Origin of the sequence: Achromobacter sp. GD03932, assembly GCF_029839485.1 — a bacterium.
Lineage (GTDB): Bacteria > Pseudomonadota > Gammaproteobacteria > Burkholderiales > Burkholderiaceae_B > Achromobacter > Achromobacter bronchisepticus_A.
In genome coordinates this window covers 1-110,401 of record NZ_JAOCAT010000021.1, presented here as the reverse complement: position 1 = coordinate 110,401, position 110,401 = coordinate 1, and the positions used below count along the sequence as shown (strand labels likewise).

Below are 110,401 nucleotides of genomic sequence, written 5' to 3'. Positions count from 1 at the left end.
AAAGGTGCTGCGACATGGCTGGCTGGCTGATCTCCATGCCCACGCGCAGGGCGCTGGCGTTCATGCCGCCGGCGGCGAGCTTTTCGAAGATGGCGCGGCGGGTCGGATCGGCCAGCGCCTTGAAGATGTCGTTTTCGAGCATGACAATACATTAGTCAATACTTATGTATTGGTCAAGCGGAGGGCATCCTGTGCGCGTCCGCGAGCCGTTTGCGATCGCGGCTGGCACAATGGCGCCGGACCTGCAGCCGGGAGCGATGCCGTGGCTTTTCTTTTATTCCCCGTCTTGTTCGCGGCCAGCCTGCTGATCAGCCTGGCGGCCAGCGCCGTGCACGGCCGCCGTCATGGTTGGACGGCCCCGGCCACGCGGCGGTGGCTGTTCGTGGCGGGATGTCTTGTGCTTTCGTATCTGGGCGGCCTGGCGCTGGTCATTCATGACCCGTATTTCGACGACAACGGGGTGCCTGAATTCATTCCGTGGCGTTTCCGCTGGACCTGGGCCTGGCTCTACGCCGGCTTGCTCCAGTTCGCCGTGGTTCCCGGCGGTCTGGCCCTGCGGTTCCTGGCCAGGCGCAAGGCGGCAAGCGCCGCGCAATAAAAAACCCGCCGCAATGCGGCGGGTTTCTCTTCAAGCGGAAACGGATCAGGCGGCTTCGCCTTCCTCGCCTTCCTTCTTGACCGGCTTGACCAGGTCTTCGCGCTTGACGCCCAGCCACATGGCCAGGGCCGCGGCCACGAACACCGACGAGTAGATGCCGAACCAGATGCCGATGGTCAGGGCCATGGCGAAGTAGTGCAGGGTGGGGCCGCCGAAGAACAGCATGGCCAGCACCATCATCTGCGTGGAACCGTGGGTGATGATGGTCCGCGAGATGGTCTGCGTGATGGCGCTGTTGATGACTTCGTGCACGTCCGCCTTGCGGTACTTGCGGAAGTTTTCGCGGATCCGGTCCATGATGACCACGGATTCGTTCACGGAGTAGCCCAGCACCGCCAGCACGCCCGCCAGCACCGACAGCGAGAATTCCCACTGGAAGAAGGCGAAGAAGCCCAGGATGATCACCACGTCGTGGAGGTTGGCGATCACGCCGGCGACGGCGAACTTCCATTCGAAGCGGAAGCCCAGGTAGACCATGATGCCGATGACCACGACCAGCAGGGCCATCAGGCCGTTGTGCAGCAGCTCCTGGCCCACTTGCGGGCCCACGAACTCGACACGGCGCAGCTCGACGCCGGAATCGGCGGTCTTCAGCGCGGCCATGACGGTTTCGCTCTGGGTGGCCGAGGTCTGGCCTTCCTGCAGCGGCAGGCGGATCATGACGTCGTGCGAGGTGCCGAAGTTCTGCACCTGGAAGTCGGTGTAGCCCAGCTTGGAGACCACGCCGCGCACGTTTTCAAGCTGCGCCGTCTGAGCGTAGTTGACTTCCATGACCGTGCCGCCGGTGAATTCGATCGACAGGTGGAAGCCGCGCGTGACGATGAAGAAAACAGCCGCCAGGAACGTGACGAGACTGATGATGTTCAGCACCAGCGCGTGGCGCATGAACGGGATGGTGCGGTGAATACGGAAAAATTCCATTTTTCGCCTTAGGCTTTATCTGTGGCGGGCGGCCGGGCCGCCCGCGCTCATGTTCAGTTGGTCTTCGGTTTCCAGACTTCACCGATGGAGATCGACGTGAGCTTCTTCTTGCGGCCGTACCAGAGGTTGGCCAGCGCGCGCACGCCCACCACCGACGAGAACATCGAGGTCAGGATGCCCAGCACGTGCACCACCGCGAAGCCCCGGATCGGGCCCGAACCGAAGGCCAGCAGCGCCAGGCCCACGATCAGCGTGGTGAGGTTCGAGTCGAGAATGGTGCCCCAGGCGCGCTCGAAGCCATGATGGATGGCCTGTTGCGGACTGGCGCCGGCGCGCAACTCTTCCCGTATCCGTTCGTTGATCAGCACGTTCGAGTCGATGGCCATGCCCAGCGTCAGCGCGATTGCCGCGATGCCCGGCAGGGTCAGTGTGGCCTGCAGCATGGACAGCAGCGCCAGCAGCAGCAGCACGTTCATGGTCAGGCCGATCGTGGAGAACACGCCGAACAGGTGGTAGTACAGGATGATGAAGGCGGCGATGGCCAGGAAGCCATACAGCGTCGAGTAGAAGCCCTTGGCGATGTTGTCCGCGCCCAGGCTCGGGCCGATGGTGCGTTCCTCGATGATGGACATGGGCGCAGCCAGGGCGCCGGCGCGCAGCAGCAGCGCGGTGTCGGCGGCCTCTTCGGAGCTCATGCTGCCCGAGATCTGCACCTGGCCGCCGGCGATTTCGCCGCGGATGACCGGAGCGGTGACCACTTCGCCCTTGCCGTTTTCGAACAGCAGGATGGCCATGCGCTTGCCGATATTGTCGCGGGTGACGTCGCGGAAGATGCGGGCGCCCTTGGAGTCCAGCGTCAGGTGGACCGCGGCCTGCTGGGTCTGCGAGTCGCGGCCGGGCTGGGCGTCCTGCAGGTTTTCGCCGGTCAGGATGACCTGGCGGCGGACCAGGATGGGACGGCCGTCGCGGTCGTTGTAGCGTTCAAGGCCGAAAGGCACGCTGCCGCCCAGCAGCGCGGCCTGCGCGGCGGGGGAGTCGTCGACCATGCGGATTTCCAGCGTGGCGGTGCGGCCCAGCAGTTCCTTGGCCTTGGCCACGTCCTGCACGCCGGGCAGCTGCACCACGATGCGGTCGGCGCCTTGCTGCTGGATGACCGGTTCGGCCACGCCCAGTTCGTTGATCCGGTTGTGCAGCGTGTTGATGTTCTGCTTGAGCGCGGAGTCCTGCACGCGGGTGACGGCGGCCGGGTTCAGCGCGGCCATCAGCAACGGCTTGCCGTTTTCCGTGCGCTCGGTGAACTCCAGGTCGGGCAGGCGGCTGCGCAGGGTGGAGATGGCGCGGTCGCGGTCGTCGGTGTCGGCGAAGGTGGCGGCAATGGCCAGGCCCGAGCGTTCGACGCCGGCCACGTTGACCTTCTGGTCGCGCAGCACGGAGCGCACGTCGGCGGCCAGGGAGTCGTAGCGGGCGGTCAGGGCGCCCTGCATGTCCACTTGCAGCAGGAAGTGCACGCCGCCGCGCAGGTCCAGGCCCAGGTACATCGGCTTGGGCGCGAACCAGCCCAGGGCGCGCATCCAGGCGGGCGAGGCGGGCAGCAGGTTCAGCGCGACCGTGTAGTGGGGGTCGCCGGCGACGGTGTTGAGGGATTTGTCGATCAGGTCGCGCGCCTGCAACTGCAGGTCGGTCGACGTGAAGCGGGCGCGCACGGTGCCGAGCGTGCCGTTCTGTTCGTAATAGACCCCTTCATTGGGGATCTTGGCGTCGGTCAGGATCTGTTCGACCCGGCTCAGCATGGCGGGATCGACCTTGATCGTGGCCTTGGCGCTGGAAACCTGGACGGCCGGGGATTCGCCGTAGAAGTTGGGAAGCGTGTACAGCAGGCCGATGATGACCGCGACCAGGACCGTAATGTACTTCCAAAGGGGATAGCGGTTCATTGCCGGCTACTTCATGTAAAAGTGATGAAAGGGCCGCCCGGGCGACAAGCGCGGCGGGCGGCGACAGGGCCATCAAGCAACAGGAGCCCGATGGGGGCTCCTGTGGGACGCTTACAGGGCCTTGATGGTTCCCTTGGGCAGCACGGTCGAGACCGAGGACTTCTGCATGATCACTTCGACGGGCTTGTCGGCCAGTTCGGAGACTTCGACGGTGACGTAGCTGTCGTTGACCTTGGTGACCTTGCCGAGCATGCCGCCGGCGGTGACCACTTCGTCGCCCTTGGCCAGGGCGGCGATCAGGTTGCGGTGTTCCTTCTGGCGCTTCATCTGGGGACGGATCATCAGGAAGTAGAGGATCACGAACATCAGGATGATGGGCAGCATGCCCATCAGCGCGTTACCCTCGGGGGCGGCGGCCTGAGCCACGACGAGGCTGGCGGTATCGATAACGGACATTGAATTCTCCTGCGTTTAGTCTGTTTGGGTGTTTGTATCTAGTGTTTTTATGCGCCCATCCCCGCGCGAGCCATGGATAGGGCAAGCCGACTATTGTATATAGGTCCTGAAATTCTAATCCACCCCCCGCGCCCGGTCTGCCGCGAACTGCGCGCGCCAGGCGTCGAAGCGGCCTTCGGCGATGGCTTCGCGCATTTCCTTCATGATGGTCAGATAGAAATGCAGGTTGTGCAGGGTGTTCAGGCGCGCGCCGGTGATTTCATTGGCGCGCTGCAGGTGGTGCAGGTAGGCTCGCGAGAAATTCGCGCAGGTATGGCAGCTGCAGCTGGGGTCCAGCGGGCGGGTGTCGTCGCGGTACTTGGCGTTGCGGATCTTGACGTCGCCAAAGCGCGTGAACAGCCAGCCATTGCGGGCGTTGCGGGTCGGCATGACGCAGTCGAACATGTCCACGCCGCGGCTCACGCCTTCGACCAGGTCTTCCGGCGTGCCCACGCCCATCAGGTAGCGCGGCGCCTGGGCCGGCAGCTTGGGCGTGACGTGCGCCAGGATGCGCATCATGTCTTCCTTGGGCTCGCCGACCGACAGGCCGCCGATGGCGTAGCCGTGGAAGCCGATGTCCTGCAGCCCGGCCAGGGACTCGTCGCGCAGGGCTTCGTACATGCCGCCCTGGACGATGCCGAACAGGGCGTTGGGGTTCTGCAGGCGGTCGAATTCCTCGCGCGAGCGGCGGGCCCAACGCAGCGACATGCGCATGGAGCGGGCCGCTTCTTCGACGGTGGCGGGGCGGCCGTCGATTTCATAGGGCGTGCACTCGTCGAACACCATGACGATGTCGGAATTCAGCGAGCGCTGGATGCGCATGGATTCTTCCGGCGTCAGGAACAGCCGCGCGCCGTCGATCGGGGAAGCGAACTTGACGCCTTCCTCGGTGATCTTGCGCATACCTTGCAGGCTGAACACCTGGAAGCCGCCGGAGTCGGTCAGGATGGGCTTGTCCCACTGCATGAAGCCATGCAGGCCGCCGTGCTTTTCCATGATTTCCGTGCCTGGGCGCAGCCACAGGTGGAAGGTGTTGCCCAGCACGATCTGCGAACCGATTTCCTTCAGTTCGTGCGGCATCATGGCCTTGACGCTGCCATAGGTGCCGACAGGCATGAAGATGGGCGTCTCGACCACGCCGTGGTTCAGCGTGATGCGGCCGCGGCGGGCGCCGCCGTCGGTGGCGAGCAGTTCGAAATTCAGTCCGGTCATGGGGCGGGGGACTCGATAAACATGGCGTCGCCATAGCTGAAGAAGCGGTAGCGCTCGGCGACGGCGTGGGCGTAGGCGCGGCGTATCGGTTCTACGCCGGCCAGCGCCGACACCAGCATCAGCAGGGTCGACTGGGGCAGGTGGAAGTTGGTGACCAGGGCGTCGACGACGCGGTACCGGTAACCGGGGGTGATGAAGAGGCGGGTGTCGCCCTGGGCGGCGGCCAGCGGCAGGCCGGGGGCGGTGCGCCCTTCGGTCTGGGCGGCGGCGGATTCCAGGGCGCGCACGCTGGTGGTGCCGACGGCGATGACCCGGCCGCCGCGGCTGCGGGCGGCGGCGATCGCGTCGACCGTGGCTTGCGGCACGGTGAACCATTCGGCGTGCATGATGTGATCGGCCAGATTGTCCACGCGCACCGGCTGGAAGGTACCCGCGCCCACGTGCAGCGTGACGAAGGCGCGTTCCACGCCCATCGCCGCCAGGCGATCCAGCGTGGGCTGGTCGAAGTGCAGGCCGGCGGTGGGCGCGGCCACCGCGCCGGGTTCGCGCGCGTAGACGGTCTGATAGCGTTCGTCGTCGCCGCTGTCGGCCTCGTGCGTGATGTAGGGCGGCAGCGGCGTCGCGCCGTGCGCGTCCAGCAGATCCAGCACGGGGCCGGGAAAGCGGATGTCGAAGAGTTCGCCTTCGCGGCCCAGCACGGTGGCGTCGAAGGCGTCGGCCAGGCGCAGCACCATGCCCGGACCGGGCGACTTGCTGGCGCGCACGTGGGCCAGGACGCGGTCGGGTTCGGTGATGCGTTCGACCAGCACTTCGATCTTGCCGCCGGTGATCTTGTGGCCGTTCAGGCGCGCCTTGATGACGCGGGTGTCGTTGAAGATCAGCAGGTCTTGCGGACGCAGCAGCGAGGCCAGGTCGGCGAACTGCCGGTCGTGCAGCTGGCCGGCGCCGTCCAGGTGCAGCAGGCGGCTGCCGGTGCGTTCGGCGGCGGGCGCCTGGGCGATGAGCTCGGGCGGCAGTTCGTAATTGAAATCGGCAACGGTGAGGGACTGGGTCACGCGGCTATCCGTCCGGCAAGGGCGGCAAAAAGAGGGCGAAAACGGGCCAGGCGGGCCCGGGGCAACCGTGTATTGTAAAGCGGCCGCAGGATCGGGCTGCCCGGCCCGGGGACGGATGGCCGCTCCGGCTGCGTTCAGCGCGCCGGGCTCCAGCCCAGCCGGCGCGAGCAATCCGCCGCCGCCGCCGTCAGCGCCCGCACCGGTTCGCCGTCGGCCGACAGGTCGAATCCCCCATGCAGTCCCAGGCTGGTGATGGCGCCGGCCAGATGGCCCTGGGCATCCAGCACCGGCACCGAGGCCGAATTGATGCCGTGCAGCAAGTGGCCGCTGACGCTGGCGTAACCGCGCTTGCGGGTCGCCTGCCACTGGCGGCGCAGCGCGGCGGCCAGATCGGCGGGCGGTTCCGCCGCATCCAGCATGCGGGCGGCCTCGGGATTATGCGCCTGCAGCGCCTCCCATTCGGACAGTGCCCGCGGCAGGGCCAGGGCCTCGGGCAGCCAGGCGGCGAAGACCCGGCCGGTGGCGCTGTTGAGCAGCGGCAGCACCGAGCCCACCCGCACGTTGACCGTCACCGGCAGTCGCGCGTCGCGCCATTGCACGATGGTGGGGCCGTGCTGGCCCCATACCGCGATGAACACGGTCTGGCCGATGGCGGCGCTCAGGCCGTCCAGGCTGCCGGCCGCCAGTTTCACGAAATCCACTTCGGCCAGCGCCGCCAGTCCGGTGTGCAGCGCCTGCGGGCCCAGCCGGTAGCGGGCGCTGGCCGCGTCCTGTTCCACATAGCCGCGCCGCTCCAGAGACACTAGGTAGCGGTGCACCTTGGCGCGCGGCATGTCCAGGCTGCGGCCCAGCTCGGACACGGACAGGGCGCCGCCCAGTTCGGCCAGCCGGGTCAGCACGTCCAGGGCGATTTCGGCTGATTGGATCCCCGTGCTGCTATCTGTTGACATGAGTTTGTCTCTTATTAGAATACGTGTATCACTAAAAAATACAGCGCTTGCCAGTCACTGGCAACGTGGAGACCAGCAAGAACGCAGCCGCGCCGCGCTGCGAGGCCGTGCGGACAAACCCGCAGCGGGCCCCCCGAGGTGCCCGCCCGCCGGGTTCCCCGCCGTATAAACAGAGTTCCACGCCGTAGCGGATCGGCGCAAAGCATAAGACATCCGCGTATCCAAGGAGACTCCGCATGACCCCTCGTCGTACCCTCATGGCCGCCGCGCTGGCCGCCCTGCTGGCAGCGGGCGCCACGCCCGCGCTGGCCCAGGTGAAAATCGGCGCCACGCTGTCCACCACCGGTCCCCAGGCCTCGCTGGGCATCCCCGAACGCAACACGATCAGCCTGCTGCCCACCGAGATCGGGGGCGTCAAGGTCGAGTACGTGGTGCTGGACGACGCTTCCGACACCACCCGCGCCGTCAGCAATTCCCACAAGCTGATCTCGGAGAACAAGGTGGACCTGATCGTCGGGTCCACCACCACGCCCAACACCATGGCCATGCTGGACACGGTGGCCAGCGGCGCCACCCCGGTGATCACGCTGGCTTCTTCGGCGCGGCTGATCGAGCCGGTCGACGACAAGCGCCGCTGGGTGTTCAAGACGCCGCACTCCGATTCGCTGATGGCCGAGGGCATCGCGCGCCACGCGGCGGCCAATGGCGTGAAGAAGCTGGCCTTCATCGGCTTCAACAACGCGCTGGGCGAGACCTTCTGGGTGGAAATCGAGAAGGCGGCCAAGAAGCACGGCATCGAGGTGGTGGGCAAGGAAGCCTTCGCGCCCACCGACACGTCCGCCGTGGCCCAGACCCTGAAGGTGATCGGCGCGGCGCCGGACGCCGTGGTGGTCGGGGCCTCCGGCACGCCCGCCGCGATGCCGGCGCGGGCGCTGCGCGAACGCGGCTACAAGGGCAAGATCTACTTCAACCACGGCGTGGCCAACAACGACTTCCTGCGGGTCTGTGGCGACGCCTGCGAGGGCGCCTGGGTGCCGGTGGGGCCGGTAATGGTCGCCGACCTGCTGCCGGACACCAACCCCGTCAAGTCCACCGCCCAGGCCTTCGCCAAGAAGTATGAGGCGGCCAACGGCGCGGGCAGCGTGTCCCTGTTCGCCGCCTACACCTGGGACGTCGGCCTCCTGCTGCAGCAGGCCATCCCGGTGGCGCTGAAGACGGCCAAGCCCGGCACGCCCGAATTCCGGGCGGCGCTGCGCGACGCGCTGGAGAACGTCAAGAACCTGCCCACCGCGACAGGCGTGGTCAACATGAGTCCCACCGACCACAACGGGCTGGACGAGCGGGCGCTGGTGATGGCGACCGTGGCTTCCGGCAAGTGGCGCCTTCAAAAGTAGAAGGCCCCCACGCCGCGCACGCTATGCGTGCTTGCTGCCCCCCGAGGGGGCTGTTTCCCCTTGGGGCGGCCCGGCGGGAGGAAGGTCCCCCCCACGCCGCGCACGCTATGCGTGCTTGCTGCCCCCGAAGGGGGCTGTTTCCCCTTGGGGCGGCCCGGCGGGGAAACGGCCTCCGCGCCGCAACCCGTCAAGGTTTTGTATGCTCTCGGTTTTGCAGGACGAGCAACCGGGTGGGCGTGGCATGACGGGACAAGCATATAAGCGTAGGGGCGGGCTGAAGCGATGGCTGGCCGGCGGGCTGCTGGCCGCGGTGGCGGGCGCGGCCTGGGCGCAGGTGCCCGGCCTGCCGCCCAACGTGGTGAACGCCTGGAAAGCCAGCAAGCTGCCCGACAGCTCCCTGTCCCTGGTGGTGCAGGAAGTGGGCGGGCCGCGCCTGGTGGCACTGAATGCCAAGGAGTCGCGCAATCCCGCCTCGGTGATGAAGCTGGTCACGACCTGGGCCGCGCTGTCCGAGCTGGGCCCCAACTACGTCTGGCGCACCGAATTCATGACGGCGCCCGGCGCGCGGCCCGATGCCAAGGGCGTGCTGAGCGGCCCGCTATACCTGCGGGCTGGCGGCGATCCGCAATTCCTGCTGCAGGACCTGTGGGTGCTGCTGCGCGAACTGCGCCTGCGCGGCGTCAAGCAGATCAACGACCTGGTCATCGACCGCAGCATCTTCGGCCAGGTCGCGACCGACCCAGGCGCTTTCGACGGCGCCCCGGACCGGGCCTACAACGCCAGCCCGGATGCCCTGATGGTGGGTTTTGGCGCAATGCGGCTGCTGTTCACGCCGGACCCCGCCGCCAATAAATGGGTGCCGCTGATCGATCCGCCGCTGCCGGGCCTGAAGATCGAGGGCCGCGTCGAATGGAGCGATGCCCGCTGCCCCGGGCCTCCCGTGGTGACGACCGAACCCTTGATCACCCAACAGGGTGTCACGATCCGCGTGAACGGCAAGGTGGCCGGCTCCTGCGGCGAATTCAGCCTGTACCGCCTGGCGCTGTCGCAGCCCGACTACGCCACCGAAGTGTTCCGCATGCTCTGGAAGGAGCTGGGCGGCACTTTCAAGGGCCAGGTCCGTTCCGGCATGGTGCCGCCTGACGCGGTGGTGCTGGCCTCGCACGATTCGCCCACGCTGGCCGAGGCGATCCGCCAGATCAACAAGCGCAGCAACAACGTCATGGCGCGCACCTTGCTGCTGACCCTGGGCGCCGAGCGCGGCCGCCGGCCCGCCACCGTCGCCAGCAGCGAGGCCGTGGCCAAGGGGCTGCTGGCCAAGCAGGGCCTGGACATGCCCGAGCTGGTCATCGACAACGGCGCCGGCTTGTCGCGCGACGCGCGGGTGTCGGCCGACAGCCTGGCGTCGATGCTGACCGTGGCCTGGAACTCGCCGGTCATGCCCGAGTACATTTCATCCTTTGCGATCGCGGGGGTGGATGGCACGGTGCGCCGCCGCCTCAAGGGCGATGGCACCCTGGGCATGGCCCACCTGAAGACCGGGTCGCTGCGCGACGTGCGTTCCATCGCAGGCTACGTGCTGGGCGCCAGCGGCAAGCGCTACGTGGTGGTCAGCATCGTCAACCACGAACAGGCCGGCGCCGTGCGCGCCTTCGACGACGCCCTGATCGCCTGGCTCGCTGAACAATGACCATGCCTGCGCCTCGCCGGCGCGAATCTTCGGATCATGCTGCGGGCGGTCAATAACAATTCCCTTCCAAACCGATTACGATCCTCAAATGTGGCTCGACGGCGGGGCGATGCAAAGCGCGCCGCGCCGTCATGGTTCCGCCTGAGGCGAATACCCTGTCTATCAATACTCTGGAGAGTTACGCACATGCCCGTGCACGAAATCCGCCATCCGCTGATCCGCCACAAGCTCGGGATCATGCGTCGCGCCGACCTCAGCACCAAGAGCTTCCGTGAGCTGTCGCAGGAAGTGGGCGCGCTGCTCACGTACGAAGCGTCCAAGGACCTGCCGCTGGCGCCCGCCACCGTCGAGGGCTGGTGCGGCTCGGTGCAGGTCGAAAAGATCGCCGGCAAGAAAGTCACCGTGGTGCCCATCCTGCGCGCCGGCATCGGCATGCTGGACGGCGTGCTCAGCCTGATTCCGGGCGCCAAGGTCAGCGTGGTGGGCGTGGCCCGCAACGAAGAAACTTTGGAAGCGCATACCTACCTGGAACGCCTGGTGGGTGAACTGGACCAGCGCCTGGCCCTGATCGTCGACCCGATGCTGGCCACCGGCGGTTCCATGGTCGCCGCCATTGATCTGCTCAAGCGCGCCGGTTGCAAGGAAATCCGCGCCCTGGTGCTGGTAGCGGCGCCGGTCGGTATCGATACGGTTCTGGCCAAGCATCCCGACGTGCACATCTACACCGCGTCCATCGACGACGGCCTCAACGAGCACGGCTACATCATGCCGGGCCTGGGCGACGCCGGCGACCGCATTTTCGGCACGACGCAGAAGACGGAATAGCGGCCGGGGTACGGCCACGAAAAAAAACGCCAGCCCGCAGGCTGGCGTTTTGCATCGGGCCCACGGCCCCTCAGGCCGCCAGACGCTCCATGCGTCCGTCCAGGTGCTGGCCGAACCACTGCAATTGCGAAGCCAATCCCGCCACCTCGCCCACGATCAAGAGCGCCGGCGAACGGATCGCGTGCTCGGCGGCCAGCGCCGGCAATTGCTCCAGCGCGCCAGACAACACCCGTTGCTCGGGCCGGCTGCCGTTCTCGATCAGCGCGAACGGCGTGTCCGCCGAGCGGCCGTGGGCCAGCAGGCGGCTGGTCAGCAGATCCAGCTGCCCCACACCCATGTAGAAGGCCAGGGTCTGTTTTTCACGGGCCAGCGCGGGCCAGTCCAGGTTGTCCTCGTCTTCGCGGCAATGCGCGGTGACCAGGCGGACGGACTGGGCGTGTTCGCGGTGCGTCAGCGGAACGCCGGCATAGGCGGCACAGGCCAGCGCGGCGGTGATGCCGGGCACTACTTCATAGCGCACGCCGTGCGTGCGCAGGTATTCCAGTTCCTCACCGCCGCGCCCGAAGATGAAGGCGTCGCCGCCCTTGAGCCGCACGACGCGGCGGCCGGCGCGCGCGTGCTCGACCATCAGCCTGTGGATGCGGGCCTGGGTGGCGTTGTGGTCCTCGCCGGGCAGCTTGCCGACCGATACGCGCTCGGCGTCGCGGCGCGCCAGCGACATGACGTCGGCGCTTACCAGGCGGTCATGCAGGATCACGTCGGCCTCGTTCAGCGCGCGCAATGCCTTCAGCGTCAGCAGGCCGGGGTCGCCGGGGCCAGCGCCCACCAGCACCACGCTGCCGGCGTCGGGCGCCCGCGGCGCCGCCAATGCCGCCGCCAGCGCGGCTTCGGCCTGGGCCGGCTGCTGCTGGCGCAGGAAGCCGGCCACTGGGCCGTCCAGCAGCCAGTCGTAGAAGCGGCGGCGCGCGCCCAGGTCGGGATGACTGGCGCGGATGCGCTTGCGATAGCTGGCGGCCAGCCCGGCCAACTGGCCCAGGGTGTGGTCGAACAGCGATTCGATGCGTTCCCGGATGCGCCGCGCCAGCACCGGCGCCACGCCGGACGAGGAAATCGCGACGATGACCGGCGAGCGGTCGACGATGGACGGCACCTGGAAGGACGACAGTTCGGGATCGTCCACCACGTTGCTGAAGATGCGCCGGACGGCGGCGGCCTCCGAGACGGCGGCGTTGGTCTCGCGGTCGTCGGTGGCCGCGACCGCCAGCCAGACTTCGTCGAGCCAGGCGGGATCGAAGCGGCCGGACAAATGGCGGATGCGGCCTTCGGCGGCCAGCGCGGCCAGGGCGGGCGTCAGTTCCGGCGCGCCCACCAGCACGTCGGCGGAGGCTTCCAGCAGCGACAGCGTCTTGCGTTCGGCGACGGCGCCGCCGCCCACCACCAGGACCAGCCTGTCTTTCAGATCGGCAAAAATCGGGAAAAGCTTCATGAATGCCAGCCTCGGGCGTACCCGGCATAGTGTTGTTGGATCATAGGAAGGGGGCTTCATCCCCACAACTTTTGATTTCTTTGTTCCATATAACCAAAGCTCATTAAGTGGATTTGCCCAGCCAGGCGCTCATCTCCACGACCTCCCGGGCGACCTCGCCCAGCCGCTTCTGGCTTTGCATGGCGCGCTGGCGCAACAGGCCGTGGGCCTCATCCTCGGAAATCGACCGCGCCTTCATCAGGATGCCCTTGGCCTTTTCCACCCATTGGCGGTCGGCCAGGCGCAATTGCGCGTCGCGCAGTTCTTCGCGCCGCGACTTCTCCATGGCGAAGCGCTCGATCGCCACCGTCAGCAGCGGCTCGATGCGTCCGGCAGGCACGTCGCCCACCACGTAGGCGGCGACCCCGGCGCGCAAGGCACTGCGTATGGTTTCGCGGTTGCCGTTGTCGGTGAACATCACGACCGGGCGGTCGCTGTGTTCGCTGGCGACGCACACGTTCTCCAGCGTGTCGCGGCCGGGGGCGTCGCTGTCTATCAGCACCACGTCGGGCGCGGCCTGCGCGATGGCGGCGGCCAGATCCATGTCCGGCGCCATTTCGGCCACGACATGTACGCCCGCTGCGGCCAGCGTCTGCCGCAGCGACGCCGCGCGTCCTTCGCCATCGTTGAGCAGCATGACCTTGAGCATGAGATTCCCCTCTGATGCTTCCTGTCATGCAAGTTCCATGCCATCGCATTCTTCGACGACGGCCAGTCGGTGCGCACAGCGCCGGAGCGCGCCCGGCACATGGATGGTGCGCTGCCGCAACCGACGGTGCACCAAGTTGGTTCGCACCCCGTTTCATGCCTTGCCCGCTGGCCCGGCGCGATGCGGAGCAGCGCTAGTGCAGGCGCGGCCTGGCGGCGAGCCAGGCAATATCCCATTCTTTCTGGCACGCCATTTGCTTCAGTGGAAGTGGGCGGCCAACGAAGGTCGGCCCACGCAACGCGCCGCAATCAGCGGCAAGGGACAACGACGTTCCGCAGCGCCACTGGATGGAAATCCATGGCGCGCGGGACGTTTTTTTTTGCCAGGAGCCATGCATGACGCCATCGACCCATAGCCCCTCCACCGACGCCGCCGCGGGCGGGGATCTCAGCGCCAACGCCGCACGCCGCAAATGGCTTTGCGGCACGGCGCGCGCGGTGGCCGGCGCCAGCCTGCTGTCGCTGGTCGATCCGCTGGTGCGGGCCGGCGCCTGGGCCGCCGGCACCGACGCGCCCGAGAAGACCGAGGTCAAGATCGGCTTCATTCCGCTGACCGATTGCGCTTCGGTCGTGATGGCCTCGGTACTGGGCCTGGACAAGAAGCACGGCGTGACGATCACGCCGTCCAAGGAAGCGTCCTGGGCCGCCGTGCGCGACAAGCTCATGAACGGCGAGCTGGACATGGCCCACGTGCTGTACGGCCTGGTCTACGGCGTGCACCTGGGCATAGGCGGGCCGAAGAAGGACATGGCCGTGCTGATGAGCCTGAACCAGAACGGCCAGGCCATCACGCTGTCGAACAAGCTGCTGGCGGCGGGCGTGCGCGACGGTGAATCGCTGGCCAAGCTGATGGCGTCCGACAAGCGCGAATACACCTTTGCCCAGACCTTTCCCACCGGCACGCACGCGATGTGGCTGTACTACTGGCTGGCGACCTACGGCATCCATCCCATGAAGGACGCCAAGGTCATCACCGTGCCGCCGCCGCAGATGGTCGCCAACATGCGCGTGGGCAACATGGACGGCTATTGCGTGGGCGAGCCCTGGGGCGCGCGCGCCATCCTGGACAAGATCGGCTACACCGCCGTCACTTCGCAGGGCATCTGGACCGACCACCCCGAGAAGGTGCTGGGCACGAGCGCCGACTTCGTATCGCGCCACCCGAACACGGCGCGCGCGGTGACCGCCGCCATTCTTGAGGCCGGCAAGTGGATAGACGCCTCGCCCGCCAACCGCCAGAAAACCGCCGAGACCATCGCTGCCAAGTCCTATGTCAACACGGACGCCAGCGGCATCGTCGACCGCATGCTGGGCCGCTACGACGATGGGCTGGGGAAAAGCTGGACGGACGAGCACGCCATGCGCTTTTACGCCGACGGCGCCGCCAATTTCCCATACCTGAGCGACGGCATGTGGTTCCTGACGCAGCACAAGCGCTGGGGGCTGCTGAAGGAACATCCCGATTATCTGGCGATGGCGAAACAGATCAACCGGATCGACCTCTACAAGCAGGCCGCGCAGGCCGCCGGCGTGGCGCTGCCGGCCAGCGAGATGCGCACTTCGAAACTCATCGACGGCGTGGTCTGGGACGGCAGCAACCCTGCCGCCTACGCCGACGGATTCAAGGTCCGGGCCTGAGCGCCGATACAAAAGGGGCATGCAATGTCTGACGCAACGAGTATGAGCCGCGGCGATGAACTCCTCGCCCTCTGGCGCGAACGTCTGGAGTCCGCGCTGCGGGCCGTGGTGGGGCCCGTGGCGGGCTTCGCGCTGTTTGTGCTGGTGTGGCAGGTGGTGGCGATGCGGATACCGGAAATCCCCACGCCGGGCGTGACCTGGCGCGCCGCCGTGGAACTGTTTTCCGATCCGTTCTACGACAACGGCCCCAATGACAAGGGCATAGGCTGGAACCTGCTGGCATCGCTGCAGCGCGTGGCGCTCGGCTTCGGCCTGGCCGCGCTGGTCGGCATCCCCGCGGGTTTTGCCATCGGCCGCTATGCGGCGGTGCGGGCGATGTTCTCGCCCATCGTCAGCCTGCTGCGGCCGGTGTCGCCGCTGGCCTGGCTGCCGCTTGGACTGCTGCTGTTCAAGGCGGCCAACCCGGCCGCCATCTGGGCCATCTTCATCTGTTCGATCTGGCCGATGATCATCAACACCGCGGTCGGCGTGGCGCGCGTGCCGCAGGACTATCTGAACGTGGCGCGGGTGCTGAACCTGTCGGAATGGAAGGTGACCACCAAGGTGTTGCTGCCTGCCGTGCTGCCCTACATGCTGACCGGGGTGCGCCTGTCGATCGGCACTGCGTGGCTGGTGATCGTGGCCGCGGAGATGCTGACGGGCGGCACGGGCATCGGCTTCTGGCTTTGGGACGAGTGGAACAACCTGAAGGTGGAGCACATCGTCATCGCCATTTTCGTGATCGGCATCGTCGGGCTGCTGTTGGAAACTCTATTGGTTGCCCTGGCCCGCCGCTACACCTACACCGAGGAATAGCGCCATGAAGAAATACGTACGCATCGAGCGCGTGGGCCAGACGTTCAATACCCGCAAGGGCGCCTTCGTGGCGCTGCGCGACATAGACCTGACCGTGGAGCAGGGCGAGTTCATCACGCTGATCGGCCATTCCGGCTGCGGCAAATCGACCCTGCTCAATCTCATCGCCGGCCTGACCCGCCCCACCAGCGGCGTGCTGCTGTGCGCGGAGCGCGAGATCACCGGCCCCGGCCCGGACCGCGCCGTGGTGTTCCAGAACCATTCGCTGCTGCCCTGGCTGAGCTGCTTCCAGAACGTATATCTGGCGGTGGAGCGGGTGTTCGGCGCCAAGGAGAAGCGCCCGCAGTTGGTCGAGCGCACACGCGCGGCGCTGGACCTGGTGGGCCTGTTGCCGGCGCAGAACAAGCTGCCGCGCGAGATTTCCGGCGGCATGAAGCAGCGCGTGGGCATTGCGCGCGCCCTGGCGATCGAGCCGGGCGTGCTGCTGATGGACGAGCCCTTCGGCGCGCTCGACGCGCTGACCCGCGCGCACCTGCAGGACGAACTGCTGAAGATCGTCGCCAAGACGCGCACCACCACCGTCATGGTCACGCACGACGTCGATGAAGCCGTGCTGCTGTCCGACCGCATCGTGATGCTGACCAACGGTCCGGCCGCGACCATCGGCGAAATCCTGCCCGTGCCGTTGTCCCGTCCGCGCGACCGCGTGCGGCTGGCCAATGACGCGGCCTATCTGGCGTGCCGGGCCGCGGTGGTGGACTTCCTGCACCGCCGCCATGGCAACCCCGAGCGCTCGCAGGCGGCGCTCCAGGCCAACGCGGCGCTGGATGCCGACCCGCAGCCGCTGGCCGAGGCCGGGGCATCGCGCGCAGCCGCGTAGGGGCCGTCATGGAGGCGAAGCAGAAGCTGGTGGTGGTCGGCAACGGCATGGCGGGCATACGCACGCTGGAAGAACTGCTGAAGCTGACGCCCGATCTGTACGAGATCACGGTATTCGGCGCCGAGCCGCATCCGAACTACAACCGCATCCTGCTGTCGCCAGTGCTGAGCGGTGAACAGAGCTTGCGGGATATCGTGCTCAACGATGAGGACTGGTACCTCCGCCACGGCATCCGCCTGTTGTTGAACCGCAAAGTTGTGGGCGTCAACCGCGCCCGGCGCATCGTGCTGGCGGACGATGGGTCCGAGACGCCCTACGACCGGCTGCTGTTGGCCACCGGCTCGAAGCCGTTCATCCTGCCTGTGCCGGGCAGCGATCTGGACGGCGTCGTCGCCTTTCGCGATATCGGCGACGTGAACCAGATGATAGAGGCGTCCTCGCGCTACCGGCACGCGGTGGTGATAGGCGGTGGCCTGTTGGGCCTGGAGGCCGCCAACGGCCTGGCTGCGCGCGGCATGGATGTGGCCGTGGTGCATTTGGGGGCATCGCTGCTGGACCGGCAGCTGGACGGCGGCGCCGCGGCCATGCTGCGCCGCGGGCTGGAGGTGCGCGGCCTGAAGTTCCTGCTGGGGCGCCAGACCCGCGAGATCCTGGGAGGGGCCGACGGGCGGGTGCGCGCGCTGCGCTTCGCGGACGGGGAAGAGATTGCGGCTGACCTGGTGGTGATGGCGGTGGGCGTCAGGCCCGACACCGAACTGGCCGAGCGCTGCGGCCTGCATGTGAACCGCGGCGTGGTGGTCAGCGATACCTTGCAGACCTATGACCCGCGCATCTACGCGGTGGGCGAATGCGTCAGCCATCGCGGCACCGCCTACGGCCTGGTCGCGCCCCTGTACGAACAGGCGAAGGTGGCGGCCAACCATCTGGCGCTGCACGGCATCGGCCGCTACGAAGGCAGCGTGACGTCGACGCGGCTCAAGGTCACCGGCATCGATCTGTTTTCCGCTGGCGATTTTGCCGGCGGGCAGCAGACCGAGTCGATCACGCTGGCCGATACACCAGGCGGCGTCTACAAGAAATTGGTGATCCGCGACGACAAGCTGGTGGGCGCCTGCCTGTACGGCGACACGGCGGATAGCGCCTGGTATGTGCGCCTGATCCGCGAGGGCCGGCGCATCGGCGCATTGCGCGAGCGGCTCATGCACGGCGAAGGCGCCGCGGAGGAATAGGAAATGGATGCGCCCATGGCTCGCCTGATCGATAGCGTGGACGCGGCGCCGCAAGGCGTGCGCGAAGTGGCGTCGGTATGCTGCTATTGCGGCACCGGCTGCGGCGTGCGGGTGCAAACGCGCGATGGCGCGGTGCTCCGCGTGCGCGGCGACGAGCAGCATCCGGCCAACCATGGCAAGCTCTGCAGCAAGGGCCTGGCGCTGGCGGACACGGTGCGGCGCGACGGCGCGCGCGTGCTGTCGGCGCAATGGCGCGAGACGCGCGCCCACCCCCAGCGCGCCATCGCGCTGGACCAGGCGCTGGATATCGCGGCGGCCAAGCTGGCCGACACCATTGCGCGGCATGGCCCGGACGCCGTGGGCTTCTACCTGTCGGGGCAGTTGCTGACCGAGGATTACGCGGTCTTCAACAAGCTGGCCCGCGCGCTGGCCGGCACCAACAACATCGACACCAATTCGCGCCTGTGCATGTCCAGCGCGGTCTCGGGCTACAAGCGCACGCTGGGCGCGGACGCGCCGCCGGCCTGCTACGAGGACCTGGACCTGGCCGACACGGTGCTGATCGCCGGCTCCAACATGGCCTATGCGCATCCCGTGCTGTTCCGGCGGCTGGAGGCCGCGCGGGCGCGGCGTCCAGGCATGAAGGTCATTGTCGCGGATCCTCGGCGTACCGACACCGCGGCCTTCGCCGACCTGCACCTGCAATTGGCGCCGGGCACGGATGTGGCCATGTTCCACGCCATGCTCAATGTCATGGAGCAGGAGGGGCTGCTGGACCACGGCTACATCGAGCGGCATACAGAAGGCTTCGAGCCCCTGATGGCGCGCGCTCGGCGGTACACCCCGCAAGCCGCGCAGGAGATCTGCGGCGTGCCGGCGGAGGACATCGTCCAGGCGGCGCGCTGGTTCGGCGCGGCCGGCGCGGCGCTGTCGCTCTACACCATGGGCTTGAACCAGTCGGCCAGCGGCACCGACAAGAACGCCGCCCTGATACATCTGCATTTGGCGACCGGGCAGATCGGCAAGCCGGGCGCGGGGCCGTTTTCGCTGACGGGGCAGCCCAACGCGATGGGCGGGCGCGAGGCGGGCGGCATGGCCACGCTGCTGCCGGGCCATCGCGATCCCGCGTCGGCGGCCGACCGCGAGGCGGCCGCCGCGCTGTGGGGCGTGGACGCCGTGCCGCGGGCGCCGGGCGCCACCGCGCTGGATATGTTCGACGCGGCGCGCGAAGGTCGCATCAAGGTGCTGTGGATCGCGGCCACCAACCCGGCGCAGTCCCTGCCGGATCAGGCCCGGGTGCGCGCTGCGCTGGAGCGCGCCGAGTTTGTCATCGTGCAGGAGGCGTACGCGGGCACCGAAACCCTGGCCTATGCGGACCTGGTGCTGCCCGCTGCCACCTGGCCCGAGAAGTCCGGCACCGTGACCAACTCGGAGCGCCGCATCAGCCGGGTGCGCGCGGCGATCGATCCGCCCGGCGACGCGCAGCCGGATTGGCGGCTGGCGCAGGCGGTCGCGCTGCGCCTGGCTGCCCGCATGGCCCCGCACAAGGCGGCGCTGTTCGCCTACCGGGATGAAAGCGAGGTCTTTGCCGAGCATGCCCGGACCACGGCGGGCCGGGACCTGGACTACAGCGGGCTGGATTATGCGGCGCTGCATGCGCACGGACCGCAACAATGGCCGTACCGGCAAGGTCAGGGCACGGCGCGCCTGTATGCCGATGGCGTGTTTCCCACGGCCAGCGGACGCGCCCGTTTCTGCGACGTGGATTACCGTCCGGTCGCCGAAGCCGCTACGCCGGAATATCCGCTGCGGCTCACCACCGGCCGCCTGCGCGACCATTGGCACACCATGGCGCGCACGTCGCTGGCCCGCGTGCTGACGCAGCATGTCGAGGAACCCTGGGTGTCCATGCATCCCGAAGACATGCGCCGGCTCAAGCTGGACCCCGGCGCGCTGGCCAGGCTGGCGTCGCGCCGGGGTAGTGTGGTGCTACCCGTGCAGGCGGACGATACGCTGACGCCGGGACAGGTGTTCCTGCCCATGCATTGGGGCAGCGCCTACATGGCGGGGCTGGGAGTGAACGCGTTGACCAACCCGGCCGCCGATCCCATTTCGCGCCAGCCGGAACTCAAGCACAGCGCCGTGTCGGCCATACCGGCAGGCCTGCCATGGCAGGCCGCGGGCTGGCTGCAGGGCGACAGCGCCTTGTTGCGCGCGCGGCTGGCGCCCTGGCTGGGACTCTTCGATTACGCGGTGGTCCTGCCGGCGGGCGCGGGTGGCGTGCGGATGCGCCTGGCGGCCTGCGCCGCGCCGCCGGCAGAGGTCCTGGATGCGATGGCGGATGCGCTGGACCTGCACCTGCCCGACGTGGCTTTCGACGATCCCGCGCGCGGCCAGATGCGCAGGGTGAGGGTGGAGCAAGGCGCTTTGCGCGGCTTTCTGCTGACGGGAGATCTGCGGGCGCAGGATGCGCTGTTGTCCTGGGCCGGCGGCGGCGACGCGCCGGCCAGCGTGGCGGCGCTGCTGACCGGACGGATTGCGGGCGCGGTCCGCTCGCGCGCGGTCTGCGTCTGCAACGGCGTGAGCGAGGCCGCGATTCTTGCCGGTATCGCCCGGGGCTGCGATCTGGCGGCCTTGAAGACTGCGCTGGGCTGCGGCACTGGCTGCGGTTCCTGCGTGCCGGAGATCCAGGTCCTGATCGGCCGCGCCGCGCCCGCCGCCGCGCCGGCGTAGCCGCTGCCAGCGTGGTCGCGGCCGACACGTTCCGACACGCGCCGCGTCTCGCAACCGGTGTAGTATCAAGCCAGCCATGCGCCAGGCGCGGGCGGTTTTCATCCGGATTCATGGAGTGGCTTGTGACGATGCGAAAAATGGCATCCCTGATTTTTACGGCGGGCGCGCTGGGCGCGGCCGCCGCGGCGCAGGCCGGCGTGTGCGATGCGCAGTTCATGCATGACGGCGGCACGGTGCAACTGACCGGCACCGGCAATCTGGCGCTGGGCGCCGACCTGTCTTTCGCCGAAGTTACAAAAAGCAATGGCGACAACTGCCGCGCGCGCGTGCAGGGCGTGGCCACGTTCAGCTATGCGGGCCTGCCCCCGGGAAAGTCCAAGCTGGATTACCTGATGACGGTCAAGGGCGGCCAGGCCACCTTCCTGCGCTATGCCACCGCGGGCGAGGCCCCCAAGCCTTCCGAAGGCCAGTTCGACCTGCGCATGCTGGGTCTCTTCGCCTATGACGGCAAGCTCAGCGCCGGCCAGAAATTGCCTGGCTCGTCGTTCCGCTTGAAGATCGGCAAGGAAGCGCCCGTCGGCGGCCAGCCCAGCACCACGGTGCGCATCGGTGAGAAGACCGTGGGGCAGAAGGCTGCGGTGAATACCGCGCTGGGCTCGCAGTCTTGCCATCCGATCACCTACACCCGCAATTCCGATCCCACCATGGCCACGTTTCAGGGCCTGACGATCCCCATCCCGGGCATGAACACCACCGTGACGGACTGGTACTGTCCGGCGATCAATCTGGTGATGAAGCAGGACATCGATCAGGGCGGCGTCAAATCCGCCGTTGAGATTACGCAAATCAAGTAGCACACCGTAGCAAGCGCGCCGTGTCTCCCGCATGGCGGCTGGTATGATGGTTCCGTCATTGACACACAACAGGAGCTCAAATAATGGCCACGAGAAAATCCGAAGAAGTCGCAAAAGAAAAACTCATCGACAGTGTCAAGTCCAGCCTGAATGACGCCGAAAGCCTGCTGCGCGAAGCCGCCAGCAGCACCGGCGACAAGGCCAACGAATTGCGCGACCGCGCGCTGACGTCCTTGAAGCGCACGCGCGAAGCGCTGTACGAAGCGCAGGACGCCGTGCTGGAACGCGGCCGCAAGGCTGCCCGCGCGACCGACGACTACGTGCACGACAATCCCTGGCAAGCCATCGGCATCGCAGGCGTGACCGGCCTGCTGCTCGGCTTGCTGATCAGCCGCCGCTGATAGGGCAGGACATCCGGGCGGGCGGCGCGGGCGCAAGACCGCGCTTCCCGCCCGGCGTCCTTTTCAGCCATGGGTCTACGAAAATCTGTTTTCGGCGTTGCCTCCAGCGTGGTCGGGCTGTTGCGCACGCGCCTGGAACTGCTGGCGCTGGAAGCGGCGGATGAAAAAGCGCGCTTGCTCAAGCTTTTGGGCATGGCGTTTGCTGCGCTGCTGTTCCTGACGCTGGCGGTGCTGGTCTTCACCGTCACGGTCGCGGTGGCGTTCTGGCCCACTGAAGACCGCTACCTGGCCCTGGGCCTGTTGGCGGGCTTCTATGGCCTGGTCGGCGTGGCCTTGCTGGTTGCAGTGCGCCGCGGGCTGGTCTACGGCGCGCCGCCATTCGCCGCCACGCTCGAGGAACTCGGGCGCGACGCCGAATTGCTGGAGCGGGTGCGCGACGCGCAAGACGACGACGAAGCGCAGGCGCGCCGGCGCGAGGAGGGCTGAAACATGACGAAAAGGTCTCCCACCGTCGACCGCGCCGTGCGCATCGAGCTGCTGCGCGCCCGCGCCGCCATCGAACGCGAATCGCTGGCGCAGAGCATCGCGGCCACCGGACGCAAGCTGGAACCGGCCGCGCTCCTCAAGGGGCTCTTGCCCGGCCTGGCTTCGGGCGGCGCATCGCGCTGGGCCTTGCAGGCGATCAGCCTGGCGCGCCGCTATCCCATCGTCAGTTCATCGCTGTCCGCCATGATCATGCGCGGCGGCAAGCGCTCCAAGCTTTTGAAGATCGCCGGCGGCGCCTTTGTCGGCTGGCAACTGTTCAAAGCCTGGCAGAACTCGCGCCGCGATGATGATCCATCAGATGACAGGCGCTGAAGCTATGGCGTTGCCCAACAAGAAGCCTGCCTTAAAAAAGGCAGTTTTTTTTATGCATGGATTCAGCGCTACGCTGCGCTGTTCGAGCCAGGCCGAGCCATAAAGCAAAAGCCCCGGCTCTAGGCCGGGGTGGGAATCAGGTCTTACATGATGGGTCGTAGGCTTGCGCCCATTGGAAGCCATCACCAACCTTAGAGGGATTGTATTTAGGTCCACCCGCGGTCGTCAACGGCGGTGGCCTGTTCCTTCTTCCAGGCTTGGCGCCATGCCCCACACATTGCAGTACCGCCCGCTATTGATCGATGCGCTCATCAGCAACGAGCGCATCAACAGCTATCAGAGCGTATTCAACCCTGCGAACGACGTGGAACTGATGGGGGCCTACTTGTGGAATGCACATGCCTGCGGTGCGTTGTACCCGCTTATGGGCGCGGTGGAAATCAGCTTGCGAAACGCCATCGACCGGGCGCTGGTCGCGGATCTGGGGCGGTTCTGGTGGGCGGGTGGCAAGCTGCGCTACCGCTCCTACGCGCCCGGCACGGATACGCCGCATCCGGTGCAGGCGGTGCGGAACAACTTCGCCAAAGCGACCCGCAACCATGCTTCCGAACAGCGCCGCCGCCACGCAATGCGCGGCAATGTGATGCCGCAGCATCATGGTGTCATCGCCAAGACTGAATTCTCGACCTGGGAATTCCTGCTGGATGCCGAGTTCATGGGACGCGGGTTGATCTGGCCCAAGCACCTGTCCGCCGTGTTTCGCGGGGCGTGGCCGATGCGTCAGGCGGGAGGGATGCTGGCCCATGTGCAGGATCTGGTCGCCACGTTGCGCGACTTTCGCAATCGCCTGTTTCATCATGAACCGGCATGGAAGCGGTACGGCGTGCTGAGCGAGACGGACGCCTTGCAGCACTTGCAGGAAAAGACCGCCAAAGCGGAAAGCCTGTTGACGTTGATCCACCCCGAAAATTTGCGATTGTTGCAAGCCAATGGTCTTTTACGGGATGCGCAGCGGGCCTGCACAGCGTCGGAAATCAGACGCTTTCAGCATCTGGCGCAAACGCATCGGATCAATTCGTTGGACACACTGAACGAGTTGGTTACGCGCAGCGCTCGGGAGAACAGAGCCTTGATCGCCCGGCTGCATCAGGGGCAGGATCAGCGCTTCCTGATCCTGCCGCGATAACGCCGGTCCCGATACGAGAGGCTGGGCAGGATTACAAGCCCAACTGCCCCCACATCTCATCCACGCGCTTCTTGACGTCCGCATCCATGGTGATGGGAGTACCCCATTCCCGATTGGTTTCGCCGGGCCACTTGTTGGTGGCGTCCATGCCCATCTTGCCGCCCAGGCCGGAGACCGGCGAGGCGAAATCCAGATAGTCGATGGGCGTGTTTTCCACCAGCAAGGTGTCGCGCACCGGGTCCATGCGGGTGGTCATCGCCCACACCACTTCCTTCCAGTCGCGCGGATTGATGTCCTCGTCCACCACCACGATGAACTTGGTGTACATGAACTGGCGCAGGATGCTCCACAGGCCGAACATGACGCGCTTGGCGTGGCCGGCGTACTGCTTGCGGATCGACACCACCGCCAGGCGGTAGCTGCAGCCTTCCGGCGGCAGGTAGAAGTCCACGATCTCGGGCAGTTGGCGGCGCAGCAGCGGCACGAAGACTTCGTTGAGCGCCACGCCCAGCACGGCCGGTTCGTCGGGCGGTTTGCCAGTGTAGGTGGAGTGGTAGATGGGATTGCGCCGCATCGTGATCCGCTCCACCGTGAAGACGGGGAACCAGTCCTGCTCGTTGTAGTAGCCGGTGTGGTCGCCGTAGGGGCCTTCCAGCGCCATTTCGTAATCGGTGTTCGGCGGCGGGTTGACGCCTTCGGGCACGACGGGCGCGATGGCGCGCGGGTCGGAGGACGGCAGCAGATGGCCTTCCAGCACGATTTCGGCCCAGGCCGGCACGGACAGATCGCTGCCCAGCGCTTTCGCGACCTCGGTGCGGGAGCCGCGCAGGAGGCCGGCGAACTGGTACTCGGACAGGCTGTCGGGCACCGGCGTGACCGCGCCCAGCGTGGTGGCCGGGTCGGCGCCCAGGGCCACGGCGATGGGGAAGGGCGTGCCGGGGTGCGCCAGGGCGTGGTCGCGGAAATCCAGCGCGCCGCCGCGGTGCGACAGCCAGCGCATGATCAGCTTGTTGGGACCCAGCAATTGCTGCCGGTAGATGCCCAGGTTCTGGCGGCGGGCGTTGGGGCCGCGCGTGATCACCAGGCCCCAGGTCAGGAGCGGCGCCACGTCGCCGGGCCAGCAGGTCTGGATCGGCAGGCGGTTCAGGTCCACGTCCTTGCCTTCCCAGACGATTTCCTGGCAGGCGGGACTTTTGACGTTCTTGGGGCTCATGTCCCACAGCGCGGACTTCAGCATCGAGACCTTGGCCAGCGCGTCGCGCAGGCCTTTGGGCGCTTCGGGCTCGCGCAGCGAGGCGAGCAGTTCGCCGATGTCGCGCAGGGCGCTGACGTCGTCGGCGCCCATGCCGCGGGCCACGCGGGCCGGGGTGCCGAACAGGTTGGCCAGCACCGGCATCTGCGCCGGCTGGCCATTGTGCTGCGCGTTTTCGAACAGCAGGGCAGGCCCTTCCGCGCGCAGGACTCGGTCGGATATTTCAGTCATTTCCAGCCGGGTGGACACCGGCGCAGCGATGCGTCGGAGCTCGCCCATGCGTTCAAGTTGGGCGATGAAGTCTCTAAGGTCGCGGTATTTCACTACAGATCCCAGCTATTTGGTTACATATTGGGTAGACAGAGAGGTTAACATTGACTCCCTCTTTTTTAACGCAGGAGGTTTTATGCCCGATGCGTCAGTGGCCAGCCTGTTCCGAAGCCTGGCCCAAGGAGTGCACCAATATCTTGCCGAGTCCCTGCGCATTTGCTCCGTTTATCTGGGCATTGCGGTCATTGTGACGGTAAGCATGGGATTCGCCCTGCCTGGTTTGCGCGACCAGGCATTGCAAGTGCACAAAGCCTTGTTGACCGCCCTAGCGCCTTCATCCATGCAAACCGGCACCGAATCCGAAGCCGGTTCCGAACTGGGTTCCGACATGTCGTCGGCAATTGCCATGGCCGTTCCCAACGCCCCCGCCAGCAACGCCACCGGCATGCTGGGGCCAGCCCGCGTCGCCCCTCCGGCGCCCAAGCCTGTCGCCATGACCGCCACCGGTCCGCAGGCGGAAGCCTTGCGCAACTATATTTCGCGCAAGTACAAGGTCGCCTATGACGCCACCGGCCCGCTGCTGAACGTGGTGTACAAGGTCAGCCGCGAAAAGCAGCTGGATCCGTTGTTGGTGCTGGCTGTGATCGCCATCGAGTCCCGCTACAACCCGCTGGCCGAAAGCCACGTGGGCGCGCAGGGGCTGATGCAGGTGATGACCAGCGTGCACCAGGAAAAATTCGACGCGGTCGGCAAGACCGCGCTGGACCCGGCCGCAAATATCGGGGTCGGAGCCACGATCCTGCGCGATTGCATCAATCGCCGCGGTTCGATCGATGGCGGCCTGGCATGCTACGTCGGCGCCACGGGACCGGACGACAATGGCTACGGCGCCAAGGTGCAGGCGGAACGCCGCCGCCTGGCGCTGGCTTCCGGGATCGCGCTGGCGCGCGATTGATCGCCGTAATGGCCCGAATGCAAAGCGCGTCCCTTGGGACGCGCTTTGTTTTTTGGGGTGTTCAAGATCAGCCCTGCAGCAGCCGGCCGATGCGGGCGACCGCCTCTTCCAGGCGGTCCAGGCCGGTGGCATAGGAAAAGCGCATGGTGTGGCTGCCATGGGCCGGCCCGAAGTCCAGGCCCGGCACGGCGGCCACGCCGGCCTCCAGCAGCAGGCGCTGCGAGAACGCGGCGCTATCCATGCCCAGGTTGGCGATGTCGGCATAAATATAGAAGGCGCCGTCGGGCTTCACCGGCACCTGGATGCCCATGCGCTCGAATTCCGGCAGCAGGTAGTCGCGGCGCTGCTTGAAGGCCTCGCGGCGGTGCTCGAAGGTCTTCATCGCGCCCGGCTCGAAGCAGGCCAGCGCGGCGTGCTGCGCCAGCGTGGGCGCGCAGATCGCCAGGCTGGCGGCGATTTTCTCCACCGGCGCCACCATGTCCTCGGGCACGATCATCCAGCCCAGGCGCCAGCCCGTCATGTGGAAGTACTTCGAGAAGCTGTTGATGACGATGACGTCGTCGTCCAGCGTCAGGGCCGAGCGGGGCTGGCCTTCATAGGACAGCCCCAGGTAGATTTCGTCGACGATGGCGAAGCCGTCGCGGGCGCGGACCTGAGCCAGCAGCTCGGCCAGCTCGCCGTGGTCGATCGAGGTGCCGGTGGGGTTGCTGGGCGAGGCGACCAGCACGCCCTGGGTGGCGGGCGTCCAGTGGCTGGCCACGTCCTGCGCCGACAGCTGAAAGCGCTTGGCCGCCGTGCTCGGGATCAGGCGCGGCACACCGCCCGCCGCCAGCACGAAGTTGCTGTTGGCGGGGTAGGAGGGATCCGGCATCAGCACTTCGCCGCCCTGGTTGACCAGCGCCGCGCAGGCCAGCGTCAGGGCGCCGGAGGCGCCCGCGGTGACGATGACGCGGGCCGGATTGATCCGGGCGCCGAACTGTTCGTGGTAGAACCGGGCGATGGCCTCGCGCAGCGGCGTCAGGCCGGCCGAGGGGCTGTAGCCGCTGAGGCCGGCGCGGGCTGCGCGCTCCAGCGCTTCCACGACCTGGGGGGGCGCGGTAAAGTCCGGTTCGCCGATGCCCAGGCTGATAATGTCCTTGCCAGCCGCCTGCAGCGCTTGCGCCTGCTTGAATAGTTCCATTACCTGGAAGGTCAGGAAGTCGTTGGTGCGATGGGCAAGGCGGGGCATCGGATTCTCGAAGGCGTTTGTAGCGAAAAAGGAATTGTAGTCATGCAGCCATCCCGGCGCGCTTTCCTCATGGGCCGTCGTCCGGTCCGCAGCCCGTGGTCGGCCTTCATCGAGCGGCTGGGCCTGCTCTGCCAGGGTTCCGTTCGAGATCTGGGCGAGGCGGGAGAGGGCGGCCCGCGGGGCCTGCTGACGCCGGCGCGCGACGCGGATGTGGCGCACGCGCGCACGCTGTGTGCCGAATATCGCGTGACGCTGGCGCTGCACGGGGCTGAAGGACCTTTCGAGACCGCTCATGGACCAGTCCTCAGGGTGGACCCATCCGCCCTGACCGGCCTGGTGCGCCTGTCCGGCGATAGCGGGCGCTGGCGCGCGCAGCCGGGCACGCCGGTAGCGGCGCTGGCCCAGGCAGGGCTGCGGCAGTTCGCCGGCCTGCCCGGGAACATGACGCTGGCCGAGTGGCTGGCGGCCAAGGCCAACTGGCCCGCCGGGCGCTGCGCCGACTCCGGCGTGCTGGCGCTGGAGGTGATGCTGGCCGACGGCATAGAGGAAACGCTGGGGCCGTTCGGCGAGTCGGACGTCCAGCCGCTGCGTTCCGCTACCGTGCAGCGTCTGGTGCCGGCGCTGTTCCAGCTGGCTTCGGGCGGCGATGCCTTCGCCACCCGGGACGGCGAGCGCTGGCTGGGCCGCTACCGGCTGGACGCGCTCAAGCCCGACGCGCCCGCCACCGTCAACCTGGCGCATCTGCTGCTGGGGCATGGCGGCACGCTGGCCTGGGTGCAGTCGGTGACGCTGGCCGACGCCGCGCCGGCGCCGCAGCCGCGGGCGGAGCGGGAGGAGCCGCCTGGTCTGGCCACCACCCGGCTGGACTCCCGGGTGAAGGCCCTGTTCGACCCGGATGGACGGTTCCCCTTATTCCACATCGCGGAATAGCGACAATTTGTAAGCTGGCGCTAACATGGGACGCGTCTGCTTATCCAACGGGCAGGCGGGCATTGCCGAGGTATCGCGGCGTCCGTCATCGGAATAGAATTCCCCCCTTTCGTGTCACACACTCTAGCCAGTAGCCGCCACTATGGATGCCAATCTCCGCAAAGCCGCCCTTGAATACCATGAGCTTGGACGCCCCGGCAAAATCTCGGTCACGCCGACCAAGCAGCTCACCAACCAGCGCGACCTGGCCCTGGCGTACTCGCCCGGCGTGGCGGCGGCCTGCGAAGAAATCGTGGCCGATCCGGCCAATGTGTACCGCTACACGGCGCGCGGCAACCTGGTGGGCGTGATCACCAACGGCACCGCGGTGCTGGGCCTGGGCAATATCGGCGCATTGGCCTCCAAGCCGGTGATGGAAGGCAAGGCGGTGCTGTTCAAGAAGTTTGCCGGCCTGGACGTTTTCGACATCGAGATTAACGAGACCGACCCGGACAAGCTGGTCGAGATCATCGCCGGCCTGGAAGCCACCTTCGGCGGCATCAACCTCGAAGACATCAAGGCTCCGGAGTGCTTCACGGTCGAACGCAAGCTGCGCGAGCGCATGAAGATTCCGGTCTTCCATGACGACCAGCACGGCACCGCGATCTGTGTGTCCGCCGCCTTCATCAACGGCCTGAAGGTCGTGGGCAAGGACATCAAGCAGGTCAAGGTGGTGACTTCCGGGGCAGGCGCCGCCGCGCTGGCCTGCCTGGACCTGATGGTGGACTTGGGCCTGCCGCTGGAAAACGTCTGGGTCACCGACATCGAAGGCGTGGTCTACGAAGGCCGCACCGTGCTGATGGACCCGGACAAGGCGCGCTTCGCGCAGAAGACCGACGCCCGCAAGCTGGCCGAAGTGATCCAGGGCGCCGACGTGTTCCTGGGCCTGTCGGCCGGCGGCGTGCTCAAGCCGGAAATGGTTGCGGCCATGGGTCCGCGCCCGCTGATCCTGGCGCTGGCCAACCCCACGCCCGAGATCCTGCCGGAACTGGCGCAATCGGTGCGCGACGACGTGGTCATGGCGACTGGCCGTTCGGACTACCCGAACCAGGTCAACAACGTGCTGTGCTTCCCTTACATCTTCCGCGGCGCGCTGGATGTGGGCGCCACCACCATCACCCGCGAAATGGAAAAGGCGGCGGTGTATGCCATTGCCGAGCTGGCCGAGGAAGAGCAGAACGAAGTGGTGGCCGCAGCCTACGGCACCTTTGACATTTCGTTCGGCCCCGAATACCTGATTCCCAAGCCCTTCGATCCGCGCCTGATCGTGCGCATCGCCCCGGCGGTGGCCAAGGCCGCGATGGAAGGCGGCGTGGCGACGCGTCCGCTGGCGGACCTGGAAGCCTACGAAGAGCAGCTGCAGCAGTTCGTGTACCACTCGGGCGCCTTCATGAAGCCGCTGTTCTCGGCGTCCAAGCGCATCGTGCGCGAAGGCGGTCCGGCCCGCATCGTGTTCGCCGAAGGCGAGGACGAGCGCGTGCTGCGCGCGGTGCAGGTGATCGTCGATGAAGGCCTGGCCCGTCCGATCCTGGTGGGCCGTCCGTCGGTGCTGCTGACCCGTATCGAAAAACTGGGCCTGCGGCTGCGCCTCGGGGAAGACGTCGAAGTCACCAATCCCGAATATGACGAGCGCTTCCACCAGTACTGGACCACGTACTGGGAGCTGATGTGCCGCCGCGGCATCACCAAGGAAATGGCCCGCGTGGAAATGCGCCGCCGCATGACCTTGATCGGCGCGATGATGGTGCGCCTGGGCGACGCCGACGGCATGGTCTGCGGTTCGGTGGGCGCGTACCACGACCACCTGCGCTTCGTGGACGAGGTCATCGGCCGCCGTCCTGGCCACAACGTGTACGCCGCCATGAACATCCTGCTGCTCAACGAGCGCACGGTGGTGCTGGTGGACACGCACGTCAACGATGAGCCCTCGGCCGAGCAGATCGCCGAATTCACCATTGCCGCCGCCAACGAGATGCGCCGCATGTATCTGGCGCCCAAGGTCGCGCTGCTGTCGCGGTCTAACTTCGGCTCGGGCAGTTCGGCCTCGGGCGCGAAGATGCGCCGCGCGCTGGAATTGGTGCGTCAGGCCGCGCCGGAACTTGAGATCGACGGTGAAATGCACGGCGACTGCGCGCTGGACGAGGCGCTGCGCATGCGCATTCTGCCGTCCTCCACGCTCAAGGGCCAGGCCAATCTGCTGGTGTGCCCGAACGTGGACTCGGGCAACATCGCCTACAACCTGTTGAAGACCGCCGCCGGCAGCAACGTCGCGGTGGGTCCGTTCCTGCTGGGCGCCAACGCACCGGTGCACATCCTGACCTCCAGCTCCACCGTGCGCCGCATCGTCAACATGACCGCGATGACGGTGGTCGATGTCAATACACCGCGTTGACGTGACGCCACCCGGTCCGGCGTGCCCGCGCACGCCGACCGGCCTGGTCCTGACCGGTGGCGGCGCCCGCGCCGCCTATCAGGTGGGCGTGCTCAGCGCCATCATGGAATTGCTGGATCCTGACTGGCATTCGCGTTTCCAGAATCCCTTTCACATCATCTGCGGCACGTCCGCCGGCGCCATCAACGCCGCCGCGCTGGCCTGCCGCGCCGACCGGCCCCATCTGGGCGTGCGCCGCATCCGCCGGCTGTGGTCTTCACTGAATACCGACATGATCTACCGGGCCGACGCGCCCGGCCTGATCCGCACCGGCGTGCGCTGGCTGGGGCTGCTGTCGCTGGGGTGGATGTATTCGGGCCTGACGCGCAAGCGGCCCCATTCGCTGCTGGACAACAGCCCCATGCAGGCTCTGCTGGAGCGGGTGCTGGACTTCCAGCATCTGCGCACCAACCTGGAAACCGGCGCGCTGTCGGCGCTGGCGATCACGGCCTCGGGCTATACCAGCGGCGAGCACTTGACCTTCTACCAGGCGCACACGCCCATCGAGCCTTGGCACCGCTATCTGCGCCTGGCGCTGCCCACGCCCATCGGCATCGACCACCTGATGGCTTCGTCCGCCATTCCGTTCGTCTTTCCGGCCCGGCAGGTGCAGGTGCACGGCAAGGGGGAGTGGTGCGGCGATGGCTCGATGCGCCAGCTTGCGCCCATCAGTCCTGCCATCCACCTGGGCGCGCATCGCGTGCTGGTGATCGGCACGGGTTTCCGCGACGAAACCCACCCGGAAAACCGCGAGGATTCGCCGCCTTACCCCTCGCTGGCCCAGGTCGGCGGACATGCGCTGGCCAGCATCTTTCTGGACGGCCTGTCGGCGGACGTCGAGCGCCTGGAGCGCATCAACTTCCTGATGGATCAGTCCGGCCCGGAAGGGGCGCAGCACGGGCATGCGCGCCGCATCGAGGTCCTGACGATCACGCCCAGCCAGTCGCTGGACGTCATGGCGCTGGAACATTTGCAGGATATGCCGACCCAGGCCCGTGCTCTTTTCCGCGTACTCGGTGTATCGTCCGATCCAGACCGTCCCGGCGGCGGTTCGCTGATGTCCTACCTCTTATTTGAATCCAGCTACACCAAGCGATTGATTGAACTGGGTTATGCCGATACGATGCAGCGTAACGACGAAGTGATCGCCTTTTTCAAGGGGGCTCAGGCATGACGCGCAATGGCCAATCTACTCTGCAGCGGCAGCTGATGCGCGGCGGTGCGCTGGCCCATGACGGGCTGGACAAGAAGGCCGTGGTGGACGCCGCCCATGAGCTTGGCCTGGCCCTGTTCGTCGCCAATTGCGATCCTGCCCGCAGCCGTTCCGCCGTGCTGCGCGCCATCGTCAAGGCAGTGGATTTCCCCGAATACTTCGGCGGCAACCTCGACGCCCTCTACGACTGCCTGTGCGATACCGTGCTGGACCACAAGACCGGCGTGGTGCTGTGGCTGTACAAGCTGCATTCGGGCGACCCGGCGCTGGAAGAAGATTCGGGCCGCATTGAAACCGTCTGCTCCGACGCGGCCGATTTCGCCCGCGAAAACGGCCGCGTTTTTGCGTATGTCATCGAACACGCCGGACGCCATCCGGACCCCGAGCCCGGGGTGGCGGCAGCGCCCTACGGCGAAGACCACTGATCCGGTTGTCTTACCAGGCCAGCAGCGCGCTGGCCGCCGACAGCAGCGCCAGCCCCGCGGTCTCGGTGCGCAGCACCCGGGGGCCGAATCGCACCGCCTGCACGCCCGCCTCGCGGGCCTGGGCCAATTCCTTGTCCGACCATCCTCCCTCCGGTCCCACCAGCAGGGTCAGCGCCTGCAGGCCGGGCGCGGTCCGCAGCGCGCCGGCAAGATCGTCCCGCGCTTCCGGGTGGCACAGCAGGCGCAGGCCGTCCGTGGGCTGCTGCAGCCATTCGGCCAGGGTGACCGGCGCGTCCACCGCCATCAGCCGGTTGCGGCCGCATTGTTCGCTGGCGGACTGCGCGATGCGCTGCCAATGCGCCACGCGCTTGTCCAGCCGGGCGCCCGACAGCTGCAGCACGCTGCGCTGGGCGGCGATGGGGCTGACGCGCGCGGCGCCCAGCTCCACGGCCTTTTCCACCACCCAGTCCATCTTGTCCCCGGAAGGCAGGCCCTGCACCAGGGTGACGCGGCCGCCCAGTTCGGCCTCGCGCGGCAGGAATTCGCCTAACTGGGCAAAACCAGCCTTGCCTTCCACTTCGAGCGTGGCGGGATACTCGCCGCCCTGGCCGTTGAACAGCGCCACGGCCTCGCCCGCGCGCAGGCGCAGCACGCGCAGCGCATGGTGCGCCAGGGCTTCGGGAAGCGCCACGCGGGCGCCGGTACTCAGGGGGATATCGCAGAAGAAGCGGGGGGCTGACATAAATGTGCGAGAACTGATTTGATGTGGAGAAGGATACTTTTGCCGCCGGGCCGTCCCAAGGCAAAAACGCCCCCTTGGGGGGCAGCTAGCCCGCGCAGCGGGCGCGGCGTGGGGGCACTTGTCCTCAGAAAGCTAGCCTAGCACGGGCCGCCTTATGGCCGATGGCGTCGGGGAAACCCCTGGATGCTAAAATCCCATGCTTCGCAACCTACTCAACTGGCCCCTATTTTGACCGTAGGCCCGCCAGCTTCAAAGAGCCTTCCGAATGAGCAATCCGACCGCCCCTAAACTTGCCTTGGCGGATGCCATCCGCGCCCTCGCGATGGACGCCGTGCAACAAGCGAACTCCGGGCATCCGGGTGCTCCCATGGGCATGGCGGAAATCGCCCAAGCCCTGTGGGCCGGCAACCTGCGTCACAATCCCAAGGATCCCGCCTGGGCCAACCGCGACCGCTTCGTGCTGTCCAACGGCCACGGCTCGATGCTGATCTACGCCTTGCTGCACCTGACCGGCTACGACCTGCCGATCGAAGAGCTGAAGAATTTCCGCCAGCTGCATTCCAAGACGCCGGGCCACCCCGAAGTGGGCATCACCCCGGGCGTGGAAACGACCACCGGCCCGCTTGGCCAGGGCCTGGGCAATGCCGTGGGCATGGCACTGGCCGAAGCGCTGCTGGCTGCTGAATTCAACAAGCCCGGCCACGCCATCGTCGACCACCACACCTACGCCTTCACCGGCGACGGCTGCCTGATGGAAGGCATCTCGCACGAAGTCTGCTCGCTGGCCGGCACGCTGAAGCTGGGCAAGCTGGTCGTGCTGTATGACGACAACGGCATTTCCATCGACGGCCACGTCGAACACTGGTTCGCCGACGACACCGCCAAGCGCTTCGAAGGCTACGGCTGGAACGTGATCCGCGGCATCGACGGCCATGACGTCGCCGCCGTGGACGCCGCCATCAAGGCCGCGCGCTCGCAATCGGAAAAGCCCACGCTGATCGTCTGCCGCACCGTCATCGGCAAGGGTTCGCCCAACATGGCCGGCACGCACAACGTGCACGGCGCGCCGCTGGGCAAGGACGAGATTGCCGCCACCCGCGCCGCGCTGGGCTGGTCGTCGGAACCGTTCCAGATTCCGCAAGACATCTACGACGGCTGGGATGGCCGCAAGCAGGGCGCAGCCGCCCAGGCTGAATGGCAGTCCGCGTTCGACGCCTACGCCGCCGAGTTCCCCGCCGAAGCCGCTGAATTCAAGCGCCGCATGAAGGGCGAAATGCCCGCCGGCTACGCCGAACAGTTCAAGGCGTTCCTGGACGCCACGCTGGAAAAGGCCGAAACCGTCGCCACCCGCAAGGCGTCGCAGTTCGCCATCACCGCGCTGGCGCCGCTGCTGCCGGAAATGCTGGGCGGCTCGGCCGACCTGACCGGCTCCAACTTCACCGACTGGAAGGGCGTTGCCGCCGTCCGCGCCGGCGATAAGGGCATCCAGTTCGGCCGCCACATCAACTACGGCGTGCGCGAATTCGGCATGGCCGCCATCATGAACGGCGTGGCCCTGCACGGCGGCTACCTGCCGTTCGGCGGCACCTTCCTGACGTTCTCCGACTACTCGCGCAACGCCATCCGCATGGCCGCGCTGATGAAGCAGCGCGTGGTCCACGTGTTCACCCACGACTCCATCGGCCTGGGCGAAGACGGCCCGACCCACCAGTCCATCGAGCACGCGGCCAGCCTGCGCCTGATCCCCAACCTGTCGCTGTGGCGTCCTTGCGATACGGCTGAAACCGCCGTGGCCTGGAACGCGGCCGTGACGCGCCCGACCAGCATCGGCATGGACGTGCACGACGGCGGCCCCACGGCCCTGTTGCTGTCGCGCCAGAACCTGCCGTTCGTGCCGCGCGACGCCGCCACCGTGGACGCCATCGCCCGCGGCGGCTATGTGCTGCGCGATGCCGAAGGCGCCCGCGCCGTCATCATCGCCACCGGTTCGGAAGTCGCCATCGCGCTGGACGCGCAGGCGCAGCTGGCCAAGGAAGGCATCGCCGTGCGCGTGGTCTCCATGCCCAGCACCGACGTGTTCGACCGCCAGGACGCCGCCTGGAAGCAATCCGTGCTGCCCAAGGGCCTGCCGCGGGTGGCTGTCGAAGCCGGGGTTACCGCCTTCTGGCACAAGTACGTGGGCCTGGAAGGCGCCGTCGTCGGCATCGACCGCTACGGTGAATCCGCGCCGGCCGGCGCACTGTTCAAGTTCTTCGGGCTGACCGCCGACAAGGTGGCCGAGACCGTCAAGCAAGTTTTGTAAAAAGGAGCTTAGTCATGACCATTCGCGTCGCCATCAACGGTTACGGTCGCATCGGCCGCAACATCCTGCGTGCCCACTACGAAGGTGGCAAGAAGCACGATATCGAAATCGTCGCCATCAATGACCTGGGCGATCCCAAGACCAACGCTCACCTGACGCGCTACGACACCGCCCACGGCAAGTTCCCGGGCACCGTCGAAGTCGACGGCGACTTCATGGTCGTCAACGGCGACAAGATCCGCGTGCTGGCCAACCGCAATCCGGCCGAGCTGCCCTGGGGCGAGCTGAAGGTCGACGTGGTGCTGGAGTGCACGGGCTTCTTCACGACCAAGGAAAAGGCCGGCGCGCATATCAAGGGCGGCGCCAAGAAAGTCATCATCTCGGCCCCCGGCGGCAAGGATGTCGACGCCACCATCGTGTACGGCGTGAACCACGGCGTGCTGAAGGCTACCGACACCGTCATCTCCAACGCTTCGTGCACCACCAACTGCCTGGCCCCGCTGGTCAAGCCGCTGAACGACAAGCTGGGCCTGGAAAACGGCCTGATGACCACCGTCCACGCCTACACCAACGACCAGGTCCTGACCGACGTCTACCACGAAGACCTGCGCCGCGCGCGTTCGGCCACCATGAGCATGATCCCCACCAAGACCGGCGCTGCCGCCGCCGTGGGCCTGGTGCTGCCGGAACTGAACGGCAAGCTGGACGGCTACGCCATCCGCGTCCCGACCATCAACGTGTCGCTGGTCGACCTGTCGTTCGTGGCCAGCCGCGACACGACCGCCGAAGAAGTGAACGGCATCCTGAAGGCCGCCTCGGAAGGCGAGCTCAAGGGCATCCTGGACTACAACACCGAGCCCCTGGTTTCGGTGGACTACAACCACAACCCGGCCTCCAGCACCGTTGACGCGTCGCTGACCAAGGTTTCGGGCCGCCTGGTCAAGGTCTCGTCCTGGTACGACAACGAGTGGGGCTTCTCGAACCGCATGCTCGACACCACCGTCGCGCTGATGTCGGCCAAGTAAGCAACACGGCTAGTCCATAGAGGGGACGGATTTGTTTTCCGCGTACGCGGAAAATGGGTTCGTCCCCTTTGTACGCCCATCGTAGGAATCCAAATATGTCCAAGGTCAACACTCTGTCCGCGCTGGCCAAGTCCGGCGCCCTGTCCGGCAAGCGCGTGTTCATCCGCGCCGATCTGAACGTGCCGTTCGACGACGCCGGCCGCATCAGCGAAGACACCCGCATCCGCGCCTCGGTGCCTGGCATCCGCATGGCGTTGGACGCCGGCGCGGCCGTCATGGTCACCTCCCACCTGGGCCGTCCCAAGGAAGGCGTGCTGACCGAAGCCGATTCGCTGGCCAAGGTCGGCCAGCGCCTGTCCGAACTGCTGGGCATGCCGGTGCAGCTGGTGCGCGACTGGGTCGACGGCGTCCAGGTCGATCATGGCCAGGTCGTGCTGCTGGAAAACTGCCGCGTCAACGTCGGCGAAAAGAAAGACGACGAAACGCTGGCCAAGAAGATGGCCGCGCTGTGCGACGTCTACGTCAACGACGCGTTTGGCACCGCCCATCGCGCCGAAGCCACCACCCACGGCATCGCGCGCTTTGCGCCCGTGGCCTGCGCCGGTCCGCTGCTGGCCGCCGAACTGGAAGCCCTGGGCCGCGCGCTGCACGAACCCAAGCGTCCGCTGGTCGCCATCGTTGGCGGCTCCAAGGTATCGACCAAGCTGTCGATCCTGCAGTCGCTGGCCGACAAGGTCGACCAGCTGGTCGTGGGCGGCGGCATCGCCAACACCTTCATGCTGGCTGCCGGCCTGTCCATCGGCAAGTCGCTGGCTGAACCCGACCAGGTCGACCAGGCGCGCGCCGTGATCGACATCATGAAGCAGCGCGGCGCCGCCGTGCCGATTCCGGTGGACGTGGTGTGCGCCAAGTCCTTTGGCGCCGACGCCGAAGCCACCGTCAAGGCGGCGCAAGACGTGGCCGACGACGACATGATCCTGGACATCGGCCCCAAGACCGCGGCGCAACTGGCCGATATCCTGAAGCAGGCCGGCACCATCGTCTGGAACGGCCCGGTGGGCGTGTTCGAGTTCGACCAGTTCGCCAACGGCACCGAGGTGGTGGCGCGCGCGATCGCCGAATCGGAAGGCTTCTCGATCGCCGGCGGCGGCGACACCCTGGCCGCCATTGCCAAGTACGGCATCGGCGAGCAGGTCGGCTACATCTCGACCGGCGGCGGCGCTTTCCTGGAATTCCTGGAAGGCAAGACCCTGCCCGCCGTGGCCGTGCTGGAAGCGCGCTACGCCAAGTAATACGGCTAGCCATGCAAGACCGAAGCCGCCCCGATGGGGCGGCTTTTTTTATGTCGGCGCCTTGATCCCGGCCGCCCCGGTTTGGCTGGCTTGGTGTAGCCTTGGCGCAATCTGGCGCGCCTCGCGCTCGCTTCATCCCCGATTTCTCCGCAGCACCATGAACCTACGCTTCATTCCCGGCCTCAACAATTTCCGCGGCATCACCCGGGAATCGGCGCGGCGCGACATCACCGCCGGCCTGAGCGTGGCGGCGGTGGCGCTGCCGGTGGGCCTGGCCTATGCCGCCATGATGGGCGTGCCGCCGGTGGCGGGCCTGTGGGCGGCCATCGCCGGGATGCTGGGCTACGCCTTGTTCGGCTCGTCGCGCACCTTGATCGTCGGGCCGGATACGGCCACCTGCACCCTGATCGCCGCCACCCTGACCGGCATGGCGCTGACCACGCCGGAAGAGCGGCTGGTGGCCGCCACCGGCATCGCCCTGACGGTGGGCGTGGGCTGCCTGATCGCGCGCGCGCTGCGGCTGGGCGTGCTGGCCAACCTGCTGTCGCGGCCGGTGCTGATCGGCTACATGGCGGGCGTGGCGATCACGCTGGCGCTGTCGCAGTTGAGCGGCCTGACCGGCGTGGGCCTGCGCAACAGCGGCCTGGTGCATCCCTTTCTGGAGCTGTCGCGGCGCCTGCCCGAAATCCAGATTCCTACCCTGATCCTGGGCCTGACGTCCTGCGCGCTGCTGGTGGCGGTCAAGCGCTGGCGGCCGAACTGGCCCGGTCCCATCCTGCTGGTGGTGCTGGCCTGCGTGCTGTCCTGGCTGTTCAACTTTCCTGGCCTGGGCATCGCCGTCGTGGGCGAGGTGCCTGCGGGCTTGCCAGCCCTGAGCCTGCCGGTGCGCCTGGAGGGCGTGGACGGCATCCTGCTGGGCGCGGCGGGGGTGCTCGTTGTCAGCTTTTCCAGCGGCATCGTGACGGCGCGCAGCTTTGCCGCGCGCACGGGCGAACACGTGGATCCCAACCGCGAGCTGGTGGGTTTTGGCGCGGCCAACATGGCGGCGGGCCTGTTCCAGGGCTTCGTGGTGACGGGCGCGGACTCGCGCACGGCGGTGGGGCTGGTGGCGGGCGGTTCCTCGCCGCTGGTCAGCGTCACCGCGGCGGTGGCGCTGGCGGTGGTGGTGAGCCTTTTGAGCGGGCCGCTGTTTTGGCTGCCGCAGGCCGTGCTGTCGGCCATCCTGCTGCTGGCCGCCATCAGCCTGTTCGACGGCCATGCCTTCATGCGCCTGGCACGTATTTCGCGCATCGAGCTGGCCTTCGGCATCCTGGCCGCGGTGGGCGTGGTGGGCTTTGGCGTGCTGCAGGGCGTGGCGGTGTCGGTCGGCGCCACGCTGCTGTATGCGATGTATGTGTCGGGCAATCCGCGCGATGCCTTGCTGGGCCGGCTGCCCGGGGAAACGGTGCTGGGCAAGCTGCACCTGAATCCCGAAGCCCAGCCGGTGCCGGGTACGGTGATCTGGCTGTTCGAGTCCTCGGTGTGGTTCTTCAACGCCGACGCCTTCCGCCGCCGCGCGCGCGAGGTCATCGAGCAGGCGGGCGACGTGCGCTGGTTCGTGCTGGACGCCGAAGCCATGACCCAGGCCGACGCCGACGCGGTCGAGGCGCTGTATGAACTGAAGCACGAGCTGGACGAGCGCGGCATCACGCTGCTGGTGGCGGGCGGACATGGCCAGTTCCGCACCGCGCTGGAGCGCTCCGGCCTGGTCAAGAAGATCGGTCGCGACAAGATCTTCGGCAGCCCCGAGCAGGCCGTGGAAGCGATCGAACGCTGGCGCCAGGCGCCGCCCGCGGCGCTGGGCTAGCGCGCCCAGCCAAGGCGCCCCGGCCAGACGCCCCCCTTAATCGATGATGTGATAGCCGCCGTCGATATAGATCGTCTGGCCGGTCATGCGGCGGGCGGCATCGGTGGCGAGCCAGGCGGTGGCTTCGCCCACGTCGTCGATGGACACCAGGCTGCGCGTGGGCGCCTTGGCCTGGGCGCGGTCCAGCAGCGCGTCGAATTCGGCGATGCCCGAAGCGGCGCGCGTCTTCAGCGGCCCCGGCGATATCGCGTGCACGCGTATGCCCTGCGGGCCCAGTTCCGCCGCCAGGTAGCGGGTGGCGGACTCCAGCGCCGCCTTTACCGGCCCCATCATGTTGTAGTGCTCGACCACCATCTGCGAGCCGTAGTAGCTCATGCAGAACAACGCGCCGCCGTTGCGCATCAGCGGCTCGGCCAGCTTGGCCATGCGGATAAAGGACCAGCAGGATACGTCCATGGCCTGCAGGAAGCCTTCGCGCGAGCAGTCGGTCACGCGGCCGTGCAGATCGTCGCGCGGGGCGAAGGCGATGGAATGCAGCACGAAGTCCAGCTGACCCCATTCGGCGGCCACGCTGTCGAACACGGCCTCCAGCTGGCCTTCGCGCATCAGGTCCAGCGGCAAGAGCAGGGGCGCTTCCACCTGGCGGGCCAGCGGCTCCACATGCCGCAAGGCCTTGTCGTTCAGGTAGGTCACGGCCAATTCCGCGCCCAGGGCGTGAAACGCCTTGGCGCAGCCCCAGGCGATCGAATCCGCATTGGCGATACCCGTCACCAGGCCGCGCTTGCCCGCCAGCGGCAGGAGCGCGCTCATCGCTGCCTCACCAGTTCGAGCGTGTGCTGGGCGATGATGAGTTCCTCGTTGGTGCGCACCACGTAGACGCCGATGCGGCTGTCGTCGGCGGAGATGCGGGGGCCATGGCGGGCGTTGCGTTCCGGGTCCAGCTTGATGCCCAGCCAGCCCCAGTGCTCGCTGATGGCCTGGCGGATCTCGGCGGAGTTCTCGCCCACGCCGGCGGTGAAGACGATGCCGTCCACGCCGTTCATGGCGCAGGCCAGGCCTATCATGCCTTCGGCCACGCGCCAGGCGAAATACTGCAGCGCCAGCTTGGCCGAGGGCGCGTCGCTGGCCAGCAGTTCGCGCATGTCGTTGCTGATGCCGGACAGGCCCTTCATGCCGCAGTCGTGATAGAGCAGATGCTCGATCTCGTCGTGGGTCATGCCGCGTTCCATCATCCACAGCACCACGCCCGGGTCCAGGCGGCCGGGGCGGGTGCCCATGGGCAGGCCTTCCAGCGCGGTGAAGCCCATGGTGCTGTCCACGCTCTTGCCGTGCTGCATGGCGCAGGCCGAAACGCCCGAGCCCAGATGGGCCGCGATGATCTTGCCGTCGGCGATGTCCGGCAGCGCTTTCTTCAGGCGCTGCGCGATGTATTCGTAGGACAGGCCATGGAAGCCGTAGCGGCGCACGCCTTCCTGGTACAGCCGTTCCGGCAGGGCGTAGCGGTCGGCCACGTCGGAGTGGCTGCGGTGGAACGCGGTGTCGAAGCAGGCGACCTGCGGAATCCAGGGCCGGCGCTCGCGGATCACGCGGATCGGCGCCAGGTTGTTCGGCTGGTGCAGCGGCGCCAGCGGCGTGAAGGTGTCGAGCTTGGCCAGGATGGCGTCGTCGATCAGCACCGGCTCGGACAGATCCGGGCCGCCGTGCACCACGCGGTGGCCTACCGCCAGCGGGGCGCCGCCCAGGTGGCCGCTAAGCCAGGTGCCGACGACTTCCTGGCCGTTGGGCACGTCGGGCGCGTGGCTGGGCGCGATCTCGCGTTCGACCAGGGTCTGGCCGGCGGCGTCGCGCACTTTCAGCTTCGGGTGCGAGGTGCCTATGCCTTCGAGCTGGCCGCCCAGGCGCGGGGCCAGCTCCTGCGCGCCGTCGATGTCGTACAGATAGAACTTGATGCTGGAACTGCCGGCGTTGATGACGAGGATGGTGTCGCTCATGTCGCTGTGATTCCGTGTTGAGGCAAGTTGTACGCGTACTTAACGGCGAGAAGAATGCCGTAGTCCGCGCTATGTGTGCCGGTCTTGATCCGGGGCGCCGCGGATCCGGCTCCGCCGGTCCGCCTGCGCCGCCCCCTTGAGGGGGCCCGCGCAAGCGGGTAGGGGGTGGGTTCCATTACACCAGCGGGCGGGCCTGCTGTTGGGCCAGGTGGTGCGCGTAGATGGCCGCAACCGCGCAGGAAGCAAGGCGCGAACGGGGGCTGTCGGCGCGGCTGGTCAGGATGATGGGTACGCGCGCGCCCAGCACGATGCCCGCGGCCTCGGCGTTGGCCAGGAAGGTCAGGTTCTTGGCCAGCATGTTGCCGGCCTCCAGGTCGGGCACCACCAGCACCTGGGCCACGCCGGCCACCGGCGAGCGTATGCCCTTGATGCGCGCGGCGTCCGGGCTGATGGCGTTGTCCAGCGCCAGCGGGCCGTCCAGCAGGCCGCCCTCGATCTGGCCGCGGTCGGCCATCTTGCACAGCGCGGCGGCTTCGATGGTGCTGGGGATGCTGGGATTGACCTGTTCGACCGCGGACAGGATCGCCACGCGCGGCTCGCCCAGGCCCAGGCCGTGGTGCAGGTCGATGACGTTGCGGATGATGTCGGCCTTGGTTTCCAGGTCCGGGAAGATGTTGATGGCCGCGTCGGTGATGAAGAGCGGTTCGGCGTAGGTCGGCACTTCCATGATGAAGACGTGGCTGATGCGCCGGCTGCTGCGCAGCCCGGTGTTGCGCGCCACCACTTCATGCATGAGTTCGTCCGTGTGCAGGCTGCCCTTCATCAGCAATTCGGCCTCGCCGCTGCGCACCAGGGCGACGGCGCATTCGGCCGCCGCGTGGCTGTGCGGCACGTCGACGATGCGCGCATCGCCCAGGTCGAGCTTGTGCTCGGCGGCGACGGCGCGGATCTTCTGCTCCGGGCCCACCAGGATGGGCTTGAGCAGGCCCAGGTCGCGCGCTTCGAGCGCGGCCGACAGCGAGGGTTCGTCGCAGGGATGTGCAATGGCGCAATGCGCGGGCGTCAGCGTCTGCGCGCGCGCGATGAGCCTGTCGTAATGGGTGGTGGGGGGCAGCGTCATGCGGATTTCGCCTTGGCGGATTTGCGCGCGGGACGCGCGGCGGGTTTGGCGGAGGCGCTACGCTTCTTGGCGCGCACCGGGACGGCCGGCTCGGCCGTGGCCGAGGGCGCTTCATGCCTGGCCGCCGCCGCACGCACCGATTTGCGCGCAACGGCCGGCGTTTTCCTGGGCGCGGGCTGCTGAGCCTCGTCACGCTTCTGCGCACGGCGCTCGGCGTACTCGAAGATGCGTTCCATTTCGTCCAGGCTGATGCGGGCGGCCTCGCTCAGGGGCTCGGCAGCCTCCAGCACGTGCTTCATGGTGTCCAGCGTTTCGCGGATCGCGGAGGCTGGCGCGCCTTCCAGCAGATGCGGTATGGCCTGGATGGCGCCGGCCGCGTCCAGCGTCATCATCAAGGCCTGATCGCGGATGATGTCCTTGAACTCCTGCAACGACAGCGCGGTGTCGGATTCGGCGCGCATCTTGCGGATCAGCGCATAGCTGCGTTCGTCCAGGCCGCCTTCGGCGCCCGACACATACAGCAGCATGCGGATCGCAGCCACGCGCAGGCCGCCTTCCAGCATCAGCGAACGCAGCTCGGCGGCGCGCTCTTCCATGAAGCGGCGGTGCTCGGGCGATACGCCCGGATGCTTGCGCGGCGGGCCGGAACGCGCGCCCAGGCCGGCCAGGTCCTGCACCAGCGGCGAACCGTAAACGCCCATGAAGGTGCGTTCGTCGGCAGAATCGCGCAGCTCCTGCCAGATGTTCAGGCTGGTCTCGATCAGGTTCGAGAACATTTCCTGGGCCATCAGGAATGGGTTGTCGGCCGATACCGGCTGGCGGTGTTCGCGCACCTGTTCGGCGACTTGCGCAATCGGCGCGATGGCTGGATTGCGGTCGGAGATCAGCTCATAGGGCAGGCGCAGCGGATGCAGGCGCTGCGACCATTCCGCCGACTGCGGCGTTACCAGGGCGCGCAGCCAGGGCTGCACGAAGCTGCGGTACATGCCCAGGTTGATGTCGGAAATGCGGGCGACGGCGGCGAAGCGGCGGTCGTCCTCTTCGTTGCGATCGACGATGGCGCGCACGTCGTCCAGGCTGCGCTGCTCGAACGACAGCACGTAGTTGCCATAGGCCAGGTCGGCGTTGGGCGTGTCGGGCGTCTTGTCGGCGATCTCCGCCTGGTAGATGCCCGGCGGCAGCACGTCGATCATGTCGATGTTGGAGGTGAACTCCTGATGCTCCTTGCGCGCCACGCTGCCGGACACGAAGATGCCCAGGTGGCCGATGCTTTCATGCACGGCATAGACGATGGTCTGGCCATGCGCCAGCACTTCGGATTCGTTCTGGTACAGGTCGGGGATCCAGCCCAGCGCCTGCGGCGGGGGCGTGATGTTGTCGCCCTTGGAGCAGAACACCACGATGGGCGAACGGATGTTGCGCAGGTCGATGCGGATGCCGTCCGAGGTCACCAGGCCGGCGGTGGCCAGGCGGTTGCCGACGAACAGGTTGTCGACGATGTACTGGATTTCCGGGCCGTTCAGGAAGACGTGGCCGCCCCACCATTTTTCGAAGCTGAGGTAGCGCTTGGCCTCGGTGTCGACGTTGGAGTACAGGTTGTACTGCTTGGACCACAGAGTGTTGGCCGGATTCAGGTTCTCGAAGTTCTGAACCAGCCAGGCGCCGTCGAATTTGCCGTCGCCCAGGTCGCTGGTCAGGGCGGTGAGCCAGCTGCCGCCCAGCAGGCCGCCGGCGTAGCGCATGGGGTTCATGCCGCGCCAGCCCGCCCAGTAGGACAGCGGCGCGCCCGCCACGATGATGGGGCCGAACAGTTCGGGGCGGACCGCGGCGGTCATCATGATCTGCCAGCCGGCCTGGCAATTGGCTACCACCACCGGCTTGCCTTCGGCGTTGGGGTGCAGCGCGATGATCTCTTCCAGGAAGCGCGCCTCGGCCATCATCACGTCCTCGACGGTCTGGGTCGGCATGGGCTGCGGCAGGAAGGTGGCGAAGTAGCAGGGATGGCCGGCGCGTAGCGCCACGCCGATCTCGCTTTCGGGCTTGAAGCCGCCGATGCCGGGGCCGTGTCCGGCGCGCGGATCGACCACCAGGAAGGGGCGCTTGATCGGGTCGGTTTCCACGCCTTCCGGCGGCTTGATGCGCAGCAGGCCGTAGTTGACGGGGCGCGGCAGACAGCGGCCGTCCATCACCAGTTCGGACTCCATGCTCAGCACGTTGGGCGCGCGCTTGGCCATGTGCTCGTGGTACTGGTTGCCGCGCTGGCGCATCACATCGGCGTAAAGCACGCCGCGCTGCCAGGCGTCCACCGCATATTCGTAGGCGGCCGTCCAGGGGTTGAAGGGTGGGGCGGGTACGCGATCGTTGCCGGATCCGGCCATGGCGATCTCCTGTAGGTTGCTTGCGGCGGCGGACCGCCGCGCCGATTCAGAGTGGAACCGGCCGAGTTGACCTCCCCATTACACCGCAACGGTTGTTGCGGTGCAACATCAAGCGTCTTGATGCAGGTCAACCCATGGCCGATTTATCTGTCCCCTTTAGGACCGGTCAGCCGGGCAGCGGTTCAATCAGGGTGGTGGCAGACTGCTTCGATGCGGTTGCCGCAAGGGTCCAGCAGGAAGGCGGCGTAGTACTGCGGATGGTAGTGCTCGCGCAAGCCCGGGGCGCCGTCGTCGCGTCCGCCGTGCGCCAAGCCGGCGGCATGGAAGGCGTCGACGGCGGCGCGGCTGGGCGCCTTGAAGCACCAGTGCCGGCGCGCCGCAGGGGCGGCTGCGTCGTCGGCGAATACGGAGAGATAGCTGTGCTGGCTGCTGCCGGCACGGCAGCGTTCGCCATAGCCGAGCGCGTCGGGGCGGTCATAGACCTTGGCCGCGCCCAGGGCCAGCATGACGGCGTCATAGAAGGGCCGGGCGGCGTCCAGGCGGGAAACGGCGATGGAGACGTGATCCAGCAGTTGCATCGCGCCTCCCGGGCGGTTCAGGAGCGCGCGGCGGTGTTGTGCTCCAGCCATTTCTGGACGGAGGGACGCTGCCACTGGGCCTCGGCGTAGGCGCGCAGGGCGTCGGGCAGGTCGTCCTGGAACAGGCGCTTGATCATGACCGCGAGGTCGGTGTCGGCGATACACCATTCATCGAACAGCGAGGTCTGGCCCGCGCCCAGCAGATGGGTGCCCACGTGGATCAGCTTGGCCGCGGCGGCATGGGCGGCATCCGACAGCGGCAGGCCGGCGGCGCCGTAGAACACGGTTTCGGTGGGACGTTCCTGGCGCAGCGCGCCCAGGTCGCTGCGCAGCCAGGCCTGCAACTGGCGGGCGCGGGCGCGCTGGCGCAGGTCGCGCGGATACAGCGCGGCGTGCGCCGGGGCGGGAAAGGCGTCTTCCAGGTATTCGGTGATGGCGGTCGATTCGGTCAGGCTGAAATCCGCATGCGTCAATGCCGGCACCCGGGAAGTCAGCGCGCGGCTCTGGTAGGGCTGCATGCGTTGCTCGCCGGCTTCCAGGTCGATGGGGCGCACCTCGAACGGCAGCTGTTTTTCAGTCAACGCCACATAGGCCGACATGGCGTAGGGGCTGAGGAACAGGGAATCGACGAATAGCGTAAGCGGGGCGCCCAAAATCTAGTCTCCGGTCTGACAGTAACAACATGCGCCGCGGCAGCAGGCCGCGGATACGTCAAAGCGTAACGCATCTGCGGCCGGCCTGTCGCGGCGGGGCCTCAGTCGACGATGAAGAGCTTGGCGCCGGTGGCGGTGGAGGAGCGGTGCGGCTCGGCCTGGTCGGCGACCTGGTAGCTCATGCCGGGCGTCAGCACGAATTGCCGGCCGTCTTCCAGTTCGGTGTGCAGTTCGCCTTCCAGGCAGAACAGGATGTGGCCCTTGCTGCACCAGTGGTCGGCCAGGTAGCCGGCCGTGTACTCGACCATGCGCACGCGCAGGTCGCCGAACTGCCGGGTGCGCCAATAGGCCATGCCGGTCTCGCCGGCGTGCTCGGTGCGCTCGACCTCGGACCAGTCGGTGGTGCCGAAGGGAATGTTGCTCATCTTCATGGTGATTCCTGCGTGGTGGTGCGGACGCGATGACGTCCGGTAAGAAACAGAGACTACGCCAGTGCTGGCAGCTTCTTCTGCCAGAACATGGCGCGGCCGGTGGTTTCGTCCAGGGCATAGCCTTCGAACCCCAGCTTGCGGTACAGCCCCTGGGCGACCGCGTTGCCTTCCAGCACTTCCAGGGTGATCTTGCAGCAGCCCAGATCACGCGCCCGCTCTTCCAGCGCCGACAGCAGGGCCTTGCCCACGCCCCGGCCCTGGAATTTTTCCGCCACGCCCAGGTCGTGCAGATTGAGCAGCGGGCGGCAGGCGAAAGTGGAGAAGCCCTCGAGGTAGATTGCCACGCCCGCGGCTTCGCCGTCGATGCGGGCGAGCAGCGCCCTTGCTGTGGGGCGGCGAGCCAGCTCGGCGATCAGGTTCTGCTGCGCGTAGGCGGGCAGGGGGGCGTTGCCGCCCATGGGGCCGCTGGCGTATTCGTTCAGCATGGCCAGCACCTGGCGGCCGTGTTCGGGGTTGTTGAAGTCTGCGTCGATGATTTCCAGCACGATCTCTTGTTCCTGTGGGCTAGCCGTGATCGGGGCGGGCGCCTGCAAGCGCCGGCAACCGGACATTATGCGCGATGCCGGACGCCTGACAAGGCGCATTGAAAAATCGCGCCATAACCCCTATCTTCTTGATATCCCAGGCCGGACCCGGCGCAACCGGAGGCGGCCGCAACGCTTTGCCAAGGGCTGCACATGGAGTTCAAGGACTACTACAGCATGCTGGGCGTGGAGCGGGACGCCTCAGAAGACGACATCCGGCGCGCCTACCGCAAGCTCGCTCGCAAGTACCATCCCGACGTCAGCAAGGAAAGCGACGCCGAAACGCGCATGCGCGACGTCAACGAAGCCTATGACGTGCTGCGCGACAAGGAAAAGCGCCAGGCCTACGACAATCTGGCCGCTGGCGTCTCGCCCGAGGGCAGCTTCCAGCCGCCCCCCGGCTGGGACGAAGGCTTCGAGTTCCACCGCGGCGCCGCGCCCGGCGACGAGGCGCAGTTCAGCGAGTTCTTCTCTTCGCTGTTCGGCGGCCGCAACCGGCGCGGCGGGGCGCAGCGGCAACAGGAATTCCGCGCGCGCGGCGAGGACCACCACGCCGCGATCGAGGTGGACCTCGAAGACGCGCTCAAGGGCGCCACGCGCGACATCAGCCTGCGTTCCATGCAGATGGACGAGCAGGGCCGTCCCCACATGCAGACCCGCACGCTCAGCGTGCGCATTCCTGCCGGCGTGCGCGAAGGCCAGTACATCCGGCTGGCCGGGCAGGGCATGCCTGGCTATGGCGGTGGCGAGAACGGCGACCTCTATCTGGAAGTTCGCTTCAAGCCGCATCCGCGCTACCGCGTCGACGGCCGCGACCTCTACATGACGCTGCCGGTGGCGCCATGGGAAGCCGCGCTGGGCGCCAGCGCGCATGCGCCCACGCCGGGCGGCACGGTCGAAGTGTCGATCCCCGCGGGGTCCGCCAACGGCCGCAAGCTGCGCCTGCGCGGCCGCGGCATTCCGGGCGATCCCCCCGGAGATCTCTACCTGGTGCTGGACCTGGTGTTGCCGCCCGCCGATAGCGAAGCGGCCAAGGAGGCCTACCGCAAGCTGCGGCAGGACCTGCCCTTCAATCCGCGGCGCCACCTGGGGGTATGACCATGAAAAAAATAGTCGTCACCACCGCCACGGTCGTGGGCAAGTCCCGGCCGCTTTCCGCCGACGACCTGGCCCGCGCCTGCGGCGAGGAAGTCGAATGGGTCGTGCGGCTGGTCGAAGTGGGCATCGTCAACGCCAGCGGCCAGGGCCCCGCCGAATGGCGCTTCTACAGCACCGACCTGCAGCGGGCGCTGGATGCGCGCCGCCTGGTGCGGGATTACGGCGCCGGGCTGGACGCCGCCGCGCTGATCCTGGACCTGAGCCAGGAAGTCCGCCGCCTGAAGGCGCAACTGCGCGCGCTGGGCCTGGAGGACAAGTAGGGCTGCGCGCGGGTAGGTAAACTAGCTGGTTGTTGAAGAAGCCCAGCGGAACATCTTGCAGACCCCTCCAGCCCCCGCGCCCGCGCTTTCGGGCAGCGCCCGCATCGACGGCCTGAAATCCTGCCTGCCCGTCATGATCGGCTACTTCCCGGTGGCCGTGACTTTCGGCATCGCGGGCGTGGCCGCGGGCCTGTCGCCCCTGCAAGTGGTACTGATTTCCGTGCTGGTCTATGCCGGCGCCAGCCAGTTCCTGCTGCTCGCTTCCATCAAGGCCGGCACCCCGTGGCTGTGGGTGGTGGCGCTGTGTTCGCTGCTCAATGCCCGCCATCTGCTGTACGGCCCGCTGTTGTCGCGTTTCCTGCCGGCGGGGCTGAATGAGCGCCTGAAGGTCGCCTTCCTGCTTACCGATGAAGTCTTCGCCACGGCTTTCAACCGTTTGCAGACCGTGGAGCCCGCGGGCCGCCAGCGCTGGATGATCGCGCTGGGGCTGGGCGCGTGGCTGACCTGGATCGCCGGCACGGCCGTCGGCGTCTACGCGGGAGACGGCCTGGAGCGCCACTACCCCATGCTGTCCCAGGTGATGCGCTTTGCGCTGCCCGCGCTGTTCATGGCCCTGGTATGCCAAAGCGCGAAGCGCGGCATGGGCCTGCCCATCGTCGCGGCAGTAGCCGGAGCCGGGGCCGTGGCCGCGCTGGGCCATACCAGCCTGGCGATCCTGGCCGGCGCGGTCATCGGCTGCGCGGCGTATCGGCTGAGGAGGTCCGCATGAACACTGACGGACTGGGTTTCTGGGGCGCGGTGATCGCCATGGCGGCCATCACTTATTTGACGCGCGCCTTGCCCTTCATGCTGTCCGAGCGCAGCCGCTTGCTGCGCCACCTGTCGCGCGAAGGCTCGGCGCTGGCCGCGCTGGGGCCATCGCTGCTGGCGGGAATCGCGGCGGCGGTGATCGTGCCTGACCTCCTGGCCGCCGGCGACCAGGCGGCGAACCTCGGTCCCTATGTGGGCGGTCTGGTCGTGACCGCCGTGGCAGCCCGCCTGGTCAGCAATGCTGGCGTCGCGGTGTTGCTGGGCATGGCGGGATACGGGGTGTTGCTGGCCTTGGCGGCGTAAGGCCAGCGGGGCAAAATGGTCGGACTTCCACGGAGGCCGACCATGCTTACGCTTTATCATGCGCCGCGCTCGCGCTCGTTCCGGATACTCTGGCTGCTCGAAGAACTGGGCGTGCCTTACGACACCGAAATGGTGTCCATCCGCGGCACCGACAGCGCGGGCCACATGCCCTCGGACTACATCGACATCCACCCGCACCGCAAGGTGCCAGCCTTGGTGCATGACGGCGTGCCCGTGTTCGAGACGCCCGCCATCGCCCTCTATCTGACCGATCTGTTCCCGCAAGCGGGGCTGGGTCCGGTGGTGGGAGATCCGCTGCGCGGTCCCTACCTGACCTGGCTGGCGTATTCCACCGGCGTATTCGAGCCCGCCATGGCCGAGCGCGCCTTCAAGACGCCGCATCCGGGCGGCGCGCTGGGTTGGGGTTCGGCCGAGGAGGTCGAACAGGTGCTGACCCGGGTCTTGCAGGCGCGGCCGTTCTTCCTGGGCGACCGGTTCTCGGCGGCGGACATCGTGCTGGGCGGCACCCTGCAATACATGATGCAGGTGAAGGTCATGCCCGAGACGCCCGTGTTCACCGCCTATGCGGAACGGCTGGGCGACCGGCCAGCCATGCATCGCGCCTTGCAGCGCGACGGGGACATCGAGGAAGCCTGAAGCGGCGCTTCAGGCTTCAACCGCGCCCGATGCGGGCGCTGAGGGCTGCCTGCCATTCCTTGGGACGGCCCAGGTAGCGGCTGGGCTCCAGCATTTCGCAGATGCCATCGCGTTCCAGCGCCAGGGTGGGAAAACCGCTGCCGCCGACCTGCGCCAGCAGCCTGCGGCTGGCGGCGATGTGCGCGGCGGTTTCGGCGCCCTGCGCCGCGGCGTAGGCAGCGCGGAAGGCTTCCGGGTCCAGGCCGATATCGGCGGCCAGGGAGGCCAGCACCGCGGGATCGGCGATGCGCAGTCCCTGCACGTAGTGCGCGCGCTGGATGCGCTTGAGCAGGTCCAGCCCGCGGCCGGCCAGCGTCTGCGCGGCCAGGATGGCGGTGGTGGGCGGCTCGGAATCGAACACCGCGCCCTCATCGCGCAACAGGCCGTTGTAGTAGTCGTCGCCGAAGGGCTGGCCGGTCAGGCCGGCGATGCGTTCGTCATGCGGCATGACGTAGCGGCGCAGCCTGTCGGTGACCGGCTGGCGGTTGCCGCCCGTCATCATGCCGCCGCCATGCAGCGCGATGTCCAGGCCGGGGACGGCGCGAGCCGCCTCCACCAGCGGCGCGGCGCCATAGCACCAGCCGCAGAGCGGGTCGAAAATGTAATGCAGGGTGGGATTTGAGGTAGCCATGGCGTCATGGTAGACGCGGGCCTGCCCCGGAGAAAGCCTGGCGGGGTAGCCAGAGTGTTGCATCGGCCGTGCAGATTGCCTGCACGGCCGCTCAGTATCAACCGGCGATCTGCACGCCGACCCAGAACAGGCCGGCGGCCAGCAGCATCGAGGCGGGCAGGGTCAGCACCCAGGCCATCAGGATGTTGCGCACGGTGCTGCCCTGCAGGCCGCTCTTGTTGGCGATCATGGTCCCGGCCACGCCCGAGGACAGCACGTGGGTGGTGGACACCGGCAGGCTGAAGACGTTGGCGATGCCGATGGCGCCCATCGCGGTGACTTGCGCGGACATGCCCTGCGCATAGGTCATGCCCTGCTTGCCGATCTTCTCGCCCACCGTTAGCACCACGCGGCGCCAGCCGACCATGGTGCCCGCGCCCAGCGCCAGGGCGACTGCCACGATCACCCAGAAGGGAGCGTATTCGGTGGTGGCCGTCAGGTCGGCGCGCAGGCGTTGCAGGTCGGCGCGTTCGCGGGCCGGCAGCCCTTCGATGCGCGCGACCTTCTTGGCCGTGTCGTCCAGGCAGAGCAGGTAGCGGCGCACGGAGATGCGCTTCTCGGCCGGCAGGTCGGCGTAGTTGGACACGCCGTGCAGGTCGGCCTGCAGCGCGGCGATGGTCGGCATGGTCAGTTCGGGATCGCAGCGGAAGTTGCGCGGCAGCTCGGTGGTCGCGTCCACGCGCTTGAGCGCCAGGTATTCGCCCAGCATGGCTTCATTGCGCTGGTAGAACACGTTCAGGTGGTTGGCGGCGTCGCGGGTGCGCTCGATCTGGTAGGTGGTGCTGTTGGTGTCCAGCACGAAGTTGGCGGGCACGATGCCGATCAGCACCAGCATGATCAGGCCGATCCCTTTCTGGCCGTCATTGGAGCCGTGCACGAAGCTCACGCCCATGGCGGACAGCACCAGCACCAGACGGTTCCAGAAGGGCGGATGCTTCTTGTTGTCGATGGCGCGGCGCTGTTCCGGCGTCTTGTGCATCTTCGACAGCGGCAGCCAGCGCTTGAGCGCCAGCAGCAGGCCGCCCGCCACCAGGAAGCCGGCCACCGGCGACACCACCAGCGACAGGCCGATGTCGATGGCCTTGCCCCAGTTGACGCCGTCCGCCAGCGGCAGGTCGGTGATCAGGGCGTTGGCCAGGCCCACGCCCAGGATCGAGCCGATCAGCGTGTGCGAGCTGGACGCCGGAATGCCGAAGTACCAGGTGCCCAGGTTCCAGGCGATGGCCGCGGCCAGCATGGCGAACACCATGGCCAGCCCGCGGCCGGTATCCACGTTGATCAGCAGTTCCACCGGCAGCAGATGCACGATGGCATAGGCTACGCCCACGCCGCCCAGCAGCACGCCCAGGAAGTTGAATATGCCGGAAAGCACCACCGCCAGATGCGGCGGCATGGCCTTGGTGTAGATGACCGTGGCCACGGCGTTCGCCGTGTCATGGAATCCGTTGATGAATTCGAAGGCCAGGACGAATGTCAGGGCCAGCGCAAGGCTGAGGCCAACCCAGAGGTCTAGGCCGTGGAAGAGGTCGAACATGGAGGCGGGGGAGGTTCCGGCGAGAGGAGCCGATTATTGCAGATTTGTGACCTGTCACTGGTTGCTTGCGGCTACCAAGTGCGGCCAGCCAACCCCGCCCGGGGTCAGAATTTCGAATACTGGAACTCGATTTCCATCGGTTTGCCCAGGTTCGCCGAGGTATCCGCCTGGATCATCATCACCGCCAGGACGCCCAGATAGAGCAGGCACAGCCACAGGGTTCGTTTCATTGCCGGCCCTCCTTCATGGGTAGAAAACTTCCGCGATCTTCTGGTTCACGCGCAGCCAGCCCAGTTCGCCCAGGTGCTGCACGTCCCGCAGCGTCCCCACTTCGAAGGGCGCGCTGTACATGTCCATGCAGCGCATGGCGTAGCGCTGGCACAGCGCCGCCACTTCCCGCTGCACGGGGCCGAACCGGTCCAGGTCCTTGAACACCAGGGGATGCAGCGGTTGCATGACGAACAGGGCATTGACCCCGCGCTGCCGCAGCAGCGCCATCAGCGCGTCCAGCTCGCGCAGCTCGTCGCGGCCGGTCAGCGGCTGGGGCAGATAGGCGGTCTTGCCGCCTTCGGGGATGCTGCGCAGGTACTTATTGAAGAACTCGTCGCGCACGGCATAGCGGTTGCCGCCCATCAGGGCCTGTTCGGCGCCCTGGGCCTCGGCGGCCAGCGCTTCCCAATCCACCACGCGGGCGGCCGCGGGCGGCCCCTCGCGTTCACGTTCGGGGGCAGGCGCTGCATGGGCAGCGGGCGCCCACAGGTCGACCAGGCGCTGGCGGAAGACGTAGGCCTGTTCCGCCGCCATGGACCAGGCGACGCCCGCGTCGCCCTTGGCCTGCAGCCAGCGGACCACCTCCGCCCGGCCTTCGGGCTGCCGCAGCAGGCGCGGCAGCAGCGGATTGGCGTGCTCCTTGAACTCGTCGGGTCCCAGTCCGCCTTCACCGTCGAACCAGCCCGGCGACAGCATCACCACCACGCGCGAGGCCGGCGACAGGTCCTCGGCCATCGCCGCCAGCACCAGTTGCATGCCCAGCGACTGGAAGCCCGAATGGCCATAGGCCAGGACCGGCATCTGCAATTCGTCGGCCAGGTAGCGGTAGGGCACGAAGCGCAGGTCGTTGCTGGTCAGCTCCGACGAACCCAGGATCACCAGCCGGTCACCCGTGCGCAGGGCCTGGCTCATGCGGGAGAGGTTGCGCGTCTGTTCCTGCAGCGTGTTGCCCAGGTTTGGGATGTAGATGCCTGGCGCGGCCGCCGGCACGGGTTCTGTTTTCAGCGCCAGGGAGTGCAGCGCGCCCCATCCGGCGGCGGCCGCCGCGGCCAGGGCCAGCGCCGCCGCCAGCGCATGCTGCCGTAGTGTGCGTTTGAACATGGGGAACCAATGCCGCGCGGGGCCCTCTCTATTGGACAGGTTTGTTAGCGGATGTTATCGAGCGGGCATGACCGGAACAAGCGCGGGAAAGCGGGGCCAGAGCGCAATTCGCCTTTTTGCCACAGGGTCCGCGGCTCGCGCGCCGCCCGCCGCCGCCAATCCCGCAGGGAAGGAATGCGATAGCATCGCTCTGGCGGGCCTCTTCTGGATTTCCATGATTGACCCCGCCCGCGGCCGCATCCGCGCCGCCCGAATGTTCCTCACCAAGATTGCGCAGCCCATGACCGCCACTACCCGTATCGCCCGCAAGCACCCCGACGAATTGATCGTGGGCCTGGTGTCCGTTTCCGATCGCGCCTCCAGCGGCACCTATCAGGACCAGGGGCTGCCCGCGCTGCGCGAATGGCTGGGCGGCGCCCTGGCCTCGCCCTGGCAGGCGGTGGACCGCCTGATCCCCGACGAACCCGCGCGCATTTCCGAGACGCTGATCGAACTGGTGGACGGCTGCGGCTGCGACCTGGTCCTGACCACCGGCGGCACCGGTCCGGCGCGCCGCGACGTCACGCCCGAAGCCACGCTCGCCGTCGGCACCAAGGAAATGCCCGGCTTCGGCGAACAGATGCGCCAGATCAGCCTGCGCTTCGTGCCCACCGCGATCCTGTCGCGCCAGGTGGCCGTCATCCGGGAAACGCCCGCCCACGCCGCCCTGATCGTGAACCTGCCCGGCCAGCCCAAATCCATCCGCGAAACGCTGGAAGGGCTGAAGGGCGAGGACGGATCCGTGCTGGTGCCGGGCATCTTCGCCGCCATTCCCTATTGCATCGATCTTATCGGCGGCCCGTACGCCGAAACCCGGCCGGAAATCATCGCGGCCTTCCGCCCCAAATCGGCCCGCCGCGCGCCGCAGGCCTGATCCGGCGCTGCGTTATATTGGCCGCCCATTCACCTCCAACCGCTTGAGAGTTCCATCGCCATGAAGGTTCGCACCGCTTTGTCCCTTACTGTCCTGGCAGCCTTGTCGGCCTGCGCCAACGTCAAAGACGTGCGCGACCGCGATCCGGTCTTCTACGGCTCCACCCAGCGCACACCCGAGGACTACACGGCCTGCGTGGCGGAATCCTGGAAGAACCTGGGCGTCAATTTCCAGCAGAAGGCTGTGCGCAACGGCTTTGAACTGATCCAGGAAGACAGCCTGGGCGTTGAAGCCGTGCTGACGACCACGCACTGGAAGGGCAAGACCGAAGCGCGCCTGTCCACGCGCATCGCGCGCCGCGACCAGAGCATCATCGAGCCCGCCAACCTGTGCCTGTGAACGCCATGCAGCATCGTCGCGACGTCCTGCGGCTGGGCCTGGCCGCGGCCGCCCTCTGCCTGGGCCTGCCGGCCCGCGCGCAGCAGCAGAGCGGCTTTATCAGCCGCAAGCTCAACGTCCCCGTGCCAGGCGGCGTCGCCGTCCTGGGCCTGGGCAACGCCGAGCGCGCGCCCGAGGTCAGCTTCCTGGGCCGGCGCGTGCTGGTCGTGCGAGAAGAGGGCAAGCAGTGGATCGCCGTGGTCGGCATCCCGCTCAGCGTGAAGCCGGGCGAGCAGCAGGTGGAAATCAAGGATGCGCAAGGCAAGCGCTCACAGTCCTTCAAGGTCGGCGCCAAGGAATACAAGGCCCAGCACATCACGCTGAAGAATCCGCGCCAGGTCAATCCGGATCCGGATGACATGAAGCGCATCGAACGCGAGCAGGCCGAGCAGGCCGCCGCCAACCGCGCCTACCGCGCGGGCGTCACGCCCAGCAACCTGCTGCTGGACCGCCCGGTGAACGGCGGCCGCCTGTCCAGCCCCTTCGGCCTGCGCCGTTTCTTCAATGGCGAGGAGCGCAATCCGCATTCGGGACTGGATTTCGCCGTGCCGTCGGGCACGCCGATCAAGGCGCCGGCCGCTGGCGTGGTCGTACTGGTGGGGGATTACTTCTTCAATGGCAAGACGGTGTTCCTGGACCATGGCCAGGGCTTCGTCAGCATGTTCTGCCACATGTCGGCCATCGACGTGAAGGTCGGCGACGAAGTGCCGCGCGGCGGACTGGTGGGCAAGGTCGGCGCGACCGGCCGCGCGACCGGCCCGCACCTGCACTGGAACGTCAGCCTGAACGACGCGCGCGTCGATCCGGCCATCTTCATCGGGGCGTTCAAGCCCTGATCCTGTCCCGGGATTTGGGGGCGCGGAACCGCGCCCTCAGGCCGTGGCGGCCTGCTGCGCGATCAGTTGCAGCACATGCTGGTGCACGCGTTCGGCATAGTCCATATGCTGCCGCACGTTGAACTGCTCGGCTTCCTGCTCGTCCAGGCAGTTGTCGTACTTGGTCTTGGCCTCGGCGTAGGTCAGGCCGGTATTGCGCAGGCTGTTGATGAAGGACTCGCGCGACTGATGCAGCAGGCGCAGGCCTTCCTCGCCCTTGACGAATTTTCTTCGCGCCAGGGCAAGCTGGTCAGCGGCGGCTTGCAGATCTTGTGTCAGGTCCATCGTGCTTCATGCTCGTCCTGCCGGGCGTCGCGCCGGGCAGAGGGCGCCATTCTTTCATGAACGGGCGCTCCACGCATTACGGCATCGCGCGGCCCAGGTTTAAGGCTGGCGCGAAAAGGGAGCCGGCGCGGGGCCGGCCCTGTCGCCCTGGCTTAGCGGCGGAATTGCTGGGGACGCTGCGGCGCGGGACCGCGCTCGTCCTTGTGGCGGAAGTTGATGCGGCCCTTGGTCAGGTCATACGGCGACATTTCCAGGGTGACGCGGTCGCCAGCCAGGATGCGGATGCGGTGCTTGCGGATGCGGCCGGAGGCGTAGGCGCCGACTTCGATGCCGTTGTCCAGCTTCACACGGTAGCGGCTATCGGGCAGCACTTCGTCAACGATGCCGTCCAGTTCGATGAGTTCTTCTTTAGCCATTCTTTTCTCCTATCAAAACGCGCAGCCATACCGACGGCATGGCGCGCCGCGCGTGGCGGCAAGCGCGTCGGACCCGAACGGGCGGGTCCAGCGGTTTGAACGTAAAACGTCCGGGCAAGCGCGGGTAAGGGCCACGGCATCCGAAGCGGATGTCTGAAATGACGGATACTCGCGCCGCGTGGGCAGTGTGCGCGCGGTGCGCGGCTTGGTCGCGGCGGCGCCTTTTGCGCAAATCGCCGGAAGAAGCGGGGTGGAGCTTGTGCTGCCAGGCCGCGCAACGATGGAGGTGGAGGCGCGCCCGGTGGCGGAGGGGTTTTTCCGGAAAAACCAAGCACGTCCTGGGTTGCCCCGAGCATTGCCCGCAGGCGGTACAGGTTGGCACGCAGAGTGACCGAAGCCCGGTTTTTGCGGAAAAATCACGGACTTATGGTACTGCAAAGCGCAATATTTAGCCAGTATTTATCTGTGGCCGCGCTGCGATAGTTGCTGTTCAACGACTCTAGCGTGCCGGTATCCGCTCACGGTATTCAGCTTCCACCCGGCCGAGCACGGACCAGAACGGACCCGGGGCGCGGCCGGCCAGGCGGGCTTCGAGCACGCCCAGGTGCACATGCCAGCCGCCGGCCACGTCCACCATGCCGTCGCGCGAGGACAGTTTGCGGTGGGTCAGCACCAGGCGCGTTTCCTTGCCTTCCGGCGACAGCTCGAAGGTGACCTCGGAAGGATGGCCGGGGGAGCCGCCCCAGGTGAAAGCCAGCAAATGCGGTGGTTCGCAGCGCGTGATGACGCCTTGCGTGGTGACGCCGCCTTCGTACGGCTTGTAGGCATCAGGCACCGGTTCGGTCACCGAGGACAGGTCCGCGTGCATGAAGCGCAGCGTCACGCCGCCGCCTTCGCGCAGCTCCATGTCGCCGGATGCCAGCCAGCGGCCGCGTTTTTCGGATTCGGTGAGAAAAGCCCAGACCTCGTCGACGCTGGCGGGCAGTATCCGCGTAAAGCGGATGGAGGTGGGGTCCAGAACGACGCCGTGATCACTCATGTGGTTCTCCAGAAGACGCGGCCGGGGACCAGCTGGCGGCGAGCGCGGCTTCCAGCGCGCCCAGCTTGCCCGACCAGAATTGTTCATAGAAGCGCAGCCATTGCATGGCCTCGGCCATGGGTTCGGGATTGAGGCTGCATACATGCGTGCGGCCGCGGATGGAGCGCCGCACCAGACCGGCGCGTTCCAGGGCCTGCACGTGTTTGGAGGCGCCCGCGAAACTCATGCTGTGGGGCGCCGCCAGTTCGCCGATGGTCTGTTCGCCCCGGGCCAGGCTGCGCAGCATGTCGCGGCGCGTGGGGTCGGCCAGCGCGCGAAAGACGGCATCGAGGGCGGGGGAGGGAATTGATTCAACCATGAGGTTGAATATAGTCCTGCCTCGCGAATTAATTCAACTAGTTGGTTGAATTTTTATGTAACCGCCTGCGGATGATCTTCTTCCATCGCCCCATATGCATCGGGGTACTGCGGCAGGCCGTCGGTGATGTCGAACCAGGGCGCCTTGCTGGCCACGTGGCAGTGGGCCGCCGGCTTGATGCCCGGGTCGTCGTCCAGCGGACCCAGAGGCAAGCCGTAGACGTCCGGCGTCTGGTCGAAGCGGGTCAGGAGGGGCGTGCCGCAGGCTTCGCAGAAGCCGCGGTAGCTGCCCGGAGACGAGCAGTACCAGGTGACGTGGTTTTCTCCGCGGGTCCAGGCGAAGTCCTTGGCCTGGACCGTCGCCCGGCTGCGGAATGCCGCGCCATGCGCCTTGCGGCAGATCGTGCAATGGCAGTTGAGGGCGTCGGTGAGCGGACCCGTGATCTCGTAGGCGACGCGGCTGCACAGGCAGGAACCTTTGATCATGATGAACGCCAGGCTGGTGGGGAATATCCCCAATATACCTGTGGCGCGCCGGGCTGGAGGCGGCCTTTGTGACGAACGTCTTTCAGATCGTTCCAGTGTCCCTATTTTCAGCCAAATGAATCGATTCTCGGGTCATCGTGCTGTCATGCCGCGAAAACAGAATGCCGCCATGAACACATCCAAGGGGATTCAACGATGACCTACGCCATCGAAGTACAAGGGCTCAGCAAGAGCTTCCACGCCGGCGCCAAGGCGCTGGACGGCGTGAACCTGCAAGTGGCCGACGGCGAGATGGTTGCCTTGCTCGGCGCCTCGGGTTCGGGCAAGTCGACGCTGCTGCGTCATCTGTCGGGTTTCGTGGCCGGCGACGCGGGCAGCGTGGCCGTCAACGGCCGCACGATCCAGCGCGACGGCCGCCTGAGCCGTGACGTGCGCTCCGCGCGCGCCGGCATCGGCTTCGTGTTCCAGCAATTCAATCTGGTGGGCCGCCTGCCGGTCATCACCAACGTGCTGACCGGCCTGCTGCCGCGCGTGCCGCTGTGGCGCAGCCTGACGCGCTGGTTCCTGCGCGGCGAAGTGCAGCAGGGCCTTGAAGCGCTTGCCCAGGTTGGTATAGACGACTACGCATTTCAGCGCGCTTCGACGCTGTCCGGCGGCCAGCAGCAGCGCGCGGCCATCGCCCGCACGCTGGTGCAGAACGCCCGCGTCATCCTGGCCGACGAACCCATTGCCTCGTTGGATCCGGAATCCTCGCGCCGCGTGATGGACACGCTGGCCCAGATCAACCGCAGCCGCAAGGTAGCCGTGGTGGTGTCGCTGCACCAGGTGGACGTGGCTTTGCGCTATTGCCCGCGGGTGGTGGCGCTGCGCCACGGCAAGGTGGTCTACGACGGCCCCTCCGCCGCGCTCACGCCTGCCATGCTGAGCGACCTGTACGGCTCCGAACTGAGCGAGCTGCTTCCCGAATATGCGCCGCAAGCGCCGGCCATGCCCGGCATGGCGCCGCTGTCCCGCCTGGCGCAAGCCGCCTGATACCCCGACCCATTTCTCCCCGGAGCCTTCCATGCTACGCAGAACCTTTGTCACCCTGATCGCCGCCGCGGCCCTGTCCACGCAGGCCTACGCCCAAGATGCCAAGACCCTGAATTTCGGCATCATCTCGACGGAATCGTCGACCAACCTGAAGTCCGTGTGGCAGCCCGTCATCGACGACCTGAGCCGCGCGATCGGCGTGCCGGTCAAGCCCTTCTTCGCGTCCGACTACGCCGGCATCATCGAAGGCATGCGCTTCAACAAGGTGCAGATGGGCTGGTTCGGCAACAAGTCCGCAATCGAGGCGGTGGACCGCGCCAAGGGCGAAGTGTTCGCTTCCGTCATCGACAAGGACGGCAACCCCGGCTACTGGTCGCTGCTGATCGTCAACAAGGACAGCAACCTGAAGACCCTGGACGACGTGCTCAAGCGCGGCGGCACGCTGAGCTACGGCGCGGGCGATCCCAACTCGACCTCGGGCACGGCCGTGCCCGGCTATTACCTGTGGGCCGCCAACAAGATCGAGCCCAAGACCTTCTTCAAGACGGTGCGCGCCAGCAATCACGAAACCAATCTGTTGTCGGTCATCAACAAGCAGGTCGACGTGGCCGTCAACAACACCGAGGCGCTGGAGCGCTATCGCCTGAACACGGGCAAGGACGCCAACGACAGCGTGCGCGTGCTGTGGAAGTCGCCGCTGATCCCGGCTGACCCGCTGGTCATGCGCAGCGACCTGCCGGCCGACCTGAAGGCCCGCATCCGCGACTTCTTCGTCAACTACGGCAAGGGCAAGGACGCCGAGCGTGAAATGGCCAATCTGAAGGCGCTGACCTATCAGGGCTTCCGCGTCTCCGACAACCAGCAGCTGGTGCCGATCCGTCAGATCGAGCTGGCGCGCGAGAAGGCCAAGGTCGAAGCCGACGCCACGCTGGGCCAGGCCGAAAAGCAGAAACAGCTGGCCGAACTGGACAGCAAGCTGGCCAGCCTGGGCCAGCCTGCCGCCAAGCAATAAGCCTGCAAGCGGCAAGCCGGTGCGCCGCGGGCGCGCCGGCTTGCCCGCAACTGAAACCCAACCAGCGGATCGCCTTTTTCCTATGAACGTAGCCATGCAGACCTCCCGCCTTTCCGCCGCGCCGCGCTCGTCGCTGCCAGTCCTGCTCGTATGGGCCGTCGTGCTGGCGCTGCTGGTCATGTCGTGGCAGGGCGCCGACATGCGGCCCCTGGACCTGCTGCGCGATTCGGGCAACATGGCCCAGTTTGCCGCCGACTTCTTTCCGCCGAATTTCCGCGACTGGCGCATGTACCTGGACGAGATGATCGTCACCGTGCAGATCGCGGTCTGGGGCACCTTCCTGGCCATCGTGGTGGCGGTGCCGCTGGGGCTGCTGTGTTCGTCGAACATGGTGCCGGCCTGGGTGTACCAGCCCATGCGGCGCCTGATGGACGCGTGCCGCGCCATCAATGAAATGGTGTTCGCCATGCTGTTCATCGTGGCGGTCGGGCTGGGCCCGTTCGCCGGCGTGCTGGCGCTGTGGGTGCACACCACCGGCGTGCTGGCCAAGCTGTTCTCGGAAGCGGTCGAGGCCATCGATCCGCGTCCGGTGGAAGGCGTGCGCGCCACTGGCGCGAATGCGCTGGAGGAAATCGTCTACGGCGTGATTCCGCAGGTGCTGCCGCTGTGGATCTCGTATTCGTTGTACCGCTTCGAATCCAACGTGCGCTCGGCCTCGGTGGTCGGCATCGTCGGCGCGGGCGGCATCGGCACCGTGCTGTGGGAAATCATCCGCAGTTTCCGCTACGCCGAAACCTGCGCCGTGATGATCATCATCGTGGCTTTCGTGGTCATCATCGACATGGCGTCGGCGCGTATCCGGCGCGCGCTCATCTGAGCCTGCGCGGGGCCCGGGCGGGCCCCGCCGGCCTCAGGCCTGCGGAAGCAACGCCTGGAACGCAGGCAGCGCCAGCAGGCCCGCCAGCTGCGCGGCCTGCACATCGGCTTCCGACACCACCGCGCGCGGCATCAGGAAGTTGACGGTGCCCAGGCAGACCTCGCCGTACACCACCGGCACATTGATGACGGAGCGCAGGCCCAGGCGCTGGATCGCGTCATGGTCGTTGAAGAACTCGCGGATCGCGTCTTCGCCTTCACCCACGAACACTTTTTTTTCCAGCAGGACGTGGCGGCCCCAGGCCGTGCCGCTCTTGTCCTTGCTGCCGCCGGGCGGATAGGCTTCGGGGTTGGAGCTATACAGCCGCAGCACCCGCATGGCCTGCGCGTCATAGCGGTTGACCGTGCACAGCGTGTGCGCCAGCGCGGCATGCGCATGGGCGTCGATGGCCCGGAAGGCCGCCGTGGAATCGGCGGCGGCGTATGCCTGGACAATGGCGGCCACGCCGGCCTGCGTCGGCGCAGCGGAACGGATGCTTACGGTCATTCGGCGGTGATTCCCAGTTCTTTGATCAGCTTGCCGTACTTGTCGGCATCGCGCGCCAGGATCTGGCCGAATTGCTCCGGCGTGGTCTCGGTCAGCAGCACGCCCATGTCGCCCATTTTCTTGATGACTTCGGGACGCTTGAGGATCAGGTTGATCTCGCGGTTCAGGCGCGCGGTCAGTTCGGGCGGCATGCCTGCCGGGCCGAAGGCGCCGTACCAGACCGACAGCTCGTAGCCCGGCAAGGTCTCGGCCACCGTGGGTACCTCGGGCAGCAGCGGCGAACGCGCTTCCTCGGTGACGGCCAGCAGCTTCAGCTTGTTGTTCTGCACGTGCGGCAGGGTCTGCGTGCCGGCGCTGAACAGCACCTGCGTGCGGCCGGCCACGGTGTCCAGCACCGCGGGCGCGCCGCCGCGGTAGGGGATGTGCATCATCTTCACGCCGGCGGCCTTCTCGAACAGCGCGGCGCTCAGGTGGTTGGTGGAGCCCTGGCCGGCGGAGGCATAGGCCACGGTGCCGGGATTGGCCTTCAGGTAGGCGATGAATTCCTGCACGTTGGACGCAGGGACCGACGGGTTCACCACCAGGGTGTTGGTGACCAGCGCGAGTTCGGCGATGGGCGTGAAGTCCTTCACGCCGTCGAACGGCATGCTGGAGTACAGCGCCTGGTTCATCGTGTGCGTGCTCATCGAGCCGACCAGCAAGGTGTAGCCGTCGGGCTTGGCGCGCGCCACGAAGGTGGTGCCGATGTTGCCGGACGCGCCCGAGCGGTTTTCCACGATCACGGGCTGGCCCAGCGATTGGGTCAATCCTTCGGACAGCACGCGCGCCAGGATGTCGGTGGAGCCGCCCGCGGCCCACGGCACGATCAGCGTGATGGGTTTTTCGGGCCACGCGGCGTGGGTGAGCGCGGGCGCGGCCAGCGCCAGTCCCAGCGCGCACGTGCGCAGCAGTCGTTTGAATTGCAGTTTCATGGTGTTTACCCCTTTGCTTGATGTCCGGTCTGTGTGCCGGTTGAATGAAACAGGTTCAGCGGCCGGCGGCATAGCCCTGCATGCCGCGCGGGTTGGCGCCGGCGCGCAGCAGCAGGCCGCCGCCCGCGGCAGGCTCGCGGGTGCAGGCGCTGATGCGGCCTTCGGACCAGTCCGGCCCCACCTTGACCTCGTGGCCCGCCGCGCGCAGCGCCTCCAGCGTGGCGGCCGGCATGCGCGATTCCACGGTCAGCCGGTTCAAGGTCAGGCTGCGCGGCCAGAACGAGCCCGGGAAGTGATCGATATGCCAGGAGGGCGCTTCGATCGCCTCCTGCAGGTTCATGCCCATGACATGGCGCAGGAAGAACGCCACCGTCCATTGGTCCTGCTGGTCGCCGCCTGGCGTGCCGAATGCCATGTAAGGCTGGCCGTCGCGCAGCGCGAGACCCGGCGACAGCGTGGTGCAGGGACGCTTGCCCGGCTGCAGCTGGCCCGGCACGCCTTCGTCCAGCCAGGTCATCTGCAGGCGGGTGGTCAGCGGGAAGCCCAGGCCGGGCACGACGGGGCTGGATGACAGCCAGCCGCCCGACGGCGTGGCGGCCACCATATTGCCGTCGCGGTCGATGACGTCGATCTGGCAGGTGTCGCCCACGAATATCTCGCGCGCCGCCCATTCGGCTACCGGCGGCAGCGCGGCGAAGGTCGGTTCGCCCACGCCGAAGCGGGTGTCGGAGGCAGCCAGGGTGCGCACGGCTGCGTCCAGGTCGGGCAGGCGCGGCGCCTGGCCGCCCGGGCAGCCAGGCAGGAACTCGGACGACGCGCGCGCGCCGATGCCTGCCGCGCGGGAGCGGGCATATTCATCGCTGAGCAAAGCGGCCAGCGGTACTTGCGTGTGGTCAGGGTCGCCGTACCAGGCCGTGCGGTCGGCGAAGGCCAGCTTGGCGGCTTCGGCCACGTAGTGCACGAATTGAGGCGAGGTCGGTTCCAGTCCGGCCAGGCCCAGGTGCCGCAGTATCGCCAGTTGTTGCAGGTGGACCGGGCCTTGCGACCAGACCCCGCACTTGGCCACCGTGTAGCGGCCGTACTGCACGGTGAGGGGCTCGTCGTAGGTGGCGCGCCAATCGGCCAGGTCGGACTTGCGCAGCAGGCCGCGGTTGCGCTGGCCCGTGGTGTCGCGCACCTCGGCCCGGGTGTAGTAGTCGTCGATCGCGTCGGCCACGAAGCCGCGGTACCAGAGCTCCAGCGCGGCGTCGATGCGGCCGCGCCGGTCGGTGCTGCTGGCATGCGCTTCGTCCAGGATGCGGGTGTAGGTGGCGGCGATGGCGGGCGTGCGGAACAGTTCGTCAGGAGCAGGCACGCGGCCGCTGGGCAGCCAGACGTCGCGCGAACTGGTCCATTCGTCGCGGAACAGCGCCTGTACCGCCAGAATGGCCTGCGAGATGCGCGGCACCAGCGGAAAGCCGTTGCGCGCATAGTCGATCGCCGGGCGCAGCACGTCGGCCAGTTCCCAGGTGCCGTAGTCGCGCAGCAGGGTCAGCCAGGCGCCGAAAGCGCCGGGTACCGTGGCGGGCAGCAGACCGATGCCGGGCACCAGTTCCACGCCCAGGCTGTGGAAATAGGCGGGCGTGGCCAGCGCGGGCGCGGGGCCCTGGCCGCAGAGCGCGCGCATGCGCTGTTCCCGCTCGCTCCAGAACAGGATGGGCACTTCGCCCCCGGGGCCGTTCAGGTGCGGTTCCACGATCTGCAGCGTGAAGCCGCCCGCGACCGCCGCGTCATAGGCATTGCCGCCGCGCTCCAGCACGCTCATGGCCACTTGCGAGGCCAGCCAATGGGTGGAGGAAACCACGCCAAAAGTGCCGCGTATTTCGGGGCGGGTAGTGAAGGATGCGCTCATGAGGCCGGTCCGGGCAGCAGGGGATGGTTGCAGTATAGGGTCATGAAATAACTGTTTTTTCCTTTGTTGGCATAATTGAATAACCAATTGGTTATAGGAAAGATCGTGACCTGGGATGCAGCCCGTCTCGCCAACCGCCTCAAGCATCGCCACCTGGCGCTGCTGATCGAAATCGCCAGGCACGGCTCGCTCACGCGCGTGGCCGCCGCGGCCGGCATCAGCCAGCCCGCCGTCACCAAGGCGCTCACGGAGATCGAGGACATCTTCGGCGCGCCGTTGTTCACGCGTACCGGGCGCGGCCTGCAACCCACGCCGCTGGGCAACCTGGCCCTGGTGCGCGCGCGCCACATGCTCAGCGACCTGGACCTGTGGGCGCGCGAGGTCGAGGCCCTGCACGCCGGCCGTTCCGCGCATCTGCAGGTGGGCGTGGTGCCCTACGTGTCCAGCGCCTTGCTGACGGCGGCCATCAGCCGCCTGCACCAGCGCCACGGCGTGACGCTCAGCCTGCACCGCGCCACCACCGACCATCTGGTGCCCATGCTGCGCCGGCATGAACTGGATTGCATCATCAGCCGCGCCACTTCGACCGTGGCGCCGGAGGATCTGATCCACCGCGTGCTGTACCGCCAACGGCCGCGCCTGATTGCGCATGGCCGGCTTGCGCAGCGGCTGGCGCGGCGCAAGCCGGACTGGGCCGCCGTCGCGGCAATGGACTGGGTCCTGCCGGCGGCCAACACGCCGACGCGGCAACTGATCGTGGAGCACTTCATCCGCGCCGAATTGCAGCCGCCATCGCCAGTGTTGGAGGCGTACTCCACCGACGTGATCGAAGGCATGCTGACGGTGAACGAGACCCTCATCTCCGTGGTGCCGGAGGACATCGCGCGCGAACTCTGCCAGCGCGGCAAGCTGGGCATGGTGCCATGGGACTTCGGCTGGGAATTGCCGCCCATCAACCTGATACGGCGCAAGCGCGAACAGCCGCTGGTGGCGGAGGAATGCTTTTCGGAGATCCTGCTGGATCTGTGCGGCGACGCCGCCGCGCCCTGGGGCCAGGGCGATCCGCGTTGACCGGCGGCGCTAGGCGTTGAGCTTGTCGCGGGCGATGTTCAACAGTGCGGCGGCAGCGGTTTCCGGGGCAGCATCGTTGCTGACGCGCAGCAGCCGGCATTGTTGCGGCACGGGGAATGCCTGCATCGCGCGCGCCAGGCGCTGCGCGATCTGTTCCGCGCTTTCCCGGCCGCGTCCCGCCAGGCGGCGGACGAGCTGGCCGGGATCGACCGTGACCTCCACGGCGGTCAAGGCCGGGTAGCGCGAGTGCGCCTGTTCCAGGTGCGCGCGCGAGCCGTTGATGATGACCGCGGCGCCGCAGGAGAGCCAGGCGTCTATTTCGATGCCGATGCCGTAATGCAAGCCATGGCTGGCCCAGCGCAGGGCGAAGCAGCCCAGCGCGGCGCGGCGTCCGAACTCGTCTTCGGTCAGGCATAGCGCGTCTTCGGTGGCGCCGCTGTCGCGCGTGATGTAGCGATGCGCGACCAGCACGGGCTCGTCGCCGCGCAGTTCCGCGCGCAGCAGGCGCAGCAAGGTGTCCTTGCCGCTGCCCGATGCGCCCATCAGGTAGATCAGCCTGGTGCCGTCGGCGGGAACCGAGGTGCTCATGCTGCCGCCGGCCCTTGCAGATAGCCGGCCCCGGCCGCATCGGCGCTGGTGCCGTCAAAGCCGTAGTGCCGTGCCGCGACAAAGTCCGCGCCTGGCGCGGGCTGCACGTAGACGCTGACTCCGGGAACGGCCATGGGCTGTCCGCGCAAGGGATCGGCGAACGCGGCGATTTCAGCCTGCGCTTGCGACAGCGCCTCGCCGTGCAGCTTGCCGGTCAACGTGATGTGGAAGACGTAGGTATCGAATACATACGGATAGCCCCAGCGCGCCAGCATGGATTGCTGCGGCGGACTGAGCGATTGCGGTTGGCGGCGCGCGGTTTCCTCGGGCGTGGGCGGTGCGCGCAAGGAGTCCAGGTCGCGCACGGCGGCTTCGGCCAGGGCCTGGATCCGCGCGCGTCCCTGCGTGTCGGATGCAGCGATGCGCCAGGCCAGGAAGCCGCGCAGCGGTTCGCACTCCAGTTCCAGCGAGAATGGCGTGCCGCCTGCGGCCAACTGGCGGGCGGCCGCGTCGACTTGTTCGGGGCTGGCGCCCGGATTCAGGCGGAAGGGCGGCTTCAGCGTCGCATGCAAGCCATAGTGGCGCGGCGCTTCGGTCCAGCCGCGCGACGCCGCGTTCTGGCCCGGCAGCGGCGGCAGCGCCAGGCCGGTGTCGGCGCAGCGGCCCAGCCAGCGGCTGCCGTGTTCGCGCCAGGGGCCGGTGGGCGCCAGGTACAGGGCGTAGCGATGGGCGAGCGGCATGGTCAGGCCGCCATGCGCTGGCTATGGCTGTCGCCGAAGGCGCGCGTGGCATAGCGCAGTTCGCCGCCCACGATCGCGGCGCAGACGCGGGGCAGGCCCGGCACCTGGTCGTCCACCACGATGGCGTCGGCGATCAGCCCCGGCGCCAGTGCGCCGCGGTCCTTCAGGCCGGCGGCTCGGGCCGGATTCAGCGACACCAGATCCCAGGCCTGCGCCAGCGGCAGCACGCCGTCGTTGGCCAGCTTCATCACGGCGGCCAGCGGGGCAGGGTAGTAATAGTCGGAGGTCAGAATGTCGCACAGGCCCGCACGGATCATTTCGGTGGCGCCGGGTGCGCCAGTGTGGCTGCCGCCGCGCACGACGTTGGGCGCGCCGAAGACCACCGAATCACCCAGGTCGCGGGCCACGCCGGCGGCCTCGCGGGTCAGCGGAAACTCCGCCACGCCGCAGCCCAGCTGGTGGTAGTAGCGGCGGGTGGCGGCATCCGGATCGTCGTGCGAGGCCACCTTCAGGCCCGCTGCCTGCGCGCAGCCGGTCAGCTCGCGCATGGCATCGGCCACCGCGTCGGCGGCAGCCATGGCGGCGCGGATGCGGTCCTGGAAGACGTCGAGGTCGCACTCGGCGCGGTTGGCGTACTGCATCAGCTTGCGCTCGTCGCCCAGACGGCGCGCCATGCTGGGCAGGTGGTCGTTCAGGGCCAGGAAACGCACGCGGCCGTCGCGTATCCATTGCTGGGCAATCTCCAGGCCGCCCACGTGATGGGTTTCGAAGCGCAGGTGCACATAGTGCCGCGCGCCCATGAGATGGCGCATTCTTTCCAGCGCGTCGAACATGCGTTCGGCGTAAGCCTCGCCGCGCAGCCCGCCTTCCCAGGACAGGGTCACGCCATGGAACTCGGTGGTGATGCCGTTGGCGAGCAGTTGGCGGTCCACGTCGAACAGGGCGCTGTCGTAGGGAAACGTCACGCTGGGCCGCGGCATGACGGCGCGCTCGAAGGCGTCGCCGTGCAGGTCCACGATGCCGGGCAGCACCAGCAGATTGCCGGCGTCGAACCAGGGCGCGCCCCGCGGCGCCGCGGCGGCGGAGCCTTCGATCAGTCCGCCATGGAACCGCAAGCTGGCCTGTTCGACGCCGCGCGGCGTCAGGATGCGTTGGCCTGTGACACCGGCCAGGGGCGAGGGGGCGTGCGTGTGTGTGTTCATGGCGTGACGTTAGTGGGATTGCATTACAACCAGATGTCTAGATGAGTTAATCCATTAGTCGGAGCCTTCCGCGCCGCCTGCGCGCGCAGGCGGCGGCCTGGCGTCAGCTGTCGTCCGTCACCATCAGCTGGACCATGTCGCCCACGAAGCGCGCCACGCTATATTGCAGCGGCGAGCCTTCCTGGTCCACATTCAAGGCCTCCACCTGAAGAATGGGGCGGGTCTTGGGCTGGCCCAGCAGGCGGGCGATTTCGGGCGTGGGCAGGGCGGCGGTGATGCGCGACCACTTGCGCGTGTAATCGCCGATGCCATAGTGGGCATAGACCTTGGAGATCGAGCGCAGGGACGCCAGGCGGTCGGCGAAGTCGGGGAAGCGCTTTTCGTCGAAGAAATGTTCCGAGACGCTGATGGGGCGGTTCTCGGCTTTGCCCACGATCTGCACGCGCAGCAGCGGCGCGGCGCGGCTCAGGCCCAGGTGCTTGGCGATGTCGCCGGCGCGCAGGCTCTGGCTGCCCAGGACTTCCTGGTGGCCCAGCATGCCCTGGCTGCGCAGGTTCTCGGAAAAGCGCGTGCGCTTGCCGATGGCGTAGTCGATCGCGTGTTCCTGGACGAAGGTGCCGCGGCCTTGTTCGATGCGGACCAGGCCGCCTTGTTCGAGTTCGCCCATCGCGCGGCGGATGGTGTGGCGGTTGACGGAAAACTTGGCGGCCAGCTCGGGCTCGGACGGCAGCTGTTCGCCTGCCGCATAGAGCTTGTTGCGGATATCGTCCGCCAGCGCTTCGCCGATTTGCCGCCAGACGGCGATGCCGGAACCTCTTTCGACCATAGGGTGTGCTCGTGCTGTCACATCAGCTTAATGAAGAATGGCAGTGATTGTGCACCATGCGACGGCAGCCGCAAAGGCGCTGCGGGCACGCTGCAACTGTCATCAAAAATTCACGCCAGGCTGTTGAACTTCGTTTTCAGAGCGATCATACTCCATCCGGTCGTCTAGACGTTTAGAGGAAAAAGATGGATCACCCCAAGACAGGGCAGGATGCGGCGGGCGCGCAACGCGCCGCCTGGATGCGCGTGCTGGCGCTGGCCGATCCGGCCGCGCTGGATGGCGCCTTTTGCGCGCTGGCGGGCAAGCCGGAACACCAGACATTGCGCCCCGCGCAGACCGGCATGGCCATGGTGCGCGCCCGCAGCGGCGGCACCGGGGCCCGCTTCAATCTGGGCGAAATCAGCGTGACACGTTGCGCGGTGACGATGGGCGAGGGCGTGGTCGGCGTGGCCTACGTGCAGGGCCGCTCGCAGCGCCATGCCGAGCAGGCCGCCGTGGCCGACGCCCTGCTGCAACTGCCGGAATGGCATGACACGGTGCAGGCCCAGCTGATCCAGCCGCTGGCCCGGCTGCATGCCGAACGGGTCGAGCGCCAGGCCCGCGTGGCGGCGCAGACCAAGGTGGAATTCTTCACGATGGTGCGAGGCGAGGACTGACATGCAGCAACAGATACAAGCCGCCGCGGCCTCGGGCCGGGCGCTGCTCCCCGGATTCGCGGATCCCGTCGGCGACGCGCAGACCACGTTCCGCGCCGCGCTCGACGCGATGGCCCACCCCGGGCGCATCCATGAAATCCTGATCGAAACCGGCGTGCCGACGGGCCTGTCGCCCGCCATGACCGCGTTGCTGCTGACGCTGGTGGACGTGGACACGCCGCTGTGGCTGCCCGAAACCGTCAGCGCGGACGCGATCGCCTTCCTGCGATTTCATTGCGCCTGCCCCATCGTGCCGTCGCCCTCGCTGGCGCGTTTCGCCGCGGTGCCGGCTGGCAGCAAGGCGCCGGCGCTTTCGGCTTGCCACCAGGGTGATCCGGCCTATCCCGATCTGTCGACCACCTTGCTGATCGAGGTCGAATCCCTGTCGGGCGGGGAACCCGCCATCCTCAGCGGCCCGGGGATCAAGAGCCAGCAGCTCCTGCATGCGGCAGGGCTGCCCGAGGGCTTCTGGCGCGAATGGCGCCTCAATCATCAACGGTTTCCGCTTGGCGTCGACGTGTTGTTGACGCAGGAGCGGCGGATCTGCGCGCTGCCGCGCAGCACGCGCAAGGAGAGCTGACATGTACGTAGCCGTGAAAGGGGGCGAACGCGCCATCCTCAATTCCTACCGCATGCTGGACGACTACCGGCGCGGCGACCGCGAAGTGCCCGAGCTGAGCCTGGACCAGATTCGCGGACAGATGCCGCTGGCGGTGTCGCGGGTCATGGCCGAGGGCTCGCTTTACGATCCGCAGCTGGCGGCGCTGGCCATCAAGCAGGCGGCGGGCGACCTGATCGAAGCGGTGTTCCTGCTGCGAGCCTACCGCACCACCTTGTCGCGCTTTGGCTATACCCAGCCCATCGACACCGGCCGCATGCGCTTGCAGCGTCGCATCTCGTCCACCTTCAAGGACGTGCCTGGCGGGCAGATCCTGGGGCCGACCTACGACTACACCCAACGCCTGCTGGACTTTTCGCTTCAAGCGCAGCGCGAGGCCGACGCCTTGCCGCCGGGCGGCGAGGCGCTGGACAGCGCCATGCCGCGCGTTACCGACCTGCTGGCGCATGACGACCTGATCGACGCGGAAGCCGTGCCCGAAGGCGATCCCGAACCTTTCGACCTGACCCGGCAGCCGCTGGATTTTCCGGCCTCGCGCGCGGCCCGCCTGCAGAACCTGGCGCGCGCAGACGAAGGCTTTCTGTTGTCCATGGGTTATTCGACCCAGCGCGGCTATGGCAACACCCACCCCTTCGCCGCCGAGATCCGCTACGGCGCGCTGGAGGTGGAAATGCATATCGAGGAACTGGGATTCGCCGTCACCGTGGGCGAAATCGAGATCACCGAATGCCAGATGGTCAGCCAGTTCGCCGGCAGCGCCGAGGAAGGCCCGAAGTTCACCCGGGGCTACGGCCTGACCTTCGGCTATGGCGAACGCAAGTCCATGTCGATGGCGCTGGTGGACCGCGCGCTGAAGGCGCGCGACCTGGGCGAACGCGCGGATTCCCCGGCCAACGACCACGAGTTCGTGCTCTATCACAGCGACAACGTCGAAGCCTCCGGTTTCGTGCAGCATTTGAAGCTGCCGCACTACGTGGACTTCCAGGCCAACCTGGAACTGTTGCGGCGCATGCGCGCCGAACGCGCCGCGCCAGAGGCCGCGCGCAACGATCTGATGGACGAGGCGGTTTCCCCATGACGACGCAATACGCAACGGTCGAACGCGACGACCACTACAACTTCGCCTATCTGGACGAATCCACCAAGCGCATGCTGCGCCGCGCCTTGCTCAAGGCCGTCGCCATCCCCGGCTACCAGGTGCCTTTCGGCAGCCGCGAAATGCCGCTGCCCTATGGTTGGGGCACCGGCGGCATCCAGGTGACGGCGTCCATCATCGGCGCGAACGACGTGCTCAAGGTGATCGACCAGGGTTCGGACGACACCACCAACGCGATCAACATCCGCCGCTTCTTCGGCCGTGTCACGGGCGTGGCGACGACGGAGTCCACTTCCGCTGCCACCATCGTCCAGACCCGCCACCGCATCCCCGAGACGCCGCTGGCGGAGGGGCAGATCATGGTGTTCCAGGTGCCCATTCCTGAACCGCTGCGCTGGCTGGAGCCTTCCGAAACCGAGACGCGCACCATGCACGCGCTGGCCGAATACGGCGGCATGCACGTCAAGCTGTACGAGGACATCGCGCAGCACGGCCACATCGCCACCACCTATGACTATCCGGTCATCGTGAACGGACGCTACATGATGCGGCCTTCGCCCATCCCCAAGTTCGACAACCCCAAGCTGGACCGCAGCCCCGCGCTGATGCTGTTCGGCGCGGGCCGCGAAAAGCGCGTCTACGCGGTGCCGCCGTACACGCAGGTGAAGAGCCTGGACTTCGAGGACCATCCGTTCCGGGTGGAGACCTGGAACGAGTGCTGCGACCTGTGCGGATCGCGCGAGAGCTATCTGGATGAAATCATCCTGGACGACGCCGGCACGCGCCGCTTCGTCTGCTCCGACACCGAGTACTGCAACGACCGCCAGGCGCAGCAGGGCGCGCAACAAGCCAACCAGGAGACCGCGGCATGAACGTCCAACCCTTGCTTTCGGTGCGCAACATGACGCGCACCTGGGACGGCGTGCATGGCTGCCGCAACGTCAACTTCGATCTGTATCCCGGCGAAGTCCTGTGCGTGGTCGGCGAGTCCGGCTCCGGCAAGAGCACGCTGCTGTCGGCCGTGTCGTACCAGACCCGGCCGGACGCGGGCAGCGTCTGGTACGACACCCGCGACCAGGGCTTTACCGATTTGGCCGCGCTGCCCGGGGCGCGCCTGCGCCTGCTGTCGCGCACCGATTGGGGCTTCGTGCGGCAGAACGCCAGGGATGGCTTGCGCATGCAGGTCAGCGCGGGCGCCAACATCGCCGAGCGGCTGATGGCGGTGGGTGACAGGCACTATGGCGACCTGCGCCAGGCCGCCGGCAATTGGCTGCAAAAGATGGAAATCGATGCGGGCCGGCTGGACGACAGGCCCACCTCGTTCTCGGGCGGCATGCAGCAGCGCCTGCAGATCGCCCGCAACCTGGTGACCCATCCGCGCCTGGTGTTCATGGACGAACCCACGGCTTCGCTCGACGTGTCGGTGCAGGCGCGCCTGCTGGACCTGCTGCGCCAGCTGGTGGCCGACCTGGGCCTGGCCGCCATCGTCGTGACCCACGACCTGGCCGTGGCGCGCCTGTTGGCGCACCGGACCCTGGTCATGCGCGGCGGCGAAGTCGTCGAAAGCGGCCTGACCGACCAGATCCTCGACGATCCGCAGCATCCCTACACCCAGTTGCTGGTGTCTTCCATTTTGCAGAGCTGACCATGCCTGAAAAGACTCCCATGATCGAGGTGCGGGGCCTCGGAAAGATGTTCACCCTGCATAACCAGGGCGGCATGCGCCTGCCCGTGCTGGAGTCGGTCGACTTAGACGCGGCCGCCGGTGACTGCCTGGTGCTGGCGGGACCGTCCGGCACCGGCAAGAGCACCTTGCTGCGCTGCCTTTACGGCAACTATCTGGCGACCGAGGGCAGCATCCGGGTGCGCTGGAACGACGAATGGGTGGAGCTGGCCGGCGCTCCCGAGCAGCGCATCCTGGCGTTGCGGCGCGAGGTGATCGGCTACGTCAGCCAGTTCCTGCGCGTGATTCCGCGCGTGTCGGCGCTGGACGTGGTGGCCGAGCCACTGCGCGCGGCGGGCGTGGAGGCCGATGAGGCCCGTTCCCGCGCAGCGGCCCTGCTGCAGCGCCTGAACGTGCCGCCGCGCCTGTGGGGGCTGGCGCCCGCCACGTTCTCGGGCGGCGAACAGCAGCGCGTGAACATCGCGCGCGGTTTCATCGCGCGCCATCCTGTCCTGTTGCTGGACGAACCCACCGCCTCGCTGGATGCCGACAACCGCCAGGTCGTGATCGCGCTGATCCGCGAGGCAATGGCCGAAGGCCGCTGCCTGCTGGGCATCTTCCACGATGCCGAAGTGCGCGATGCCGTCGCCACGCAGACCCTGGCCTTGCGTCCCGCCCAACCCGCCCAACCCGCCCAACCCGCCCTGGCCGACCTGGAGCAATGATGCAGAGCACCTATCTCACCCATGCCCGCGTGGTGCTGCAGGACCGCGTCCTGGAGGACAGCGCCGTGCTGATCGACGATGGCCGCATCGTCGCCATCGAACCTGCCGGGGCACGCGCGGACTACGAGATCGACCTGCGCGGCCAGACCTTGCTGCCGGGATTGATCGACCTGCACTGCGACGCCATCGAAAAGGAAGCCGAGCCGCGTTCGCGGGTGCTGTTTCCGCTGGATTTCGCGGTGGCCCAGGTGGACCGCCGCAATGCCGCGGCCGGTATCACCACGCCGTATCACGCGCTGTCCTTCGCCAACAGCGAGTGGGGCGTGCGCAACAACCAGACGGCGGCGGAAGTGGTGCGCACGGTGCGCGCCTTCGGCCAGCACAGCCTGGTGGACAACCGCGTCCATTGCCGCTACGAAGTGACCGACGCGACCTCGGTCGATGTGCTGCGCGCGCTGATGGACGAGGGCGCGGTGGACCTGCTGTCGGTCATGGACCATTCGCCCGGCCAGGGCCAGTTCAAGACGCTGGAGTCCTATCTGCAATACATGATGGGCAACCACGCGATGAGCCGCGAACAGGCCGAGGAGGCCGCGCAGGCCAAGACGCGCGCCAAGGACGGCGCGGTAGCGCGGGTGGAGGCGTTGCTGTCGCATGCGCAGGGGCTGGGCATACCGACAGCCAGCCATGATGACGATTCGATCCATCGCATCGCCACCATGCGCAACCTGGGCGTGGCCATGAGCGAATTCCCGATCACCCTGGATACCGCGCGCGCCGCGGTGTCCTGCGGGCTGCCTACCATCCTGGGCGCGCCCAACGTGTTGCGCGGCCAGAGCCAGAGCGGCTCCATGCGCGCCATCGACGCCATCCGCGCGGGCGTGGCCAGCTGCCTGTGCTCCGACTACCAGCCGTCGGCGTTGATCGCGGCGGCCTACACGGTGGCCGCGCAGACGGACCTGACGCTGCCGCAGGCGGTCGCGCTGGTGACGCTGAATCCGGCGCAGGCTTGCGGCCTGTCCGACCGCGGGCGCATCGCGCCGGGGCTGCGCGCGGACCTGGTGGCGGTGGCGCAAGTGGGCACGCAGCCGCTGATCAGCCATACCTGGTCGGCGGGGCGGCTGGTATTCTCGGCGCACTATCCGTCTGTGCGCGCGAGCGAGCAACGGGCGTCCGAAACGCAGGCCGTGGCGGCCTGAACCGGTTCCTGGAGAGAGATGTGTTGCATCCCATCGTGACAGCCGTGGCCTGCAGCCCGACGCACGGGTTCAGCAAGCCGGTGGTGCCGGCCATCATGTTGTTGAAGGGGCTGGGCGTGGAAGGCGACGCCCACATGGGCGTCACGGTCAAGCACCGCTCCCGCGTCAAGGCGGACCCGACGCAACCCAATCTGCGGCAGATCCACCTGATCCACGGCGAGCTGCACGACGAGCTGCAGCTTGCCGGCTTCAACGTGGCCGAAGGCACCATGGGCGAAAACATCACCACCCGCGGCATCGATCTGCTGGGCCTGCCGCGCGGGGCGCGCCTGCATATCGGCGCGCAGGCGGTGGTCGAGATCACCGGCCTGCGCAATCCGTGTTCCCAGCTCGACAACTACCAGCAGGGCCTGACCGCCGCGGTGCTGGGCCGCCATCCGGACGGCAGCCTGATGCGCCGCGCCGGCATCATGGGCATCGTGATCGAGGGCGGGACGGTGAGCGCGGGCGATCCGATCCGCGTGGCGCTGCCCGAATTGCCGCACCTGCCGCTGGAGCGTGTCTGAACACCTTCTGCGCAGGGCCGGCCTGTCGCAAAAACATCGCCGGCATGCGCAGCCGGGAGGCCGCGCATCTGGTTAAATGACGGGAAAGGCGCAGCCGCGATTTCCGCGGCGCGCCGGCCCTTTTTCCGGAGTTTGCGATGGCACGATTCAATTTCACCCAGGATCCCGAGGAACCCGATCTGTGGGCCGCGGAGAACGTCGCCGCCGGCAAGGGCCGCCCGCCCATCCACGTGATGATCCAGACTGACGGCGAAGAGCCCGACAGCAGCGCGTCCAAGGTGGTCAAGGCCATCATCGACGACCTCGACGACCAGATCCTTGCCGCGGCCGAGTTCCTGCTGGAAAACTACTCCTACGAGCACTACAAGAAGCTCGGCCTGGACGACAACCAGCTGCTGCAGGAAGAAACCCCCGAAGCCATGGCCCAGCATGCCGTGCTGCGCGCGCTGTGGCTGTTCGACGAAGACGGCGACGGCTATGAACTGTGGTTCACGCTGCCCTGGGATCCGGTGCATACCTACGACGTGGAATTCGAGGACGGCGCGCCCGTCTCGTGCTCGGTCAACGACTGAGGCGCGCAGGCCCCAGGGGCGTGCTTATCGATCCAGCTCGAACTTCGTCGCCTGGCTCTGGCCCAGCGAATCGTCGTAGCGGTACAGCATCTTCAGGGACTTGCCCTTGCGCACCGTGTCGGCCGCGGTGTTCTCAAGCACCACGTCGATCTCGCGGCCGACGAATTCGGTGCAGTCGGTATCGGCGCGGGCGCCATCGGGGATGTCCGCGTTCCTGACCTTCAAGCGAAACATTAGTTGCGTCAGTTCCGTGCCGTCGGTGCGGTACTGGCGCATCACCACGGGCAGGTTGGCCACGGTGCCGCCCAGCTCGCAGGAAATGCGGGTCCAGGCGTAGGAGGCGGGCGCGGCGGACATCAGGGCCGCGGCTGCCAGGGCGCAGCGCAGGCTAAGGCGTTTCATGGCATGAGAACTGAGCGCGGCGCCCATGCGTGCCGCGCCGGGATGGGGAGCGAAGGGTTTTATATGTTGCTCCCGGCCATGGCGCCGGTCAAGCTGGCGCAAGCCATGAAAAAAAACGGGCCATGCGGCCCGTTTTTCATTGCCTGCTGTTTCAGGCGTTCTGGTTTGCGGCCTGTCCCGGGGAGGCTTCCCCGGCTCCGGCGGACTCGGTATCGGCCGTGCCCTCGCGATTGCCTTCCAGCTTGGAGATCACGGCGGTGGCCAGGCTGTTGCCGACCACGTTGGTGGCGGTGCGGCCCATGTCGAAGAACTGGTCGATGCCCATGATCAGCAACAGGCCTGCTTCCGGCAGGTGGAACATCGGCAGGGTCGCGGCCACCACCACGAGCGAGGCGCGCGCCACGCCGGCCATGCCTTTGCTGGTGACCATCAGCACCAGCAGCAGGGTCAGCTGCTGCGTAAAGCTCATCTGGATGTTGTAGGCCTGGGCGATGAACAGTACCGCGAAGGACTGGTACATCATCGAGCCGTCCAGGTTGAAGGAGTAGCCCAGCGGCAGCACGAAGCCCGAGATGCGCTTGGGCACCCCGAAACGGGTCAGCGCCTCGATGGTCTTGGGGTAGGCGGATTCGCTGCTGGCCGTGGAGAACGCCAGCAGCGTGGGCTCTTTGATCAAACCGCCCAGGCGGAAGGTCGACTTGCCCAGGAACAGGTAACCCACGGCGAACAGAATGGCCCACAGCAGCGCCAGGCCCAGGTAGAACTCGCCTATCAGCTTGCCGTAGCTGACCAGCACGCCCAGGCCCTCGGTGGTGATGGCGGCGGCCATGGCGGCGAACACGCCCAGGGGCGCGAAGCGCATCACGTAGTCCGTCACCCGGAACATGATCTTGGCCAGTTCGTCGATCAGGTTGTAGATGGCGTTGTGGCCCTTGCCGCGGATGAAGGACAGGGCGGCGCCGAAGAACAGCGAGAACACCAGGATCTGCAGGATCTCGTTGTTGGCCATGGCCTCGGCGATGCTGCGCGGGAACACGTGCGTGATGAAGGCCTTGAGCGTGAAGTCACCCGTCTTCAGGCCCGAGGTCAGGCCCGCGTCCGGCAGCGCCAGGTTCATGTGCGCGCCCGGCTGGAAGATGTTGACCAGTGCCAGGCCCAGCAGCAGCGACAGGGCCGATGCGGCGATAAACCAGACCATGGCGCGCATGCCGATGCGGCCCACGGCGCTGGCGTCGCTCATGCTGGCCAGGCCGGTCACCAGGGTGGCGAAGACCAGCGGGGCGATGATCATCTTGATCATGCGCAGGAAGATGTCGGTGACGAGACTGAAGTACGAGGCGATCTGCAACGCCTCTTTCTCATTCTGCGCGTAGTTGTGGCAGAAATAGCCCACCACGATGCCCAGCACCATGGCGATGCCGATGTAACGCGTCAGCTTCTTAGTGTTCATGATCAAAACGGAAAACAGGGATCGTTTGCCTGGCCCGGCAGGGCGGGCGCGCCGGCATGAGGGCGGGCAAGAGGATCCGGAGAGGGGATGCCAGGGTAGGCCGCGAGGCCCGGGTTTACCCTTGGGGCGCGATCTTAACGCCGCGCACCTGACACGCAGTTGTCAGGTTGGGGACGGATGGCGCCGCTTCCTGGGGCGACGGCAAATAGCAGGCGATAGCGAAGATGTATCAATTTGGAACGGCTGCGCTATCGCTCGCCGCCATGCCAGAATGGTTCAGCCCCAGCGCCCGCGAGCCTGGGGCAACACACGAACAACAGGCCCCTGCGCGGGGCCGCATGAGGAGACTAGGCAATGCCGAAACGCGAACTGTCCGTGCTGGCGTCCGGATACACCTATCTGGAGGGGCTGCGCTGGCACGAAAGCCGCCTGTGGGCGTCGGACTTCTATACCGAGCAGGTCATCGCCGTGGACCTGGAGGGCAAGGTCGAGCAGATCTGCAAGGTGCCGCAGCAGCCTTCCGGGCTGGGCTGGCTGCCGGACGGCCGCCTGCTGATTGCGTCCATGAAGGACCGCAAGCTGCTGCGGCGCGAGACGGACGGCACGTTGGCGGTGCACGCCGACCTGTCGGCGTACACCGGTGGCCTGGTCAACGACATGGTGGTGGACGCGCAAGGCCGGGCCTATGTGGGCAATTTCGGTTTCGACCTGATGGCGGGCGAGCCGGTCCGCAATACCGGCATCGTGCGCGTCGATCCCGACGGCTCGGCGCGCCAGGTGGCCGAAGGGCTCTGCTTTCCCAACGGCTCGTTCATCACGCCGGACGGCAAGACCATGATCGTCAACGAAACCTTCGGCAACCGCATTTCCGAGTTCGACATCCTGGCCGATGGCGGGCTGGGGCCGCGCCGCGACTGGGCCGATTTCGGCCCCTTGCCGGCCAGCGACGACCTGGGCGTGCTGATCGCCGCCTCCGCCATCGGGCCCGACGGCGGCGCGCTGGACGCGGAAGGCGCCTTGTGGGTGGCAGACGCCATCGGCAAGCGCATCGTGCGCGTGGCGCGCGGCGGCAAGATCCTGGAGCAGATCGACACCGGCGAATTCGGCATCTTCGCCGCCGCCCTGGGCGGGCCGGATGGGCGGACCCTGTTCATGGCGGCCGCGCCCGACTTCATCGAGGCCAACCGGCGGGCCAAGCACCAAGGCTGCATCCTGATGACCCGGGTGGACGTGCCGCACGCCGGCCGGCCGTAGACGCCGCAGTTTCTGGCGCGGCGCGCCCCGCCGCGCCATCGGTCCTTCGGGCGAGTCGAAGGCTGGCCTGAGCCTTTCGTGCTCATCTGAATGGACCGGATACGGGCGGTTGCAAGACCTTTCGTCGAATCCCCCGTAAAATCACCCCATTCAGCAAGTCTTCAATCATCTTTCAATAGACAGTACCTAAGGAGGACCACTCATGGCCCTAGTCTCCATGCGCCAGTTGCTCGACCACGCCGCCGAGCACGGCTACGGCATTCCCGCTTTCAACGTCAACAACCTGGAGCAGGTCCAGGCCATCATGGAAGCCGCTGCGGAGACCGACAGCCCGGTGATCATGCAGGCCTCGGCCGGCGCGCGCAAATACGCGGGCGAAGGCTTCCTGAAGCACCTGATCCAGGCCGCCGTGGAATCCTATCCCCACATCCCCGTGGTCATGCACCAGGATCACGGCCAGTCGCCCAAGATCTGCCAAGGCGCCATCGACCTGGGCTTCTCCAGCGTCATGATGGACGGTTCGCTCAAGGAAGACGGCAAGACCATCGCCGACTACGACTACAACGTCGAAGTCACCAAGAAGGTCGTGGACACCGCCCACAAGCTGGGCGTGACGGTTGAAGGCGAACTGGGCTGCCTGGGTTCCCTGGAAACCATGGAAGGCGACAAGGAAGACGGCCACGGCGCCGACGGCAAGCTGACCATGGATCAGCTGCTGACCGATCCGGAACAAGCCGCCGACTTCGTGCGCCGCACGCAGCTGGACGCCCTGGCCATCGCCATCGGCACCAGCCACGGCGCCTACAAGTTCACGCGCAAGCCCACCGGCGACATTCTGTCGATCTCCCGCATCAAGGAAATCCACGCCCGCCTGCCCAACACCCACCTGGTGATGCACGGCAGCTCCAGCGTGCCGCAGGAACTGCTGGCCGAGATCCGTGAATTCGGCGGCAACATGAAGGAAACCTACGGCGTGCCCGTCGAGGAAATCCAGGAAGCCATCAAGTACGGCGTGCGCAAGATCAATATCGACACCGATATCCGTCTGGCCATGACCGGCGCGATCCGCCGCTTCTTCGCTGAAAACCCGGAAAAGTTCGATCCGCGCGAATACCTGAAGCCGGCCCGCGCCGCCGCCAAGGCGATCTGTGTGGCTCGCTACACCGAATTCGGCACCGCCGGCAACGCCAGCAAGATCAAGGCCCTGCCGCTGACCGAAATTGCCGCGCAATACGCGTCGGGCAAGCTGGCTCAAGTGGTGCAGTAAGCAAAGCTGCGGGGCTGGACGCTTGAGGCGTCCGGCGCCCGGGCGCAATGAAAAGCGGTCCGCACATGCGGACCGCTTTTTTTTGCCTGCGCCGTCGCTAGGGCGCAGGCGAGTTGCGGGGAAAGTGCGGCACGGTCCGGTCGACGTGGTGCCAGGACGGGGCCGAGTCGGTCCAAAGGGTGGCACGGGCGCGGAAGGCTTCCGGATCGTCCAGCGAACCGGCCCGCACGATGTCATAGCCCATGCCCGCCGAATTGCCGAACAGCGGAGTGCCGCAGTCCGCGCAGAAGCTGCGCATCACGGTATGGCCGGATTCGCCGCGGTAGCGGTGCTCTTTGGGGTTGCCGCGCAGGAGCGTAATGGAGCCGGTGGGGAAGATCAGGGCATGGGCCGGGGCGCCGCCGCTGGAATATTGGCAGTCCCGGCAATGACAGGTCGCCGCCATGATCGGTTCATCGGTGATGGCGTAGCGGATGGCGCCGCATTGGCAACCGCCAGTCAGGTGCACCTGCGCGTCGGCGTGGGCGCTGCGTTTGGGGGAAGCATCCTGCATACGGCTCTGTCTCCAGCTTGGGGTCAGCGCCGTGACGCCAGAGGCGGCCGGCGCGCATCATAGGGGAGGCAAGAGCCTAACCCGGCCGCCGGGCGGCGTCGAGGGGAGGCCCGGCAAAACCTGTCCATTTGCAGTAACCTATGCGCTTCGCAAGACCCACGCGCGTCGCGCCGGCCTTGCACGCGGTTCCCGGATTCCGTTCTACTTCCCGCCCTGGCGCCTGCCCGAGGCGGGAATCTTCATTATTGCCATAGGCCATTCCCGTGACTTCTGCTTTGCATCAATCCAGCATCAAGTCCTTGCCGCTGCTGGGCCGCGGTAAGGTGCGCGACATGTACGCGGTGGGCGACGACAAGTTGCTGATCGTCGCATCGGATCGCATCTCCGCATTTGACGTGATTCTTGACGACCCCATCCCCGGCAAGGGACAGGTGCTGACCGAGCTGACCGAGTTCTGGCTGCAGAAGCTGGCCCACATCCTGCCGAACCACTCCACCGGCATCAAGCCCGAAGACGTGGTCGCGCCGGACGAAGTCGACCAGGTGCGCGGCCGCGCCGTGGTGGTCAAGCGCTTGAAGCCCATCCTGGTGGAAGCGGTGGCCCGCGGCTACCTGATCGGCTCGGGCTGGAAGGACTACCAGGCCACCGGCGCCGTCTGCGGCATCAAGCTGCCCGCCGGCCTGCAACAGGCCAGCCAGCTGCCCGAACCCATTTTCACGCCCGCCGCCAAGGCCGAATTCGGCATGCACGACGAGAATGTGGACTTTGCCCACGTGGTCAAGGAAGTCGGCCAGGAAATGGCCGAGCGCATCCGCGACGTGACCCTCAAGCTGTACGCCGAAGCGGCCAAGTTCGCGGCCACCAAGGGCATCATCATCGCCGACACCAAGTTCGAATTCGGGCTGGACGACGATGGCACGCTGTACCTGATGGACGAAGTGCTGACGCCAGATTCCTCGCGCTTCTGGCCGGCCGACGGCTACCGCGTGGGCATCAGCCCCCCGTCGTTCGACAAGCAGTTCGTTCGCGACTGGCTGGAAACCCAGACCTGGGACAAGACCCCGCCCGCGCCGCGCCTGCCGCAGGACGTGCTGGAAAAGACCGCCGCCAAGTACCGCGAAGCCCTGGACCGCCTGGTCGCCTGAGCGCTTACGGCCAAGGAAAACCCGCTCCTAGGGCGTCCGGACGACGAAAATCCGGATCGCACTTCGGTTTTGTGAAGCAGGGTTCTTGAGCCGCCGGCGTCCGGACTGCGGGATTCCGATGCTCGCCCCGGTGGGGCTGCGCTTCGGATCCCTCCGCCCGGCCACCGGCTCACGACATCTGCCCATGGACTGGGGCTGAAACCAACGCATTAGGCGACTGCCAGCCGAGGTGGCCCGGAGCCATCCGAAGCGCAGCCCCACTGGGGCGAGCATCGGAATGGCGCAGGGCTGCCTCGGCGGCTAAAGAACCCTGACATCTGCGAGCTCGAAGCCCTGCCGCACCGTACTTCGGTTTGGTGAAGCAGGGTTCTTGAGCCGCCGGCGTCCGGACTGCGGGATTCCGATGCTCACCCCGGTGGGGCTGCGCTTCGGATCCCTCCGCCCGGCCACCGGCTCACGGCATCTGCCGGTGAGCGGGGTCCGAAACCTACGCATTAGGCGATTGCCAGCCGAGGACCCGGAGCCATCCGAAGCGCAGCCCCATTGGGGCGAGCATCGGAATGGCGCAGGGCAGCCTCGGCGGCTAAAGAACCCTGACATCCGCAAGCTCGAAGCCCTGCCGCTCCCCCCGGAAGTTGCCTTTACGTGCAATTTCCGCGGGACGGTTCAGATGGAGCGGCTTTTTTTCGCCCTGAAAGCGCCTGCCCTGCAAGGGTTATCAGGGCTTTCGATAGGATTTATTGCGAATTGTGACGTTATAATTCCCGGCTGCTTGCATGGGGACGTTCCCCAGAAAGGAGCTCCCAGCATGGTAATGATGTTGCCTTTCCTGACTGGCCTGATCGCGGTGTGGTTTGGCATGCTAGGCAGGCGCCGCCCCTGCGTGACCTTCTGGCTGCTGACGCTGGCGCTGTTCGCCGCCTGGTGCCAGTACCACATGACCAGCCCGCTGGCCTTGTCGTTCTGAGGGCGGGGCGATGATCTTCTCCCGCAATCCCGCGCGCGGCTCGCGCGTCCTCAATGGCCTGGCGCTGCTGGGCGTCACCGGCGCCCTGGGCATGGCCTTCTTCTGGCAGATCGCCTACGACGAACTGCCTTGTCCGCTGTGCCTGTTGCAGCGCGTGGCGCTGTTGCTAGCGGGCGTGGGCTTTTTGCTGAACATGCGGCTGGGGCCTTCGCCCATGCACTATGCGATGAGCATCGCGGCCGCATTGGGCGGCATGCTGGCCGCCGGCCGGCAAGTGCTGCTGCACATCGCGCCGGGCGATCCGGGCTACGGTTCGCCCCTGCTGGGCCTGCACTTCTACACCTGGGCGTTCATCGCCTTTGCCGCCATCATCGTGTTCTGCGCCGTGATGCTGGCGGTTGACCGCAAATGGGGCGACAACATGCTGCGCAAGCCGGTGTCGGTGCTGGGCGTTCTGGTCATGGCCCTGTTTTTCCTGGTGGCGCTGGCCAATGTGGGCAGCACCACGCTGGAGTGCGGTTTCGGGCCTTGTCCGGACAACCCCGCCAGCTACCAATGGCTGGATTCCGCCTCCGCGACATAGCCCTTGCCGGCGCCGGGTAAAATACCGGGTTTCGCGGCATCCGTCCGCGGTCCTTTGACTTTCCGCGGCCCTGCGCCGCGGTCTCAACTCTACGACACCGGTTATGACAGCCAAGACTTCCGCAGCGGCAGAGGCCACCCCCGTGGTGGGCGTGATTATGGGTTCTTCCAGCGATTGGGAGGTCATGAAGCACGCGGTCACGATGCTGGAGGATTTTGGCGTTCCCCATGAGGCGCGCGTGATCTCCGCGCATCGCATGCCGCAGGACATGGCCGAGTACGGCGCGGCGGCGCATGCCCGCGGCCTGCGCGGCATCATCGCCGGCGCCGGCGGCGCGGCGCACCTGCCGGGCATGATGGCCGCGCTGACCGAAGTGCCGGTATTCGGCGTGCCGGTGCCGTCCAAGTACCTGCGCGGCGAGGATTCGCTGCTGTCCATCGTGCAAATGCCCAAGGGCGTGCCGGTGGCCACCTTCGCGATCGGCGAAGCCGGCGCGGCCAATGCCGCGCTGCACCTGATCGCCACCCTGGCTGGCACGGACGCGGGCTTGCACAAGAAGCTGGTGGCGTTCCGCGCCCGCCAGACGCAAGCCGCGCGCGACATGAAGGTTCCGCCCGAGGCCTGATCAGAATGACTCAATCGACTGCTTTCATGATTGCTCCCGGCGGCTGGCTGGGATTGCTGGGCGGGGGCCAACTGGGCCGCATGTTCTGCCACGCGGCCCAGAGCCTGGGCTACAAGGTCGCGGTGCTGGATCCGGCCGCCGAATGCCCGGCGGGCATGGTGGCCGACCTGCACATCCAGGCGGCCTATGACGACGAAGCCGGCCTCGAGCGCCTGGCCCAGACCTGTCAGGCCGTCACTACCGAATTCGAGAACGTGCCCGCGGACAGCCTGCGCACCCTGGCCACGCGCTGCCGCGTCAGCCCGGCCGGGGATGCCGTGGCCATCGTGCAGGACCGCATCGCCGAAAAGACCTTCATTGCCTCGCAGGGCATTGCTGTCGCGCCGCACGCCGCGATCCGCAGCGAAGCCGACCTGCGCGCTGCGCCCCAAGGGCTGTTTCCGGGCATCCTGAAAGTCGCCCGCCTGGGTTACGACGGCAAGGGCCAGGCCCGCATCAGCACGCGCGAGGAGGCGCTGGCCGCCTTCGCCGAATTCGGCGGCGTGGCCTGCGTGCTGGAAGCGCTGATGCCGCTGGACTACGAAATTTCCGTGGTGCTGGCGCGCGGTTTCGACGGCGCGAGCGTGGTGTTCCCGGTGGCGCGCAACGTGCACCGCGACGGCATCCTGGCGGTGTCGACCGCCGCGCCGGTGCAGCAGGACGCAGCCCACGCAGAACGCCAGGCCCGCGCCACGCAGGCCGCGCAAGCCATCGCGCAAGGCCTGGGCTACCACGGCGTGCTGTGCGTGGAATTCTTCGTGCTCAAGGACGGCAGCCTGATCGTCAATGAGATCGCGCCACGCCCGCATAACAGCGGCCACTACACCATGGACGCCTGCCTGACCAGCCAGTTCGAGCAGCAGGCGCGCGCCATGGCCGGCCTGCCGCTGGGCGGCTCCGACCTGCTGGCGCCTGCCGTCATGCTGAACATCCTGGGCGACATCTGGTATCCGTCGGCCACCGCCACGGCGCAGCGCGAACCCGATTGGGCCGCCGCGCTGGCCGTGCCAACTGCCAAGCTGCATCTGTACGGCAAGCGCGAAGCGCGCCGCGGCCGCAAGATGGGCCACATCACGATCGTGGCGCCGACCTTGCAGCAGGCTCGTGACGACGCCGCCCGCGTGGCGGCGGCGCTGGGCATGCAGGCTCCCGAGTAAAGCGCGGATTCCATGACTTCCTTGCCCCCGTCAGCGTCCGCCAGCGCCGCGGAGATCGCCCACGCCGCGCAGCGCATGCTGGACGGCGAGCTGGCCGCGTTTCCGACCGAGACCGTCTACGGCCTGGGCGCCGATGCGGAAAACCCGCAAGCGGTCGCCAAGATCTACGCCGCCAAGGGCCGGCCTTCCAACCATCCCGTCATTGTGCACATCGCGCCGCAAGGCGATTTGTCGTACTGGGCGGCGGAAGTGCCGCAAGAGGCGCGCCTGCTGATCGACGCCTTCTGGCCCGGTCCGCTCACGCTGATCCTCAAGCGCGCGCCGCACATCGCCGACACGGTCAGCGGCGGCCAGGACAGCATCGGCATCCGCTGCCCCTCGCATCCGGTGGCGCAGGCGCTGCTGGCGGCTTTTGCCGCGGGCAAGCCCAACGGGCAGGGCGGCGTCGCGGCGCCGTCGGCCAACAAGTTCGGCCAGGTGTCGCCGACGCGCGCCGAGCACGTGCGCAGCGAGTTCCCCGAGGAAGTCGCGGCCGGCATGCCGGTGCTGGAGGGCGGCGCGTCGGAGGTGGGCATCGAGTCCACCATCCTCGACCTGTCGCGCCTGGACCGCGGCGCCGGTCCCGTGCTGCTGCGTCCCGGCCACATCAGCGCCGCGCAGATCGAAGCGGTGCTGGGCGTGCAGGTCTTCGCGCCCGACGCCGCCGCGCCCAGGGCATCGGGCACGCTGAAGGCGCACTACGCGCCGCGCACGGCGCTGGAGCTGGCCTCGGACGCGCGGCTGCGCGACGTGGTGCAGGGGCGGGGCCTGCCCGAAGGCAAGGTCGTGGTGGTCGCCTACGGCGATCGCCCCGCCGCGCTCGACGCCCGGGTGCAGTGGCAGGCCGTGCCCGCCGATCCGGCGCGTTACGCCCAGGCGCTCTATGGCCTGCTGCGCGATCTGGACAAGCAGGGTTATGCGCGCATCATCGTGCAGGCGCCGCCGGCTACCGATGATTGGCACGCCGTCAACGACCGCATCGGCCGCGCCGCAGCGGCTTTCGTCTTGGACACGACGGACTTGTAGGATGAGTGAAGCGCGGTAGTTCTTGAGCAAGGACTCGCGTGCTTCACCCATCCTACGCCGCCAGAAATTCGCCGATCCTTTCCACCGCCTGCCGCAACGGCGGCAGGAACTCCTCCGTCAGCCGGTTCAGCGGCACCCGCGCCGCCTTGACGCTGACGTTGACCGCGCCGCAGGCCTTGCCGCTGGCCGAGCGCACCGCCACCGAGATGGCGCGCACGTTCAATTCCAGCTCCTGGTCGACGACGGCGTAGTCCTGTTCGCGGATGCGCGCGAGTTCGGCGCGCAGTTTTTCCTCGGTGACCAGCGTGAATTCCGTGTATGGCTGCAGCTCGGTCGCGGCGAAGTAGCGGGCCAGCGCGGGCTCCGGCAATTGCGCCAGCAGCACCCGCCCGATGGAGGTGCAGTACGCCGGCAGCCTGCTGCCCAGCCCCATCGAGGTGGCCAGCAGGCGAGTGACCTCGGAACGCGCCAGGTACAGCATTTCGTGGCCTTCCATGATGGCCAGGGCGCAGGTCTCGTTGATCGTGGCGCTGAGTTCTTCCAGTACCGGCTGCGCCAGCGAGACGAAGGGCGTGGACGAGAAATAGGCGTAGCCCAGGCCCAGGATGCGCGGCGTCAGCACATAGAGCCTGCCGTGTTGCTCGGCGATGCCCAACAGGATCAGCGTGTGCAGGCAGCGCTGCACCACGGCGCGCGGCAGGCCGGCGCGGCGGCTCAGTTCGGCCGCGGTCTGCGGATGGCGGCGCGTGCCGAAGGCGCGGATCACATGCAGGCCGCGCGCCAGCGTCAGCATGTAGTCCGGATCGCCGCGCAACTGGTCCGGATGATCTTCCGCCGCGAGCGGCGCGGCATAGCCGGGCGGGGGAAGATTGGGCCGCATCAGGCTGCGCGCAGTGGCGCGCCAGTGCGCGCCTGGAGGGCTGAGAGGGTCATGCCGTCGATCATATCCCGAACCAGCAGCCCGTCCGGCGTGATCTCGATGACGGCGAGGTCGGTATAGATGCGGTCCACCACGCCGGCGCCCGTCAGCGGATACGTGCAGCGTTCGACGATCTTGGGTTCGCCGCTCTTGCTGTTGTGTTCCATCATGATGTAGACGCTGCGCGCGCCCACCGCCAGGTCCATCGCGCCGCCCACGGCCGGCGCCTCCCCGGGTTTGGCCAGCGACCAGTTGGCCAGGTCGCCGTTGGCGGCAACCTGCATGCCGCCCATGACGCAGATATCCAGATGGCCGCCGCGCATCATCGCGAACGAATCCGCATGATGGAAATAAGCGCCGCCTTCGAGCAGGGTCACGGGCTGCTTGCCGGCGTTGATCAGGTCCAGGTTGATGTCGGCCTCGGCGGGCGGCGGGCCCATGCCCAGGACGCCGTTCTCGCTGTGCAGCACGATCTCGCGGCCGGCGGGCAGGTGGGCGGCCACCAGCACCGGCATGCCGATGCCCAGGTTGACATAGCTGCCGTCGGGGATGTCCCGGGCCAGGCGGCGCGCCATGGCCTCGCGGGTCAGGGGTTGGAACATGCGGACTCCTTTGGATTCGCCCAGCCCTAGCTGGAAAAGGCGGCGTTGGCCACCTGGGTGACGCGCTTGACGAAGATGCCCGGCGTCACCACGGCCTCGGGCGAGAGCTCGCCCAGCGCGACCCTGGCGCGCACCTGCACGATGGCGGTTTTGGCCGCCATGCACATGACGGGACCGAAGTTGCGCGCGCTTTTGTTGTAGGTGAGATTGCCCCAGCGGTCGGCCAGGTCGGCCTTCACCAGTGCAAAGTCGCCGTGCAAGGGATGTTCGAAGACATGGCCGCGGCCGTCGATCATGCGCGTTTCCTTGCCGCGCGCCAGTTCGGTGCCATAGGCCGTGGGCGTGTAGAACCCGCCCAGGCCGGCGCCGGCCGCCCGCAGGCGTTCGGCGATGGTGCCTTGCGGCACGCATTCCAGTTCGATGCGGCCCTGGCGGTAGAACTCGTCGAAGACCCAGGAGTGCGAGGCCTTGGGAAACGAGCAGATCACCTTGCGCACGCGCCCGGCCTTGATCAGCGCGGCCAGGCCGGTTTCGTGGTTGCCGGCGTTGTTGCTGACCACGGTGAGTTCGCGCGCGCCCTGCGCGATCAGCGCGTGGATCAGTTCGGTGGGCATGCCGGCGCCGCCGAAGCCGCTGATCAGCACGGTCGCGCCATCGTGGACGTCCGCAACGGCGGTTTCGGGAGTGTCGTAGAACTTGTCGATCATGGCGGGGCTCCTGCGCCTTCAGTCCAAGGTGATGCGGGCCTGCTTGATGATTCCGGCGTAGCGCGTCGAGTCCGTCTTCATCAGCTCCGCGAATTGCGCGGTGGTGCCGCTGGCCGGCAGGAAGCCCGCGTCCAGGAATTTCTGCCTGACGTCGGGCTCCTTGACGATCTCGCTGATCTCGCGCGCCATGCGCTCGATGACCGGCGCAGGCGTGCCGGCCGGCGCCATCAGGCCCGCCCACGAACCGGTGACGAAGCCGGGCAGGCCGGCTTCTTCCATGGTCGGGATCGAGGGCTCGGTCGGCCAGCGCTGCTTGCCGGTGAACGCCAGCGCCTTCAGCCGGTTCTGCTTGACGTACTGCATGGGCACGAGGATCGGGTCGAAGACCATCGATACGCGGCCGCCCAGCAGGTCGGCCAGGATGGGGGCGCTGCCTTTGTAGGCCACGTGCGTCATGGTGATCTTGCTTTGCAGCGCGAAGTCGGCGCCGGTCAAGTGCGCGCTGGAACCGTTGCCGCTGGAGGCATAGGTGAGCTTGTCCGGATTCTTGCGGCCGTAGTCGACCAGTTCGGCCACCGTCTTCACGGGTATGTCTTCGGCCACGAACAGGAACAGGGGCAGGTCCGCCATCTGCACCACGGGCGTCAGGTCGGCGGGCTTGTAGCCCAGCTTGTACAGATGGAAATTGATGATGTAGGCCGGAAGGATGGAAAGAAAGGTGTAGCCGTCCGGTTCCGCCTTCGCGGCGATGGCGGCGCCCACGCTGCTGTTGGCGCCGGGGCGGTTCTCGATGATGATGGTCTGCTTCAGACGCGGGCCGAGCTTGTCCATCACGATGCGCGTGACGATGTCGGTCGAGCCGCCCGGCGTGTACGGCACGATGATCTTGATCGGCTTGCTGGGCCAGTCATCCGCTGCGTGGACGCCGGCGCCGGCGGCCAGGCCGCCGGCCGCCAGGGCCGTGCCCAGCAGGGATTTGAGGATGCTGCGGCGGGACTGCAAGAGGCTTGCACGGGTCATGGGTTGGGTCTCCTCCATGAGTCGGCCGCTGGCGTAGTCGCGGCCGTTATTTTTGAGAGATCGCGGCGCCGGCAGCGGCGGGCCCGGGACGCGAAAAAAGTATGGCACCAAGGCAAGCGGCCATCGCGGGCTGGCAGGCGGATAAAGTTCGTTCACCGGACAGGTCTGCAACCTTCTGGAATCGCGGTCGGTACCCCGGGTTTCCACTAGGCTTCTTCGCGTTGTTCACGCCGTGGACATGCCTTAATCTGGCGGCCGGCCCAGTAAGGCAGGGCTCGGTTTCAACCGCAGCCGGCTTACAAGCCAGCGCGGCATCCATCTCAGGAGAAGCGATCATGAAGCGGTCCATCTTGTTTGCAGCCGGCGCCATTGCCCTGGCTTGCGCATCCCAGGCGGCGGTGGCGGGGCCCACCCTCGATGCCGTGAAGAAAAAAGGATTCGTGCAGTGCGGTCTGACCGACGGCGTATCCGGCTTTTCGGCCACCAACAGCAAGGGCGAATGGGAAGGCATGGACGTGGACATCTGTCGCGCGGTCGCGGCGGCGGTGTTCGGTGATCCGACCAAATTCAAGGGCACGCCGCTGTCCACCCAGCAGCGCTTCACGGCGTTGCAATCGGGCGAGGTGGATGTGCTGCTGCGCACCGTCACGCTGACGCAGACCCGCGACACCTCGCTGGGCCTGGCAGCCGTGGCGGCCAGCTTCTACGACGGTCAGGGCATCCTGGTGAACAAGAAGCTGGGCGTCAAAAGCGCCAAGGAACTCAACGGCGCCACGGTCTGCGTGCAGCCCGGCACCACCACGGAGCTCAACCTGGCCGACTGGTTCCGCACCAACAACATCGAGTTCAAGCCGGTGGTGATCGACAAGGTGACCGAGGTCGTGCGCGCCTTCGAGTCGGGCCGTTGCGACGCCTTCACCGACGACGCCTCGCAACTGGCCGCAGTGCGCGCCACGCAGGTCGCCAAGCCGGACGACTACGAAATCCTGCCGGAACGTTTCTCCAAGGAGCCGCTGGGTCCCATGGTGCGCCAGGGCGACGAGAACTGGCTGGGCATCGTGCGCTGGACGCTGTTCGCGCTGATGGAAGCCGAGGAGTACGGCATCACGCAGAAGAACGTCGATGAAATGCTCAAGAGCAACAACCCCAACATCGCCCGCATCCTGGGCGTGACGCCGGGCGCGGGCAAGAACATGGGGCTGGATGAGAAGTGGGCCTACAACGCCATCAAGGCAGTGGGCAATTACAGCGAAGTGTTCGAGCGCAACGTGGGCAAGGACAGCAAGCTTGGCCTGCAACGCGGCACCAATGCGTTGTGGAACAAGGGCGGCGCCATGTATCCCTGGCCGATCCGCTGAGGTTCGCGCCAGCCAGGGCGGCCCGGATTTCCGGGCCGTTTTTTTATGGCATCGCCACGCGATACGTTCGCACCGTATTACGGTACGCTATGCGCTTTCCACTGGACGCCCCAACGCGCCATGACGCAGACCCGAAACGCCGAGGATTCCCCACTGTTCATCGCCGCGCTGGCGCGCGGCGTCTCCGTCCTGCGCGCCTTCAGCGAGGGGCAGCCCGCCATGACCTTGCCAGAGCTGGCCGAAGCGACCGGGCTGAGCAAGAGTTCGGTGCAGCGCTTCACCCACACGCTGTGGACCCTGGGCTACCTGCGCAAGGATCCCTTGAGCAAGAAGTTCTCGCTGGGACCCTGGTCGCTGGAGCTGGGCATGAAGTACGTGCAGACCAGCCCGCTGGTGCTGGGCGGCAATCCCTTCCTGCACACGCTCAACCGCAACAGCCAGGAGACCTGCAGCCTGGCCGAGCCCGACGGCCTGGATATGGTGTACGTGGCGCGCTTTGCCACCCACAAGGAAATGTTCGTGAACATGCCGGTGGGCATGCGCCTGCCGCTGTACTGCACGGCGGCGGGCCGGGCGGTGCTGGCCAGGCTGGATCCCGCAGTCGCGCGCGATCTCCTGGAACGCTGCGACCGCAAGGCCTACACGGCCGCCACCATCACCGGCATGGATGAGCTCCAGGGCGAGTTGGAGTTTGCCCGGCGTCACGGGTATGCGCGCTCCAACGGCGAGTTCTATCCGGGCGACATCACGGTCAGCGCCGCGGTGCTGGATGCCGGCGGCACGCCAGTAGGGGCCGTCAACGTGTCGGTGCCGTCCAGCCGCTGGTCGTTCGAGCAGGCGCAGGCGGTGTTCGGTCCGCAAGTGGTGGAAACGGCGCACGCCATCAGCGCGTCGCGCACCTTGGGGCGGTCGCGCCCCTTCTATGAAATGGAGCCGCCGGGCGGCGCCCTGCGCGACGCGATGCCGCTCGCGGGCGACGAGGCCTGATTCCAGTGCACGCGGGGCGCAGGCGCGCCAGGCTAGCGTGCTTGCTATTCTTACTAATTTAGTCGGATATAGAACCGCCGATTAGGGGAAACTCCCTAATTGGCCGGTTGCTTGTACGCACGCTACTCTTATTTCGACACGATCATATCGCACAGCGATTTGATCGAATCTAAATAGTGATCCCAGCCTAGTTCATGGCAGCGGTCGTCACACAGGAGCCGAGTTGTGCAGCAGCCAGCCGAAGTCTGTTTTCATCCCGTCGCCGGGTTCATGGGCCTGCCCGCCGTCCGCGCCGCCGGTACGGGCGCGGCGCGCGCCTGCGTGGTCGGCATTCCATTCGATTGCGGCACGCATCCGTTCCGCGTCGGTTCGCGCCAGGGGCCGGACGCGATTCGGGAGCAGTCCAGGCTGCTGCGGCCGGTGGACATCTTCCGGCGCCACGGCATCGACAACCCGCCGGAATTCCTGCGCGCCATCGACGTGGGCAACGTGGCCTGCCATCCGGGCGATCCGGACGCGTCCTATCCGCTGATCGAGGCCGGCATCGGCGCCATCCTGGACTCGGGCGCGATTCCGATCTCCATGGGAGGCGACGGCGCGGTCACCTTGCCGCAGCTGCGCGCCGTGGCGCGCCGCCATCCGGATTTCGTTGTGCTGCATTTCGATTCGCACACCGACACCTATCCCATCCCCGGCTACAACACCGCCACCACGTTCACGCGCGCCGCCGAAGAAGGGCTGCTGGACGTGGCCTCCAGCTTTCACGTCGGCACGCGCGGCAGCTCCTTCATGCCGGGCGTGCTGGAGTTCGGCCGCGAGGTCGGCTACACGATCCTGCCTTATGACGACTTCGACCAGGACCAGAAGGGCGCGCTGGCCGACATTAAGCAGCGCATCGGCGAGCGTCCGGTGTACCTGTGCTTCGACATGGACATCTTCGATCCCTCCTGCGCGCCGGGCGTGTGCACGCCGGAGTGGGGTGGGCTCACGGCCAAGGAAGGGCTGGCGCTGTTGCGCCAGCTCGCGGGCCTGAACTTCGTGGCATTCGACGTGAACACCGTGTCGCCGCCGCAAGACGTGCAGGGGGCCACGGCCTTCCTGGCAGCCACCGTCATGCAGGAATTCTGCGCGCTGGCGGCGGTCGCGGTGCAGCAGTATCCGCAGGGGCGTCCGGCCTGAGCCGGGTTCACCACGCCGACAACTTCATCCAAGGGGAAAACGATGAAACTCAAATCCATTCTGCTGGGCCTGGCTGTCGCCGGCCTGCTGGCTCAGGGCGGCGCGCAGGCGCGCACGCTGGACGAGATCCGCGCGGATCAGAGCCTGAATGTGGTCACCACGGCGTCCGCGCCGCCGCACGGCTTCAAGAATCCGAAGTCGAACCAGCTGGAGGGCATCATGGTGGACGTGGCCGCGGCCGTGGCCAAGCACTTGAAGGTGTCGGACAAGCTGTCCGATGTGCCGTTCTCCGGCCTGATTCCCACGCTGACCTCGGGCCGCGCCGACGTGATGTCCGCGCCGCTCTTCATCACAGAGGAACGCGCCCGCGCCATCGATTTTTCGGCGCCGGTCTATGAATGGGGCGAGGGCGTCGTGGTCAGCGACAAGGCTGATAAGAAATACGCCAAGTTCGAAGACATGAAGGGCCAGCGTGTGGGCGTGCTGGTGGACTCGGTGCAGTTCAACATGATCAAGGACATGCCCGGCACCAAGGTGTCCACGTACCAGGACTATTCCACGCTGCTGGCCGACGTGCGCGCCGGCCGCATCGACCTGGGCATCGTCGACCCGCCCAGCATCATCTACCAGATCAAGACCAAGAACATCCCGGGCGTGAAGCTGGACACGGGCTACCAGCCGCAACGCAAGTGGCAGGTGGGCATGGCGGTGCAGAAGGGCAACGCCGCGCTGCTGGAGGCGGTCAACGGCGCGCTGGCGCAGATGAAGCAGAACGGCGAGCTTGCCGCCATCGGGCAGAAGTGGGGCGTGGCCGACCTGATGAGCAAATGACGCCGCACCGGCACGGATAAGGAGTACGACTTGGATCTCGCGACCCTGCGCATGTACCTGACCCCCCTGGCCGAGGGCACCGTCTGGACCCTGGCGCTGTTTTTCTGTTCGGCATTCCTGGCGGTGGCCCTGGGCCTGGTCGTCTGTCTGTGCCGCCTGTCGCCGTCGCGGCTGCTCAGCCGCGGCGCGCGTTTCTACATCGATGTGATACGAGGCACGCCGCTGCTGCTGCAGCTGTTCTACATCTACTACGGCCTGCCCGAGATGGGCGTGGTCATCAATGGCTTCGTCGCCGGCGTGCTGGGGCTGACGCTGAACTTCGGCGCCTATCTGGCCGAACTGTTCCGCAGCGGCATCCAGTCGGTGGACAGCGGCCAGTACGAGGCGGCGCGCGCGCTGGGCCTGGGCAAAGTGCAGCGGCTGCGCCGCATCGTATTGCCGCAGGCGCTGCGCACCGTGTTCCCGGCGCTGGGCAACTACGCGCTGGTGCTGATCAAGGAGACCTCGCTGGTGGCCGTCATCAGTGTCTACGAGTTGATGCGCGCGGGCGAAATGCTGGCGGGCGCCACCTTCCAGGCGCTGACCGTCTACACCATGGTGGGCGTCATCTACTTCGCCATGTGCAGCGTGCTGTCCTACGTGTTCCGCCGTTCCGAAAAGCGCCTGACCGTGCCGGGCTACTGGAGCGGCGCGGGCGAAAACCATGACATTTCCAAGGCCTGATGCGATGGATGGATTGAACTATGCCGCCCCTATCATCACGATGCAGGGCGTTTGTAAATGGTATGGCGACTTCAAGGTGCTGGACGAACTGGCGCTGGAGGTGCTGCCGGGAGAAAAGCTGATCCTGTGCGGGCCGTCCGGTTCCGGCAAGTCGACCACCATCCGGCTCTTGAACCGGCTCGAGGAACACCAGCAAGGCCGCATCGTGGTCGACGGCATCGAACTGAACGACGACCTGAAGAACATCGAGCGCATCCGCGCCGAGGTCGGCATGGTGTTCCAGCACTTCAACCTGTTTCCGCACCTGACCGTGCTGGACAACTGCACGCTGGCGCCGATGCTGGTGAAGGGCGTGCCGCGCGAGGAAGCCGAGGCCCGCGCCATGGAATACCTGGAGCGCGTCAAGATCCCGCAACACGCCGCCAAGTATCCGGGCCAGTTGTCCGGCGGCCAGAAGCAGCGCGTGGCGATCGCGCGGGCGCTGTGCATGCGGCCCAAGATCATGCTGTTCGACGAGCCCACCTCGGCGCTGGATCCCGAAATGGTCAAGGAAGTGCTGGACACCATGGTGGCGCTGGCCCGCGACGGCATGACCATGGTCTGTGTGACGCATGAAATGGGTTTCGCGCGCGAAGTCGGCGACCGCGTGGTCTTCATGGACCAGGGCGCCATCGTCGAGGCCGACACGCCGGACAATTTCTTCCGCGCGCCGCGCACCGAACGCGCGCAGGCCTTCCTGGGGCAGATACTGGGTTGACCGGGTCCTTCAAATTCCGTTTGGCGGAACCTGTGGAATGGTTCCATGACGGCGGCCTGAAATGGCTCTAGCCGGTTTCGGCTACGCTACCTATCATGCATGTCACGCGGGCGCGCATGCGCCCATGCACCGCCAATGGAAAATGATCAGGGAAAAACGATGAACGGCGCTGATAGTCTTTGCGATACCTTGTTGGCCAACGATGTGGACGTTTGCTTCGCGAACCCCGGCACATCGGAAATGCACTTTGTCGCGGCATTGGATCGCAAACCGAAGATGCGTTGCGTGCTGGGCCTGTTCGAAGGCGTGGTGACGGGCGCGGCCGACGGCTATGCGCGCATGGCTGACAAGCCCGCGGCCACGCTGCTGCACCTGGGGCCGGGGTTGGGCAACGGCCTGGCCAACCTGCACAACGCCAAACGCGCCCGCACGCCCATGGTCAACATCGTGGGCGACCACGCCACCTATCACGTCCAATACGACGCGCCGCTGACCAGCGACGTCGAAGGCGTCGCGCGTCCGATGTCGCATTGGGTCAAGCGCACCACCAAGGCCGCCGACCTGTCCGCCGACGCCGCCGAAGCCGTGGGCGTGGCGCGCCGCTCGCCGGGCAACATCGCCACGCTGATCCTGCCCGCCGACGCGGCCTGGACGGACCTGCCCGACAATACTGCGCCGGTGCTGGCCAAGAGCGAGGCCCTGGCCCAGACCTCGGCCGAGGCGGTGCGCGCGGCGGTTGCCGCGATCCGCTCGGGTGAAGTCACGACGTTGATGCTGGGCGGTTCCGCGCTGCGCGAGCGCGCGCTGAACGCCGCCGGCCGCATCGCGCGCGCCACCGGCGTGCGGCTGGTGTCGGAAACCTCAAACCGCCGCATCGAACGCGGCGGCTCGCGTACCCCGGTGGACCGCCTGCCGTATCCGATCGACCTGGCGGTGGCCAAGCTGAAGGACATACGCCATCTGGTGCTGGTCGGGGCGAAAGCGCCTGTCGGCTTTTTCGCCTATCCCGGCAAGCCCAGCCTGCTGGCGCCGCCCGATTGCCAGCAGGTGGTGCTGGGCACGCCCGAGCAGGACCTGGCGCATGCGCTGGAGTGGCTGGCCGACGAGCTCGGCATCGCCCAGGACGCGCCGCGCCTGGCCGCCGCTCCCGCCAGCTACGAGGTGCCGCAGTCCGGCAAGCTGACCGGCGCCGCCGTCAACATCCTGGTCGCACACCATCTGCCGGAGCAGGCCATCGTCTGCGACGAGTCCATCACCCAAGGCCGCGAATTCCCCCTCTACAGCGTCAACAGCGCGCCGCACGATTGGCTCATGCTGACGGGCGGCGCCATCGGCATCGGCCTGCCCCTGGCGACCGGCGCCGCCGTCGCCTGCCCGGACCGCAAGGTCGTCACCCTGCAAGCCGACGGCAGCGGCATGTACACCTTGCAGGCGCTGTGGACGCAAGCGCGCGAGAACCTGGATTGCCTGACGGTGATCCTGGCCAACCGTTCCTATGCCACGCTGCACGGCGAAATGAAGAACGTGGGCGTGCAGGAACCCGGACGCAACGCTCGCCGCATGCTGGACCTGGAGGAACCGTACCTGGACTGGACGCATCTGGCGCGCGGCATGGGCGTGGAAGCGGTCAGCGTGGATACGGTGGAAGGATTCGCGCGCGCGCTGCAGGAAGGCCTGAAGCGCCGCGGCCCGTTCCTGATCGAAGCGGTGATCTAAACCCCCAGATAGCGCGTCAGCTGCTCGGGCTGCCGGGCCAGCGACGCGCTGTCGCCGTCTTGCACGATCTGGCCTTTTTCCATCACCAGGCAGCGGTCGGTGTGTTCCAGCACCGCCCGGTAATTGCGGTCCACGATCAGCGTGGACATGCCGCTGGCGCGGATCTGCCGGATGATTTTCCAGATTTCGGCCACGATCAGCGGCGCCAGCCCCTCGGTGGCCTCGTCCAGGATCAGCAGTTCGGGATTGGTCATCAGGGCCCGGCCGATGGCCAGCATTTGCTGTTCGCCCCCCGATAGCTGCTGGCCGCCATGCCCCAGACGTTCCCGCAGGCGCGGAAATACTTCCAGCACGCGGGCGTAGGTCCAGTCCTGGCGGCCGTCGCGGCCGGCGCGCGCGGCCACCTGCAGGTTCTCTCGCACGTTCAGGTTGGGAAAGATGCCGCGCCCTTCGGGCACGTAGGCCAGGCCCATGCGGGCGATGGCGTGCGGCTGCGCGCGGGTGCAGTCGCGGCCGTCCACGCGCACGCTGCCATGGGCGCTTCTGACGTGGCCCATCAGGCTGCGGATCAGCGTGGTCTTGCCCATGCCGTTGCGGCCCACCAGGCCTACGGATTCTCCTGGCGCGATATGCATGTCTATGCCGCGCAGCACGTGGCTGGCGCCGTAATAGACGTGCAGGCCGCCCGTTTCGATCAATGCGGTCATACGCTGGCTCCATGGCTGTCTTCGCCCAGGTAGGCGGTGCGCACGTCCGGGTTGGCGCGGATCGCGGCGGGCGTGCCGCTGGCGATGGCGGCGCCGTTGACCATGACGGTAATGGTCTCGGCAACGCGGAAGACCGCGTCCATGTCATGCTCCACCAGCAGGATGGCGTGGCCGGGCTTGAGCGCGTCCAGCAGCTCCAGGATGCGGTCGGTTTCCTCGGGACCCATGCCGGCCAGGGGTTCGTCCAGCAGCAGCACTTGCGGCTCGCCCGCCAGGCACATGGCGATCTCCAACTGGCGCTTGCGGCCATGCGGCAGCAGCCCGGCCTCGCGCGCGGCGTCATCGGCCAGGCCGGTGCGTTCCAGCGCGTGGCGCGCCAGCTCGGCGCTGTGGCGGCATTCCGTGGCCGAGCGCCACCAGTGCCAGAAGCGCTGGCGGCGCGCCTGCGCGGCCAGCCTGCAGTTCTCGAACACGCTCAGTTCGGGAAAGATGGTGGACCGCTGGTAGCTGCGGCCCAGGCCCGCGCGGGCCCGGTCGGGCTGGCGCCAGGTCGTGATGTCGCGCCCGCCCAGCATGACCTGGCCGCTGCTGGGCGCGAGTTCGCCCGAAAGGATGTTGATCAGCGTGGACTTGCCCGCGCCGTTGGTGCCGATGACGGCGTGGACCTGGCCGCGCTGCAATTGCAGCGACACGCCGTTCACCGCCATCAGGCCGCCGAAGCGGCGCGTGACCGCGCTTGCGGCAAGCAGGACCTCAGACATGGGGCTCTCCCTGGATGGGCAGGCGGGCGGAGGCGGGCTGGCGGCCGGCATGGGCAGCATCCGGTTTGGGCGCGGCGCGGGCGGCGTCTACGCCAGCGCCGGGTAGGCGCGCCGCGCGCCGTTGGCGCAGTTGCGCCGGCAGTCCCGCCAGGCCATTGGGCAGCAAGGCCACCAGCGCGATGATGGCGATGCCCAGCGGCAGGTGCCAGTGGCGCGCGTATTCGCCGAAAATCTCCTGCGACTGGAATAGTTCCTGCAGCAGCACCAGCGCCAGGGTGCCCAGCACCGCCCCGCCCAGGCTGCCCATGCCGCCCAGGATCACCATCAGCAGCACCAGGCCGGATTGTTCCCAGGCCAGCAGCTCGGGCGTGACGAAGCCGTCCTTCAGGGCGAACAGAAAGCCCGCCAGGCTGGCCAGCGTGGCGCCGATGACATAGGCGGCCAGCTTGTACGGATAGGTGGAATAGCCGGCCGCGCGCATGCGCTGTTCGTTGATGCGGATGCCGGCCAGCGCGGCGCCGAAGGGCGAACGCCGCAGCAGCGCCAGGAAGCCCCAGGTCAGCGCCAGGCAGGCCAGCACGAAGAAGTAGAAGGTCCGGGCATCGCCCAGGTCGAACGGCAGCCAGCCGCCCAGGGACAGCTCGGGCCGGAAGTACAGGTAGATGCCGTCGCTGCCGCCGCCGATCTTCGTGTCGTGGAACACGTAGTAGGCCATCTGCGAGAAGGCCAGCGTCACCATGATGAAGTACACGCCGCGGGTGCGCAGCGCCAGCGCGCCGGTCGCCAGCGCATAGGCTGCGGCGGCGAGCAGGGCGGCCGGCAGCAGCCACCACAGGCCGGCGGCCTCCGATTCCGGCGACAGCAGCGCCGCCACGTAGGCGCCGATGCCGAAGAAGGCGGCGTGGCCCAGGCTGACCAGTCCCGCGCCGCCCACCAGCAGCTGCAGGCTGAGCGCGAAGATCGCATAGATCATGATCTTGATCGCCAGGCCGGTGTAGTAGTCGCTGCCGCTCCAGGAAAAGGCGGCCAAAGCCAGCAGCGCCGCAATGGGCAAGAGTCGGTTCAACATGGTCAGCCCTGCTTGAACAGCCCTTCGGGCTTGCAAAGAAGTATGAAGGCCATCAGCAGGTACACCAGCACGCCCGCCGCGGACGGGAACAGCACCTGGCCGAAGGTTTCCACCACGCCCACCAGCATCGCGGCCAGGAAGGCGCCGCGGATCGAGCCGATGCCGCCGATCACCACCACCACGAAGCAGATGATGAGCACGCCGTTGCCCATGCCGGGGTAGACCGAGGACACCGGCGCGGCGATGCTGCCCGCCAGGGCCGCCAGCGCCACGCCCGCCGCGAACACCAGGCGGTAGAGCTTGTTGATGTCTATGCCCAGCGATCCGATCATCTCGCGGTTGCTGGCGCCGGCCCGCAGCATCATGCCCAGCCGCGTGCGCGTGATGACCCAGTACAGCAGCAGCGCCACCGCGATGCCGACGGCCGAGATGAACAGCCGGTAGACCGGATAGGTCATGACGTCGCCCAGCGCGATGCTGCCCTGCAGCCAGGTGGGCAGGGGCACGCCGTGCACGTCATTGCCCACCAGGATGCTGCGCAGCTCTTCGAACACCAGGATCAGGCCGTAGGTCATCAGCACCTGCTGCAAGTGGTTGCGCTTGTACAGGTAGCTGAAGAACGCGGCTTCCAGCAGGTAGCCCAGGGCGCCGGCCGCCAGCACGCAGACCGCCAGCGTGGCCAGGAAGCCGCCGCCCAGCCAGCGGTCGACGGCCGGTCCCAGCGCAAACGCCATGTACGCGCCGATCATGTAGAAACTGCCGTGGGCAAGATTGATGATGCCCATGATGCCGAAGATCAGCGTGAGTCCGCTGGCCACCAGGAACAGCAGCAAGCCGTACTGGAAAGCGTTCAGGCTCTGGATGAGCAGGATGCTGATGTCCATGGGGCCTCCCTGTGGCGGATTGTGGTCAGAGCTTGCAGCCGCGGGCCGGATCGGCCAGCTTCTTCACGGCGACATCCACGACCTTGTTTTCCAATCCGTCGACGCGGCGCAGGTAGATGTCCTGCACGGGGTTGCCCGCGCTGGACAGCGTGAAGGGGCCGCGCGGGCTGTCCACCGTGGCGCCGCGCATGGCCTTGCGGAAGTCTTCCTTCTTGGCGAAGTCGCCCTTCACCGCGGCCAGGCCCGACTGCATCAGCTGCGCCGCGTCATAGCCCTGCACCGCGTAGACGTCCGGCTGCGCCTTGTAGGCCTTGCTGTAGTCGGCGCGGAAGGCGTTGTCGCGCGGCGTGTTCAGGCCGTCGGCATAGTGCAGCGTGGTCAGCAGGCCTTGCGCCGAAGCGCCCTGGGCCTCCAGCGTGCCGTCGGTCAGGAAGCCCGAGCCATACAGCGGGATGGTCTTGCCCAGGCCAGCGGCATGGTAGTCCTGCACGAACTTCACGGCGCCGCCGCCCGCAAAGAACGTGAACACCATGTCGGGCTTGAGCGCCGCGATCTCGGTCAGCAGCGGCTGGAATTCCACGTTGGGAAACGGCAGGCTCAGTTCCTTCACGACCTTGCCGCCGGCCTTCTCGAAGCCCTCCTTGAAGCCGCCGATGGCCTCGTCGCCGGCCGCATATTTCCAGGTGATGGTGACGGCCGTCTTGTGGCCCTTGGCAAAGGCCACCGGACCCATGGCGTACGCAGGCTGCCAATTGGTGAACGAGGTGCGGAAGATGCCCGGGCCGCACAGCGGGCCGGTGATGGCGTTGGCGCCCGCGTTGGTCACGATCAGCGTGGTGTCGGCATCCTTGGCGGCCTTGGCCAGCGCCATCGCCACGCCCGAGTGCACGGTGCCGATCAGCACGTCCACCTGGTCGCGCTTGATCAGGCGGTTGGCGTTTTCGGCGGCCTTGGCGGGGTTGGACTCGTCGTCCACCTTGAAATATTCGATCTCGCGTCCGCCCAGCTTGCCGCCTTGCTCCGCGACATACAGCTTGAAGCCGTTCTCGATGGCGTTGCCCAGCGCGGCATAGGTGCCGCTGTAGGGCAGCATGAAGCCGACCTTGATCTTGTCGGCGGCCTGGGCGCCGGTGGCGGCGAGCGTCAGAGCCGCGGCGAGCGCAGCCCGGGTCAGGGCGTGGTTCATGGTTAGTCTCCGTGCTTGTTATGGGCCGACGCGGGGTCAGCGGGGTTGTGCCAGGCCGCCGACGAAACCGGCGACGGCCTGGATAACGCGGGCCGGCTGATCCTTGTGCGCCGAGTGGCCGCAGTCGGGCAGTTCCAGCAGTTCGGTCTGGGGCGCGAGCCGGCGTATGCCGCGGATCTGCGCCAAGGTGCCGTATTCGTCGTCCACGCCCTGGATCGCCAGCACCGGACAGGCGATGCGGGACAGGTAGTCGTCCAGATTCCAGCGGCGGAAAGCCGGATCCAGCCAGATGTCGTTCCAGCCCCAGAACGCCGAATCCGGGTCCGCGTGATAGCGCCCCAGCCGGGCGCGCAGGTCCGTGTCCAGGTAGGCTTGACGCGCCTGCGCGATGCTGGCGACCGATACGTCTTCGACCAGGATATGGGGCGCGGCGGCGACCACGCCGGCGACGGCGTCCGGATGCATCGCCGCATACAGCAGGGCGATCGAGCCGCCGTCGCTGTGGCCGAACAGCGCCGGCTTGTCGCGCCTGGCGTCCACGCCCAGTGCGCGCAGCAGCGCGGGCAGCACGTCGCGCGCCTCGATGTGCATGAAGTCCGCCGGCCGCTTTTCTGCGTGCGGCCGCGGTGTCGACAGTCCGTAGCCGTAGCGCGAGTACACCAGTCCGCGGCAACCGGCTGCCTCGCAGACGCGTAGTGGCCAGTCCTTCCACATGGCCACGGAGCCCAGCCCTTCGTGCAGAAATATCAGCAGCGGGGCGCCGGGGCGATCGACCCCGATCCACTGGCATTCCAGCCGCAGGTCTCGTCCGCCGGCATGGAAGTCGGCGAACACGGTCTCGGCCACGGCACAGGCGTTCATAGCGTGGCCTCTTCCAGCTGACGCAGGCGGAAGCGCTGTATCTTCCCGGTGGCCGTCTTGGGCAGTTCTTCCGTGAAATTGATCTGGCGCGGATACTTGAACGGCGCCAGATGCTGCTTCACGTAGTTCTGCAGCGCGGCCCCGGTCTGCGCGTCGGGTTCGAAGCCGGGGCGCAGCACCACATAGGCCTTGGTCTTGACCAGACCGTCGTGGTCCGGCACGCCGATCACGGCCGCTTCCAGCACGGCCTCGTGCTGCACCAGGATGTTCTCGACCTCCACCGGCGACACGTACTGGCCGCTGACCTTGATCATGTCGTCGCTGCGCCCGGCGTAGGTGTAGTAGCCGTCCGCGTCGCAGGTGTATTTGTCGCCGCTCTTGAGCCAATCGCCCAGGAAGCACTGGCGCGTCTTGTCGCGGTTGTTCCAGTACATCAGCGCCGCGCTGGGACCCTTGATGTAGAGGTCGCCGATGGCGCCGGGTGGCACCAGGGCGCCGTTCTCGTCGCGCAGCTGCACCTCATAGCCCGGCACGGGCTTGCCGGTGGTGCCGTAGCGCAGCTGCCCGGTCTGGTTGGAAATGAAGATGTGCAGCATCTCGGTGGAGCCGATGCCGTCCAGGATCTCGCAGCCGAAGTGGCGCGTGTAGCGTTCGCCGATGTCGCGCGGCAGCGCTTCGCCGGCGGACGTGCAGATGCGCATGGCGACCCGTTCGCGCGCCGGCAGGTCGGGCGAGGCCAGCATGCTGGCATACAGCGTGGGCACGCCGTAGAACACGGTGGGCCGGTGCTGCGTCAGGCGCTTGAAGACCGCCTGCGGCGTGGGGCGTTCGCCCATCAGGATCACGGTCGCGCCCACCGACAGCGGGAAGGTCAGGCCGTTGCCCAGGCCGTAGGCGAAGAACAGCTTGGCGGCCGAGAACACCACGTCGTCCTCGCGTATGCCGAGCACGGGCTTGGCATAGAGTTCGGCCGTGTGCCAGAGATTGCCGTGGGTGTGGACCACGCCCTTGGGCTTGCCGGTGGAGCCGGACGAATACAGCCAGAACGCAATCTCGTCGGACAGGGTGCGCGCCGCCGGCGCCAGCGGCGCGGCGGCCAGCAGCGTTTCGAATTCGCGCGCGCCCTCGGGCAACGGGCCGGCGGGCTGCGACACCACCAGGTGCTCGACGTCGGCGGGGGCCTGCGCCAGCGCGGCCTGCACCACGGGCAGCAAGGCGCCCGATGCGAACACGGCGCGTACGCGGCTGTGGCCGATGATGTAGGCGTAGTCGTCGGCGGTGAGCAGGGTGTTCACGGCCACCGGCACCACGCCCGCATGCAGCGCGCCTAGAAACACTACCGGCCAATCGACGGTGTCCTGCATCAGCAGCAGGATGCGCTCCTCGCGCCGCAGGCCCAGTTGGCGCAGCGCGCCGGCCATGCGCGCCACCCGTTCCGCCAGTTCGCCGTAGCTGATCTGGCGCGTGTCGTCGATGTAGGCTGGCTTGGCTGCGCGCGGCGCATTCAGCGCCGCCAGGTGGCTGGCGAAGTTGAGTTCGGCGGGACAGGCGTTCACGGTTGTCTCCTGATGTCCTGTGGGGTGGAAGCCGCGCTATGTGTTTTTTTCTGGCGGCGGGGCGGGCGCTAGGACCGCGTGAAATCGATGGCGCCGCCCGGCAGCAGGTACAGCACCAGCGCGCGGCCGCCGCTCACGGTTGGGCTGTGCGCGCTGCCGGGGCCGTAGACCAGCCAGCCGGCGCCGTGGCCGTCGAAGCTGGCGCCTTCGGTCAGCGGCATGATCATGTCGATCTCGCCATTGGGGTGCGCGTGGTGCGGACCGGCAAGATCGTTCATGTCCACCACGTCCACCGAGCAGTCCGCCAGGTCGGGCGCCGGCTTGATGACGCGGCCGTAGCGGATGCCGCCGGCTTCCCGGCTGCACATCCAGCCCTCGGCCACGCCCTGCCTGCAGGTGGCGTATATCTCCTGGAACAGGGCGCTTTGCGGACCGGCCTCGCGGTTCAGGCTTTCCTGCAGCGCCGCGTCCAGCGGCTGGCCTTGCGTCAGGCGCGTGACCTCGCGCATCAGGGCATGGAATTGATCAGGCGTACTCACCGGGCTCCTCCTTTACACTGTCGGCGCTTCAGAATCGACATGAAATCGACTGCTGCTTTTTTGCACATGAGGCGCTTTGGACTGATTGAATGGAAAAATAGTGCTTCCATTGATTATGGTCAAGCACTATAGTGCATAAAACGTGGTAATCAGGGTTTTTGCGGAGTCACGTAAACATGAATCAAGCGCTAGACGCGGCGCCATCCGAACCCAGGCGGGAAGCGTTCCTGGTGGCCTTGGGCGAGCGGGTGCGCCGCCTGCGGGCCATACGCGGCATGACCCGCAAAGGCCTGTCGCAGGTGACAGGCGTATCGGAACGCCACCTGGCCAATCTGGAACATGGGGTGGGCAATGCGTCCATCCTGGTGCTGCTGCAGATTGCCCGAGCCTTCAACTGCGCACTGGCCGAACTGGTGGGCGACGTCACCACCGAATCGCCCGACTGGCTGCTGATCCGCGAGCTGCTCAGCGGCCGCACGGAATCCGACCTGCAGCGCGCGCGCGAGGCCCTGACCCAGCTGTTCGGCGTAGGGGCGGGGGCGCAGCGTCCCAACCGCACGCAGCGCGTGGCGCTGATCGGCCTGCGCGGCGCGGGCAAGTCCACGCTGGGCCAGATGCTGGCCGATGACCTGGGCTACCCCTTCGTGGAGCTGAACCGCGAGATCGAGCGCGTGGCCGGGTGCAGCATCCTGGAGATCCACAATCTGTACGGCCCCAACGCCTACCGCCGCTACGAACGGCGGGCGCTGGAAGAGGCCGTGCAGATCTACCCGGAAATGGTGCTGGCCACGCCGGGCGGGCTGGTGTCCGAGCCCGCCACCCTGAACCTGTTGCTGGCGCATTGCTACACGGTATGGCTGCGCGCCACCCCCGAGGAGCACATGGGCCGGGTCATGGCGCAGGGCGATTTCCGTCCCATGTCGGGTAACAACGAGGCCATGGCCGACCTCAAGCGCATCCTGGCCGGGCGCGAAGCCTTCTACGCCAAGGCCGATCTCACGTGGGTCACCAGCAACCTGGACGTGCAGGAAAGCTTTGCCGGCCTGCGCACCCAGGTACGCAAGGCCTGCGGCCTGCCGCTATAGGCGGATTCGATGCCGGTCAGGCCGGCAATATGCATTTTTATGCATGCCCCGCTTGACGGGGCTTTTTTTGTCCTCTAATCTGCACAATAATTCATGTAGTGCAGTATTTTTCCTGTTTCGGCAGGCGTTCGAGGAGACACACTATGAGCAGCACCCTCAACCGGGTTGATTTCCGGACCGACCCCGAGCAGTACCGCCACTGGCGCCTGAGCTTCGACGGCCCGGTCGCCACGCTGGCCATGGATGTTGCCGAGGACGGCGGCCTGCGTCCCGGCTACAAGCTCAAGCTGAATTCCTACGACCTGGGCGTGGACATCGAATTGCATGACGCCTTGCAGCGTATCCGCTTCGAACACCCGGAAGTGCGCACCGTGGTCGTCACCAGCATGAAGGACCGGATCTTCTGTTCCGGCGCCAATATTTTCATGCTGGGCCTGTCCTCGCACGCCTGGAAGGTGAACTTCTGCAAGTTCACCAACGAAACCCGCAACGGCATTGAAGATTCCAGCCGCCACAGCGGCCTGAAGTTCATCGCCGCGCTCAACGGCGCCTGCGCCGGGGGCGGCTACGAGCTGGCGCTGGCCTGCGACGAGATCATGCTGATCGACGACCGCTCGTCCGCGGTCGCGCTGCCCGAGGTGCCGCTGCTGGGCGTGCTGCCCGGCACCGGCGGCCTGACCCGCGTGACCGACAAGCGCCGCGTGCGCCACGACCACGCCGACATCTTCTGCACCCTGGTCGAAGGCGTGCGCGGCCAGCGCGCCAAGGACTGGCGCCTGGTGGACGACGTGGTCAAGCCGGCCCGTTTCGAGGAGGCCGTGCGCGAACGCGCGCAGGCGCTGGCGCAGGGCAGCGACCGCCCGGCGGGCGAGCAGGGCATCGCGCTGACGCCGGTGCAGCGCACGGAAAGCGCCGACGGCCTGTCCTACCGCTATGTGGATATCCAACTGGACCGCGACAGGCGCCAGGCCACCTGGACGGTGCGCGCGCCCGAGGGCGCGGTGCAGACCGAACTGCAGGACATAGTCGCGGCCGGCGCGGCCTGGTGGCCGCTGCAGATGGCGCGCGAACTGGACGACGCCATCCTGTCGATGCGCACCAACGAGCTGGACATCGGCACCTGGATCATCAAGACCGAAGGCGATGCCGCGCTGGTGCTGGCTGCCGATGCCGCTCTGCAGCAGCATGCTGACCACTGGTTCGTGCGCGAAACCGCCGGCATGCTGCGCCGCACGCTGGCGCGCCTGGACGTGACCTCGCGCAGCCTGTTCGCGCTGATCGAGCCGGGTTCCTGCTTTGCCGGCACCCTGCTCGAACTGGCGCTGGCCGCCGACCGCAGCTACATGCTGGACAACGAAGACGAATCCGCGCCCGCGCAGATCGTGGTGGGCGAACGCAATTTCGGCGCCTATCCGCTGGTCAACGGCCAGAGCCGCCTGCAGCGCCGCTTCTACGAAGAAGAAGCGCCCTTGGAAGCGGTGCGCGCGCGCGCCGGCCAGCCGCTGTCGGCCACCGATGCGCTGGATCTGGGCCTGATCACCTATGCGCCGGACAACATCGATTGGGACGACGAGGTGCGCATGATGCTGGAGGAGCGCCGCGCGCTGTCGCCCGACGCCCTGACCGGACTGGAAGCCAACCTGCGCTTCGGCGGACAGGAAACGATGGAGACCCGCATCTTCGGCCGCCTCACCGCCTGGCAGAACTGGATCTTCAATCGCCCCAACGCCGCCGGCGACAAGGGCGCGCTCAAGCTCTACGGCAAGGGCGAGCAAGCCGCATTCGACTGGAACCGGGTCTGACGGCCCCGCGACACCGCGCCGCGCGACCGCGGCCATCCCAAAGAACAGGAGCGAGACATGTCTGGCATCAACTACACCGATAAGATCCCCAACAACGTCAATCTGTCCGGCGACCGCACCTTGCAGCGCGCGCTGGAACACTGGCAGCCCAACTACCTGCAGTGGTGGCAGGACATGGGGCCAGACGGCTCCCATGGTTTCGACGTCTACTTGCGCACGGCGGTCAGCGTGCAGCCTGACGGCTGGGCGCACTTCGATCACGTCAAGATGCCGGACTACCGTTGGGGTATCTTCCTGGCGCCGCAGGACGGGCAGCGCAAGATCCACTTCGGCGAGAACATGGGCCGCGACGTCTGGCAGGACGTGCCCGGCGAGCACCGCGCCAACCTGCGCCGCATCATCGTCACGCAGGGCGATACCGAGCCGGCCTCGATCGAACAGCAGCGCCACCTGGGCCTGACCGCGCCCTCGCAGTACGACTTGCGCAACCTGTTCCAGATCAACGTCGAGGAAGGCCGCCACCTGTGGGCCATGGTCTACCTGCTGCATCGCTATTTCGGCCGGGATGGCCGCGAAGAGGCGGACGCGCTGTTGCAGCGCAGCTCAGGGGATTCCGACAACCCGCGCATCCTGGGCGCGTTCAACGAGAAGACGCCTGATTGGCTGGCCTTCTACATGTTTACCTACTTCACCGACCGCGACGGCAAGTTTCAGCTGTGCGCGCTGGCGGAGTCCAGCTTCGATCCGCTGGCGCGCACCACCAAGTTCATGCTGACCGAGGAGGCGCACCACATGTTCGTGGGCGAATCCGGCATTTCTCGCGTCATCCAGCGCACCTGCGAGGTCATGAACCAGTTGAAGACCGATGACCCGGCCAGCGTGCGCGCGGCTGGCGTGATCGACCTGCCCACCATCCAGCGCTACCTGAACTTCCACTACAGCGTCACCATCGACCTGTTCGGCGCGGACCAGTCGTCCAACGCCGCCATCTTCTACGGCTCGGGCCTGAAGGGCCGCTATGAAGAAGGCAAGCGCACCGACGACCATCAGCTGAAGAACGACACCTATCGCGTGCTGACCGTGGAAAACGGCAAGCTGCGCGAGATCGAGGTGCCGATGCTGAACGCCCTGAACGAAGTGCTGCGCGACGACTTCATCCGCGACTCGGTCGCTGGCATCGGCCGCTGGAACAAGGTCATCGAAAAGAGCGGCTTGCCGTTCCGCCTGCAAGTGCCGCACAAGGCCTTCAACCGCCAGATCGGCACGCTGGCCGGCATCCGCATGTCGCCCGAAGGCGAGATCCTGTCCGAATCGCAATGGCAGGCCAACAGCCACAAATGGCTGCCCACGCCCGAGGATCGCGCCTTCGTCGCGTCGTTGATGGGCCGCGTCACCGAGCCGGGCAAGTTCGCCAACTGGATCGCGCCGCCCGTCATGGGCGTCAACCGACAGCCGGT

The 110,401-nt window shown here is 67.2% G+C and carries 112 protein-coding genes and 1 pseudogene (1 of these 113 cut by a window edge); 62 read left to right on the top strand and 51 right to left on the bottom strand.

All coding sequences use genetic code 11. From position 1 onward, the window contains the following. On the bottom strand, positions 1-142 hold the beginning of the coding sequence (locus N5C88_RS19995; protein WP_059380234.1) for a metalloregulator ArsR/SmtB family transcription factor. It extends 173 nt beyond the left edge of the window; only the first 142 of its 315 coding nucleotides appear in the window; it begins with the start codon at positions 140-142; its stop codon lies off the left edge, out of view. A 120-nt stretch (positions 143-262) separates the two neighbouring features. Between N5C88_RS19995 and N5C88_RS19990 the strand changes: the two genes are divergently transcribed. Continuing rightward, entirely contained in the window at positions 263-598 is a 336-nt protein-coding gene (locus N5C88_RS19990) for a hypothetical protein (protein WP_124260389.1), read from the top strand. 45 nt (positions 599-643) lie between these two features. Here the strand turns inward: N5C88_RS19990 and secF are convergent, their stop codons facing one another. The 6 genes from secF to N5C88_RS19960 form a co-directional block, all read right to left on the bottom strand. Further along, entirely contained in the window at positions 644-1,579 is a 936-nt protein-coding gene (secF, locus tag N5C88_RS19985; RefSeq protein WP_054451555.1) for a protein translocase subunit SecF, read from the bottom strand. A gap of 53 nt (positions 1,580-1,632) precedes the next feature. Beyond that, entirely contained in the window at positions 1,633-3,513 is a 1,881-nt protein-coding gene (gene secD, locus N5C88_RS19980; RefSeq protein ID WP_059380232.1) for a protein translocase subunit SecD, read from the bottom strand. A 111-nt stretch (positions 3,514-3,624) separates the two neighbouring features. Beyond that, positions 3,625-3,969, bottom strand: a complete 345-nt coding sequence (yajC, locus tag N5C88_RS19975) for a preprotein translocase subunit YajC (RefSeq protein ID WP_054451553.1) — start codon at positions 3,967-3,969, stop codon at positions 3,625-3,627. A gap of 114 nt (positions 3,970-4,083) precedes the next feature. Beyond that, a complete protein-coding gene (gene tgt, locus N5C88_RS19970; RefSeq protein ID WP_251881083.1) occupies positions 4,084-5,220 on the bottom strand; it encodes a tRNA guanosine(34) transglycosylase Tgt in 1,137 nt (378 codons plus the stop codon). Continuing rightward, positions 5,217-6,275 carry a tRNA preQ1(34) S-adenosylmethionine ribosyltransferase-isomerase QueA gene (gene queA, locus N5C88_RS19965; RefSeq protein WP_059380230.1) on the bottom strand — a complete coding sequence of 353 codons (1,059 nt, stop codon included), beginning with the start codon at positions 6,273-6,275 and terminating at the stop codon, positions 5,217-5,219. The genes tgt and queA overlap by 4 nt, the downstream gene beginning before the upstream one ends. A 134-nt stretch (positions 6,276-6,409) precedes the next feature. After that, complete coding sequence (locus N5C88_RS19960) at positions 6,410-7,225, bottom strand: IclR family transcriptional regulator (RefSeq protein ID WP_280016073.1); 816 nt, start codon at positions 7,223-7,225, stop codon at positions 6,410-6,412. Between the two features lie 236 nt (positions 7,226-7,461). Between N5C88_RS19960 and N5C88_RS19955 the strand changes: the two genes are divergently transcribed. From N5C88_RS19955 to upp, 3 genes are all read left to right on the top strand, one after another. Then, the gene (locus tag N5C88_RS19955) at positions 7,462-8,619 is read left to right on the top strand and encodes an ABC transporter substrate-binding protein (protein ID WP_059380228.1); all 1,158 of its coding nucleotides are present in this window, start codon (positions 7,462-7,464) and stop codon (positions 8,617-8,619) included. A gap of 241 nt (positions 8,620-8,860) precedes the next feature. After that, positions 8,861-10,309 (top strand): D-alanyl-D-alanine carboxypeptidase/D-alanyl-D-alanine-endopeptidase, encoded by a 1,449-nt coding sequence (dacB, locus tag N5C88_RS19950; protein ID WP_251881087.1) that lies wholly within the window; start codon positions 8,861-8,863, stop codon positions 10,307-10,309. A 186-nt stretch (positions 10,310-10,495) separates the two neighbouring features. Beyond that, on the top strand, positions 10,496-11,134 hold the full coding sequence (upp, locus tag N5C88_RS19945; RefSeq protein ID WP_054451547.1) for a uracil phosphoribosyltransferase: 639 nt from the start codon (positions 10,496-10,498) through the stop codon (positions 11,132-11,134). Positions 11,135-11,204: 70 nt separating this feature from the next. Here upp and cysG read toward each other — a convergent pair whose 3' ends face one another. Then, the gene (cysG, locus tag N5C88_RS19940; protein ID WP_280016072.1) at positions 11,205-12,620 is read right to left on the bottom strand and encodes a siroheme synthase CysG; all 1,416 of its coding nucleotides are present in this window, start codon (positions 12,618-12,620) and stop codon (positions 11,205-11,207) included. Positions 12,621-12,723: 103 nt separating this feature from the next. Next, entirely contained in the window at positions 12,724-13,308 is a 585-nt protein-coding gene (locus tag N5C88_RS19935; protein ID WP_059380225.1) for an ANTAR domain-containing protein, read from the bottom strand. Positions 13,309-13,703: 395 nt separating this feature from the next. Between N5C88_RS19935 and N5C88_RS19930 the strand changes: the two genes are divergently transcribed. From N5C88_RS19930 to N5C88_RS19885, 10 genes and pseudogenes are all read left to right on the top strand, one after another. Beyond that, positions 13,704-15,005: a CmpA/NrtA family ABC transporter substrate-binding protein gene (locus tag N5C88_RS19930; protein WP_251881091.1), complete on the top strand. Its 1,302-nt coding sequence runs from the start codon at positions 13,704-13,706 to the stop codon at positions 15,003-15,005. Positions 15,006-15,029: 24 nt separating this feature from the next. Next, the gene (gene ntrB / locus N5C88_RS19925) at positions 15,030-15,860 is read left to right on the top strand and encodes a nitrate ABC transporter permease (RefSeq protein ID WP_059380223.1); all 831 of its coding nucleotides are present in this window, start codon (positions 15,030-15,032) and stop codon (positions 15,858-15,860) included. Between the two features lie 4 nt (positions 15,861-15,864). Then, positions 15,865-16,740: an ABC transporter ATP-binding protein gene (locus tag N5C88_RS19920; protein ID WP_118933870.1), complete on the top strand. Its 876-nt coding sequence runs from the start codon at positions 15,865-15,867 to the stop codon at positions 16,738-16,740. 8 nt (positions 16,741-16,748) lie between these two features. Next, positions 16,749-17,951: pseudogene (locus N5C88_RS19915) on the top strand (FAD-dependent oxidoreductase); the annotation flags it as partial. Positions 17,952-17,972: 21 nt separating this feature from the next. After that, complete coding sequence (locus tag N5C88_RS19910; protein WP_280016070.1) at positions 17,973-20,702, top strand: nitrate reductase; 2,730 nt, start codon at positions 17,973-17,975, stop codon at positions 20,700-20,702. Between the two features lie 137 nt (positions 20,703-20,839). Continuing rightward, positions 20,840-21,556, top strand: coding sequence for a hypothetical protein (locus tag N5C88_RS19905; RefSeq protein WP_059380221.1), 717 nt, complete (start codon positions 20,840-20,842; stop codon positions 21,554-21,556). Positions 21,557-21,639: 83 nt separating this feature from the next. Further along, positions 21,640-21,957: a DUF883 family protein gene (locus tag N5C88_RS19900; protein ID WP_013395739.1), complete on the top strand. Its 318-nt coding sequence runs from the start codon at positions 21,640-21,642 to the stop codon at positions 21,955-21,957. Between the two features lie 69 nt (positions 21,958-22,026). After that, positions 22,027-22,443, top strand: a complete 417-nt coding sequence (locus tag N5C88_RS19895) for a phage holin family protein (protein ID WP_059380220.1) — start codon at positions 22,027-22,029, stop codon at positions 22,441-22,443. Positions 22,444-22,446: 3 nt separating this feature from the next. Further along, on the top strand, positions 22,447-22,815 hold the full coding sequence (locus tag N5C88_RS19890) for a hypothetical protein (protein ID WP_118933872.1): 369 nt from the start codon (positions 22,447-22,449) through the stop codon (positions 22,813-22,815). Positions 22,816-23,080: 265 nt separating this feature from the next. Next, on the top strand, positions 23,081-24,001 hold the full coding sequence (locus tag N5C88_RS19885) for a CAAX protease (protein ID WP_280016069.1): 921 nt from the start codon (positions 23,081-23,083) through the stop codon (positions 23,999-24,001). A gap of 31 nt (positions 24,002-24,032) precedes the next feature. Here N5C88_RS19885 and ubiD read toward each other — a convergent pair whose 3' ends face one another. After that, entirely contained in the window at positions 24,033-25,577 is a 1,545-nt protein-coding gene (gene ubiD / locus N5C88_RS19880) for a 4-hydroxy-3-polyprenylbenzoate decarboxylase (protein ID WP_280016067.1), read from the bottom strand. Positions 25,578-25,659: 82 nt separating this feature from the next. On the opposite strand from ubiD, the gene N5C88_RS19875 reads away from it, so the two are divergent. Further along, positions 25,660-26,478 carry a lytic transglycosylase domain-containing protein gene (locus N5C88_RS19875; RefSeq protein WP_059380216.1) on the top strand — a complete coding sequence of 273 codons (819 nt, stop codon included), beginning with the start codon at positions 25,660-25,662 and terminating at the stop codon, positions 26,476-26,478. A 67-nt stretch (positions 26,479-26,545) separates the two neighbouring features. Here the strand turns inward: N5C88_RS19875 and N5C88_RS19870 are convergent, their stop codons facing one another. Then, positions 26,546-27,706, bottom strand: a complete 1,161-nt coding sequence (locus N5C88_RS19870) for a pyridoxal phosphate-dependent aminotransferase (protein WP_118933874.1) — start codon at positions 27,704-27,706, stop codon at positions 26,546-26,548. 42 nt (positions 27,707-27,748) lie between these two features. Here N5C88_RS19870 and N5C88_RS19865 point away from each other — a divergent pair, with 42 nt between their 5' ends. The 4 genes from N5C88_RS19865 (at position 27,749) to N5C88_RS19850 (ending at position 32,744) form a co-directional block, all read left to right on the top strand. Continuing rightward, positions 27,749-28,636, top strand: a complete 888-nt coding sequence (locus tag N5C88_RS19865; RefSeq protein ID WP_280016066.1) for an FAD-binding protein — start codon at positions 27,749-27,751, stop codon at positions 28,634-28,636. Positions 28,637-28,778: 142 nt separating this feature from the next. After that, complete coding sequence (locus N5C88_RS19860) at positions 28,779-31,067, top strand: NADP-dependent malic enzyme (RefSeq protein WP_280016065.1); 2,289 nt, start codon at positions 28,779-28,781, stop codon at positions 31,065-31,067. Beyond that, a complete protein-coding gene (locus tag N5C88_RS19855; RefSeq protein ID WP_223283379.1) occupies positions 31,048-32,280 on the top strand; it encodes a patatin-like phospholipase family protein in 1,233 nt (410 codons plus the stop codon). Before N5C88_RS19860 ends, N5C88_RS19855 begins: the two co-directional genes overlap by 20 nt. Further along, a complete protein-coding gene (locus tag N5C88_RS19850; protein ID WP_059379497.1) occupies positions 32,277-32,744 on the top strand; it encodes a barstar family protein in 468 nt (155 codons plus the stop codon). Before N5C88_RS19855 ends, N5C88_RS19850 begins: the two co-directional genes overlap by 4 nt. 10 nt (positions 32,745-32,754) lie before the next feature. Here N5C88_RS19850 and N5C88_RS19845 read toward each other — a convergent pair whose 3' ends face one another. Next, positions 32,755-33,486 (bottom strand): 16S rRNA (uracil(1498)-N(3))-methyltransferase, encoded by a 732-nt coding sequence (locus tag N5C88_RS19845; RefSeq protein WP_280016064.1) that lies wholly within the window; start codon positions 33,484-33,486, stop codon positions 32,755-32,757. 265 nt (positions 33,487-33,751) lie between these two features. Between N5C88_RS19845 and tkt the strand changes: the two genes are divergently transcribed. The 4 genes from tkt (at position 33,752) to N5C88_RS19825 (ending at position 39,951) form a co-directional block, all read left to right on the top strand. Continuing rightward, positions 33,752-35,788 carry a transketolase gene (gene tkt / locus N5C88_RS19840; protein WP_059379495.1) on the top strand — a complete coding sequence of 679 codons (2,037 nt, stop codon included), beginning with the start codon at positions 33,752-33,754 and terminating at the stop codon, positions 35,786-35,788. A gap of 14 nt (positions 35,789-35,802) precedes the next feature. After that, positions 35,803-36,813: a type I glyceraldehyde-3-phosphate dehydrogenase gene (gap, locus tag N5C88_RS19835; RefSeq protein WP_013395726.1), complete on the top strand. Its 1,011-nt coding sequence runs from the start codon at positions 35,803-35,805 to the stop codon at positions 36,811-36,813. A 95-nt stretch (positions 36,814-36,908) separates the two neighbouring features. Beyond that, entirely contained in the window at positions 36,909-38,105 is a 1,197-nt protein-coding gene (locus N5C88_RS19830) for a phosphoglycerate kinase (RefSeq protein ID WP_118932804.1), read from the top strand. Positions 38,106-38,262: 157 nt separating this feature from the next. Next, positions 38,263-39,951 carry a SulP family inorganic anion transporter gene (locus N5C88_RS19825; protein WP_251881101.1) on the top strand — a complete coding sequence of 563 codons (1,689 nt, stop codon included), beginning with the start codon at positions 38,263-38,265 and terminating at the stop codon, positions 39,949-39,951. Positions 39,952-39,987: 36 nt separating this feature from the next. Here N5C88_RS19825 and fabI read toward each other — a convergent pair whose 3' ends face one another. The 8 genes from fabI to N5C88_RS19785 all read right to left on the bottom strand — a co-directional run bounded on the left by fabI (position 39,988) and on the right by N5C88_RS19785 (position 47,647). Next, positions 39,988-40,761, bottom strand: coding sequence for an enoyl-ACP reductase FabI (fabI, locus tag N5C88_RS19820; protein ID WP_059379492.1), 774 nt, complete (start codon positions 40,759-40,761; stop codon positions 39,988-39,990). Further along, positions 40,758-41,942 carry an acetate kinase gene (locus N5C88_RS19815; protein ID WP_059379491.1) on the bottom strand — a complete coding sequence of 395 codons (1,185 nt, stop codon included), beginning with the start codon at positions 41,940-41,942 and terminating at the stop codon, positions 40,758-40,760. The genes fabI and N5C88_RS19815 overlap by 4 nt, the downstream gene beginning before the upstream one ends. A gap of 175 nt (positions 41,943-42,117) precedes the next feature. After that, positions 42,118-43,062, bottom strand: coding sequence for a phosphate acetyltransferase (locus N5C88_RS19810; protein ID WP_059379490.1), 945 nt, complete (start codon positions 43,060-43,062; stop codon positions 42,118-42,120). Then, on the bottom strand, positions 43,059-45,440 hold the full coding sequence (locus N5C88_RS19805) for a DUF3141 domain-containing protein (RefSeq protein ID WP_280016063.1): 2,382 nt from the start codon (positions 45,438-45,440) through the stop codon (positions 43,059-43,061). The genes N5C88_RS19810 and N5C88_RS19805 overlap by 4 nt, the downstream gene beginning before the upstream one ends. 182 nt (positions 45,441-45,622) lie before the next feature. Next, on the bottom strand, positions 45,623-46,018 hold the full coding sequence (locus N5C88_RS19800; protein WP_059379488.1) for a VOC family protein: 396 nt from the start codon (positions 46,016-46,018) through the stop codon (positions 45,623-45,625). Between the two features lie 17 nt (positions 46,019-46,035). Beyond that, complete coding sequence (yfcF, locus tag N5C88_RS19795; RefSeq protein WP_059379487.1) at positions 46,036-46,671, bottom strand: glutathione transferase; 636 nt, start codon at positions 46,669-46,671, stop codon at positions 46,036-46,038. A 101-nt stretch (positions 46,672-46,772) separates the two neighbouring features. Continuing rightward, on the bottom strand, positions 46,773-47,102 hold the full coding sequence (locus tag N5C88_RS19790; protein WP_054451523.1) for a DHCW motif cupin fold protein: 330 nt from the start codon (positions 47,100-47,102) through the stop codon (positions 46,773-46,775). A 53-nt stretch (positions 47,103-47,155) separates the two neighbouring features. Beyond that, on the bottom strand, positions 47,156-47,647 hold the full coding sequence (locus tag N5C88_RS19785) for a GNAT family N-acetyltransferase (protein ID WP_280016062.1): 492 nt from the start codon (positions 47,645-47,647) through the stop codon (positions 47,156-47,158). 192 nt (positions 47,648-47,839) lie between these two features. Here N5C88_RS19785 and N5C88_RS19780 point away from each other — a divergent pair, with 192 nt between their 5' ends. From N5C88_RS19780 to N5C88_RS19760, 5 genes are read left to right on the top strand one after another with little or no spacing between them, the layout of a single operon-like run. Then, complete coding sequence (locus N5C88_RS19780) at positions 47,840-48,784, top strand: DnaJ C-terminal domain-containing protein (protein WP_059379485.1); 945 nt, start codon at positions 47,840-47,842, stop codon at positions 48,782-48,784. 2 nt (positions 48,785-48,786) lie between these two features. Continuing rightward, complete coding sequence (locus tag N5C88_RS19775) at positions 48,787-49,104, top strand: chaperone modulator CbpM (protein WP_118932810.1); 318 nt, start codon at positions 48,787-48,789, stop codon at positions 49,102-49,104. A gap of 55 nt (positions 49,105-49,159) precedes the next feature. After that, positions 49,160-49,873, top strand: a complete 714-nt coding sequence (locus N5C88_RS19770; RefSeq protein WP_280016061.1) for an AzlC family ABC transporter permease — start codon at positions 49,160-49,162, stop codon at positions 49,871-49,873. After that, on the top strand, positions 49,870-50,217 hold the full coding sequence (locus N5C88_RS19765; RefSeq protein ID WP_059379483.1) for an AzlD domain-containing protein: 348 nt from the start codon (positions 49,870-49,872) through the stop codon (positions 50,215-50,217). Before N5C88_RS19770 ends, N5C88_RS19765 begins: the two co-directional genes overlap by 4 nt. 42 nt (positions 50,218-50,259) lie before the next feature. Then, a complete protein-coding gene (locus N5C88_RS19760; RefSeq protein WP_059379482.1) occupies positions 50,260-50,874 on the top strand; it encodes a glutathione S-transferase family protein in 615 nt (204 codons plus the stop codon). A 16-nt stretch (positions 50,875-50,890) separates the two neighbouring features. On the opposite strand, the gene N5C88_RS19755 is transcribed toward N5C88_RS19760, so the two are convergent. The 4 genes from N5C88_RS19755 to N5C88_RS19740 all read right to left on the bottom strand — a co-directional run bounded on the left by N5C88_RS19755 (position 50,891) and on the right by N5C88_RS19740 (position 54,488). Next, positions 50,891-51,544 (bottom strand): DsbA family protein, encoded by a 654-nt coding sequence (locus N5C88_RS19755; RefSeq protein ID WP_059379481.1) that lies wholly within the window; start codon positions 51,542-51,544, stop codon positions 50,891-50,893. Positions 51,545-51,641: 97 nt separating this feature from the next. After that, positions 51,642-53,117, bottom strand: coding sequence for an inorganic phosphate transporter (locus N5C88_RS19750; protein WP_059379480.1), 1,476 nt, complete (start codon positions 53,115-53,117; stop codon positions 51,642-51,644). A 104-nt stretch (positions 53,118-53,221) separates the two neighbouring features. After that, entirely contained in the window at positions 53,222-53,347 is a 126-nt protein-coding gene (locus N5C88_RS19745) for a hypothetical protein (protein WP_262422096.1), read from the bottom strand. Positions 53,348-53,360: 13 nt separating this feature from the next. Further along, entirely contained in the window at positions 53,361-54,488 is a 1,128-nt protein-coding gene (locus N5C88_RS19740) for a D-alanyl-lipoteichoic acid biosynthesis protein DltD (protein ID WP_118932798.1), read from the bottom strand. Positions 54,489-54,768: 280 nt separating this feature from the next. On the opposite strand from N5C88_RS19740, the gene mog reads away from it, so the two are divergent. From mog to N5C88_RS19725, 3 genes are read left to right on the top strand one after another with little or no spacing between them, the layout of a single operon-like run. Beyond that, on the top strand, positions 54,769-55,401 hold the full coding sequence (gene mog, locus N5C88_RS19735; RefSeq protein WP_118932809.1) for a molybdopterin adenylyltransferase: 633 nt from the start codon (positions 54,769-54,771) through the stop codon (positions 55,399-55,401). A 60-nt stretch (positions 55,402-55,461) separates the two neighbouring features. Beyond that, positions 55,462-55,800, top strand: coding sequence for a hypothetical protein (locus N5C88_RS19730; protein WP_059379478.1), 339 nt, complete (start codon positions 55,462-55,464; stop codon positions 55,798-55,800). Between the two features lie 5 nt (positions 55,801-55,805). After that, positions 55,806-56,675 (top strand): peptidoglycan DD-metalloendopeptidase family protein, encoded by an 870-nt coding sequence (locus N5C88_RS19725; protein WP_059379502.1) that lies wholly within the window; start codon positions 55,806-55,808, stop codon positions 56,673-56,675. A 36-nt stretch (positions 56,676-56,711) separates the two neighbouring features. Here the strand turns inward: N5C88_RS19725 and N5C88_RS19720 are convergent, their stop codons facing one another. From N5C88_RS19720 to N5C88_RS19700, 5 genes are all read right to left on the bottom strand, one after another. Next, positions 56,712-56,999 carry a hypothetical protein gene (locus N5C88_RS19720; RefSeq protein WP_059379477.1) on the bottom strand — a complete coding sequence of 96 codons (288 nt, stop codon included), beginning with the start codon at positions 56,997-56,999 and terminating at the stop codon, positions 56,712-56,714. A 152-nt stretch (positions 57,000-57,151) separates the two neighbouring features. Further along, complete coding sequence (gene infA, locus N5C88_RS19715; protein WP_013395703.1) at positions 57,152-57,415, bottom strand: translation initiation factor IF-1; 264 nt, start codon at positions 57,413-57,415, stop codon at positions 57,152-57,154. A 499-nt stretch (positions 57,416-57,914) separates the two neighbouring features. After that, positions 57,915-58,454 carry an SRPBCC family protein gene (locus N5C88_RS19710; protein WP_280016060.1) on the bottom strand — a complete coding sequence of 180 codons (540 nt, stop codon included), beginning with the start codon at positions 58,452-58,454 and terminating at the stop codon, positions 57,915-57,917. After that, positions 58,447-58,812 (bottom strand): metalloregulator ArsR/SmtB family transcription factor, encoded by a 366-nt coding sequence (locus N5C88_RS19705; protein ID WP_280016059.1) that lies wholly within the window; start codon positions 58,810-58,812, stop codon positions 58,447-58,449. Before N5C88_RS19705 ends, N5C88_RS19710 begins: the two co-directional genes overlap by 8 nt. Before the next feature lie 53 nt (positions 58,813-58,865). Next, a complete protein-coding gene (locus tag N5C88_RS19700) occupies positions 58,866-59,297 on the bottom strand; it encodes a GFA family protein (protein WP_059379501.1) in 432 nt (143 codons plus the stop codon). Between the two features lie 195 nt (positions 59,298-59,492). On the opposite strand from N5C88_RS19700, the gene phnC reads away from it, so the two are divergent. The 3 genes from phnC to phnE all read left to right on the top strand — a co-directional run bounded on the left by phnC (position 59,493) and on the right by phnE (position 62,218). Continuing rightward, positions 59,493-60,329, top strand: coding sequence for a phosphonate ABC transporter ATP-binding protein (gene phnC / locus N5C88_RS19695; protein WP_280016058.1), 837 nt, complete (start codon positions 59,493-59,495; stop codon positions 60,327-60,329). Positions 60,330-60,360: 31 nt separating this feature from the next. Continuing rightward, positions 60,361-61,341 carry a phosphonate ABC transporter substrate-binding protein gene (phnD, locus tag N5C88_RS19690; protein WP_059379473.1) on the top strand — a complete coding sequence of 327 codons (981 nt, stop codon included), beginning with the start codon at positions 60,361-60,363 and terminating at the stop codon, positions 61,339-61,341. A gap of 82 nt (positions 61,342-61,423) precedes the next feature. Continuing rightward, positions 61,424-62,218 (top strand): phosphonate ABC transporter, permease protein PhnE, encoded by a 795-nt coding sequence (gene phnE, locus N5C88_RS19685; RefSeq protein WP_088142243.1) that lies wholly within the window; start codon positions 61,424-61,426, stop codon positions 62,216-62,218. Between the two features lie 33 nt (positions 62,219-62,251). On the opposite strand, the gene N5C88_RS19680 is transcribed toward phnE, so the two are convergent. From N5C88_RS19680 to N5C88_RS19670, 3 genes are read right to left on the bottom strand one after another with little or no spacing between them, the layout of a single operon-like run. Then, positions 62,252-62,764, bottom strand: a complete 513-nt coding sequence (locus tag N5C88_RS19680) for a GAF domain-containing protein (protein ID WP_059379471.1) — start codon at positions 62,762-62,764, stop codon at positions 62,252-62,254. Beyond that, positions 62,761-63,735: a tripartite tricarboxylate transporter substrate binding protein gene (locus N5C88_RS19675; protein ID WP_118932794.1), complete on the bottom strand. Its 975-nt coding sequence runs from the start codon at positions 63,733-63,735 to the stop codon at positions 62,761-62,763. Before N5C88_RS19675 ends, N5C88_RS19680 begins: the two co-directional genes overlap by 4 nt. A 55-nt stretch (positions 63,736-63,790) precedes the next feature. Further along, positions 63,791-65,626 carry a gamma-glutamyltransferase family protein gene (locus N5C88_RS19670; protein ID WP_118932793.1) on the bottom strand — a complete coding sequence of 612 codons (1,836 nt, stop codon included), beginning with the start codon at positions 65,624-65,626 and terminating at the stop codon, positions 63,791-63,793. 105 nt (positions 65,627-65,731) lie between these two features. Between N5C88_RS19670 and N5C88_RS19665 the strand changes: the two genes are divergently transcribed. Further along, on the top strand, positions 65,732-66,697 hold the full coding sequence (locus N5C88_RS19665; protein WP_280016056.1) for a LysR substrate-binding domain-containing protein: 966 nt from the start codon (positions 65,732-65,734) through the stop codon (positions 66,695-66,697). A gap of 9 nt (positions 66,698-66,706) precedes the next feature. On the opposite strand, the gene phnN is transcribed toward N5C88_RS19665, so the two are convergent. From phnN to phnF, 4 genes are all read right to left on the bottom strand, one after another. After that, positions 66,707-67,285 carry a phosphonate metabolism protein/1,5-bisphosphokinase (PRPP-forming) PhnN gene (gene phnN, locus N5C88_RS19660; RefSeq protein WP_059379467.1) on the bottom strand — a complete coding sequence of 193 codons (579 nt, stop codon included), beginning with the start codon at positions 67,283-67,285 and terminating at the stop codon, positions 66,707-66,709. Continuing rightward, on the bottom strand, positions 67,282-68,025 hold the full coding sequence (locus N5C88_RS19655; protein WP_118932791.1) for a DUF1045 domain-containing protein: 744 nt from the start codon (positions 68,023-68,025) through the stop codon (positions 67,282-67,284). The genes phnN and N5C88_RS19655 overlap by 4 nt, the downstream gene beginning before the upstream one ends. Positions 68,026-68,027: 2 nt before the next feature. Next, entirely contained in the window at positions 68,028-69,227 is a 1,200-nt protein-coding gene (locus tag N5C88_RS19650) for an alpha-D-ribose 1-methylphosphonate 5-triphosphate diphosphatase (protein ID WP_280016055.1), read from the bottom strand. A gap of 103 nt (positions 69,228-69,330) precedes the next feature. After that, entirely contained in the window at positions 69,331-70,053 is a 723-nt protein-coding gene (gene phnF / locus N5C88_RS19645; RefSeq protein ID WP_059379464.1) for a phosphonate metabolism transcriptional regulator PhnF, read from the bottom strand. Positions 70,054-70,238: 185 nt separating this feature from the next. Between phnF and phnG the strand changes: the two genes are divergently transcribed. The 9 genes from phnG (at position 70,239) to N5C88_RS19600 (ending at position 77,188) form a co-directional block, all read left to right on the top strand. Continuing rightward, positions 70,239-70,709, top strand: coding sequence for a phosphonate C-P lyase system protein PhnG (gene phnG / locus N5C88_RS19640; protein ID WP_280016054.1), 471 nt, complete (start codon positions 70,239-70,241; stop codon positions 70,707-70,709). 1 nt (position 70,710) lies between these two features. Then, positions 70,711-71,328, top strand: coding sequence for a phosphonate C-P lyase system protein PhnH (gene phnH / locus N5C88_RS19635; RefSeq protein WP_059379462.1), 618 nt, complete (start codon positions 70,711-70,713; stop codon positions 71,326-71,328). Between the two features lies 1 nt (position 71,329). Then, positions 71,330-72,445, top strand: coding sequence for a carbon-phosphorus lyase complex subunit PhnI (locus N5C88_RS19630; RefSeq protein ID WP_280016053.1), 1,116 nt, complete (start codon positions 71,330-71,332; stop codon positions 72,443-72,445). Further along, positions 72,442-73,335, top strand: coding sequence for an alpha-D-ribose 1-methylphosphonate 5-phosphate C-P-lyase PhnJ (locus N5C88_RS19625; protein ID WP_280016052.1), 894 nt, complete (start codon positions 72,442-72,444; stop codon positions 73,333-73,335). The genes N5C88_RS19630 and N5C88_RS19625 overlap by 4 nt, the downstream gene beginning before the upstream one ends. Further along, positions 73,332-74,108, top strand: coding sequence for a phosphonate C-P lyase system protein PhnK (phnK, locus tag N5C88_RS19620; RefSeq protein WP_059379459.1), 777 nt, complete (start codon positions 73,332-73,334; stop codon positions 74,106-74,108). The genes N5C88_RS19625 and phnK overlap by 4 nt, the downstream gene beginning before the upstream one ends. 2 nt (positions 74,109-74,110) lie before the next feature. After that, the gene (gene phnL, locus N5C88_RS19615; RefSeq protein ID WP_280016051.1) at positions 74,111-74,851 is read left to right on the top strand and encodes a phosphonate C-P lyase system protein PhnL; all 741 of its coding nucleotides are present in this window, start codon (positions 74,111-74,113) and stop codon (positions 74,849-74,851) included. Continuing rightward, positions 74,851-76,050, top strand: coding sequence for an alpha-D-ribose 1-methylphosphonate 5-triphosphate diphosphatase (locus tag N5C88_RS19610; protein WP_059379457.1), 1,200 nt, complete (start codon positions 74,851-74,853; stop codon positions 76,048-76,050). Before phnL ends, N5C88_RS19610 begins: the two co-directional genes overlap by 1 nt. A 23-nt stretch (positions 76,051-76,073) precedes the next feature. Continuing rightward, positions 76,074-76,616 (top strand): MOSC domain-containing protein, encoded by a 543-nt coding sequence (locus N5C88_RS19605; protein WP_280016080.1) that lies wholly within the window; start codon positions 76,074-76,076, stop codon positions 76,614-76,616. Positions 76,617-76,753: 137 nt separating this feature from the next. Further along, on the top strand, positions 76,754-77,188 hold the full coding sequence (locus N5C88_RS19600; protein WP_054451475.1) for a hypothetical protein: 435 nt from the start codon (positions 76,754-76,756) through the stop codon (positions 77,186-77,188). Between the two features lie 24 nt (positions 77,189-77,212). Here N5C88_RS19600 and N5C88_RS19595 read toward each other — a convergent pair whose 3' ends face one another. Both N5C88_RS19595 and N5C88_RS19590 read right to left on the bottom strand, forming a co-directional pair. Beyond that, on the bottom strand, positions 77,213-77,590 hold the full coding sequence (locus tag N5C88_RS19595; protein ID WP_059379499.1) for a hypothetical protein: 378 nt from the start codon (positions 77,588-77,590) through the stop codon (positions 77,213-77,215). A gap of 151 nt (positions 77,591-77,741) precedes the next feature. Beyond that, a complete protein-coding gene (locus N5C88_RS19590) occupies positions 77,742-79,040 on the bottom strand; it encodes a dicarboxylate/amino acid:cation symporter (protein WP_280016050.1) in 1,299 nt (432 codons plus the stop codon). 354 nt (positions 79,041-79,394) lie between these two features. Between N5C88_RS19590 and N5C88_RS19585 the strand changes: the two genes are divergently transcribed. Further along, the gene (locus N5C88_RS19585) at positions 79,395-80,294 is read left to right on the top strand and encodes an SMP-30/gluconolactonase/LRE family protein (RefSeq protein WP_280016049.1); all 900 of its coding nucleotides are present in this window, start codon (positions 79,395-79,397) and stop codon (positions 80,292-80,294) included. Positions 80,295-80,496: 202 nt separating this feature from the next. Beyond that, positions 80,497-81,561 (top strand): class II fructose-bisphosphate aldolase, encoded by a 1,065-nt coding sequence (gene fba / locus N5C88_RS19580; RefSeq protein WP_059379455.1) that lies wholly within the window; start codon positions 80,497-80,499, stop codon positions 81,559-81,561. Positions 81,562-81,658: 97 nt separating this feature from the next. Here the strand turns inward: fba and N5C88_RS19575 are convergent, their stop codons facing one another. Next, positions 81,659-82,114, bottom strand: coding sequence for a GFA family protein (locus N5C88_RS19575; protein WP_059379454.1), 456 nt, complete (start codon positions 82,112-82,114; stop codon positions 81,659-81,661). Positions 82,115-82,377: 263 nt separating this feature from the next. On the opposite strand from N5C88_RS19575, the gene N5C88_RS19570 reads away from it, so the two are divergent. From N5C88_RS19570 to N5C88_RS19545, 6 genes are all read left to right on the top strand, one after another. Then, positions 82,378-83,259: a phosphoribosylaminoimidazolesuccinocarboxamide synthase gene (locus N5C88_RS19570; protein WP_049075485.1), complete on the top strand. Its 882-nt coding sequence runs from the start codon at positions 82,378-82,380 to the stop codon at positions 83,257-83,259. Positions 83,260-84,073: 814 nt separating this feature from the next. Then, the gene (locus tag N5C88_RS19565) at positions 84,074-84,226 is read left to right on the top strand and encodes a DUF5993 family protein (protein ID WP_162470881.1); all 153 of its coding nucleotides are present in this window, start codon (positions 84,074-84,076) and stop codon (positions 84,224-84,226) included. 10 nt (positions 84,227-84,236) lie between these two features. Beyond that, on the top strand, positions 84,237-84,809 hold the full coding sequence (locus N5C88_RS19560) for a disulfide bond formation protein B (protein ID WP_059380208.1): 573 nt from the start codon (positions 84,237-84,239) through the stop codon (positions 84,807-84,809). 103 nt (positions 84,810-84,912) lie between these two features. Continuing rightward, complete coding sequence (purE, locus tag N5C88_RS19555) at positions 84,913-85,434, top strand: 5-(carboxyamino)imidazole ribonucleotide mutase (protein WP_054451468.1); 522 nt, start codon at positions 84,913-84,915, stop codon at positions 85,432-85,434. Positions 85,435-85,439: 5 nt separating this feature from the next. Next, entirely contained in the window at positions 85,440-86,630 is a 1,191-nt protein-coding gene (locus N5C88_RS19550; protein WP_118932781.1) for a 5-(carboxyamino)imidazole ribonucleotide synthase, read from the top strand. A 12-nt stretch (positions 86,631-86,642) separates the two neighbouring features. Continuing rightward, positions 86,643-87,695 (top strand): L-threonylcarbamoyladenylate synthase, encoded by a 1,053-nt coding sequence (locus N5C88_RS19545; protein WP_280016047.1) that lies wholly within the window; start codon positions 86,643-86,645, stop codon positions 87,693-87,695. A gap of 52 nt (positions 87,696-87,747) precedes the next feature. Here the strand turns inward: N5C88_RS19545 and N5C88_RS19540 are convergent, their stop codons facing one another. From N5C88_RS19540 to N5C88_RS19525, 4 genes are read right to left on the bottom strand one after another with little or no spacing between them, the layout of a single operon-like run. Beyond that, a complete protein-coding gene (locus tag N5C88_RS19540) occupies positions 87,748-88,575 on the bottom strand; it encodes an IclR family transcriptional regulator C-terminal domain-containing protein (RefSeq protein WP_118932780.1) in 828 nt (275 codons plus the stop codon). Further along, positions 88,575-89,216: a 3-oxoacid CoA-transferase subunit B gene (locus tag N5C88_RS19535; RefSeq protein ID WP_280016046.1), complete on the bottom strand. Its 642-nt coding sequence runs from the start codon at positions 89,214-89,216 to the stop codon at positions 88,575-88,577. The genes N5C88_RS19540 and N5C88_RS19535 overlap by 1 nt, the downstream gene beginning before the upstream one ends. 26 nt (positions 89,217-89,242) lie before the next feature. After that, on the bottom strand, positions 89,243-89,923 hold the full coding sequence (locus N5C88_RS19530; protein ID WP_280016045.1) for a 3-oxoacid CoA-transferase subunit A: 681 nt from the start codon (positions 89,921-89,923) through the stop codon (positions 89,243-89,245). An 18-nt stretch (positions 89,924-89,941) separates the two neighbouring features. After that, on the bottom strand, positions 89,942-90,943 hold the full coding sequence (locus N5C88_RS19525; RefSeq protein WP_280016043.1) for a tripartite tricarboxylate transporter substrate binding protein: 1,002 nt from the start codon (positions 90,941-90,943) through the stop codon (positions 89,942-89,944). Between the two features lie 335 nt (positions 90,944-91,278). On the opposite strand from N5C88_RS19525, the gene N5C88_RS19520 reads away from it, so the two are divergent. The 7 genes from N5C88_RS19520 to N5C88_RS19490 all read left to right on the top strand — a co-directional run bounded on the left by N5C88_RS19520 (position 91,279) and on the right by N5C88_RS19490 (position 98,494). Then, positions 91,279-92,301 (top strand): amino acid ABC transporter substrate-binding protein, encoded by a 1,023-nt coding sequence (locus N5C88_RS19520; protein ID WP_118932778.1) that lies wholly within the window; start codon positions 91,279-91,281, stop codon positions 92,299-92,301. A 120-nt stretch (positions 92,302-92,421) separates the two neighbouring features. Continuing rightward, on the top strand, positions 92,422-93,288 hold the full coding sequence (locus tag N5C88_RS19515) for an IclR family transcriptional regulator (RefSeq protein WP_059380200.1): 867 nt from the start codon (positions 92,422-92,424) through the stop codon (positions 93,286-93,288). Positions 93,289-93,558: 270 nt separating this feature from the next. After that, complete coding sequence (locus N5C88_RS19510) at positions 93,559-94,467, top strand: arginase family protein (protein WP_059380213.1); 909 nt, start codon at positions 93,559-93,561, stop codon at positions 94,465-94,467. Positions 94,468-94,509: 42 nt separating this feature from the next. Continuing rightward, positions 94,510-95,298, top strand: coding sequence for an ABC transporter substrate-binding protein (locus N5C88_RS19505; protein ID WP_059380199.1), 789 nt, complete (start codon positions 94,510-94,512; stop codon positions 95,296-95,298). Positions 95,299-95,328: 30 nt separating this feature from the next. Continuing rightward, positions 95,329-96,021 (top strand): amino acid ABC transporter permease, encoded by a 693-nt coding sequence (locus N5C88_RS19500; protein ID WP_059380198.1) that lies wholly within the window; start codon positions 95,329-95,331, stop codon positions 96,019-96,021. Between the two features lie 4 nt (positions 96,022-96,025). Next, complete coding sequence (locus N5C88_RS19495) at positions 96,026-96,778, top strand: amino acid ABC transporter ATP-binding protein (RefSeq protein WP_059380197.1); 753 nt, start codon at positions 96,026-96,028, stop codon at positions 96,776-96,778. 159 nt (positions 96,779-96,937) lie between these two features. Then, entirely contained in the window at positions 96,938-98,494 is a 1,557-nt protein-coding gene (locus N5C88_RS19490; protein ID WP_280016042.1) for an acetolactate synthase large subunit, read from the top strand. Here the strand turns inward: N5C88_RS19490 and N5C88_RS19485 are convergent. The 8 genes from N5C88_RS19485 to N5C88_RS19450 all read right to left on the bottom strand — a co-directional run bounded on the left by N5C88_RS19485 (position 98,491) and on the right by N5C88_RS19450 (position 106,057). Next, complete coding sequence (locus N5C88_RS19485) at positions 98,491-99,201, bottom strand: ABC transporter ATP-binding protein (RefSeq protein ID WP_118932777.1); 711 nt, start codon at positions 99,199-99,201, stop codon at positions 98,491-98,493. The genes N5C88_RS19490 and N5C88_RS19485 overlap by 4 nt on opposite strands. Further along, entirely contained in the window at positions 99,198-99,962 is a 765-nt protein-coding gene (locus N5C88_RS19480; RefSeq protein ID WP_280016041.1) for an ABC transporter ATP-binding protein, read from the bottom strand. The genes N5C88_RS19485 and N5C88_RS19480 overlap by 4 nt, the downstream gene beginning before the upstream one ends. After that, on the bottom strand, positions 99,955-101,031 hold the full coding sequence (locus tag N5C88_RS19475; protein WP_280016040.1) for a branched-chain amino acid ABC transporter permease: 1,077 nt from the start codon (positions 101,029-101,031) through the stop codon (positions 99,955-99,957). Before N5C88_RS19475 ends, N5C88_RS19480 begins: the two co-directional genes overlap by 8 nt. Before the next feature lie 2 nt (positions 101,032-101,033). After that, positions 101,034-101,915 carry a branched-chain amino acid ABC transporter permease gene (locus N5C88_RS19470; RefSeq protein WP_280016039.1) on the bottom strand — a complete coding sequence of 294 codons (882 nt, stop codon included), beginning with the start codon at positions 101,913-101,915 and terminating at the stop codon, positions 101,034-101,036. Positions 101,916-101,940: 25 nt separating this feature from the next. Next, complete coding sequence (locus tag N5C88_RS19465) at positions 101,941-103,101, bottom strand: ABC transporter substrate-binding protein (RefSeq protein ID WP_059380192.1); 1,161 nt, start codon at positions 103,099-103,101, stop codon at positions 101,941-101,943. A gap of 36 nt (positions 103,102-103,137) precedes the next feature. Then, the gene (locus N5C88_RS19460) at positions 103,138-103,962 is read right to left on the bottom strand and encodes an alpha/beta hydrolase (RefSeq protein WP_280016037.1); all 825 of its coding nucleotides are present in this window, start codon (positions 103,960-103,962) and stop codon (positions 103,138-103,140) included. Continuing rightward, complete coding sequence (locus N5C88_RS19455; protein ID WP_280016036.1) at positions 103,959-105,518, bottom strand: benzoate-CoA ligase family protein; 1,560 nt, start codon at positions 105,516-105,518, stop codon at positions 103,959-103,961. Before N5C88_RS19455 ends, N5C88_RS19460 begins: the two co-directional genes overlap by 4 nt. Positions 105,519-105,586: 68 nt before the next feature. Then, complete coding sequence (locus tag N5C88_RS19450; protein WP_118932772.1) at positions 105,587-106,057, bottom strand: DUF4863 family protein; 471 nt, start codon at positions 106,055-106,057, stop codon at positions 105,587-105,589. A gap of 176 nt (positions 106,058-106,233) precedes the next feature. Between N5C88_RS19450 and N5C88_RS19445 the strand changes: the two genes are divergently transcribed. The 3 genes from N5C88_RS19445 to boxB all read left to right on the top strand — a co-directional run. Continuing rightward, complete coding sequence (locus N5C88_RS19445; RefSeq protein ID WP_059380188.1) at positions 106,234-107,142, top strand: helix-turn-helix transcriptional regulator; 909 nt, start codon at positions 106,234-106,236, stop codon at positions 107,140-107,142. Positions 107,143-107,285: 143 nt separating this feature from the next. After that, positions 107,286-108,944, top strand: a complete 1,659-nt coding sequence (boxC, locus tag N5C88_RS19440) for a 2,3-epoxybenzoyl-CoA dihydrolase (protein ID WP_059380187.1) — start codon at positions 107,286-107,288, stop codon at positions 108,942-108,944. A 57-nt stretch (positions 108,945-109,001) separates the two neighbouring features. Beyond that, positions 109,002-110,401: benzoyl-CoA 2,3-epoxidase subunit BoxB (boxB, locus tag N5C88_RS19435; RefSeq protein WP_280016035.1), on the top strand; the 1,400-nt coding region annotated here is incomplete at its 3' end.

Bases quoted from the DNA above. Each gene is read 5' to 3' on its own strand.
- secF (WP_054451555.1), bottom strand. From the start codon at position 1,579: ATGGAATTTTTCCGTATTCACCGCACCATCCCGTTCATGCGCCACGCG.
- secD (WP_059380232.1), bottom strand. From the start codon at position 3,513: ATGAACCGCTATCCCCTTTGGAAGTACATTACGGTCCTGGTCGCGGTC.
- yajC (WP_054451553.1), bottom strand. From the start codon at position 3,969: ATGTCCGTTATCGATACCGCCAGCCTCGTCGTGGCTCAGGCCGCCGCC.
- tgt (WP_251881083.1), bottom strand. From the start codon at position 5,220: ATGACCGGACTGAATTTCGAACTGCTCGCCACCGACGGCGGCGCCCGC.
- N5C88_RS19960 (WP_280016073.1), bottom strand. From the start codon at position 7,225: ATGTCAACAGATAGCAGCACGGGGATCCAATCAGCCGAAATCGCCCTG.
- N5C88_RS19955 (WP_059380228.1), top strand. From the start codon at position 7,462: ATGACCCCTCGTCGTACCCTCATGGCCGCCGCGCTGGCCGCCCTGCTG.
- dacB (WP_251881087.1), top strand. From the start codon at position 8,861: ATGACGGGACAAGCATATAAGCGTAGGGGCGGGCTGAAGCGATGGCTG.
- upp (WP_054451547.1), top strand. From the start codon at position 10,496: ATGCCCGTGCACGAAATCCGCCATCCGCTGATCCGCCACAAGCTCGGG.
- cysG (WP_280016072.1), bottom strand. From the start codon at position 12,620: ATGAAGCTTTTCCCGATTTTTGCCGATCTGAAAGACAGGCTGGTCCTG.
- N5C88_RS19935 (WP_059380225.1), bottom strand. From the start codon at position 13,308: ATGCTCAAGGTCATGCTGCTCAACGATGGCGAAGGACGCGCGGCGTCG.
- N5C88_RS19930 (WP_251881091.1), top strand. From the start codon at position 13,704: ATGACGCCATCGACCCATAGCCCCTCCACCGACGCCGCCGCGGGCGGG.
- ntrB (WP_059380223.1), top strand. From the start codon at position 15,030: ATGTCTGACGCAACGAGTATGAGCCGCGGCGATGAACTCCTCGCCCTC.
- N5C88_RS19920 (WP_118933870.1), top strand. From the start codon at position 15,865: ATGAAGAAATACGTACGCATCGAGCGCGTGGGCCAGACGTTCAATACC.
- N5C88_RS19910 (WP_280016070.1), top strand. From the start codon at position 17,973: ATGGATGCGCCCATGGCTCGCCTGATCGATAGCGTGGACGCGGCGCCG.
- N5C88_RS19905 (WP_059380221.1), top strand. From the start codon at position 20,840: ATGGCATCCCTGATTTTTACGGCGGGCGCGCTGGGCGCGGCCGCCGCG.
- N5C88_RS19900 (WP_013395739.1), top strand. From the start codon at position 21,640: ATGGCCACGAGAAAATCCGAAGAAGTCGCAAAAGAAAAACTCATCGAC.
- N5C88_RS19895 (WP_059380220.1), top strand. From the start codon at position 22,027: ATGGGTCTACGAAAATCTGTTTTCGGCGTTGCCTCCAGCGTGGTCGGG.
- N5C88_RS19890 (WP_118933872.1), top strand. From the start codon at position 22,447: ATGACGAAAAGGTCTCCCACCGTCGACCGCGCCGTGCGCATCGAGCTG.
- N5C88_RS19885 (WP_280016069.1), top strand. From the start codon at position 23,081: ATGCCCCACACATTGCAGTACCGCCCGCTATTGATCGATGCGCTCATC.
- N5C88_RS19875 (WP_059380216.1), top strand. From the start codon at position 25,660: ATGCCCGATGCGTCAGTGGCCAGCCTGTTCCGAAGCCTGGCCCAAGGA.
- N5C88_RS19870 (WP_118933874.1), bottom strand. From the start codon at position 27,706: ATGCCCCGCCTTGCCCATCGCACCAACGACTTCCTGACCTTCCAGGTA.
- N5C88_RS19865 (WP_280016066.1), top strand. From the start codon at position 27,749: ATGCAGCCATCCCGGCGCGCTTTCCTCATGGGCCGTCGTCCGGTCCGC.
- N5C88_RS19860 (WP_280016065.1), top strand. From the start codon at position 28,779: ATGGATGCCAATCTCCGCAAAGCCGCCCTTGAATACCATGAGCTTGGA.
- N5C88_RS19855 (WP_223283379.1), top strand. From the start codon at position 31,048: ATGTCAATACACCGCGTTGACGTGACGCCACCCGGTCCGGCGTGCCCG.
- N5C88_RS19850 (WP_059379497.1), top strand. From the start codon at position 32,277: ATGACGCGCAATGGCCAATCTACTCTGCAGCGGCAGCTGATGCGCGGC.
- N5C88_RS19845 (WP_280016064.1), bottom strand. From the start codon at position 33,486: ATGTCAGCCCCCCGCTTCTTCTGCGATATCCCCCTGAGTACCGGCGCC.
- tkt (WP_059379495.1), top strand. From the start codon at position 33,752: ATGAGCAATCCGACCGCCCCTAAACTTGCCTTGGCGGATGCCATCCGC.
- gap (WP_013395726.1), top strand. From the start codon at position 35,803: ATGACCATTCGCGTCGCCATCAACGGTTACGGTCGCATCGGCCGCAAC.
- N5C88_RS19830 (WP_118932804.1), top strand. From the start codon at position 36,909: ATGTCCAAGGTCAACACTCTGTCCGCGCTGGCCAAGTCCGGCGCCCTG.
- N5C88_RS19825 (WP_251881101.1), top strand. From the start codon at position 38,263: ATGAACCTACGCTTCATTCCCGGCCTCAACAATTTCCGCGGCATCACC.
- fabI (WP_059379492.1), bottom strand. From the start codon at position 40,761: ATGAGCGCGCTCCTGCCGCTGGCGGGCAAGCGCGGCCTGGTGACGGGT.
- N5C88_RS19815 (WP_059379491.1), bottom strand. From the start codon at position 41,942: ATGAGCGACACCATCCTCGTCATCAACGCCGGCAGTTCCAGCATCAAG.
- N5C88_RS19810 (WP_059379490.1), bottom strand. From the start codon at position 43,062: ATGACGCTGCCCCCCACCACCCATTACGACAGGCTCATCGCGCGCGCG.
- N5C88_RS19805 (WP_280016063.1), bottom strand. From the start codon at position 45,440: ATGGCCGGATCCGGCAACGATCGCGTACCCGCCCCACCCTTCAACCCC.
- N5C88_RS19800 (WP_059379488.1), bottom strand. From the start codon at position 46,018: ATGCAACTGCTGGATCACGTCTCCATCGCCGTTTCCCGCCTGGACGCC.
- N5C88_RS19790 (WP_054451523.1), bottom strand. From the start codon at position 47,102: ATGAAGATGAGCAACATTCCCTTCGGCACCACCGACTGGTCCGAGGTC.
- N5C88_RS19780 (WP_059379485.1), top strand. From the start codon at position 47,840: ATGGAGTTCAAGGACTACTACAGCATGCTGGGCGTGGAGCGGGACGCC.
- N5C88_RS19775 (WP_118932810.1), top strand. From the start codon at position 48,787: ATGAAAAAAATAGTCGTCACCACCGCCACGGTCGTGGGCAAGTCCCGG.
- N5C88_RS19765 (WP_059379483.1), top strand. From the start codon at position 49,870: ATGAACACTGACGGACTGGGTTTCTGGGGCGCGGTGATCGCCATGGCG.
- N5C88_RS19760 (WP_059379482.1), top strand. From the start codon at position 50,260: ATGCTTACGCTTTATCATGCGCCGCGCTCGCGCTCGTTCCGGATACTC.
- N5C88_RS19755 (WP_059379481.1), bottom strand. From the start codon at position 51,544: ATGGCTACCTCAAATCCCACCCTGCATTACATTTTCGACCCGCTCTGC.
- N5C88_RS19750 (WP_059379480.1), bottom strand. From the start codon at position 53,117: ATGTTCGACCTCTTCCACGGCCTAGACCTCTGGGTTGGCCTCAGCCTT.
- N5C88_RS19745 (WP_262422096.1), bottom strand. From the start codon at position 53,347: ATGAAACGAACCCTGTGGCTGTGCCTGCTCTATCTGGGCGTCCTGGCG.
- N5C88_RS19740 (WP_118932798.1), bottom strand. From the start codon at position 54,488: ATGTTCAAACGCACACTACGGCAGCATGCGCTGGCGGCGGCGCTGGCC.
- mog (WP_118932809.1), top strand. From the start codon at position 54,769: ATGACCGCCACTACCCGTATCGCCCGCAAGCACCCCGACGAATTGATC.
- N5C88_RS19730 (WP_059379478.1), top strand. From the start codon at position 55,462: ATGAAGGTTCGCACCGCTTTGTCCCTTACTGTCCTGGCAGCCTTGTCG.
- N5C88_RS19725 (WP_059379502.1), top strand. From the start codon at position 55,806: ATGCAGCATCGTCGCGACGTCCTGCGGCTGGGCCTGGCCGCGGCCGCC.
- N5C88_RS19720 (WP_059379477.1), bottom strand. From the start codon at position 56,999: ATGGACCTGACACAAGATCTGCAAGCCGCCGCTGACCAGCTTGCCCTG.
- infA (WP_013395703.1), bottom strand. From the start codon at position 57,415: ATGGCTAAAGAAGAACTCATCGAACTGGACGGCATCGTTGACGAAGTG.
- N5C88_RS19710 (WP_280016060.1), bottom strand. From the start codon at position 58,454: ATGAGTGATCACGGCGTCGTTCTGGACCCCACCTCCATCCGCTTTACG.
- N5C88_RS19705 (WP_280016059.1), bottom strand. From the start codon at position 58,812: ATGGTTGAATCAATTCCCTCCCCCGCCCTCGATGCCGTCTTTCGCGCG.
- N5C88_RS19700 (WP_059379501.1), bottom strand. From the start codon at position 59,297: ATGATCAAAGGTTCCTGCCTGTGCAGCCGCGTCGCCTACGAGATCACG.
- phnC (WP_280016058.1), top strand. From the start codon at position 59,493: ATGACCTACGCCATCGAAGTACAAGGGCTCAGCAAGAGCTTCCACGCC.
- phnD (WP_059379473.1), top strand. From the start codon at position 60,361: ATGCTACGCAGAACCTTTGTCACCCTGATCGCCGCCGCGGCCCTGTCC.
- phnE (WP_088142243.1), top strand. From the start codon at position 61,424: ATGAACGTAGCCATGCAGACCTCCCGCCTTTCCGCCGCGCCGCGCTCG.
- N5C88_RS19680 (WP_059379471.1), bottom strand. From the start codon at position 62,764: ATGACCGTAAGCATCCGTTCCGCTGCGCCGACGCAGGCCGGCGTGGCC.
- N5C88_RS19675 (WP_118932794.1), bottom strand. From the start codon at position 63,735: ATGAAACTGCAATTCAAACGACTGCTGCGCACGTGCGCGCTGGGACTG.
- N5C88_RS19670 (WP_118932793.1), bottom strand. From the start codon at position 65,626: ATGAGCGCATCCTTCACTACCCGCCCCGAAATACGCGGCACTTTTGGC.
- phnN (WP_059379467.1), bottom strand. From the start codon at position 67,285: ATGAGCACCTCGGTTCCCGCCGACGGCACCAGGCTGATCTACCTGATG.
- N5C88_RS19655 (WP_118932791.1), bottom strand. From the start codon at position 68,025: ATGCCGCTCGCCCATCGCTACGCCCTGTACCTGGCGCCCACCGGCCCC.
- N5C88_RS19650 (WP_280016055.1), bottom strand. From the start codon at position 69,227: ATGAACACACACACGCACGCCCCCTCGCCCCTGGCCGGTGTCACAGGC.
- phnF (WP_059379464.1), bottom strand. From the start codon at position 70,053: ATGGTCGAAAGAGGTTCCGGCATCGCCGTCTGGCGGCAAATCGGCGAA.
- phnG (WP_280016054.1), top strand. From the start codon at position 70,239: ATGGATCACCCCAAGACAGGGCAGGATGCGGCGGGCGCGCAACGCGCC.
- phnH (WP_059379462.1), top strand. From the start codon at position 70,711: ATGCAGCAACAGATACAAGCCGCCGCGGCCTCGGGCCGGGCGCTGCTC.
- N5C88_RS19630 (WP_280016053.1), top strand. From the start codon at position 71,330: ATGTACGTAGCCGTGAAAGGGGGCGAACGCGCCATCCTCAATTCCTAC.
- N5C88_RS19625 (WP_280016052.1), top strand. From the start codon at position 72,442: ATGACGACGCAATACGCAACGGTCGAACGCGACGACCACTACAACTTC.
- phnK (WP_059379459.1), top strand. From the start codon at position 73,332: ATGAACGTCCAACCCTTGCTTTCGGTGCGCAACATGACGCGCACCTGG.
- phnL (WP_280016051.1), top strand. From the start codon at position 74,111: ATGCCTGAAAAGACTCCCATGATCGAGGTGCGGGGCCTCGGAAAGATG.
- N5C88_RS19610 (WP_059379457.1), top strand. From the start codon at position 74,851: ATGCAGAGCACCTATCTCACCCATGCCCGCGTGGTGCTGCAGGACCGC.
- N5C88_RS19600 (WP_054451475.1), top strand. From the start codon at position 76,754: ATGGCACGATTCAATTTCACCCAGGATCCCGAGGAACCCGATCTGTGG.
- N5C88_RS19595 (WP_059379499.1), bottom strand. From the start codon at position 77,590: ATGAAACGCCTTAGCCTGCGCTGCGCCCTGGCAGCCGCGGCCCTGATG.
- N5C88_RS19590 (WP_280016050.1), bottom strand. From the start codon at position 79,040: ATGAACACTAAGAAGCTGACGCGTTACATCGGCATCGCCATGGTGCTG.
- N5C88_RS19585 (WP_280016049.1), top strand. From the start codon at position 79,395: ATGCCGAAACGCGAACTGTCCGTGCTGGCGTCCGGATACACCTATCTG.
- fba (WP_059379455.1), top strand. From the start codon at position 80,497: ATGGCCCTAGTCTCCATGCGCCAGTTGCTCGACCACGCCGCCGAGCAC.
- N5C88_RS19575 (WP_059379454.1), bottom strand. From the start codon at position 82,114: ATGCAGGATGCTTCCCCCAAACGCAGCGCCCACGCCGACGCGCAGGTG.
- N5C88_RS19565 (WP_162470881.1), top strand. From the start codon at position 84,074: ATGATGTTGCCTTTCCTGACTGGCCTGATCGCGGTGTGGTTTGGCATG.
- N5C88_RS19560 (WP_059380208.1), top strand. From the start codon at position 84,237: ATGATCTTCTCCCGCAATCCCGCGCGCGGCTCGCGCGTCCTCAATGGC.
- purE (WP_054451468.1), top strand. From the start codon at position 84,913: ATGACAGCCAAGACTTCCGCAGCGGCAGAGGCCACCCCCGTGGTGGGC.
- N5C88_RS19550 (WP_118932781.1), top strand. From the start codon at position 85,440: ATGACTCAATCGACTGCTTTCATGATTGCTCCCGGCGGCTGGCTGGGA.
- N5C88_RS19545 (WP_280016047.1), top strand. From the start codon at position 86,643: ATGACTTCCTTGCCCCCGTCAGCGTCCGCCAGCGCCGCGGAGATCGCC.
- N5C88_RS19540 (WP_118932780.1), bottom strand. From the start codon at position 88,575: ATGCGGCCCAATCTTCCCCCGCCCGGCTATGCCGCGCCGCTCGCGGCG.
- N5C88_RS19535 (WP_280016046.1), bottom strand. From the start codon at position 89,216: ATGTTCCAACCCCTGACCCGCGAGGCCATGGCGCGCCGCCTGGCCCGG.
- N5C88_RS19530 (WP_280016045.1), bottom strand. From the start codon at position 89,923: ATGATCGACAAGTTCTACGACACTCCCGAAACCGCCGTTGCGGACGTC.
- N5C88_RS19525 (WP_280016043.1), bottom strand. From the start codon at position 90,943: ATGACCCGTGCAAGCCTCTTGCAGTCCCGCCGCAGCATCCTCAAATCC.
- N5C88_RS19520 (WP_118932778.1), top strand. From the start codon at position 91,279: ATGAAGCGGTCCATCTTGTTTGCAGCCGGCGCCATTGCCCTGGCTTGC.
- N5C88_RS19515 (WP_059380200.1), top strand. From the start codon at position 92,422: ATGACGCAGACCCGAAACGCCGAGGATTCCCCACTGTTCATCGCCGCG.
- N5C88_RS19510 (WP_059380213.1), top strand. From the start codon at position 93,559: ATGGGCCTGCCCGCCGTCCGCGCCGCCGGTACGGGCGCGGCGCGCGCC.
- N5C88_RS19505 (WP_059380199.1), top strand. From the start codon at position 94,510: ATGAAACTCAAATCCATTCTGCTGGGCCTGGCTGTCGCCGGCCTGCTG.
- N5C88_RS19495 (WP_059380197.1), top strand. From the start codon at position 96,026: ATGGATGGATTGAACTATGCCGCCCCTATCATCACGATGCAGGGCGTT.
- N5C88_RS19490 (WP_280016042.1), top strand. From the start codon at position 96,938: ATGAACGGCGCTGATAGTCTTTGCGATACCTTGTTGGCCAACGATGTG.
- N5C88_RS19485 (WP_118932777.1), bottom strand. From the start codon at position 99,201: ATGACCGCATTGATCGAAACGGGCGGCCTGCACGTCTATTACGGCGCC.
- N5C88_RS19480 (WP_280016041.1), bottom strand. From the start codon at position 99,962: ATGTCTGAGGTCCTGCTTGCCGCAAGCGCGGTCACGCGCCGCTTCGGC.
- N5C88_RS19475 (WP_280016040.1), bottom strand. From the start codon at position 101,031: ATGTTGAACCGACTCTTGCCCATTGCGGCGCTGCTGGCTTTGGCCGCC.
- N5C88_RS19470 (WP_280016039.1), bottom strand. From the start codon at position 101,915: ATGGACATCAGCATCCTGCTCATCCAGAGCCTGAACGCTTTCCAGTAC.
- N5C88_RS19465 (WP_059380192.1), bottom strand. From the start codon at position 103,101: ATGAACCACGCCCTGACCCGGGCTGCGCTCGCCGCGGCTCTGACGCTC.
- N5C88_RS19460 (WP_280016037.1), bottom strand. From the start codon at position 103,962: ATGAACGCCTGTGCCGTGGCCGAGACCGTGTTCGCCGACTTCCATGCC.
- N5C88_RS19445 (WP_059380188.1), top strand. From the start codon at position 106,234: ATGAATCAAGCGCTAGACGCGGCGCCATCCGAACCCAGGCGGGAAGCG.
- boxC (WP_059380187.1), top strand. From the start codon at position 107,286: ATGAGCAGCACCCTCAACCGGGTTGATTTCCGGACCGACCCCGAGCAG.